Source organism: Niallia nealsonii, assembly GCF_002835805.1.
In the GTDB taxonomy this organism is placed as follows: Bacteria; Bacillota; Bacilli; order Bacillales; family Cytobacillaceae; genus Niallia; species Niallia nealsonii.
Map to the genome: position 1 here is coordinate 1 of NZ_PISE01000046.1, position 106,663 is coordinate 106,663.

The window sequence follows — 106,663 nt, forward strand, 5'->3', positions numbered from 1 at the left end:
CCTAAAGCTTTTTTTATTTTTATTAAACTAAATCGCTGTAGCTTTCCTTCACAACAGATGCACAGCGTACACATAATGTTGGATGTTCTTTATCTTCGCCAACATCTGGTGTAACTGTCCAGCATCTTTCACAAGTTTCTCCATCTGCTTTAGAAACGACGATTGCTGCATGTTCCAGCTTTAATGCATTCTCAGGTGCCGCTTTATATTCGCCTGCCACCTCAAAACCTGAAACAATAAATAGTTGTTTTAAATTTTCTTGAATAGAATTAAGCAATACATTTGTATCTTCATTTACATAAAGTGTAATGCTAGCTTGCAACGATTTTCCAATTACTTTTTGATTGCGTGCTTCTTCTAATGCTTTTAATACATCATCACGCAGAAGCATAAATTTATTCCATTTGTCCAATAGCTCTTGATCATTTGAATACTCAGAGACTTTAGGGAAATCTGTTAATTGCACACTTTCTTCTTCAACTGATGTGATATGCTCCCATACTTCATCTGCAGTATGCGGAAGAATTGGTGCAACAAGTTTTGTTAAACTTAACAAACTTTCATATAATACGGTCTGAATCGCTTTTCTTTCTTTATTTTCTGTTGCCTCAATATAAAGAACATCTTTTGAGAAATCTAAATAGAATGCACTTAAATCAAGGGTACAGAAATTGTTGATCGCATGATAAATTGTCGAAAACTCAAATTTATCATAGGATTCTGTAACATTTTTAATCAAATTATTTAGTTTCACCATCATAAATTGATCGACTTCACGCAATTCTTCATACTTTAGTGCATCTTTTTGTGGATTAAAGTCAGAAAGATTTCCTAATAGGAATCGGAATGTATTTCTAATTTTGCGATAGCCTTCTGTTACTTGTTTTAAAATAGCATCAGATACACGAACATCTGCCTGGAAATCAACAGAAGCAACCCATAGACGAAGAATATCTGCACCAAGCTGGTTCATTACTTTTGCAGGCACCATTACATTTCCAAGAGATTTACTCATTTTTCTTCCTTCACCATCTAAAACAAACCCATGACTTAATACGCCTTTATATGGAGCTTTGCCTGTAACCGCAACAGCTGTTGATAATGATGAGTTAAACCACCCGCGATATTGGTCAGAGCCTTCTAGATATAAATCTGCTGGGCGCTGTAATTCTTCTCTTTCTTCCAATACTGATTGATGGGAAGAACCGGAATCAAACCAAACATCCATAATATCTGTTTCTTTTGTAAACTTGCCATTTGGGCTGCCTGGATGTGTAAATCCTTCTGGCAATAACTCATTTGCAGACTTTTCAAACCAAATATTAGATCCGTGTTCTCTAAATAAATTAGAGATATGTTCAATTGTTGCATCTGTAATAATGCTGTCGCCATTTTCCGCATAAAAAACAGGAATTGGGACACCCCATGCGCGCTGTCTGGAAATACACCAGTCTCCTCTATCCCGAACCATATTAAATAGTCTTGTTTCTCCCCATGCAGGTACCCATTTTGTTTCTTTTACTGCATCTAACAAGTCTTTTCTAAAATCTTTGATGGATGCAAACCACTGTGCTGTAGCACGGAAAATAACTGGTTTTTTTGTTCTCCAATCATGTGGATAAGAGTGTGTAATAAACGTTAGTTTTAATAATGCACCAGCATTTTCTAGCGCTTCTGTAATTGGTTTATTTGCTTTATCATAGAATAACCCTTCAAAACCAGGAGCCTCGTTTGTCATTATCCCTTTGTCATCAACAGGACATAATACTTCTAATCCATACTTTTGTCCAACAAGGAAGTCATCTTCCCCATGTCCTGGAGCTGTATGAACACAGCCTGTACCTGCATCTGTTGTAACATGCTCCCCAAGCATTACTAATGATTCACGCTCATACAGCGGGTGAAGAGCCTTAATATTTTCAAGTTCAGATCCTTTTACTTCTTGAACAATCGTTGCTTCTTCAAAGCCGATTTCTGTTTTTACTGTTTCTAATAAATCTTTTGCGACTAAATATTTATTGCCTTTTTCGCTAACCACTACATAGGTTAAATCTGGATGTACAGAAATACCTAGGTTTGCTGGAATTGTCCATGGAGTAGTTGTCCAAATAACAATTTGTACATCCTCACTTAAAACACCTTTTCCTTCTTTCACTTTAAATCCAACATAAATAGAAGGAGACTGTTTATCTTTATATTCAATTTCCGCTTCCGCTAAAGCTGATTCACTTGTTGGGGACCAATATACTGGCTTTTTCCCTTTATAGATATAGCCTTTTTTCGCCATTTCGCCAAACACTTTAATTTGCTGTGCTTCATAAGCAGGCTTTAGTGTAATGTATGGGTTTTCCCAATCAGCGCGCACACCTAAACGTTTAAATTGTTCTCGTTGGCTGTCTATTTGACCTAGCGCATACTCTTCGCAAAGTTTGCGAAATTCTGCAATCGTCATTTCTTTGCGTTTTACACCTTTATTAGTAAGCGCCTGTTCAATTGGCAAACCATGTGTATCCCAACCAGGAACATACGGGGCATTATAGCCTGTCATTGATTTAAAGCGAACGATAAAATCTTTTAAAATTTTATTAAGTGCATGTCCAATATGAATATCTCCATTTGCATACGGTGGTCCATCATGAAGAATATATTTTGGACGGTCCTTTGTATGTTCTTGCACCTTTTGATAAATATTCATTTCATTCCATTTTTCCTGAATTTGCGGTTCCCGATTTGGAAGATTTCCTCTCATCGGAAAAGCCGTTTTTGGCATCAATAATGTATCTTTGTACTCCATTTATCATTTCCTCCTGTTAAGTATATTCATTTTGACTCATGTACGTTTTTTCTTTTTGTCCATATGTAAATCAAAGTAAGTTTCCATCTAATATGGGCTTATTTTTATCAGCAAACAGCAAAAAACCCCCTCATCCCATAAAAGGGACGAGAAGGTTTTGTATAATCCCGCGGTACCACCCTTATAGATAGAAAACATTCTATCCACTTAAAGCATTTTTTAACAGTAATGAACCGCCTTTTCCTAATTGCTAAGTGCTTTCAAAAAAGGAACTCCAGGGTGATTTTCCAATTTGTTTTTCTTATCAGGCTTTCACCATCCCTGATTCGCTTATCAGAAGAAATATCATACAAATTGTACTATCCCTATCAACGTAAACATGAATATATATTTGTTAAAAAATTATAGGCTATAATCCTATCGTTCGTCAAGATATGTTCTTTACTTTGTGGAATTTAATTCTGTCGCATCCAATTCATATTCAAGAAGATGATCCCAATCATCGTTATTTAACATATCTAATTGCGCTTCAATCAGCATTTTAAATCGTGTACGGAAAACTTTTGACTGTTTTTTCAGTTCTTCGATTTCTAAAGCCACTTTGCGCGCTTTTGACAACGATTCATTTACAATGCGATCTGCATTTTTTTCTGATTCTTTAAGAATCAGCTTTGCTTCTTTTTGGGCATTGCGTTTTACTTCTTCTGCAGCTTCTTGCGCTACAACAATGGATTTATTTAAGGTTTCTTCTATATTATTATAATGGCCGATGCGGTCAGTCAATTCATTTAAACGCTCTTCCAAAGCTTTTTTCTCACGGATGATACTTTCATAATCCTTAATAATTTGATCTAAAAACTCATTTACTTCATCTTCATCGTATCCACGAAAACCCTTGCTAAATTCTTTATTATGAATATCTAACGGTGTTAATGGCATGATGCCACCTCCCAAGCATTAATTTCTTTTTAAGTTATGTATCATCTTACAATCAATTCGACAGGATTCATGTAATTCCTGCATTTTTTAGCATTTAGTATTTAAAAAAACAATCTTATCAAATTGGCCTGTTTTTGTTATTGTATCATAGAAAGAATGGAAAATAACTAATGTTTTTTGTTCTGTTAATAAATCTATGTTTTCAAGCTTTACTATCTAGCAAATTTTTGATTATTTTCTGCTAATGATTTATGTGTTATTTCTGAATAACAATTACTTATTTACTGGTAAAACTTTGCTCTCTATTTTCTTAGCATGTTACATCTTGCCGATAACAATACGCCATTTATCTTTTTTTGTTTTCCCTTCAATTGTTTTAATAATAGATCTCCCCTGCCCCCTTACCGACATAAGATCTCCCTCTTCGCATAAAAAAGCAGTATTTTCTACAATAGTAAAATTCACTTTAGCATATCCTTGTTGAATGTATTGCTGTGCTTTTTGCCTGGAAATATTATAGATGCCTGCAATCACTGTGTCTAAACGTAAAGAAGAAACGGTTGTACTTGATTCTATCCAGCTATCTCTTACTTGAATACATGCTTCCCAGTCCTTTTCTTTTAGCTGGACTTTTGCTTTCCCAATGGATTCTAGCTGCAAACTGACATAGTCTTTTATCTCATCACATAAAATCAGCTGGATTTGGTCACCTTCCATTAATATATCACCAAATTTGCTTCTATCCAATCCTAGGGACATCAAACTGCCAAGCACTTGGGGATGTTCAATCGTTACAAATTTTTTAGGATAATCCACTTCCATTAAAAAAGTGTGAAAATCTTTTTCTTCTGGTTCAAAATAATTAGGAAATAATAGTGCTCGTTTGCGTTCTGCCTGCGTATGCCCTCCAAACAATTGATACTTTATCTCCTGATTTTCTCCAATAATCAACTGGAGAATTTTTTGTTCTCTCGGGTCTAAAAAATCGGTTAGTTTTGGCGCATACGCATTTTCTACATAGCTGCGCCAAGAATATACTTGATCAATAAAATCCTTTTCTTCTGGACGAAAATGCTGATATATCGACATATCGAAGCTCCTTGTATTCTTTTTCCTTTACTGCCTGCCATTGTTTCTGGCATAGTCCATTACTCCACAACCTAAAAAAGGGCCTTGATCAGCCCTTTTTTTTGCAAAAACTATCTTTATGCAATCCATCTATATAATTGATAAAGGCCTCCGTTAGCCAGCTGCAAAACAAAAAGCGCTACAATTGGTGAAATATCAATCATTCCAAGAGGAGGAATAATTTTTCTGAATTGCTCTAAATATGGTTCGCAAATGCGGGCTAAAAAGGTTCCGATAGATGTTTCCCTTGCATTAGGTAACCATGACATCAATATAAAAATAATTAATGCATAAGAATAATACTTAATAACATTTTGAAGAATAACAAATAATAGATCCATTAAACGCTACCACCTCGTGTTTTCAAATTCAGTTTCCTGCAGAATTTGCGAGATATTTCCTGATACTTCGACATTATCTGGGGTACATAAGAAAATATCGGTACCTACTTTTTGAATATCTCCGCCAATTGCATAAACCGTTCCACTTAAAAAATCAATAATTCTTTTTCCTTGATCTTTTTCAATGCGCTGCAAATTAACGACTACAGCTCGTCTGTTTTTCAATTGATCCGCAATATCTTGCGCCTCTGCATATACCCTTGGTTCTACTAAAAAGACTTTGGATGATTTTTGCACACTTTGCAGGCTGACAACATTTTGTTTTTGCTGTGCTGATGGCTGATAATTTTGTTGTACTGTATGCTGTTGCTGGGATTGTCCTTGTGGTCGATAATTTTTCACTGGTTCTATTTCCTCTTCATATTTACGTTCTTCCTCATCGTACTCATCTTCTAGAAAAAAGAACGTCTTAATTTTAGATTTCAGACTCATTTATTTAGCCTCCTATTTGTCATTACCTACTAAAGCAGTCCCAATTCTTATCATGGTTGCTCCTTCTTCGATAGCAATTGAATAATCATTTGACATTCCCATAGAAAGCTCTCTACATGGTGCATAATTGAATGATAATTGTTGAATCGTTTGCTGAAGCTCTTTTAATGTTCTAAAACAATTCCGAAGCAGTGTTTCATCTTCTGTAAATGGCGCCATTGTCATTAAACCAACTACTTCAATATTGGTGAACGGAGCTAATTGCTTAATAAAATCCACCACTTCATTTGCTGCTAACCCATGTTTTGATTCTTCTTGCGAAACATTTACTTGTATAAAACATTTTATTTTCTTATTAGCGCGTTTATGTATTTCTTTTGCTAAACTAATTCGATCAAGAGAATGAATATAATCTACATAATCGATGATATTTTTCACTTTTCGCGTTTGCAGCGATCCGATAAAATGCCATACTGGCTTATCTTTTAATGCTTCATATTTTGCAAGAAGCCCTTCTTCACGATTTTCTCCAAGATGAAGGACACCAGCTTCTATTGCTTCTTCTGCTCTTTCTATTGTAACATATTTTGTCACGGCAATTAGAGTAATATCATCTTTTGCCCGATTTACTTTTTCACAAGCTGCTGCTATTTCTTTTTGAATTTCATTTAAATTATCACAAACTAGCATTTGCCCTTTCATCCTCTCCAACCAATAAAACTCATCATTCTCCCCGTTTTGCCATGATCTCTTCGATGAGAAAAAAAGTAGTCTTTATCTTCGCTAGTGCAATAGCCCGTTATTCGAATATATTCTTCCTTTGCACCAGCATCCATTAAAATCTGCCAGTTAAGCTGCTGCAGATTGAGCTGATATTGCCCAGGCGATACCAATTTATACGGTTTTTTCGCCCCTTTGATTATGTTATCCACTTCCCCTATTACTTTACGATCCACCATATAATGTTGCTCTGTAATGGATGGACCAATGACTATTTGCACTTCCTTTGAATCAATGTCATGGGAACGAAACATTTCTATCATCTCTTTGGCAATGCCCAAAACCGTTCCTTTCCAGCCAGCATGTGCGATGCCAACCGCTCCTGTCTGTGGGTGAAAAAAGTATAGCGGTACGCAATCAGCATAACATAATGTTAACAGCACACCTTTTTCTAATGTAAAAAAACCATCTGTATCTGGGACAGCACTTTTATAATTATAGGCGCCTTTTCCCCGATCTGCTTTTGTAATCTTTTTAATAGTAAGTTTGTGCGTCTGCTCCGCACTAACCCAATTATCCATGGGAAAATGCAGTTTATCTGCAAGAATTTGACGATTTTTCCTAACCGTTTCTTCTGCATCATTCACATGAAAAGCAATATTTAAACTTGCTAAATCTTTTTTGCTTAATCCTCCGTTTTTCGTCGAAAATCCTGCTGTCAACTGGGGATGTTTTTCACACCATGATTCAATCGTAAAATATTCTTTATCTTGTAGAATAAATGGTTCCATACTTATAACCTCATCGTTTTTTTATAGTGTACCATATACCACTTAATTTGGTCACAGAAAATCATTTATCTAATCCTTTCTTTCCCACTTTTCTCTAAAAAAACACCTATAGATGCAGCATGGAAATAAAGTTAGATAATTTATAAAAAATTTGATTAATAATCCTGTATTGATATATAGGATTTTTTCTTGTTCAACAAAGGGTCCATTTAATGGAGCAATTAATAAGAGACTTGATTGATTACCAAAAATGGATTATTATAGATAATATAAAGCTATCTTGTTTTGCAAGATAGCTTTATCAAACAAAAGTATCTTGTATTACAAGATACTGATAAGGATGAAAAGTTATGTCTTTTAGAAGTCAATTATTAAAAGGAATTTTAGAAGGATGCATTTTATCAATTATTAATAAAGAAATGGTTTATGGTTATGAATTATCACAAAAGCTTCAACATTTTGGTCTGCATGACGTTAGTGAAGGGTCTATTTATCCTATCTTGCTTCGTCTTCAGAAAGATGGATTAATCAAAGGAGAAATGCGTGCTTCCTCAACAGGACCTAAACGAAAATACTACGAACTTACCAATCTGGGGGAAAAAGCCTTATTGGAGATTCAAGAAGAATGGAAAAATCTTCAGAAACCTGTTGATAGATTGTTGAATAGGAGTGTTGACGATGAACGCTAAAGAGTTGATTCAATTAAACAATAGAAAAAGCAAAGTACTTACAAAAGAAAATGAAGAATATTACGGCAAAATGCTAGTTTATATTCGAACAAGCATAGGGATTTCGGAACAACAATCAGAAGAATTATTAATGGAACTTTTAGATCATATTATTGAGGCACAGAATGAAGGAAGAAGCGCAGAAGATGTGTTTGGAGAGAATCCCTCCGCTTACTGTAATGAAATAATCAAGCAGCTGCCTAAAGAACCAGGGAAAAGCACAGGATTTTTTATAGTTTTTTTATTACTGCAGCTGGCAGGCTTGATAGCCCTAATAAATGGAATAGGAGACGTCCTTATACACTATTTTAAAAATAACAATCAGACAGTTTATATAGGTACAACATTTGTTGCTTTTTTTATACTGGTTGTTATTATTTTTCTCGATGTTTTTCTAATCTTAAAATGGCTGCAACAATCTGTTTACAAAGTATCAAATAAAGTTAAAGATTTTTTCTCCATCTTTTTTATCGTGATCATCTCCCTTTTAGGTATGATTTTTCTACCTAGATTTATTCCTCCCTTTGGATATGCAATTGAAGTTGGAGGCTTCGTATACCTAATATTTGGTGCAGCAACACTCATCATTTCAAAATGGTTAGACCACAAATACCATTTCACAAAATAATGTTTATGAAAATAGCAAAAATGTATGATTTTATTCCACAAAAGAGCACGATTATAGAATATTACAGGTAAAAATAATTAAATTTTTTTATAAAAACAAAGCTTAAAACTGCTCGATAAGAATCCATTTTGATTAGTTTTTTAAATGGATTCTTTTTATTTATCCTAAAATACTGGTTTGTGAGATATTTTTGATCAAACTTTATTCTAAAACAAGAGGAGAAGGATTTGTTTTCACTTTTTCTAATGAAGACAAAGTTAGCAAGCCTACACTTTTCTACGAGAGCTACAAGGAAATAACCATGAAAATCGACAATCAAAATCTGTATAGGTATATTCATTTGAACATGAAAAGGGGCATCCAATAGCCGAAAAACGACTTATGATATGCCCCAAGCAATCAGCTTTGAATATTCTTATTCATTTGTTTAATAGCAGCTTTTTCTAGTCTTGAAACTTGTGCTTGTGATATTCCAATTTCATCTGCCACTTCCATTTGTGTTTTCCCTTGAAAGAACCTTTTTCTTAAAATGAGCTTTTCACGGTCATTCAGCCGTCTCATGCCCTCTTTTAAAGCAAGCTCTTCTACCCATTGAATATCCTTATTTTTCTCATCGCTTAACTGATCCATCACATAGATTGGGTCCCCCCCATCATTATAAATAGGCTCAAATAGCGAAACAGGATCCTGAATAGCATCTAAGGCAAACACAATATCCTCATGGGGAATATCTAATTCTTTCGCTATCTCTTCTGCTGTCGGTTCTTTGGATGTTTTGCTCATAAGCCGCTCTCTTACTTGCAGTGCTTTATAAGCGATATCGCGAAGAGACCTGGATACTCTTATTGGATTATTGTCGCGCAAGTAACGGCGTATTTCTCCAATAATCATCGGGACAGCGTAGGTGGAAAACTTTACGTTTTGACTTAAATCAAAATTATCAATAGATTTCATAAGACCAATACAACCAACTTGAAATAAGTCATCTACAAATTCGCCTCTATTGTTAAATCGTTGAATAACACTTAAGACAAGGCGTAGATTTCCATTCACTAGACTTTCTCTAGCGGTTATATTTCCTTGATGCATTTGCTTGAAGAGTTCTCTCATTTCTTCGTTTTTTAACACTGGAAGCTTTGATGTATCCACACCGCAAATTTCTACTTTATTTCGAGTCAATCTATTTCCCTCCTCATAGGAGCTGCTGTACAAAAAACAGTATTTCCTTGAGAAGGAAAAATATGCATAATGAAATTGCCATTATTTTCATTTCATAAAATTACCCCTGTTCATCTCTTATAGAACAAGGGTTTTTTCAACTAAAAATTTTTACACCATTTTATTAAATTCCTTTTGTAATCTTTTAATGATTCTTTTTTCCAATCTGGATATATAGGATTGAGAAATCCCTAACATATCTGCCACATCTTTCTGTGTTTTTTCTTCTCCGGTGCCTAAACCAAAACGCAATTCCATAATCTGCTTCTCTCGTTTAGACAGTTGCTGCAATGCTTTCACTAATAATTTTTTATCGACACTAGCATCCAAATCTTTTGTAATAATATCATCTTCTGTACCCATTACATCGGACAATAGAAGTTCATTTCCATCCCAGTCGATATTTAATGGCTCATCAAAGGATACTTCTGAACGAGTTTTATTATTTCTTCTTAAATACATAAGAATTTCATTTTCAATGCACCTCGAAGCGTATGTAGCAAGCTTTATTTTTTTTTCAGGGTTAAAGGTATTCACCGCCTTAATTAAGCCAATTGTGCCAATGCTTATTAAGTCTTCGATATTAATTCCCGTATTCTCAAACTTCCTTGCAATATAAACGACAAGGCGTAGATTTCGTTCAATTAGAATAGACCTTGCTGCTTCGTCTCCTTTTGGCAGCTTTTCTAATAGCTTTTCTTCTTCTTCTTTGCTTAATGGAGGGGGCAGTGCTTCACTTCCTCCAATATAAAAAACTTCATCTGATTTTAGCCCTAATTTTATTAGTAATTTATACCAATAATAAGTTAATCGAAGCATAAATTTTTTCATCATTATCCTCCTTCTAAAAGATGATTTTTACGAGTATACTATATTAACTGACTAATTCACTTTGTAAGATTTTCTTACCTGTTAACATTTTAGGATGGACGATGCAATCAAAGGAGTTATCAGATGATAATGGCTGCTTTGTAAAGGAAATAAGCCCTTTTTCTACAACTATCAGTTCACCCTCTCTTTCAATCAAAAGTTCTTCCGGTTTTACCGCAATAATTAATTGGTGTTCCTTTCCTACTACTTTATATGGAATAATGCGCATTTTACTTTCCCACTCCTCTGATACTTTTTCCGTTCCATAAATGACTGCTTCAGCATTTTCTGTCAGCATCAGCAAGTCATTAGGAATATCTGCGATAATTTTATGGAGAGAAACAAACATAACCGGGACTCTTGAGATAGGATCATATACTTGATTTCCACTATCCACTAATCCTCTAATAGAAAATTTCTTATTGCCTAGTCGAAACGAAACTTGGACCATTTGATCATACTTTATTTTAGTCATTTCAATACTTTCCACATTTCGTTTCGAAAAATGCCAAGCAAGGGGAAAGCCTAACATCACAAAAAACCAGCTGATAGGATCACCAAATCCCTTTACACTTGCAAGCAAAACAGAGGAAGACATTTCAAAGTCAAATTGAACAAAATAATGAGCACCAATTAACGTGCCGCCAATTAAAAATGTTGCAAAATAAAAAGTCATTAGTCCACTAAAAAAATAACGGAATTTTTTATAGCCGAATACCGTTAAAATCATGACAACCGAAAAAAGCAATTTAGAAATAGGGTGACTTGTATAGACGGAGAACGGGGTGATCGCAAATAAAATGATAAGACTTCCAATAAGACCCCCAATCGATACACGCCACAATGGAACCTGTCTTTTTAAAACAATGGCTGTTAAGTAGAGCAGCAGACTGTCAAACAAAAAATTTAATAGCCATATTACATCTAGATAAATGGCCACACCTCCTTAAGCCTCCCCTCGTAAAAATCAAACTCTATTAATCTGTTACGAAAAAGTATAACCTACATCCCCTATGAAAGTGTGTCACTTCCTGTAATCAAAAAAGCAGAAATTTTCACTATTGTTCATGGATTTTGTCAACATTTATCGTTCTCACAAATATTTAAGTACTACTGATGAATTGTCGAGTTATTAAAGTAGGGATAAGTTGCTAGAGGAAAATTAATAAAGAGAAACTTTAATCAGTTTCTCTCCACCTAGATTTCTTATTTTCTCTCCTAATCTTGAGGTGAGGTCAAAAGTCGATTAATGAGGAATAAAAGAGGTTTATGTTTTATTTTATTACGTCTTTAATTAATGAGGGGTGCTTTTTTTTTAAAAAAGTCTAAACACTAAATTATTTCCACCGATACTTCCCAGGTTATAAAAAAGCAAGAAAAGAGGCTTTCTTTAAAGAAAGCCTCTTTTCTTAAAACTCTTGCATTATCTGCGGCGGTTTCTATTGCGAAGAAATGTTGGTATATCCAAAGTTTCTTCCCCTTGCGGCATAGGATCACGACGTGGAGCAGATTCTTTTGTAGAAGCATGCTGTTGCTGTGTTTCTTCTCTTTTTGTTTCTCTTTCCCTTGTATTAGGTGCAGGTGTACTATTAGTATTTGTAGGCTTTACTCCGCCAAATGATGGTCTTTGTGTGGAAGTAGGGATTACTTCCTGATTAAAGCCTGTTGCAATAACAGTAACAACAATTTCGTCTTTTAAATCTTCATTAATAACAGAACCGAAAATCATGTTAACTTCTTGATCAGAAGCAGATGCAACGATATCGGCAGCTTCTTGCACTTCATATAAACTTAAGTTTGTGCCACCAGTTATATTCATTAATACTCCTTGTGCACCATCAATTGATTTTTCTAATAATGGAGAAGAAATAGCTTTTTTTGCTGCTTCTGCGGCGCGGTTTTCTCCACCAGCGACCCCAATTCCCATTAATGCTGACCCTTTATTTGCCATAATTGTTTTTACATCAGCAAAATCCAAGTTAATTAATCCAGGTGTAGCAATTAAATCTGAGATACCTTGCACACCTTGTCGCAGCACATTATCTGCTTCTCTAAATGCTTCAAGCATCGGTGTGCTCTTATCTACGATTTCAAGCAAACGGTCATTTGGTATTACAATCAGTGTATCTACCGCTTCTTTCATAGAAGAAATTCCGCCAGAAGCTTGTGTCGAACGTTTTCTTCCTTCAAAAGTGAATGGCCTTGTTACTACACCTACCGTCAATGCTCCTAAGTCTCTTGCAATTTGTGCAATAACTGGTGCAGCACCAGTACCTGTTCCGCCGCCCATACCGGCAGTAACAAATACCATGTCTGCTCCTTTAAGAGCTTCTTCAATTTGTTCTTTGCTTTCTTCTGCAGCCTTTTTTCCCACTTCTGGATTGGCGCCAGCACCAAGTCCTCTTGTTAATTTGCCGCCAATTTGCATTCTTGTTTCAGCTTTTGATAGATTCAAGGCTTGAGCATCTGTATTAACTGCGATAAACTCCACTCCTTGAACACCATGTTCAATCATTCGGTTAACCGCATTGTTTCCGCCGCCGCCAACCCCTATAACTTTTATTGTCGCTAACGTATCTATATTTGTATCAAATTCTAACATGACAAATCCTCCTAATTCGTCGATATTCTGCAGTATCGAACTGTCCGCCTCTTCTAGGTATTAATATTATGAAGTACTATTTTAATTTTAGCAGGCTATAAACCTTACCGCATCAATCAAAAAAATACCCCATAAACTTTTTAAATTTTGATGATCCTTTTTCTTGTGCCTGTTTTTCATAAACAGGGGCTTCGTTTGTTTGTTTTTGAATTCTTTTTTCTTTGTGTTCTTGAGCAGCCACCGGAACCGCTTGATGAATGTGCCCACCTTGAAGCTTATTGTTTTTATAGGAGAATTTAATTAAACCAACTGCAGTTGAATACTGAGGCTCTCTTACTCCGATATAATCAGGAATGGCTATTCTAACGCGATTTTGAAATACATCTTGTGCAAGTTCTAAAATCCCTTTTGTATTAGCAACACCACCTGTTAATACAAATCCACCAGGTAAGTCATATACTCTTAATCTTTTTAATTCCTCTACAACTAATTCAAATAATTCTTCTATTCTAGCTTCTATAATATCAGAAATCTCCAATTGATTAAATTGTTGATGCTGATCGCTCCCAATAATTGGAACACTAAACACTTCATCTTCAGACGCATGATCATAAAAGGCATAACCATACTTCACTTTAATTTTTTCCGCATCATCTGTAGTTGTGCGGAGTCCGATGGAAATATCTTTTGTTATATGTTCTCCTCCAAGTGGAAGAACACTTGTAGTTCTTAAAAAACCATTTTCAAAAACTGCAACAGTAGTAGAGCCTCCCCCAATATCTACAAGTGCAACTCCAAGATTTTTTTCATCCTTGGATAATGCAAAGGAACCAGCAGCTAAAGGCTGCAAACAAATATCAACAATTTCAAGTCCTGCTCTTTCTACACATCTTAATGTATTATGTAAAATTGTTTTGCTTCCTGTAATGATGATACCTTCCATTTCCAGCCGAACACCAATCATTCCTTTTGGATCTGTAATTTCCTCTAATCCATCAACGATAAACTGTGTTGGAATGATGTCAATTATTTCTCTTTCAGGCGGGATGGAAACTACTTGTGCTGCCTCTTTTACTCGCATAACATCATCAACTGTAATTTCGCGATTTTCGCTTGATACCGCTACAACCCCATGTGAAGGCTGCAAACTAACATGATTTCCCGAAACGCCAACAATTACTTGTTTAATTTCTATCCCAACCATTCTTTCTGCTTGTTCTATTGCTTTCCGAATGGAATGAACTGTCTCATCTATATCCACAATGGAACCCTTTTTTAATCCTTCAGAAGGTACGATGCCTACTCCAATAATGTTTAAAGATTCATTCATCATTTCACCGATGATTACCTTTACGCTGGATGTACCGATGTCAAGACTTACATAAAATTCATTGCTGTTCATTCTCGGGCACCTCCTTTTGCTTTTAAATATAAGTGAACAACAAATTATATTATTTGGACGAACAATTCGTTTTACTTGATGGGAAATCCTTCACCTTTTGCTTCACTAAAGATAAGGTTGTCCTTCCTAATCAGTTTGTAAATTTATTTTACAGTAACTATTCGCCAAAAATTAATGTATTCCCTTTTTTATCAATTATTTTTTTTCTAGTTTTCGTGTTTCTTTTCCCACCTTGATAAAATAAGTCTTCTTATCACTGCAATATTTTGAAACAAGCGTACACCAAACGCAAATATGGCAGCTAAATATAAGTCTACACCAAGATGAACACCGAGAAAAGCTAAACTTGCTGCCAATAAAATATTAAAAAAGAAACCGGAAACAAATACTTTTTCATTATATAAGTTTTGCAAATGTGCCCGTATTCCTCCAAATAAAGTATCAAGTGCTGCAAGCACTGCAATCGATAGATAATTTTCATACTCCTTTGGAATCGTAATATCCGAAAGCAAACCAAGTGCAATTCCTACAATTAAGCCAAAAAAAGGTAGCCACATTAGGAATCTCCTCCTTTATCCATAACCGGCTCCATATAACGAATGACCATATTTTTTTTATAGGCAGGAATCGTAATTTCTGCTGATTTTTTTACTGTTATAAGGAGGTTATAAGCAAAAAAGTCATCTGCTGAATTAGAAACCTTCATTCGATTATATAATTCTCCTGCAGCTTGTTCATCCTTTGCCAATACTTTTACTTCTAAAGGAAGAGTATTTAATGCATTTCCATCTATTTTCGTTTCCATATTAATATCTCTAATAGCACTTGTATTAACATGTCTGTTTCCATTAATCGATACTTCTTGCGCTCCATACATATTCAATTCATTAATCAGCCTTCTTATCAATCCAGCGTTTACTTTGCCTGCTTTTTCTCCCAATAATAGCTCTTTATCAATAGAATCAATGGTCAAAATAATCCCTGTTCCTTTAATACTTGTTAGTCCCATCGCTTCTTTTAACTCTATGATGGTTTTTTCTAATACCTTTTCTTTTATTCTCCGTTCATCATTGGCATATTGATCCAATTTATCATTTGTCGAACGAATCTCTTCTAGGAGGGTTAATTCTGCCTCCTTTTCTTTTAATAAATCTTGTCTAAGCTGGAAGTTGTCTCTTGTATCACGAACTTTCGGCTCATCATTTATCGTTTGAAACTGAACCGCAATCATAAAGCCAATAATTAAAGAAATGAAAGTTATAGTAAAAAGCTGCTTATTCACACTTCTTCCAACTTTCTTGCAACCATTTATAAACTAAGCCCTCTGTGCTAAAAATATTCATTTTACCTTTCCTTTCTAGCTTGAGGAACGCTAAATAAAATGAACTCATTAGTTAACATAGTTTTTTCAGTAGAATATAATCCAACTTCATAGGCTAACATGCAAAAAGGATATATGACTTACCTTGTATCGCAGGATTTATTTATCTGCCAATTAATGCATCCATTTGAATCGCTGTTTTTTTCTCAAGGGTAAATTTTACATTTTCGTTTACTAATAAATCTTTTATCCCACCTGCTATATTAAGAGCATCGGCAAGTACATTGTAGTCCCCGATGGCTGTAATGACAAATGGCGCAGGATGCTGATATCCATCCACTTCAATAACAGGACCATTGCAAATAATATAAGAATCACGGGACAATCTTTGCCCATTAATGCTAATAGCTTCTGCCCCTGCGACATATAATTCATTAACAACTTGAAAAATATGATGTTCGTGAACTAAATAGTTATTGACATTTTCGTTATTCGGAATATAGTCGCCATCTTCAAGAGTGACTGAAATGCCTTCCCCTTTCACCGGCACTTTTCCAACATACATCCGATAATCCTTTGCCTCGCTTGCAAGGACAGAAAATTTTTTTGCTTCATTCGATAATTCTTTTTCATAGCTGACTAATTTTGTTTGCGATTTTTTTAACTGCTGCTCTAAGTCATTGTTTTTCTTCTCTTGAGCAATTAATTCATTTCGCAGTGCTAAATCTCGTTCAAACTGGCTGTCGCTGATTTTTGGTTTTTCTTTATCTTCACGGGCTATTTGGTAGGCAAAAGAAACAATAAATCCTAAAACAAGAAATACAAAGGAAAATATGACATGGCTTCCCTTCCTTTTCTTTTTCACTTTTCCTTTTCACCTTCCCCTTCATACGCTTTAAAATAAGAACCTACTTCTAAATCAATTATGCCTTTTTTCTCAGGATTCAATTGACTTATTATTGATGGATAATGCTCCATTTTTTCAGAAAAGGTATCTAGTGAAGCTGAAACTTCAAATCCGTCATTCATAAAAGCATTAATATGAAAAGCGTCTGCTTTTTTGGGCGTAGAATGAATTTCAGAGATTGTGTTATAAACTTCTTTTGGAAGCTTGTTTAGCTCTTCAGCCATTTTATTTAATACTTTCCCTTCCTTAAATCCAACGATGATAGGAGCATCTGAAGGTGTTTCTTCTGTACTGCTCTCTTTTAGCATCTTGCCTGATTCACCAATTGGAATATAAGATGTTCCCTTAGCTAAATAGGCTAATCTTTTATGTTCTTTTACCTGAATCACAAGAGTGTTTGGCAAAGAAATAGACACCTCTGAATCCTTCACTTCAGCAAAAGCATTAATCTTTTTTTCTACCTTTTCTTTGTTGATTTTCCAAATATTATCATCATTTGTTATACCGCTTAATTTTTCAATTTCTTCATCTTGAATCAATCTATTTCCTTTTACCTCAATTGCTTTAACACGACTAAGAGGAGATTGAAAATAAATAATGCATATAATTAAAAGAAAAAAAAGAAGAAGTAAAAAAATCAGTCGACGATTTGCTTTCTTTCGACGCTGTTGTTTTAATTTAGGAATTCTATCTTCTATGGAAACCACTTTGCTTTTTTCCAAAAAATAATCACCTCAAAAATAAAAAACTGGATAAGTGCTTGTCTCCTTCGCTTGTAAAAAAGAATCTTAAAAAAATCTATCACTACTAGTTTCTTTTTTTCTTTGCCAATTCCTTCTTCTACCTGCTATGTATATTGGATAATGGATCAATTGATCAATTGATCTGCACTTTTCAACTTTTTATTATAACATAAAAATAATTTGGATAAAGGGAAATTTCCATCAGCAAAGCCTTCTGTCCCCTACAGATAATGAATAACCTTAAAAAGTTTACAAAGACCACTAAGTAACATACCCCATTGTACTATAAATGAAACTTTTTTTTACTCGAATAACAAATTGATAACTATTTGTAATATATTTAGAGAAGAGGATAGGGTGCATGCTTATTAAACCCTTTATTTCTCTATCTCTTCTCCATCATAAAAAAGAACAAGATAGTTTCCTCTTTCAACTTCCTCTTGTTAAAGTTTTTAGGCTTTTATTACAAAACTGTCTTATTTCACATCTTTTTGTAATGGCCAAGACAAAAAAGATGCTTCTATATACTTTTCCATAGAAACATCTTTAATATATATAGTCAACTTAGTACCTGGAATATCTACTGACATTCAGCAGTATTCCGATCGCGATAAGCATAAGGGTTAAAGAAGAACCTCCATAGCTTAAAAAAGGCAGGGTGATTCCAGTTACTGGCATTAATCCAGATACTACCCCTATATTAATCATTACTTGAATAGCTACCATTGCAATAATTCCTACCGCTAAAAAACTGCCAAATAAATCTTGTGCTCCCAGTGAAATACGGATTCCTCGCCATAATAACAAAGCAAAAAGCAATAGAATTAATGATCCTCCAATAAAACCTAGCTCTTCCGAAAGAATGGCAAAAATAAAATCAGTTTGCGGCTCAGGCAAATAAAAGAATTTTTGTCTGCTTTCTCCGAGCCCTAAACCAAATAATCCGCCAGGACCAATCGCATAAAGAGACTGGATAATTTGAAATCCGCTCCCAAGTGGATCAGACCAAGGATCAAGGAATGAAGTAATCCTTTTCATCCGGTATGGCGCACTTGCCACAAGGCCAACAAACCCCGCCAGTCCAATTAATCCTAATATGACAAAATGGCGAATTCGTGCCCCTGCAATAAAAATCATTACAACACTTGTCCCGACCATAACAGTACCTGTTCCTAAATCAGGCTGCATCATAATCATGCCAAATGCTAAAAATACAATACCTAAGGCTGGAAGCAATCCTCTTTTAAAAGAAGTAATATTTTTTTGATTGTCCGATAAAAATTTAGCCAAAAAAGCAATCATTGCTATTTTCATAAACTCTGAAGGCTGAATGGAAAATGCTCCTACTCCAATCCAGCTTCTTGACCCATTTCGTACATTCCCGATGCCTGGAATCAATACTAGCACTAATAAAACAAAACATACAATCACCATCACTTTTGCATAAGTTCGCCATGTCCAATAATCTACATTCATAATAAAGAACATGGCCACAATTCCAACACCTGCAAAAAGCATCTGTCTTTTCGCAAAGAAAAAGGAGTCGTCGAATTTATAGTCTGCCCATATAGCACTAGCGCTGTACACCATAATTAATCCAATCGCAAGCAATGTAAATGTGATAATGATTAAAATTATATCTGGAGTCGTTTTTTTTGTCGGCACTTTTTCCACACCTCGAGCTGCAAGTATTAGGGCTTGCAATAGACTTGATTCTTCCTTTTATAAATGCGTCAAGTTATTTAGAAAAAACGCTATTCTTTATAACTTCGCTTTATAAAAGAAAGGCAAGTTTATCAATCGTGGTGTACATTCATATCTTATGTAGGTAGCAAAACAAGCCCTTATTTAAGCTTATGCACCGCATTTATAAAAATGTCTCCTCTTACCTCAAAAGTTTTATATTGATCCCAACTTGCACACGCTGGAGAAAGAAGAATGACATCCCCTTGTTCAGAAAAGTCAAAGGCTGCTGGTACTGCTTTTTCCACATTATCGACACGTTGGATGTTTTTTATTCCAGCCATCTTTCCTAAGCGCTCCATCTTTTCGGCTGTCTCGCCAAATGTGATCATTGCTTTTACATTTTTTAAAGCAGGCAATAGTTCATCGAATTCATTGCCTCGATCCAAACCCCCTGCAAGCAAAATAGTTGGCGCACTGAATGCTGCTAAAGCATTTTTTGTTGCCAATATATTGGTTGCTTTTGAATCATTGTAAAATCTGCGCCCTTTTATTTCGCCAATATATTGGAGGCGGTGCTTAACCCCTTCAAACGTATTTAACACAGCAATAATGCTTTCATTTTTTGCTCCAGTTAATTTTGCTGCAGCCACAGATGATAATATATTTTCTAAATTATGAGCGCCTGGCAGCACAATATCTTTTACGTCCATTATTTTTTCATCATGGAAATAAATGCTTCCATCTTTTACAAATGCCCCAAGTTTTAATTCACGTTGGGCTGAAAAAGGAATAATCGTTGCTTTGGAGCGGCGAGCAATATCCATTACTGCCTCCTGTTCGATATTAACAATTAAATAATCTGCTTCCTCTTGGTTTTTAGTGATATAGCCTTTTGCTTTTGCATATTCTTCACGAGTTCCATGATAATCTAAATGCGCATCATAAATATTAGTGATGATTGCAATCTTCGGCTTAAATTGATCGATACCCATTAATTGGAAAGAAGATAACTCAATGACAATATTATTATCTTTTTCTGCCATTTGTGCAACATCTGATGCAACTGTACCAATATTCCCTGCAATAAGAGGTTTTTTATTGTCCTCTTCTAACATATTAAATAAAAGCGTTGTAGTAGTTGTTTTTCCGTTTGAACCAGTGATCGCCAAAAACGGCGCTTCTGAAACACAGTAAGCAAGCTCCACTTCTGTTATAATCGGAATACCTTTTTCCATTGCTCTTTGTATCATTGGATTATGATAAGGAATCCCTGGATTTTTCACAATTAATTGAAATCCTTCATCTAATAACTCAATGGGATGGCTTCCGCAAATAACTGTAATGCCTTGTTCAAGCAACTCTTGCGCTTCTGGATTTTCATTTAGTGGTTTACTGTCATTTACCGTTACAAACGCTCCTAATTTATGAAGCAGGCTTGCAGCACTAACCCCACTTTTTGCTAAACCAAGCACTAATACTTTCTTATGATGATAATCCTTAATTTGTTTCATTTATAACCACACCTCGATATAGATTCCTAAAGCCGCAAACAATAAACCAACACTCCAAAATGTAACAACTACTCGCCATTCAGACCAGCCGACAAGTTCATAGTGATGGTGGAGGGGACTCATTCTAAAAATTCTTCTGCCAGTCGATTTAAAAGAAATAACTTGCAAAATAACGGAAAGTGTTTCGATAACAAACACACCGCCAATTAAGATAAGGATGATTTCTAATTTTGTCAGAATAGCAATAGCAGCAATCGCTCCTCCTAATGCCAAGGAACCAGTATCTCCCATAAATACCTTTGCTGGATGAGCGTTAAATACTAAAAATCCTAATACAGCTCCAACAATGGAAACAGCAAAAATACTGATTTCATATTGGGACTGACTCCATGCAAGTACAGCAAATGCTCCAAAACTAATTGCGGCAGTTCCGGAAACTAAACCATCGAGTCCGTCGGTTAAGTTGACAGCATTAGAAAATCCAACTAGCCAAAAGATGATAAACAACACATAAAAAAAGCCAAGATCAATCGACTTATCCACAAATGGAATAGATACTGCTGTAGAAAATTCTGTTTGCTTTAGCACAAAATATACAACAACTGAAATAATAATTTGTCCAAGGAGCTTTTGCTTAGATGTTAACCCTAGGTTACGTTTCATTACTACTTTAATAAAATCATCTAAAAATCCTAATAAACCAAAACCTAATAAAACAAATAAAAGAATAAAAGTTTTACTTGTTGGCTCCGAAAACTTTCCTGTCATCACCAATGTTGTGATCGTAACAGATAAAAGAATCATTAACCCACCCATCGTTGGTGTTCCTGATTTTTTTTGATGGGATTTTGGTCCTTCCTCTCTAATACTTTGTCCGAATTTTAATCTTCTCAAGAAAGGAATAAAAATTGGAGACAATAGCACTGTTATTAAAAAGCCTAATATAATCGTAAAAAAGATCACTTGCTCCAACATTTTATTCCCCTCCTTTCTGTTCTGGTTCATTTTCCAGCCATTTAGCCATTACCGATACATCATATGTTTCAAGTACTGTATTCAGACTTGTTTCTTTTTTGTAAATAAATTTTGTATGTACACTACTTTGTGTTTGTACGTTTTCTCTCATTAATTCAATCATTTTAATTAAGCCTTTCTTTATATCTTTAGTATAAAATATAGGGAAATGATTTGGTGTATAGGATGGTATCCCTTTTCCCGCTTCCCAAATAGCGCCAATTGCTCCGTTGGCAATGGCTTCTTGCAATGAACCTGATGAGTTGTCATAAAAAGGCACAAAAAGCCCTTTTGGCTGTACAACATCGGCATAAAAAGAAACGGTATGAAACATCATTGTTTCCTCTTTAAATCCTTTTGCATCTGAAATTGCTTCATTTATAAGCTTATAAGACAATGTCATTTTTTTTGCTCCTCAATGGCTTCTTTCGCTACTAGTCTATCATCAAAATCAAGAACCTTTGAACCAATTAGCTGGTATGTTTCATGGCCTTTCCCAGCAATTAAAATAACATCCCCTTCTTTTGCTTGCTCCACCGCATAAAAAATCGCTTCTTTTCGATCTTCTATTAATGTATACTTTTCGCCTCGCACACCTTCTTCCATATCATTTAAAATTTGCGCTGGATCCTCACTTCTTGGATTATCGCTCGTAAAAATAGCATGTTTAGCATGTTCACAGGCTATTTTTGCCATTAGCGGCCGTTTCGTTTTATCGCGGTCTCCCCCACAGCCCACTATTACATAAATATCCTTTTTGGCAAACTCTTTTACTGTTTTCAACGCATTCTCAAGGCTATCTGGTGTATGGGAATAATCAACGATAACAGCAAAATTTTGCCCGTTATAGACTGCTTCAAACCTTCCAGATACCCCTTCTACATGTTCGATAGCTTTTATTATGACACTTACTGGTATACGAATAGCTATTCCTGCTGCAATACTTGCAAGGGCATTGTATACATTAAATTTGCCGATCATTTTGATCGAAACAGGAAATTCTCCAAATGGTGTCTCCAATTGAAAAGTTGTTCCTAGAGCATGAATTTGAATATTTTTTGCTCTAATATCTGCTTCATTGTCAATTCCATATGTTAAAACAAGGGCAGCTGTTTGCTGTTCGTACTCCTTGCTTACCGGATCATCACTGTTAAGAATAGCATACTTCGGTTTTTCTTGGGAAAAAGTGTTTCCGAGTCTTGTAAACAACAACCCTTTTGCTCGTTTATATTCTTCCATTGTGTCATGAAAATCCAAATGATCTTGGGAAAGATTGGTAAAAACTGCCACATCATAGTCGCAACCGTGTACCCTTCCTTCCACTAAAGCATGGGAAGATACTTCCATTACAGCCGTATCTACCTCTCGTTCTACCATTTGATGAAAAATCTTTTGCAATGTCACCGGTTCAGGTGTTGTATTTTTTGTTTCTTGGATTTCATCATTTATTTTTGTATACATCGTACCAATAATGCCAGTCTTTTGATTTGCTTCTTTTAGTATAGCTTCGACTAGATGACTAGTTGTTGTTTTTCCATTTGTGCCTGTAATGCCGATTAATTGCAAGTTTTGGGTCGGATGTTCGTAAAAAGCATCCGCTAAAATGCTGCTTGCTTTTTTCGTATCTTTTACTATAATCACAGGAATAGGCAAATCTAATGGTTTTTCTGCCACAATAGCTGCTGCACCTGCTTCATATGCATTTTGGGCAAAATAATGTCCATCTACTGTAAATCCTTTAATGCATATAAACAGACTTCCCTTTTTCACTTTACGATTATCATTTTCAATTGATACTATTTCGATATCTTCCCCATCATATAATGTGTATGGGTGAAGACTTTCGATTAACTTTTTTAATTGCATGTTTGTTGATTCCTCTTTTCTCTCACTTTCGTATGTAAAGTTAAAACACTCATAAATAGTAGTCCCCACATCAAGACATTCAAACCCCAGGTTCGGATTCACTGTACTAATAAGTTTAATTGGTACAGTTCTATATATTATATCAAAAGATAACAATGTGCCCGAACAAAACATACATTAGCGTTTTTTATTTTACATGATTGTTGACAATTACGCTATGTTCATTATTATTTTCCCATTTTTGAAAAAACATCTTTTCACTTCCCATTTCCCCACTTTTTAATCTATTTGTTTCTCTTATAAAACTATTCTACTTAAGCAAGAGATTCCTACATCTAGCTTTATAAATCAATCCCTCTCTAACAAAAAAAACGATTTATGTATGTTATCTTGTCTAACAAAAAAGAACCTTCTTATATTTTCTAACATGCCCATTTTTTTAAGACAATCGTCCTAATTTTATTTCTAAGAAAAAAGAGCGGTGCAAATTCCGCTCTTAATCATTATAGTATATACGTATCGTAGAACCTTCTGCTACTTTTGCTCCAGGTTTTGGAGATTGTTTAATAACCGTATCTCCACTTCCACTAGAGTCAATTTTTAAATTCAGAAAAATTTCACTCACTTCTTTTTTTGAAATTCCTACTAAATCTGGGACTTCAATTAACGGGGTATCTGGGTATTTATATTCCTTTTCAATTTGGTTTTTCTGTTCCTTTACTCCTAATGCCCGCAAACTATCTCCCATTATTTTCCCGACAATCGGAGCCGCAACCGTACCACCAAACTGCACTGTTCCTTTTGGATTATCGACTGCAACATAAACGACAAGTTTTGGATCATTTGCCGGGGCAAATCCAATAAAAGAAACGATAAAATTATTTTCTAAATATTTGCCTCCAGAAGCCTTTTGAGCAGTACCTGTTTTCCCTCCAACTCTGTATCCTTCAACAAAGGCTTTCCCCCCAGTCCCTTGTGCGACAACACTTTCCAATGCTTCTCTAATTTTTTTCGATGTCGCCTTGGAAATGACTTTTCGTTTTGCTATAGGTTGTTTCTCCATAATTACTTCCCCTGTTTTGGGATCAATTAATTTCTTAGCGACATACGGTGTATATAATGTACCGCCATTAATAGCTGCTGATAAGGCGGTAACTTGTTGAATAGGTGTAACTGCAACCCCCTGCCCAAAGGCGGTTGTTGCTTGCTCAACAGGACCAACTCGATCTATATTAAATAATATGCCTTTTGATTCTCCTTGAAGATCAATGCCTGTTTTTTCTCCGAAACCGAAATTGCGGATATAATTAAATAGTTTTTCCTTGCCCAAACGTTCTCCTAGTTCTACAAATCCAGGGTTACAGGAGTTTTGAACTACTTCTAAAAAACTTTGAGAGCCATGTCCTCCCCGCTTCCAGCATTTTAATCTTGCTCCCCCTACTTCCACAGAACCTGAATCAAAGAAGCGATCTTTTTCTAAATCGACTTTTCCTTCTTCCAATGCCGCTGCCAATGTAATAATTTTAAAGGTTGACCCTGGCTCATAAGCACTCCAGATTGGCAAATTTCGGTTATATACCTCAGATGAAACATTTTTGAAGTCAGCAGGATCAAAACCTGGTCTGCTCGACATTCCTAAGATCTCTCCTGTATTTGGATCCATTGCAATAGCAATAAGCGAGTCTGGATTATACGTTTGTTCCGCAATATCAAGCTCTCTTTCGATGATAGTCTGCACTTTTGTATCAATTGTAAGTTCTAAATTATTACCATTTTCAGGTGCTTCATAGTCATCTGCCATATCATTCATTCTTTGACCTTTTGCATCAGAATAGTATTGTACAGAGCCTTTTTTCCCCTTTAATTCATCATCATATTCTAATTCCAATCCGATTAATCCCTGATTATCAATTCCAGCAAATCCGAGTACATGAGATAAATAGTTGCCGAAAGGATAAGATCTTTTCGAATCTTCTCCAATATAAACTCCTTCTATATCAAGTGCTCGTACTTTTTTTGCTTTCGCATGGGTGATTTTTCTGCCTTCTGGAAGACGAACACTCATCTCTTTTTTGATTAATTGTTTATAAATGCTTTCCTTGTCCCCTTCTAACACATCTGCTAATTTTTCCGCTGCATCTGCGGGATCTTTTATTTGCCTAGGCACAATATAGACAGTTGGTGCACTAATATTCGTTGCTAATGCTACACCATTTCGATCCACTATTTCTCCCCGCTCTGGTTCAAACTGGATTTGCCTGCTCCATAAACTTTTTGCTTTTTCTGTTAATTCTTCTCCACGAAAAAATTGAACATAAGCTAATCGTAAATCAATAATAAAAAATATTGTTATACCGGCTATTAATGCTATCATCAACCGTTTTCGCACGGTAACATTGGATACACGCATAAATGAAAGAACCCTCCCTCTTTAAATGGCTCCCTTCAATATATGCTTGTACTACTAGTAATAGAACACTACCTTCTATAATACAAGGAAAAGCACTCCCTTTGGTTCGATTTCTTTTAATTTTGCTTTGAGTTCCTCCTCCTTTCGTTCTATTTTCTAACCTTTTGGTTCATTTTTTACAATAGCTATTTTTCGACAAAAATCAACATGTAAAAAAGCTGCAAAACAATAAAGAGTTATTGTTTTGCAGCTTTTGTTAGTGTGTTTTTAATGTCACTGTAAGGGTTGTATCCTCTTTCACCGTGCTACCAGCTTTAATGCTTTGCGTGTAAACATAACCGTTGCCATTTTTCTTTAATTTGATTCCATATAACTCTGTTACTTTTAAAACATCTCGGAGGGACCAGCCCTTCATATTTGGAATCGTTTTTTCTCCATCTGTTTTGATAATGACTTTTTCTCCTTCAAGATACGTATCCTGAGCCTTTGGCAATTGCTCTGTAATATTTTCTCCTTTTCCAATTACCACTGCTGTAAGACCTTTTTCTTTCAGTTCTTGTTTTGCTTCAGATATAGATAATCCCGATAAATCCGGAACTTTAATGGACTGGACTTTCGGTTTGTTTGATGGAGTAATATCCATATACTGAAGGCTGCTTTTCATCACAGCAGTAAAAATCGCAGACACTGGATCTGATCCCGTTTCTCCTGCAGCTAATTGGGGCTGCTGTACCGCTACATACATAATTAATTCTGGATCATCTTTTGGCGCCATTCCTAAAAAAGAAAAGACATAATTATTATCCCCTGATAAATAGCCACCGCTGCTTGGAATAGAAGCCGTTCCTGTTTTTCCAGCCACATCATAGCCTTTAATCGCATATTTTTGCCCGGTGCCATTTTTGCTTGTTACAACGGTCTCTAGAATATCCCGGACCTCTTTTGCCGTTTCAGCAGAAATTGGCGTGCCAACCACTTCTGTTTTTGTTTTTTTTATAACATCACCTGTTGAACCGTCAACAATTTTATCAATCACATATGGTTTGAGCATTTTCCCATCATTCGCAACAGCTGTTGCTGCTTGAATCTGCTGAATTGGTGTAATAGCTGTGCCTTGGCCATATGCAGTTGTAATTTTTTCAATCGGCCACTTATAAGCGATCGAACTAGTTGCTTCATTCGGCAAATCAATGCCCGTTTTTTTATCTAAACCGAATTTCGTCAAATACTCTCGGTATGTTTCAAATCCTAATTTTTCTTTAGCAATTTTCGCAAATGCTACGTTTGATGAACGTTGCACTCCTTCTAAATACGTAATCGTTCCCCAGCCAACTCGATTATGATCATGGATAGGCGATGAATTTTTTGTTACTTTATAAGAGCCTGACTTATATTTTTCATTTGCGTTAAAAACGCCTTCTTCTACAGCTGCTGCAAGTGTAAAAATTTTCATCGTCGAACCGGGTTCATAGGAAGACTCAATTGCTTCATTATGCCAAGAATCTGCCAATCCTTCTTTTGTTGCAGAATTAAAGGTTGGACGCTGGCTCATAGCAAGTATTTCCCCTGTTTTCGGATTAGCCACAATCGCAATCATTTTTTTAGGATTATACTCAGCAGCTACCTTTTTCATTGTATCTTCTAAAAAGGATTGGATTTTTTGATCTAATGTTAAATACACATTATCGCCATTTTGAGCGGGTGTAACCTTTTCTTTGCTTCCTGGAATAATATAGCCCCAATAATCACTATCATAAGACATGCTGCCATTTTTTCCAGTCAACAGTTTATTTAAGCTTTGTTCAATCCCCAGTTTTCCAGTTTCCGTATATTCTCCTGTTGTTTCATCTTCTTTTTCTTCCACAAAACCAACAACATGGGAAGCAAATGTTCCGTTTGGATAATTGCGTTTTTTCCCTTCAACAATGGCAATGCCAGGAAGTTTCAACTTTTCGATTTTCTTTTTTACATCGTAAGAAAGATTTTTCCCTGCGGTGCCAAACTCTACTTGTTTTGCCCCTTTTTTCGTTAAGATTCTATAAATCTCTGATTCATCTAAATCTATGTACTTAGCAAGTTTTTCAGCTGTTTTTTCAGGATCCGCTACATGAACTGGATGTTTCGGATCATTTTCGCTTAAAGTTGCATCCGTTATAGCTACTAATTTATAGGAAGAAGTATCTTCCGCAATTACCTCGCCATTTCGGTCAAGAATACTTCCTCTAGATGCTTCTAGAACTTTGCTTGTCGCATATTTTTTCTCTGCTTTTGCTGCAAGCACTTCACCTGACACTTCTCCTGTTGCCTGAATATAAACAAAACGGATCATCAATATAAAAAAGAGCAGACAGAAAAGAATAAACAAACCGGCTGCTCCATAATTAATATTTGGCTGTTTACGAGACATTATTGCACAACCTTCACATTATCTTTGCTGAAATTTAAACCTAATTTTTCTGCTACTTCCCTGATTCGTTCATAGCTGCTTAAATCTTTTACCTGAATATCTAATTCCTTATTCGATTTTTCCAATTTACTAACACTGCTCTCAGCAACTTGTATATCCTTGTTTACTTGATAAATTTCTGCCTGATTTCCGACAATTTTCACCGCTCCAAAACATAAAACTGCCGCAAATGCCACTCCAAGAAATTTTTCTCCAGGAGATAATAAGGATTTTGTACGAATAATCGCTTGTTTAACCGTATGCTTCTGCTCTGGCACTTGATATGTTTCTTGTTGTTGCAGCTTTCTAGCTAAATTGCTCATTTTATTACCTCCTGTAGGTCCATTTATAATTTTTCAGCTACCCGTAATTTTGCAGATCTTGCTCGATTATTAGCTTCTAATTCTTCTTCAGACGGCAAAATTGGTTTTCTGGTAATAAGTTTTAACTCTGGTTTGAATTCTTCTGGTATCATCGGCAAACCTTTTGGCAGGTTCGGCAAATCACTTTCTTTTTTAAATGTAGCCTTGCAAATTCTGTCTTCTAAAGAATGGAAGGTAATAACACTGATGCGCCCGCCCTTATTTAATAAAGAGATTGCTTGCGTGAGAGAAGATTCAAATACCCCCAACTCATCATTTACTGCTATACGAATTGCCTGAAACACTCTTTTGGCAGGATGCCCGCCTTTGCGTCTTGCAGGAGCAGGTATTCCTTCCTTAATTAACTCGACAAGCTCGCCAGTTGTTTTAATTGGGCTTACTTCTCTTGCCGCTTCGATCTTTCTTACAATTTGTTTAGAAAATTTTTCTTCTCCATAACGAAAGAAGATTTTTACCAATTGCTCATAACTCCAATTGTTTACCACATCATATGCTGTTATTTCTCCATCATGATCCATTCTCATATCAAGAGGAGCATCGTGGTGGTAGCTGAATCCTCTCTCTGGTGTATCCAATTGAGGAGAAGAAACGCCTAAATCATATAAAATGCCATCAACATGGGTAATGCCTAATTGATTGATTTGTTCTTTTAGATGAATAAAATTGCTTTTTACAATGGTTAGCTTATCTTTGTATGGCTCTAGTTTTTTTAATGCATTGCTGATTGCTGTATCATCTTGATCAAAAGCAATTAGTCTCCCTTGATTAGAAAGTTTAGAAAGAATTAATTCACTATGCCCTGCACCACCAAGGGTACAATCGACATAAATGCCATCTGGTTGAATATTAAGGGCATCAACCGCTTCATTAAGTAGTACTGTAGTGTGATTAAACATGTTGTCCACCTGTCTATAAATTATTCTAAAGTAATTCTATCTTGTTTATCATGCGCTAGGTTCATGGAGTAGGAAAAGCTCCTAGTTTCAGCATATAATAGCTAAAACTTTCTCATCCATGCAAACTTTAAAAATCAAATCCAATCATATTTTCTGCAATTTTTGCAAAAGAATCCTCAGACTCAGAAAAATAATCTTCCCAAAGACTTTTATTCCATATTTCTATTCGATTGGATACTCCTAAAACCACACATTCTTTTTCTAATTTTGCGTATTGAATCAAAGGTGCGGCAATATGGATGCGGCCTTGTTTATCCAGCTCGCATTCCGCTGCTCCGGAGAAGAAAAATCGGGTAAAAGCGCGGGCATCTTTTTTTGCTAGTGGAAGTGCTTTTAGTTTTTCTTCGATAACTTTCCATTCACTTAGAGGATAACCAAATAAACATTGATCCAGTCCACGGGTTAAAATAAAGATGTCTCCTAAAAGACTTCTAAACTTTGCAGGCACAATTAAACGACCTTTTGCATCAACATTATGATGATATTCGCCCATAAACATCTCTTAAATAACCTCATTTCCCTTCCTCAATGTACCACAATCCCCCACTCTCTACCACTAATAATATAAATTCTATCTATTTATATTATTTCCTGCAAGCAAAAGCATATTTTAGCACACTCTTCACCCATGCTAAAAAATAGAATACAATCAAAAATACTATCACATTATTAAAAAAGAAGAAATATCTCACGAAAAGTGCTACTATTCAAACATAGGAAAAACCCTATAATCATGATGATTATAGGGAACATTTCTGCTGCTTATAACTTAATCACTTTATGTTTTCCATCAAACTCCATCGGCAGCTCCATAATATTATCCAGAAAATCAAGACCATATTTATTTAGAAAATATGTGATATTCCAAATTCTTTCTTGCAGAGAGCCTTCTGGCTTTAAGTTTCTTTCGATGCGATTAAATTTATTGACAATCACTTTATGTTTTAATTTAACTGAATTTTCTACTTTCCCCTCAAAAAATTCAAGCTGGCTAATTAAAAAGTTTTCATTTTTTGCTAAAAGCGGGAGCAGTCCTTTTTCCTCTTTGCTCATTTCTTCTTCAAGCTTACGATAATTATGTTGAATATACTGCTTGATATCTTTTACTAAAGATTCCACTTTTTCATTCGAAACAGACTGCAGAAATTGGCCACATTTTTTACTTGTGCCATTAATCAACACATCTAGAAGATCTAAATTCAATTCTTTTATATCTGCTTCTACTCCCCGTTCTAAAAACGTAAGATTTAAGCGCGGCACTATTGGAGGCATTTTAATGCCAAGGTGCTCAAATGCTTTTTTTAATTCAGCCCAATAAGCAATTTCTCCAGGACCGCCAATAAACGCCAATGTAGGAAATAATAAATCTTGGGTCATTGGTCTTGTTACTACATTATTGCTTAATTTGCTTGGAAACTCACTTGCAATTTCTTTTAATTGGGAAACGGTAAATTGAATGCTGCTGTTTTTTCCAATAAAAAGCTGCTCTTTTGCATCATATTGCAGAAGCACTCTCTCTTGTATGGTTTCATCATAATAAAATAAATTAACTGGGTTGTCGCTCATTTCAATAACAAGAGAATACCCACTATTTTCTACAATATCCTGTTGTTCTTTTACACTAGCTGCAATTCCTTGAAATTGATTAATTTGCTGAAGAAAAATTTCCTTTTCTAATAAGCGGATATTTTTATCTCCCGAGTCTACTAATAATAAGCCATACTCTTGAAATAAACTCATGGTTAAATAACTGAATAAGTCTACAAATGTATCACTTTTATCCACTGCTTCTTTTAATAAGTGCAATAATTGATGGGAATATTCTGTTTCTCCAAAACTCTCCATCACTTCTTCTATCCAACTTTTACAAACCTCTTTATTCAGCAAAATATCTGAAGCCATTTTCTTCTCCAGCACTTTTTCTGGATAAACTGCTTTTTTCATTTTTTCTTTTCCAGGTGTGTAAATATGATTAATTTCTAAATAATCATGATCTTCCCCAGCCACCCAAAATACTGGAACGACTGGAATGCCCAGCTCTTTTTCCTTTTGCTCTGCAAGCAAGATAATGCTGATTACTTTATGGATAGAGTACAAGGGCCCTGTTAACAAGCCTGCCTGCTGTCCGCCAATCACTACTGCACTATCTTTTTTACGCAGCTTGCTGATTGATTCTTGAACAGACTTGGATTGGGGAAATTTCTCCATATACTTCTGTATATAATCGGCTACTTCATTGCGCATAAATTGCCTAGACTGTAATTCTTTCACTCGTTCTTTATAACTAGCATCATCAGAGAACGAATAATGAAAAAAATTCATTATTCCTTTCGATTGCGATAAATAATCTGTCACAAATGAATTACCTGACTGCAACGAGAGATTCAACATCTCCATTTATGTACTCCCTTTCTTCTATGCAAAATTTTTCAGTTATTTTCCTATTATTAAAAAACTTTTTTTATAAAGTGAAACTTCTATCACGATAAGTTTTCCTGCCCATGCTAGAATGCTCGGCTAGGTTAATGACGATGGAAAACAAAACTTAAACTTCATTAAAATAAATTTATCCTTATTTACATCATTATGAGTATAGCATTGTCTAAAATAAAAAGAAAAAAACTTTGCTTACCTTTTTCAAAAAAATTAGCAAGCACTCACTCCAATAAAATATCGTTATCCTTGCTCAAAAAAAAACATTATGTACGAAGGTAAAAACTAAATAGATTCTGTTATATAATAAATGATGCCATATGTGCTTAAAATAAAATAAATACAAAAAAAAATGAGAAAGTTTACTCTCCAAAATGCTCGAAGCACTTTTTTATAATTGATTTCCTGCTTTTGTATTCTCCAATGATAAATGACTAGAACTAATCCTATTACAACAACCACTAGCAAAATATAACCTAAAAAGGATATCCCCCAAATGGTTTGCATGATAAAATGTACAGAACTAATAAAAAAAATCGTACTAGCATCTAACGCAAGATAAAAGGAAAATCGGTGTTTTTTTGTTACTAGTTTGCAAATACTAAATACAAGCACATAACAAAAATATGGAAATAAAACAAAAAAACTGATAGTAGATGCTATAAAAGAAATCAAACTCCGTCCTCCTTTCTAACTAGACTCTTTTCCTTTCACCATATTATAATACGACTCTGTTAACTTCGCAGACAAATTTCGTTTATTTGCTGTTTGCACCAAATACCCTAATATGCTGTCCACTTCCGTACTTCTTTTTTCTTCTATATCCTTTAGCATAGAAGATTTATTATTGGCTGTTTTTTTTATCACATCCACACAATAAAAAAAATAATTCTCTTTTTCTATTTCGCTTAAGTTTAAAATAACAGCTATTTCCTCCATAAAAGCCGTTATTAATCCATAAAAATAAGGATTTTCAAGAAGCGCTCCGTTCTTAATACCTAATATGCTCGTTAACGGATTTACCAAGCTGTTAACAACTAATTTTTTTTGCATGATAGCAAGATAGTCTTTTTCTTCTTGAATAGCAAAAAAAGGATTTTTGTCGCCTACAAGAGTTTTCAAAAAGGAATTGACTGAATAAAGAGCAGCTAACTTTATTGCTCCCACTCCTAAATGCTCGACTGTATAATCATTTACTTTCACCGCACCATGCTCCACAATGCCTACCATTACTTGCTTCGTTTTTAATTTTTTTATCTCCTGCAAATGGCTCATTCCATTTTGCAGAAATACAAAACCATTATTTTCTGTAACACAAGCATTTATTTTTTTATAAATTGCTTCTAGATGATATTGTTTTACTGTTACAAATGTTATCTCTTCTTTCGCCTGCCAATTTTGAAACAGATCAATATTTATATGCTTCCATTCTTGTTTGTCCCCCCTTTTATAGCAAAGTCCTTTATTGGATAATTGCTGCAGCTGTTTTGTACTGCGGACATAAATAGTGACCTCATAATTTTCTTCTAAAAAATAAGCCGTGAGCAAACCAATCGCACCACCGCCAATAATTGCTATTCTCATATTAACTCCTTTTATATCATCCTTAACCATTTTTTGATAACTCCATATTACCATTAATTTTCGAAATTGTTTATCTTGTTTGCTTATTTGCCTCTTTCTAAAATAATTTTATGCATCTTTTCCCATGCTTTGCAGAAGCAAAAATATCCAAATCATAGTATAATAAATTTGTAAACGCTTTCCGTTTTTGACTATTACCATCAAGGAGGATCTCATGAATACTTTCGTAAAAAAATTAACTATTAATTATAAGACATTAGAAGAATTTCAGCTATTTAATAAAAAGACTTCAGACCCATTAGCCATTACAGAAGAATTGAAGCATGATTTAATCGAAAATAGTCTTTCTTCCTCCTTCTTCGGATTATACGAAGAAGATAAACTCGTCGGAAGAATGCAGCTGAATCATTCTGTCGAACAACATTCTGCTGAAAATGATTATTTAGAATTATGCAAAGTCGAAATACTGCCAGAATATCAAAAATTAGGGCTTGGAAAAAAATTCATTTCTTTTGTTAAACAATTTAACAAACCTATAAAAACATACCCATTAAACGAAACAAATTCTTTTTGGGAAAAACTTCAATTTCAGCCAGTAAAGGGGGAAACAAATACATCCTATGTTTGGATTCCATAAAGGGAGGAAAAAAGGAGGAGATTAAAAATCTTCATACATTTTATGCTAGAGGATAAAGAAAGCATCTGTTCATCTCTGATTCTATTAATCCTGCGAAGGAATTTTACACTATTTAGTCTTTCGGCTACGAATCAAATTCCTCCGCATCTATCTTACATTTAAACTTTCTGCTGTTTATCCTCTTCTTTTAATACGACCATATTTCTGGCTTGTTCCATTAATTCCACTAGCGCTTTATAGGCCTCTTCAATCGAGTTTAATTCACGCTGCAACTTTTCATTTTCAACTGTTAACTTTGTTATTTTTTCTTCTAACGCTTGTTGTTTTTCCTGATGAGCATCAGTATCTGCCGCAGCAGTTTCCCATTTTAAGGCACTATTATACATTTCTTTTAAATATAAAAGAACCTCATCAAATTCTTTTAATGGAAGTGTTTCTTTTTGTTCTTGCGGTTCTTCTTGTGATAATTGTTTTTCTTCTTCATCTAGCAGCACGGTTGCTTTTTTATGCAATTTCCGTTGTTTTTTTGCTAGTTCAATTCCTGATTTATATTGCTTCCTAACATATGAATTCCAGCGAAATCCACAGGCAGCACTTGTTCTTGAGAGTAGCTTTCCTACTTCTTCAAATGCTTGAAGCTGTGTTCCGCCTTCTCTTATAAGACGTAATACTACCTCAGCTAGTAATATATCTTCATCTTTTGACCAAGCATCTTGTCTTGTTGTTGTCATTGTCTTTTCCTCCCTAGTGTTTTTTATTCATACATATGCATCTACTAGAAAAGATAGACTGATATCATGCCTGATTAGTCAAAAAAATTTAAATTATACTTGTTCTTTTCATCTGCAAACTTATGGTAAGAGGCATTTCTTCATTTAAGCAATAAGCTAATCTTCTATTTATTTTCCTTTAGAAGGTTTGTACTAGCTCAGATAACTCTTCCTCTGAAAGAACTTGTATTCCTTTTTTTCGTAATAACGCCGTCGTTACCCCGACCCCTTCTATCCTTTTATGAAGAAATTCTCCATTATATATCATTTTGCTGCCGCAAGAGGGACTATTTTCTTTTAATACTACGATAGATGCCTGAAGCTCAGATACTAGCTCCCATGTTCTATACGCCCCTTCTATATAGAGATCTGTTACTTCTTTGCCATTCTTTTCTATTACTTTTGCTTTTCCTTTTAGTACATCATACCCGTTTCCCCCGATAATTTCTGCAGGTTCCCTTGGTGTCTGGAATCCACCCAGCAGTTCTGGGCAAACAGCTACTGCCTTTTTTTCTTGAATAAGCTGTTGAATTTTAGTATGTAGACAATGGGTTCCATTATATCTAACTTCCATCCCAGCTAAACAGGAGCTTACAACAATCATCTTATTTCCCCTTTTCTTTGAAATAATAATAGGCGTTATCCTCTCTCTATATCATAGGAGTAAACTATATCCGTTTACTAGCGGTCAACAAAAAAAACACAAGAACAATAAGTTCTTGTGTTTTTTCCAACAAAAAGATAATTAGTTGCTTACAACTTCTTTACCTTTGTATGTTCCGCAAGCGCTGCAAACGCGGTGAGCAAGTTTCATTTCACCACAGTTAGGGCATTCTACCATACCAGGCACTTGTAATTTAAAATGTGTACGACGTTTTCTTTTCGCAGTTTTAGATGTTCTTCTAAAAGGTACAGCCATTCTTCCCACCTCCTTAAAGAGTATTAAGAAAGTAATGAGAGCAGATTACTCTATTCTCAAATGTTTCTTTTGTTCTGCCATCGAATAATCGGGCATTATTTACTTGTTTTCAAAAAACTTAGCAAGCTCAGCAAGACGGGGATCAATTTTATCCTGTTTATCTTGCTCTTGAATCACTTCCCAATCATGACCAGATTGAGGAGCACCTTCTTCTTTGCTATCTTCACAGAAAACTTGCATAGGTACTTCAAGCAAAAGGATTTCTTCTATGATTGGCATTAAGTCAATCACATCACCATTTACTTGATGAACTTCCTCTACATCTGTTTCATATTCGGAAACCTTTAAGAGAAAAGTTTCTGTTGTTTCAACATTAATTGGATAATCCACGTCTACTAAAGTACGAGAGCAAGGCAATACTAAGGACCCTTTGATTTGCAAATGAAAAGTCACTTTTGTCGAATCAATATCTGTACGACCTAGTAGATGAATCGGCGACACCTTTCTAATCGATGGGTCGACTTTTCTAATACTGTCTAAGTCTACATTTATCGTTTCATCAATTGGGTATCCCTTACTTCGATATTTTTGTAACTGGCTTAACGTCCATTTCATATATATCACCTCAAGGCAACAAAGGTAATTATAGCTTTCATATAATTATTTGTCAATATTTTTTCTTTACAGTCTAAATGTTAGTTTTTAATGTATTAAATACATTCTTATTTATTGTACCCATAATAGGAAAAATTGCAAGTCTACTGTTTTTCAGCTAATATTTATGGGAAATGAGACTCGATTATTGGATTTGTTTTTTTAAAATAAACCAATCTCCTAAAATTTACTTCGCTAAACTAGCTTCTTGTTTGGACTTCCTGTATTCTATTTTTAGCAGATTTGCATATATTTAACCATTTCTTCACATCACCCGCAACTAATTATTGCAAAAAATAAATAAACAGTACTATTAAAAAAAGGAGAATGTACATGAAAGCCGTTGGTGTAATTGTCGAATACAATCCACTACATAATGGACATTTATATCATATACAAAAAGCAAAAGAATTAACCAATGCAGATATTGTGATTGCTGTGATGAGCGGTCCTTTTCTACAAAGAGGAGAACCTGCTGTTGTTTCCAAATGGCACCGGGCAGATATGGCCTTGCAGCATGGAATAGATCTTGTCATTGAACTTCCTTATGCCTTTGCCACACAACATGCTGAAATATTCGCTTATGGTGCAGTTCGTCTCCTTGATAGCCTCAGATGCGACTATATATGTTTTGGAAGTGAATCAGGGGATATTCAATCATTTTACAATGCTTATTCTCTCCTTGAAGAGAATAAAACAAATTACGAACAGTGGTTAAAAGCTTTTATGACTGAAGGAAATAGTTATCCTAAGGCTGCCTCCCTTGCGTTTTTGCAGCTGACAGAAAAGAAAACGGCTATGCTAGATTTAAGTAAACCAAATAATATGTTAGGATTTCAATATGTAAAAGCAGTTTGTTCACTTAAGCTAGCTATCCAATTAGTCACCATAGCCCGCAAAGACGCCAATTATCATGATACATATTTTTCTTCTGAAACCATCGCAAGTGCTACTAGTATTCGCAAACAGCTCTTTGATGCAAAAAGTGGAATAGAAACAATCACATCCTATATTCCTACACATACAAACGCTATTCTACAAGCATTCCAAATGGAATACGGAGTTTATATGCAATGGGAAAATTATTGGCCTTATTTAAAATTCCGTTTGCTGCAAATAAAAGCAAACGAATTGTCCGGCATATACGAAGTGGAAGAAGGATTGGAACATCGATTGCTTGCTAGTATTCAAAAAGCAGATTCTTTTCATCATTTTTTAACATTAGTGAAAACAAAACGATATACTTGGACAAGGTTACAGCGCATTTGCACTCATGTCTTAACTAATACAAAAAAAACGGATATAAAAGAAATGTCAGAACCCACTTATATTCGCCTATTAGGAAGTACAGCTAGTGGGAGACTTTATTTAAAAGAAAAGAAAAAAAACTTTCTTCTTCCTGTTGTAAGCAAACTATCTAGTTTTCAGAATCAGCAAATCGCATTGGACAGTAAAGCAGCCGCCATTTATTCGCTGGGGGCCCCACTTTCGTTTCAGCAAAAATTAACAAAATTAGAATATAGCCAGCCGCCTATTATGAAATAAGGGAACAAAATTTTTAAATTTATCGATAGAGAAATTAATTTGCCGCTGTCTGAAACTTTATTTATAAAAAGGAAAGCAGGAGAGACTTACATTATCTCCTGCTTTCCTTTTTTCAGAACTATAGCTTTAAACACCATTTTTCAGCTCCCAATCTTTTATCATTTTTTTTATATTGCCCATTTGTTTTCTTGTTTCTTCTTCACCAAGTTCAATGATTTTCTCTAGATTAGTAAATGCTTTGCTATTAAACATTTCAACAGGAGGACGAATCATAAAATCACTGGCTATTTCTCTGCTATTCACCAATTCCATTTGAATAATATCAAGGCTTCTCATAATCACATCATAAATCGAGTTAATTTCCGCTGTTATATTTACATTCGCAACATCGACCGCAATAATTAAATCAGCTCCCATTTCTTTGACAACAGAAACTGGTACACGATCTATAACGCCGCCATCTACAAGAAGGCGGCCATCAATTTTTTCAGGAATAAAAATCCCTGGGATGGAAATGCTTGCTCGAACTGCTTCTGCAACGGGACCTTTTGAAAACACAACTTTTTCCCCTGATAATAAGTCTGTCGTGACAATGGATACAGGAATATCCAATTCTTCTATATTTTTCCCGAATGTGAATAAACGAATCATTTCCTTTACTTTATTGCCAGCAATAAATCCCATTTTCGGCACGGTAAAATCTAAAAAATATTTTCGTTTAAAAAATTTAGATAAATCATATAATCGCTCTATATCTAATCCCGCTCCGTAAAGTGTTGCAATAATAGATCCAATACTGCTTCCAGCAATAAAGTCTATTGGTATATTCTCTTCTGTTAAAACTTTTATTACACCAATATGAGCAAACCCTCTTGCACCGCCTGACCCCAACGCTAACCCTATTTTTGGAGGCCCCATTCCTCTTTCCCCCTCTCCATTTTTATTTAAAGATATCTTGATATACTGGGATACACCTTCTATTTTAAGTCTTTAAAAAGGGTCCATCATCGAAAATATTTTCTCCTCGCCTTATCTTAAAAACACCTTTGCATATCAATCTTATGGTCTTTTTTTTTTAGATATGAGTATATTGAAGGATAGGGAGATAAATAGGACGAGGTCAACTTAGATAAACGAAAAAATAACAGGTATATTTGCTTCTATTTTTTATTATGCACTATACTACGTTTATTTCGTTCTTTTTGGCACTACTTATAAAATCATTTCACTAAAAAGGAGGGGTCCTTATTTGTACCGTTCAAAAATAAAAACCATTATGTTGGCCTTATCTGCATCTCTTTTGGCATTTGCCTTAATAGCCTTTCCTGCTGTTGCAGTAGACGCATCCAAAAAAGGGCTTAATACTTGGTGGACCATCGTATTTCCATCCTTGCTGCCCTTTTTGATTCTTTCAGAAATAATGATTGGATTTGGCGTTGTCCGTTTCCTAGGTGTATTATTAGAGCCTTTGATGCGACCCCTTTTTCGGGTTCCGGGAGTTGGAGGGTTTGTCTGGGCAATGGGAATGGTATCCGGATTTCCAACGGGGGCAAAATTAACGGCTAGGCTAAGAGAAGAAAAACAATTAACAAAAATAGAAGCAGAAAGGCTTGCTTCCTTTTCCAATGCTTCTAACCCCATGTTTATTATCGGCGCTGTATCTGCTGCTTTTTTTCATAATCCGAAATTAGGTTTTTTGCTGGCATTTGCCCATTATTTAGCGAATTTTACAGTTGGCATTTGTATGAGGTTTTATGGTAGCAAAGATGAAAAGAAAAAAGTAGAAAAAATCAGGAGACCTTCTTTGCGCAGAGCATTAACAGAGCTGCATCATACCCGCCTAAAGGATAAGCGGCCTATTGGAAAACTTCTTGGCGATGCCGTCAGTTCTTCTATCCAATCTCTTCTTATGGTCGGTGGATTTATTATTCTTTTTTCCGTCATCAATCGTCTGTTATTCCACCTACATATTACATCTTTTTTCGCACAATTTCTCCAGTCTTTTTTTCAGTTATTTAATTTTTCAGACGATTTAAGCATACCTTTTATTGCGGGAATTTTTGAAATCACACTAGGCAGCAAACTAACAAGTGATGCAGAATCAGCCACCCTGATGCATAAGGCAGTTATTACAAGCTTTATCCTCGGTTTTAGCGGCTTAAGCGTACAAGCACAAGTAGCAAGTATCCTTGCACAAACAGATATCCGCTTTAAACCATTTTTCTTTGCAAGAATTTTGCAAGCTTTATTTGCATGCTTTTATACATTTCTTTCATGGGACTTTTTCGTCAAGTATTTTTTTACTTCAGAAAAGCCAGTAATGGCAGTTCCTGATTTATTAGGAAGTTCTTCTTCATTCATACAAGCAGCTTTTGAAAAATTATCGACTGTCGGTCCTGCATTTACCATTGGTTGTTTACTGCTTTATTGTTTTATATTGCTAGGGCGCATGAAAAACAGAACGGTATAGGAAAATCCCCCGTCCATCTTGAACGGGGGATTAAGGCTGTTGACAAACGCCCGCTTTCTTTGTTGCTCGCCTTGTTCGGATGCTCATTACCTACCTTGGTAACTCCGCGCCTCGAAATGCAGACGTTTTCAATCAGCCTGAAAGTATACATTTTTGATTTTATCTACACTCTGAAACCCTGTCCATCTTGAACGGAGGATTTTTTATGTATCATCAAACTTTTTTTAGCGCTTGATACTTTTTCGTTAAAGCCTCTTCTACTACTTTCGGAACTAGTTCCGATATGTCGCCATTATATTTGCTTACTTCTTTCACAATGCTTGAGCTTAAAAAAGAATATTGATTATTGGTCATAATAAAAAAGGTTTCAATTTCCTCACTTAATACGCGGTTCATTGATGTAATCTGCATTTCATATTCAAAATCAGAAACTGCCCGCAACCCTCGTATAATCGCATTGGCCTGAATGCTTTTGGCGTAGTCAATTAATAATCCCTCATAGGAATTCACTGTTACATTAGGAATATCTTTTGTTACTTCTTTAATTAATGCAAGCCTCTCTTCCAGTGTAAAAAAAGGTTTTTTGCTTGAATTATTTAAAACACAAATAGACACTTGATCAAATACTTTTGCCCCTCTTTTAATAATATCGAGATGACCATATGTAATAGGGTCAAAACTTCCAGGGCACACTGCAATACTAGCCATACCTTATTCCTCCACCCAAGATGTAAAATGATAAATAGAAACAGCAATAATCCCATATTTTTCATATTTTACTTGTTCTAGACGACCAACGTTTTTTGAAAGAACGATATCAGAGCTATGCTCACAAACAATAACTCCATCTGCGTTAAGTAGTTGTTCCTTCTCGATTGTAGAAAGTAGCTGCTCTAATTGCTGAAGCTTATACGGTGGATCCAAAAAAATGTAATCAAAGCTGCGCTCTCTTTTAATGAGTGCCTTTATTGCCCTATTCGCATCATTTCGGTATATTTCTGCTTTATCTTCTAATTTGCATGCAGCAAGATTATCTTTTATTGTAGCAATTGCTTTTCCTTCTCTATCAACAAACACTACCTGCTCTAAGCCTCTGCTTAAGCCTTCAATTCCAAGCCCGCCGCTGCCTGCAAATAAATCCAAGGCAATGCCTCCTCTGAAATAGGGGCCAATCATATTAAATATTGCTTCTTTTACTTTATCCGTTGTCGGTCTAGTAGAATTTCCTGGGACTGCTTTTAACGGAATTCCTTTATTTTCTCCAGAAACTACTCTCATTGTAATCACCACTATACTTTTAATAAATAAACTATTTATTCTTATTAGAAATCTTAATTTTTATATTGCGCAGCAATAAAAACTGTCAATAAATCTTTAACTTTCACTTTATCCTCCCCTATCCTACCATAAACAAAGTGTACAGCCAATATTCTTTCGACTTTAAAAATGATTCCGTTATTAAACAAGCATTTTTCATCACGCAGTAACGGGCTTTTTCCCCCTAAGGGATGATAAGAGAAAATGAGAAATCTAGGTGGGGAGAAACTTGCTGAGTAAAAGCGTGATATAAAAGTACACAGACTATACAACGTCTGTGTGAGCTATACCATAGGCCTCAAGCTATAAACAAGCAGTGGAGAACGTGAAAAACCTCCACTGATTGTTTGTTTCACTTTATCTGGCTTAACTTTTAAAATGAACATTTATTTGCTCAGCATTCTAAAAAAAAAATTAAAATGTATAAGAACCCGTTCATTGGCAATACTGTAATCAACAGCATCTAATAAGAGGATGTTGTTGCCAACCGCGGAGAAGACTTACGTTTCCCCATAAGTTCTTCCTCCGGTTTCTCCTCTCCCTTTACCTTCTTTCCTTTTTTGAAGGATATAGAAGGAACCTGTAAGCACTATTGCTTGCAGGTTTTTTTATGCATAAAAAAAGCAAAGGGTTCTCTCCTTCGCTTTATATGCCCATTTTATAATCATATTCTTTCGCTTTATCTGGTTTAGAATTTTCAAACTCTACTTTCAAATATGGTTTATAAGATGGTTCCACTTTTTTTACATAAGAATAGGTATTGATTTTTGCCATTATTTGTTCTACCTCCTCTTGATTTGTGTAAATAACCACATATTTTAATCTTTTGGATATATAGTGAACATTTCCAAATCTTCTTAATGTTTTAGCTTGTTTTAACGAGTATAACCAAACAATAATTCCTTGTCTTTGCCCCAACATGTTATATCTCCTTCATCTATTTCTATATTTTGCATTTATCCTGCCATATCATCAATAGAAAACCAGAATAGGTTACTATTATGATTTATGTACTTTTATCCATTTAATACCTTTTTTATCAGCTGCTGTATATCAAACTTATTGGTTTCTCTCTAAAAAGATCAGGCAAACAACTTAACTTATTAAACCTTAACTGAAATATAAAAAATGGCGGCGATAGCTTTGTATATATGCTTTCGCCACCCTTTATTTTAGGCAGAACAACTGCAGCCGCCGCCGCTTCCGCATCCTCCAGAACTACAGCCAGAAATTTCATCAAAAAATGGATTGCCTGTGGGAACTTTTACATATTCCGATACAGACCGGCCAATTATAACACTTATTTCATCAAGGAGCTTTTGCAGGTTATTTTCTGCCACTTTAAACGCAGCTACATGATGATCAAGATCCATTTCCCTCTTCAGCACTCGAATGTCCATCATTACCCTTTTATATTCAGGATGATATTTGCCGAAACGCTGAACTTCTTCATACAGGTCCTTCATTTCATTAAAACGAAGAATTTTTTGCTGTGTCTTTTTGTTTGTATTTAAATTGGACAAACAAATACGATATTGTTCTGCAACATCTGACTCTACAATCATTTCAGCAATTGCCTCTGCTTCTTCTTGAATAAGAATTATTTCAGTTGTAGCAAGCACGTATCCGCTCACCTCCAACTATATTTTACTTGAAATGGCTGGGAAAGAAAAGGCTTGAGTTTTTTTAAACGGCATTATTGAATAGTCACTGTAAATTCTTCACTTAGATGGTAAGGTTTATTATTGACATTTACTGCTTCTACCACTAGCTTATGTTTTCCTATAGACAAGTCCCTCACTACAAATGCAGCAGAGTGGTACTCACTTACTAATCGACCATCTACTTTTAACAATAGCTTCGCTTGTTTTTTTGTACTATTTTCCCGAAATGATAAAGAATTTAATTTGCATTCAATGAACACAGAGCGCCCTCTTACAACATGATGCACTGTTATTTCTTGTTGATTAAGAGAAACTGCTGATGCTTGTACTGCATGGGAGAAAGAATATCTATTTATTGCTGACTCCTTTTGAGACTTTACGTCCTTATCTGGAATGTCATGACTGCAGGCAGTAAAAAGAAGCAAGACAGGGATACTGTTCAATAGTAGTTTTTTCAATAAGAACACTCCTGAAAATTTCATTTTTTGTTAGTATTCTCTGCAGTGCCCCTTTTTACTCTTTCCTGTACAATTTCTATTTTTGTAAAAAAATAAAAATTTTAACATGTTAGTGTTTAAGATTGTGCATTCATTGCTTGAAACATGCTGACCATCATGGAAGCCATTTGTACACCATTTGAAAATTTTGCAATATGGTCAGGAATTGTTTTTTTATAGTAATGTAAGGAAGCTATTTCAAATGCTTCTAGCTCATTAGGGTTGCGGCTTAATTCTCGATACCACTGTGGCTGTTCGCGAATAAACCTCTGCAATTCTGGATTTTGAGAAATATACTCTTTAATCGTCGATCGCATCCGTTAACACATCCTTAATCTTGACGGAATGAAAAAGGTCCTGAGGGCTTTTTCTCTCCACTCGTTTTATTGGAACTTTTAGCGGTTGTGCCGCCAGCTGAAAATTGAGAAATAACTCCTTGAATGGTCCCTAGTGCTTGATTTAGATTAGCAATATATCCTTGAAGCTGATTTTGGTCCATATTTTTAATCGAGTCCATCACTGTAGACATCCATACTGACTTACTGGAATTAGCATTATCTGTTGATTTTTCCTTTGCTTGTATTGGTTCACTTCTATAGTTGTCCCAACGAGCATCTTCTTCTCCCAACAAATACCATTCCTCAAATAGCTCCTGCCAACTTGATTTTCCTATTCGTACTTCCTGTATAATTTTCGGATTGACCTTCACGAATGTTTTAAATTGTTCTACAGAAGGATGAAGTTTTTTATTTGCCATACCATTTCACCTCTATCGTGTACCTCTGCCTATATTAACATATGAATATCCCCTATAAAGGTGTATAGAATTTTATGCCTTTATAAAGTGAAACTTCAATTATCAGTGGTTTCCTGCCTCCTTTATTGATTGCTTCTTGAGGCAAAAGTCACACAGACATTTATACGTGGGCATTATAAGTCTGTAGGCCTTTATATTACTTGCATGTGTTACCACTACTCTAATGCGGAATAAATCCCATACAAAAAGCTGGTCAAAGAGCAATCCTCTAAAAAACATTGCTCCTTGACCAGCTTTACCATTTCTCTATAAAATTTTGTGTGTAGTATTTTTGGTATACGCCAACACCTAAATGAGTAAATTCTTTATTTAAAAGACATTCCCTATGCCCTTTGCTGTTTAGCCAGCCTTCCATCACTGCTGCTGCATCTAAATAACCTGCAGCAATGTTTTCACCTGCTGCTTTATATACTATGTCTCCCTTTTTTAAACGTTGTGTTAAGTCCCCATATTTTTTTGAAGTATGGGAAAATGATTTCGTCTCAAACATATCTATACTATGCCCAAGGGCCACCTTTGCCGTTTCTCTATCCCAGCTGACAGAAGCTAAATGGAATCTTTTTCGAATAACATTTGTAATATCTAAAATTTGTTTTTCATTTCCTTTTTCTACTGCTTCACTGTCGCTTTTTTTGCTTGAAGCAGTTTCCACTAATTCTCCACGATACACCAGTTCGAATGGTCGCAACTGCAATAATGTTTTGGCATCCATATAACGGATGCTTGATAGAGTTCCTGTAAATTTATCAAAATATAATTGTGCATAAAAATGGCCGATACGTATTAATGGCCGATTATTTACTTCATCTTCAGACAGTTCGAATCGATAGGAAGAATTATCATAACGGAAGCTAATATTGGTTTCAATTGGGGTACTTGCAAATATATCGCCTACTTCTTGTCCAATTTTATAAGGCGCAATATTTACTGCATCTCCTATTGCAAAAACAGTAACTACTTTATTTTGATAAACACCCGCCTGAAAATACCCCTTTTCTTGGTTATTGTATATCCACCAATTATAATCATAAGAACTTGCGTCTATTCTATCTGGTTTGCCATATTTCTGTTCTAGTGTAGAACTGCTTTTGCCAATTAATGTTGCTAGTCCAACTTTTGGGACTGGAAGACTTTCTACTGTATCAGTCGAATTTTTTTTTATATTATCATTTTCTGTCGCTTGATTGTTTCCATCTTCCACCAGCACATCAGAATTAGTTTCTTTATCTGTTATATTCAAATAAAATCCAATCGCAATTAGTATAGAAATAATAGCCAATATCCTAATTACTGTTTTCAGAGGGTACACATCCTCTCTAGCATCATTTGTATCATTATATGCCCATTCACTATCTATTTAGCAAGCAATTTGACAATCTTTTTTTCAATTTCAGTTTGTTTATAGAACCACTTTGAATTTAGGCGTAAAAAACAAATGTTTTTCACGCCTTTTAGTAGTTGCTGTTCCTTTAAAATCCTAATATTGCTTTTATAACAGATGTAGTTTCGCCACCATGATAAAAAACATATAATAATAAATATACCATAACTCCAGTTATCGCTGTACCAAACCAGATAATGCTAGTAACAGGTCCTAGTTTGCGGTGAAACGCATAATTTTTTTTATAACCTGTTATAAGCATCGTTATTCCCATCACTGCTCCCACTGTTGCAAGCGTAATATGGAAAATCAGAAAAATCGTATAATAAATTTTAATATCATTTGGACCGCCAAATGCTGTATTGCCTATAAAAATCGTTCTAGAAGCATAAATAATAAAAAAGATGACAGCAAAAACAGCGGCAAGCAGCATTGCTTTTTGATGTGCTGCTATCTTTCTTTTTAAAATGAGATTCCACCCTATCGCTACAAAAATTGCACTAAGCACAATAAATGTCGTACTGATTGTCGGCAGAATTGGCAACGAAAATTCCATATACCTATTACCTCTTTCCTATTTCATACTATGTATAGCAAAAAAAATAATCGAGCAGCACTTGCTTTTGCTTAAAAACAGGGGCATCCTCACTTGATGTACGTTAAAATAATACGAATAAGTCATCATTTCAACTTTTTACCAAGCGGGCTATTACCCTAAAAAGACAATAAGTCCCCACTTTGATGCAAACTATAAAAGAATATACTCGTCGTGGGGAGGGAATTTTGTTCTGCCTGCCTGTATAAAAGCAAATCAACAAACTATGCCAACCTTTTGGCATGTCTCTCAGTGACTGACTTCATGCCTCTATCAGTTAAATAAAAGCCCCTATCCATAAAAGCTTCATTTTATATTAATGTTACAAGCACCATTGCCACAAATAAAATCGTCATATATTGAAGAGAATAAACAAACATGGCAGTTGCCCACTTCAGCTCGTCCTTTTTTTTGCTTGCATATATTCCAGTTACAACCCAGCCAATATTTAAAAGTGTCGCTAAAATTAAAAATGGCGTACCTAATGAAGTTAATAAAAACGGCAAAGGAAATAACGCAATGACCCATGCATAAGTATGTTTTTTTGTTACCTGAAAACCTTTAACGACAGGAAGCATCGGAATGCCTGCTGCTCTATATTCCTCTACTCTTCTAATAGCCAATGCATAAAAATGAGGAGGCTGCCAAAAAAACATAATTAAGAATAAACTCCATGCCATTATATCCAAACTTGGATCTACTGCAGCCCAGCCAATTAGCGGCGGCACTGCACCAGAGAAGCTACCGATTACAGTATTGGATACTAATCTTCTTTTTGACCACATCGTATATACAACCACATAACTAAAGGCACCAACTAATGCAATGACAGTTGCTGTAATAGTCGTCATCAAAAGAGCCAATGTTCCAAGTCCAATAAAGCCAAATCCTAAGAATGCAACTTTTTTCGGCGTTACTTTCCCTGTAACAGTAGGCCTTCCTTTTGTCCGCTCCATTAATGGATCAATATCACGATCAATATAATTATTTAACGCACAAGAACCGGCAATAATTAAAGCAGATCCAACTAAAGTATACAAAATGATATCAATATTTAGTAAAAATCTCTCTCCAGAAAAATGCAGAGCCAGCCATAATCCTGTAAAAATGGTGATTAAATTAGAGTTGACAATCCCAATTTTTATTAAAGCCAAAAAATCTTTCCGTGCAGATGTTTTTTCTACCGTTCCTTCTACTTGAGCTTCCGTATAAGCTCTAGAATTAGCCATATATTTTTTCCTCCCTTTATATAAAACAGGCAGTTATCCAATTTTCATAATATTTATTCATATGATTGTGCCAGTTTTCACAAGTAGCAACATCGTCATATTAAAAATGAGCCCTTCTGTAATTAAACCATATTTCTCGCTAATTTTCTGCATCTTTTTACAAAAAATTATTCTACTATCGCTTTAATTGTTACTAACTCATTTATCCCATCATAACAGACAGCAAGACTTCTACTATCTCCTTTTTCCTTTTCATTTCTTTCCAAACTCTATTATATCGGTTTTTACACTAGTAGCCAAATATATTCATCCTTTTGGATAATTGTTACAAAAAGATAACCAGTTTCATGCCTCTTTCAAACGACACAAAAAAGAAGAGAACCGTTTTACAAGCCGTAAAATGGTTCTCTTCTTTTAGCCCCGTCTATTTTGCAAAAAGCCGTTTTTAGGCTGTGGGGACATGTCTGCCACTACTTCCTCATCTTTATTTTTATACACTTTTTCAAATCTCACAAACATAGAAACATTAACAAGTATCCCCATACTGATTGCCAACTGGACTAACGATGATCCCCCATAACTGACAAATGGCAATGGCACACCCGTTAGTGGAATCACTCCAGATACACCGCCAATATTAATAAATGACTGGATGCCAATCATCCCTGAAATTCCAATCGCAAGAAGGCTGCCAAAAGGATCTTTGCAGCGCAGTCCAATATAAATCCCTCTAAGCACAATATAACTTAAACACAGAATAACAAAGCCGACTCCAAATACTCCAAGTTCTTCTGCAATAACTGCCATAATAAAATCTGTATGGCCATCTGTTAAATAGCCTAGCTTCTGCACACCTTGTCCTAAGCCTAAACCTTTTAATCCACCGCTTCCAATTGCAATAAGAGAATTGCTCATTTGATAGCCTGAACCAGATTCGTCTGCAAATGGAGAGTGGAAAAACACTAAAAATCTATCTATCTTTTTTTGCGTAAAAATCTTCCCGCCCAATAGTAAAAGCACTGGAATGGATGCTGCAAGCCCCATAACAGCAAGCCTTAGAAGATTTCGCAAATTCATTCCCGAACATAAAATAATAGTTCCGCCAATTAAAAAAATAATCGCAGCTGTCCCAAAATCGGGTTGGACTGCAACAAGTCCACAAACTAAAATTAAATAGACAATGGGAGGAGCTGCTCCTTTATTAAATTGATTAATATAGGATTGTTTTTTTGCATATGCTGCTGCCAAATAAACAATTACAGCCAATTTAACAAACTCTGAAGGCTGCAAGCTCGAACTTCCAAAATGATACCAACTTTGCGCATTACCAGCAGTATGCCCAAGTACAAAAATGCCCAAAAGCCCCAATAATGATAAACCAACCATTGGCACTAATATTTTTTTGCTTAATAGCGCTTTATATGGGAAAATAGCTGCCATGATAAAAACGAAACCTGCAACAAACAAATTAATTATTTGTTTTTTATAATAATATTCACTGCTGCCAAGGTTATAATATTGGACAGCACTTACCATACTGGCACTATAAATCATAATCAATCCAAAAAGCGACAACATCACCATTGCTGCAATTAAAGAGTAATCATAAGATTTTAATATTTTTTTAAACATCAAACCGCTTCCCTTACTATTTCTAGGTTGTATTATACATTCGCTAAAATTTGTTTGTTTCCTGCAAAAAACGAAGAAGAACTTGGTTGCCTTCTCCAAATATGTATGCTTGCTTTTCTTTTTTCCCAGATTAAAAAAACTCAAACAACCTATTTCTTGTTTGAGTTTGCTTTTTTATTTTCTTGTAGATGCTTCGTGCAATACAGAAAGTTCTTTTTCCAATTCATCTAAAATCTTTTTGCCGACAGTTTCATCTACCAAACCAAGACGAGTAGCAAAATCTATTTCTTTGGATAAGCCAAACATTTGCGTATCCAGAACTTCTTCATATAAAGGACATTGCGGCATTGTTAAATTATCCATCTGTACTTTAATTAGCTTTAATATTTTGTCTGCATCTGCTTTTAATAATGCATTTGCTTTGTCTTTATGATTAATAATCATATCAGAAGTCAACCTTATCCCCCCGTTTCCGAGCGATTATCCTATTTATAAAGTTTAAACTTATCAGTAGAAAAATGCAAGAACAATCCTATTATAAAGTGAAACTTCAATCAGTGGGTCCCTCCATCTCCCACTGATTATAGATATCCCACAGACATTGCACAGGATATGAAAACTATATCCATGTTCTTTTCTATCAGGCCTTTACGGACAAACGTTTTCCCGCCTAGATTTCTTTTTCCTCTTCTATTTCTGTTAATAGGAGCTAAAGCTCCTTTAACTTTAACTACCTTCTATTAACCAGCATTATCCCTAGAGATAATTTATCTTCTATCTCTACTTTATATCATTAAAATTAAAAATAAAAAATGACAGATATAGGCAAGATAGCTATACTTATTAAGAAGATACTAAAAAACCAGAAAAATGTAACCGCTTCTTTTTCCGGTATGGAATGAAAAATCCCCATAAATTCACATTTCAAACAGAGGGAGTTTTCCAAGTTCCCCTCTGATTGTCAGTTAAACCAATAGAGCTTTTGCGGGCAACTTCTCATTTCCTCTCCTCAATCTCAGGACAGAGGGCAAAAGCTCATTAAGTAGGGATAAAGAAGGGAAAGGAGAAAAAAATGCAAGATATTATACCAATTAAAGGCGCTGTTAACTTCCAAATTACCATTGATCCAAGTGTATGGATTTTTGATGATCGCAAACAAACAGCAGAACAACTCTTTAGTTCAATTCAAGCAACCGATGAAATGGAAGAATATACGAAAGAGGTATCAGCACATTGGGATAGAGAAATTTCAGAAGGAGCTGTTTTTCCTCCCACTTTAAAATCAGAAAAAAAATATAAAAAAGAGGAGCTTCTCTCAGGAACTTTTTTTATGCCCCTTGCTCCATTTATTCGTAATGCGGAACCTATTATTTCTGCCAAAGAAATTAAAATTATTTCACAAGGAGAAACACTATCCTTTCCCCTTTCCTCTCTAGAGGAGATTATGCTATTATTTTGTGCAAATGGCAAACCGTTAAAAAGTGATGGGCCTGTTCATGTTTATTTTAAAAATAAAAAAGCAGATCAACAACCCATTAAGTATGTAGAATCATTTGTAATCGCTTGAAAATATTTTTATTAAAGCTTCCTCCATCAGCCAAAATGCATTTTGGCTGATGGAAAAATGCCCTCTTTTTTCATTAGCAATACAATGAATGCCCTAAGCTACCCCAAAATTGCTACAACAGATCTGCTGCAAGTTGCGCAAGACCTGAGCGCTCTCCTTTCACTAGCTTTACATGTCCAGCTATCTGCTGATCTTTAAAGCGCTCCACAACATAAGAGAGTCCATTATTAAAGGCATCTAAATATGGATGATCAATTTGTTCTGGATCTCCCATCAGGACGATTTTGCTGCCGTCTCCGACCCTTGTTAAAATCGTTTTCACTTCATGTTTTGTTAAATTTTGTGCTTCATCAATAATAATAAATTGATCAGGAATGCTTCTGCCGCGAATATAGGTTAGTGCCTCTACTTCTATCGATCCCATCCCCGCAAGAATTGCTTCTAATTCACCAGGTTTTTTTGTATTAAATAAATATTCAAGATTATCAAATATCGGCTGCATCCACGGTCTTAGCTTTTCTTCTTTTTCTCCTGGAAGATAGCCTAAATCTTTCCCCATTGGCACAATTGGCCGTGCTACCAATAATTTTTTATATTCTCCAAAATCTTCTGTTTGCATTAATCCTGAAGCTAATGCTAATAATGTTTTACCTGTGCCCGCTTTCCCAATTAAAGTAACTAGTGGAAGATCCTTTTTCAAAAGCAATTCAATAGCCATCGTCTGTTGCACATTCCGCGGTCGTATTCCCCAAATATGTTCATGGTCAAATACAAGTTTTTTTATAAACTTTCGGGAAGAATCCACCATTGCCAGTGCAGAAGAAGAAGATCCTAGTACATCTTTTAAAATGAGAAATTCATTTGGATAATATATTCCATTTCCTATTTCTGAAATAGGGATTTTTCCTTTTTCATAAAATTTATTTAGTATATCTAGAGTTACTTGTACATCTGTAAAACCTGTATACAAGTGATCATTTTCTACTACACGATCACTTAAAAAATCTTCTGATACTAAACCAATTGCATCGGCTTTAACTCGAACGAGTGTATCTTTGCTGACTAATACGACGGTTCGTCCATCTTTCTTTTTCTGTTCCTCTAAAGATAAATTCTTGGCTACCGCTAAAATGCGATTATCATTTGTCTTTTCCACAAAAATTTCTTGCAGCTGATGAAAGGAACGATGATTTAGTTCAATCCGCAAAGTCCCGCCATTTTCTAGAGGGATTTTTTCATGCAGCTTTCCTGTTTCTCTTAGATTATCGATTAACCTAGATATTTGTCTTGCATTCCTCCCGATCTCGTCCATATAGCGCTTTTTGCTGTCTACTTCTTCGAGTACTACTGCGGGAATTACTACATCATTGTCTTTAAATGAAAAGATGGAATATGGGTCTTGTAACAAGACATTCGTATCTAAAACATATATTTTACTCAAACTGATGCCTCCTGCTCTACTGTCATATATTGCTTGCTATCCGCTTTACGGAAAGGAACCTTGGTTAAATATATGTTTTACCGCATAAAGATAGAAGATATTTTGCACAATAAAGATAGAAAGTGTAAAAAAATGTGATGAATTATCTTTTTTTGGAGGTGTTTTCATGAAAAAAGCTGCCTTAATCATGATCTTTATGCTTCTTTGTGGCTGTACAAATGTTGATAGCAATAACAATGTGTCACAATCGAATGGAACAAATCCACATGTGAAAAATGTGAAAAACTCTACGATTAACGAAGTAGACCGAAAATCTGGGCAAGATATTGCAAAACGGCTTGTATCCCTTGCCACCAGCATTCCAAACGTCAATGATGCAACAGCTGTTGTACTAGGGCATTATGCGATTGTTGGCATAGACATTAAAGCAAATTTAGATCGTTCTGAAGTTGGTTCTATTAAATATTCTGTTGCAGAAAGTTTAAAAAATGATCCAAATGGTGCTTATGCCATGATAGTAGCTGACCCAGATGTAACTGCTAGAATTAAAGAAATTGCGGAGGATATTAAAAATGGTGAGCCTATTCAAGGAATTTTTAATGAATTAGCTGATATTACAGGTAGAATCATGCCTGAGGTGCCCGCAGATATGATAAATCCTAATGCAAAAACAAAAGTGAAAAATCCTGATGAAAAATTAAATGACTCAGAAGAAAAGCAATTAAAAAATGATCAAGATGAGCAATCAAATAACCATCTTCGGGATTAAACTCGTTTTCTTCTGCTGATTATATTATAATACCTCTATCATCCAATTGGAAATTTAATGATTAGAGGTGCACAGTTTGAAAGTAAAATGTGTGATATGCGATAAGATTGAAGATATTGATGAAAACTCATTTCAAGCAAAGCGCCTGCGAAATAGGCCTATCCATACGTATATGTGCAAAGAATGCGAATTGCGAATAACAAAAAATACTCAAAAACGAGTAGACACTGGTAATTTCGCCCTATACCGCAGCAAAACCACAGAAGACGATTGGTAAAAAGAAAAGAGGAAGGCACCCCGTTAGCGGTGTGAGAGCTAGAAAGGCATCGACTAAAGATATAGGAAACACGACGAACGTTAGAGAGTCGATGTTGACTTATCTTAGGGAGAGGACTTGAAGCTCTTCAGACGCTGGGTGCCTGTAGCTAGACAAAAAGGAAAGCGCAAGGCACCCCGTTAGCGGCGTGAGAGCTGGAAAGGCATCGACTAAAGATAAAGAAAACACGACGAACGTTAGAGAGTCGATGTTGACTTATCTTAGGGAGAGGACTTGAAGCTCTTCAGACGCTGGGTGCCTGTAGCTAGACAAAAAGGAAAGCGCAAGGCACCTGTTTATCTCCGTATGGACTGGCCGATTAAGTACGCTGCGTTCTCCTGCAGCAACATCGGCACTTATACATCCTATACGTCAGAGAGACACCGACTAAAGATATAGGAAGCACGCTGAACGATAGTGAATCGATGTTGACTTTATCTTAAAAGATGGTTTGAAACTCAGCAGTTGCTGAGTGCCTGCAGCTAGATAATACAAAAAGCAAAAGGCACTAGACTAGCACCGTGTAAAAAAGAAGCTAAACTTCTAATGAAGTTTAGCTTCTTTTTTTTCAGCTTATTCTGCAATTTTTTTCTTTTTTGTTACACGTTCACGCTCTGATTTATTTAAAATCTTTTTGCGCAGACGAATAGATTCTGGTGTTATTTCGCAATATTCGTCTTCATTTAAATACTCTAAAGATTCTTCTAATGTCATAAGTCTTGGTTTTTTCATTGTTGATGTTTGGTCTTTGTTTGCAGAACGGATATTTGTTGCTTGTTTTACTTTTGTGATATTAACCGTTATATCATTTTCACGAGTATGTTCCCCAACGATCATACCTTCATAGATTTCTGTTCCTGCTTCTACAAAGATAATTCCGCGATCTTCTACTTGCATAATACCATAAGTAGATGATTTGCCTGATTCCATACTTACAAGCACACCTTGACGACGTCCTCCAACTTGTCCAGATGCCATTGGCTGATAGCTGTCAAATGTATGGTTGATAATACCATAACCACGAGTTAATGTTAAGAACTCTGTTGTATAACCAATCAATCCACGTGCAGGCACATTAAAGATTAAACGTACTTGACCATTACCATTATTGATCATATCAAGCATTTCACCTTTACGAGCACCAATAGATTCCATTACAGAACCTGTATGTTCTTCTGGGACATCAATTTGTACGCGTTCAACTGGTTCGCAACGTACACCATCAATTGTTTTTACAATAACTTCTGGTTTTGAAACTTGCAATTCATATCCTTCACGACGCATGTTTTCAATAAGGATAGATAAATGCAGTTCTCCACGTCCAGATACAGTCCAAGCATCAGGAGAATCAGTGTTTTCAACACGTAAGCTTACATCTGTTTCTAATTGTGCACGCAATCTTTCTTCAATTTTTCTTGAAGTTAGATATTTACCTTCTTTACCAGCAAATGGAGAGTTGTTAACTAGGAACGTCATTTGCAATGTAGGCTCATCAATGCGAAGTACTGGAAGTGCATCTTGATGTTCAAAAGGACAAACTGTTTCCCCTACGTTAATGTCTTCCATTCCTGATACTGCAATTAAATCGCCAGCATATGCTTCTTCAATTTCTTGTCTTTTTAGACCAAAGAAACCAAAGATTTTTGTAACACGGAATTGTTTGACAGTTCCATCAAGTTTCATTAATGCTACTTGTTGGCCTACTTTCATTGTTCCACGGAATACACGTCCAATACCAATTCTTCCTACATAGTCATTGTAGTCAAGAAGAGATACTTGGAATTGCAATGGCTCCTCGCGGTTATCCACTGGTGCTGGAATATGCTCAACAATTGCATCATATAAAGACTGCATGTTTTCATCTTGCTGCTCTGCATTTACACTTGCAGTACCGTTAATTGCAGATGCATAAATAACTGGGAACTCTAATTGTTCTTCCGTTGCATCTAATTCAATAAATAAATCTACTACTTCATCAACAACTTCTGCTGGACGAGCAAAGTCGCGGTCAATTTTATTTACAACAACGATTGGTGTTAATTTTTGCTCTAACGCTTTTTTCAATACAAAACGTGTTTGTGGCATACATCCTTCATATGCATCGACAACAAGCAATACCCCATCAACCATTTTCATAATACGTTCCACTTCACCGCCGAAGTCAGCATGTCCTGGAGTATCCAAAATATTGATGCGTTTATCTTTATATTGAATCGCAGTATTTTTTGCTAAGATCGTAATACCGCGTTCTCTTTCTAAATCATTTGAGTCCATCGCACGTTCTTCTACATGTTCATTTGTACGGAAAGTGCCAGACTGTTTTAAAAGTTGGTCAACCAATGTCGTTTTACCATGGTCAACGTGGGCAATAATAGCAATATTACGAAGATCTTCTCTAATTTTCAAAAATTTCACTCCTACCTAAATGGTCTATCTGATTTTTCATTATTTTAACATTATAACTGAGTCATTATACCATAGAATATACTAGAAACCTAAAAGGTTTTTCATGTAAAATAAAAAAAGACAGGTGTAAACGTTATTTTTTCCATCTTTAACTAAATCTATTTAAAAATAAAGGATGATACATATTGGATATTGAAACAGGACCATTCTATTATTATAAAATATTTGCTGCCTCTGCCTTTATTTCTATCGGCATTTGTATAGTAGAAAAAAGCTTAAAAGGTGCCATTATTTCCTTTTTTTTATTTTTGTTTATTATAGCTCTTGCTGTTTACAAGAGAAAAAGAATAAACCACAAAAAAAAGCAGCTTAAAAATAGGCTCTAAATTAAATTTACATTTTTCGCATAAAAAAGCAATAGCATGGGATAAAAGAAAATTCCACACTATTGCTTTGCACCTCTCGCTTACCATTCTCCATTGTGTAAATATTTTTCCATAATTTCCTTATGTACTCCTGGTTTCCCAGCAAAAAACGAATTTTGTGTCAATAAGTCTAAGTTTTCATTACGAAGGGACGTAACCTTTCCTCCAAGCTCCTCCACCATTATTTTTCCTGCTGCGTAATCCCATGGAGAAAGTCTTAAAGTAATATAAGCATCCATTCTTCCTGATGCGATATATGCAAGCTCTAAACATGCAGAACCAAATGACCTAGTTCCTCTCGCATCTCTTGCAAGAGGTGCTAAAATTTTCGGATCAATACGCTTATTTTCCGTTACCCAAGTAGAATTTAAACCAATGATTGCTTCTTCTACTGCAGTTTCTTTTAGCGGAGCAAGCGGCATATCATTCATATATGCGCCTTTTCCTTGGACAACATGATATAGCTCATCAGCAACTACATCATAAATTAAGCCGATTTTTCCTACCCCGTCCTCATATATGCCGATAGAAATGGCAAAATCCCGCTGCATATGTACAAAATTCATTGTTCCATCAATTGGATCAATAATCCAAACTATTCCTTTTAAATCTTCAATAGATGAGCTGATCCCTTCTTCTCCTAAGATGCGATGACTTGGGTATTGCTTATTAATATTTTGAATAAAAAATTCTTCTGTTGCCTTATCTATCTCTGTTACTAAATCATTTTTATTCGACTTTGTTTCAATTAACAGTTTTTTTGAAAAAGACTTTTTTATTCTTTCTCCAGCTTCTTTTATCCATTCTTTAGCATACGTATCTACTTCTAGCCAATTAGTCATCTTTCCCATCCTTACCTTATATTTTCTGCACCCGCTTTATCATCATATGAGAGCAGTCCACTTACTTGTCTGTCTATATTTTAGCTTACTGTATGCATTATCATGCATCAAATGCTATTTCTTCAAATATATCCTCTTTATATGGCCAACATTCTATGTAAAACAAAAATCATAAATGCTTCCCAAATTAAGAGAGAGCATTTATGATTTAATACGTTTTTTCACCTATAGAGCTTTAAGTCTTAGAAGTTCCTGTCTAATTCTTTCAAGCTTTTGCTTACTTATGTTTTTCTGCGCTTCGTTGTGTTCGTTCATTGCATCAAATAAAGTAGCCAACTCATAATCCATTTCTAATCGAAGAACAGCCTTTTTTTCTCTTTCCACTTCATTCTTCTTTACCAAATTCATTAATTGTTTCACTTGACAGTACACCCCTTCCATAGACTTATAATTCTAATGATTTCTTATATCATATGTTGAAATCACTTTCCTTGCAACAAATATGTGCTCCCACCTAAAAGGTTCCTTTCCTTCACCAAAATACCCGTTTATGCTACAATATTTGACAACAAGTAAATGGACTTTTCAACAAGATTCCCATTTGGTGAAGCTTAGAAAAATAATTTTTTTGTACCATGATTCTCTTTGTCTCCTGCCAATTATTTTATTTGTCCATCCAAAGAGAAAATAGTTAACTATATAAATATGTAGAGTATACATAAGGGAAGAAAAGCAGCTTGTTTATTCCACTTACTTGATTTTTAAATACCCAAACACCGTTGTTATAAACGTAAAAGGAGTTAGATTATGAACTTTAAAGGATTTAATCAAAAAGATTTTGATACCTTTACAATAGAAGGTCTTGAGGAACGAATGAAGGCAATCCAGGAGCGGATTCAGCCTAAATTCCGAATAATCGGCGAAGCATTGACAAGTGAATTATCTGTCAAAACAGGAAATGAAATGTTTCTGCATATCGCTAAACATGCAAGACGTACGGTAAATCCTCCGAAAGACACATGGCTTGCCATTGCGGCAAATAAACGAGGCTATAAACAGCATCCTCATTTTCAGATTGGCTTATTTGATGACCATGTGTTCATCTGGCTTGCCTATATTTATGAATTGCCACAAAAAGAAGAATATGCAAAAATATTTCTGGAAAATTTAAATCAGATAAAAGCAGCTATTCCCAATCATTACATGATTTCATTCAATCATATGCAAAAAGATGCCAAAAAAGTGGCAGAGACAGATTTACAGCAGACATTAGAACGTTTCCGTAATGTAAAAAAAGCGGAGTTTCTCATTGGACAGCATATCCAAGCATCTGATCCAATTTTGGAGAATGGCGATCAATTTATGGCTTTAGCGGAACAAACCTTTGAAACACTTTTGCCCCTATATCAACTATCTTTAAATAGCCGATAATCTCTTGCCAACCAGCAATTTAGCCCAATCATTTGCAAATGATTGGGCTAAATTATACTCGCTTATTTTTTTACGGCATTTTTATTATCTGATGCTCATCTGCTTCTTTTGCTTTTTTGATTGTTCTATAGGCAGAATAGCCGCTTACTTCTTCAAATTCTCCACACACTTTTTTTTCTTCGGCAATGCTTGGCACAATTTTTTTAAAAACTCGATAATGCTCCATTAATTCATTGCGTTTTATTCCTTTTTCATAACAACTTTCAATGCATTCAAAAAATTTAATGACAGCAACTATTTCATCTGTAGACCAATCGATATCAATTGGATATTGATATTCCATATGAACACCCTTTTCTTCTATATTTATCGCCAAACTTTTTAAAACCAATGTTATCATTTTAAATCAAGAAATTCCTAATGTAAAACTTGCTTGCTTTTTTATGAAAATCCACCTAGTTTTTAGAGAAAAACTTGTTATAAAAGCCATTTTTGGTCCATGCTAGTGGGATAACAGCCTTGCCAAGATAGAGAAAAACAGAGCTCGTTCATGGAATCAGCTATATAAAAAAGCATTGGGAAAATATTTCTTTTAATTATAGTAAAAACTAATTGTATGCAAAAAAAATAAAAAATGCTATAATTCTTTTGTTTTATGGTTTCCTTCAGGTTAATGGGACAAAAAACAAATAGTTTACTTTTAAATATATTTATAATAAAGAGGTGTGGAAATAAATTGTCACAACACGAAACACCGTTATACCACGGTTTATTGGAGCATGCAAAAAAAGACCCTATACAATTTCATATTCCGGGTCATAAAAAAGGAAATGGAATGGATCCCGAGTTTCGCGACTTTATTGGGGAAAATGCCCTTTCAATTGATTTAATTAATATCGGACCACTTGATGATCTTCATCAGCCAAAAGGCATTATCAAAAAAGCATTAGTACTCGCTGCTGAAGCATTTGGCGCAGACCATACATTTTTTTCTGTCCAAGGAACAAGCGGTGCCATTATGACGATGATTATGAGTGTTTGTGGACCTGGTGACAAAATTATTGTACCAAGAAATGTGCATAAATCCGTTATGTCTGCCATTGTATTTGCAGGTGCCATTCCTGTTTTTATCCATCCTGCTATCGATAAAAAGCTTGGCATTTCTCATGGGATTACTCTTGAATCTGTACAGCATGCCTTAGATCTTCATCCAGACGCAAAGGGTTTACTTGTAATAAACCCTACTTATTTTGGCATATCTGCTGACTTAAAAAAGATTGTAGAATTAGTGCATTCTTATAATATTCCTGTACTTGTAGACGAAGCGCATGGAGTACATATTCATTTCCATGACGAACTCCCTATGTCTGCGATGCAGGCTGGTGCGGATATTGCGGCTACAAGTGTTCATAAGCTTGGAGGCTCTATGACACAAAGTTCTATTCTTAACGTTCGCGGAAGCTTAGTGAATCATAAAAGAGTACAATCTATTTTAAGCATGCTGACAACAACCAGCACTTCCTATTTATTGCTTGCCTCACTCGATGTTGCCAGAAAAAGATTGGCAACAGAAGGCAAAGAGCTCCTTGACCGTACCATTGAATTAGCTCAAAGCATCCGCAAACAAATTAATGAAATAAATCATTTATATTGTGTCGGAAAAGAAATAGTTGAATCTCATATCGCTTATGACTATGATCCAACTAAATTGATCATATCCGTGAAGGATTTAAGAATCTCAGGTCATGATGCAGAAGAATGGCTGCGAAAAAATTATAATATCGAAGTGGAAATGTCTGATTTGTATAATATCCTTTGTATTGTTACACCAGGGGATACACTGAGAGAAGCAGACATGCTCATACAAGCACTAAAAAATCTAGCAGAAGAATATCACAATCAAGCAAGTACCGTAGAGGCAAAAGTAATGCTGCCAAACATCCCAGTATTAGCTCTTACTCCTCGAGATGCTTTTTATTCTGAAACAGAATTAGTAGATTTTGATGATTCAGATGGCAGGGTAATCGCTGAGTTTATTATGGTATACCCTCCTGGCATTCCAATCTTTATTCCAGGAGAAATCATTACAGAAGATAACCTGCAGTATATTAAACGAAATATGGAAGCTGGTCTGCCTGTTCAAGGACCAGAAGATTATGACTTTAAAAAGCTCCGTGTCATAAAAGAGCATCGTGCAATTCGATAAAAAAAAGGCTGTGTTCTGTTACAGCAAAAACACAGCCCTATACTTAAGTCACAATATGTAATTGAAATAGGATTGGAGTTTTTTCCTTGAAAAGAGTTATTGCTGTAAGTGTATTAAGCCTTATCCTAAGTTTCTGTTCACCGTTTATGTTTAAGCAATATATAGAAAAAAAACCTCTTGAACAAATACGTACATTAACCTTTGGCGGGCCTATTCCTTTTGCAGAACAGAAAGTAGAATTGCCGACAAATAAGAAGGCATATCCTGTTGTTATTAGCTTTCAGTCACCATTGGCAAAGGATACGATATTCCATCCTTTGCCAATGGTTTTTACATTTGTTTGCTTTTTTCTCCTTCTTTTTGCTGTTTTCAGCCTTTTTTCCAGCTATATAAAAAAGGTTCCGAAGAAAAAAAAAGAAAAAGTCAACAACTAACAAAATAAAAAAGCGTCTTTATTGGCTTATAGACGCTTTTTTATTTTATATAGAGAAAAAGGACTGTGACAATAATAAAACATCATTCTATCCCTATTAAAACGTCTTAGAATAGGCAAATACCAATCTCTTTTGCAAATACCCCTCAAATAAAACACCATTTATCTAGAGAAGCATCATTAATCTTCTCTTTTACTTAGAAGATTAATGATGCTTCCAGTAAAGTTTGCTCTTTTATCATTCATTATGCTACATAAATAATACTCATGATTATTTGAAAAGATCCATATATCCCAAGACTAATGAAAGTAGCAAACATTGTCTTCCTCGGAGACTTCACAATATAATTCCCAATGGTAATAGCTAAGTAGAAAAAAACAATAAACATACATACTTTATAAAGAATCAAATCATGCCTTGATAACCATTCTGTAATGGAATAGCCGCTCCATAATATTAACTGTAAGAGAATAACAGTATAAACCTTCAAGGATTTGCCACCACCTTCATTTTGCCATTCCAATTATCTATTCTTTAGTAGATATAATTAGTATATGTTAAAAGCAGTGGTAATATTTTATCCAAAAGCACTTATCCTTTCCTCCATATAATATAAAAAAAGCCCACTTTAATTAGTGGACTTTTTTTATATTAACCTTATTTAATAATATGGATTGGGCTTCCAATTGCAACTTCAGCAGCTTCCATAGTAATCTCACCAAGTGTTGGATGAGCATGGATTGTCATTGCTAAATCTTCAGCAGTCATTCCAGATTCAATTGCTAAACCAAGTTCAGCAATCATATCAGATGCACTAGGACCAGCAATTTGAGCGCCGATAACTAAGCCATCTTCTTTACGAGTGATTAACTTCATAAATCCTTCAGCTTGGTTAAGTGCTAATGCACGGCCATTTGCAGCAAATGGGAACTTAGAAGCAACAATGTCGATTCCAGCTTCCTTCGCTGATTTTTCTGTGTGACCAACTGTTGCTAATTCTGGCTCAGAGAATACAACAGCAGGAATTCCAAGATAATCAATTTCTGCAGGATGTCCAGCGATAGCTTCTGCTGCAATTTTACCTTCATAAGAAGCTTTATGAGCAAGCGGTGGTCCTGAAATAACATCACCAATTGCAAAGATATTGCTTACAGATGTTTTACATTGTTTATCTGTTTTAATTAAGCCGCGTTCAGCCAGTTCAACGCCAACTTGCTCTAGACCTAATTCATCTGTGTTTGGTTTTCTTCCAACCATTACGAATACATAATCAGCTTCGACAGTTTTTTCTTCGCCTTTTACCTCATATTTAACAACAACGCCAGTGTCAGACTCTTCTACACCTTTAGCCATTGCTTTCGTAATAATTTCCGCACCTTTTTTCTTCAAATTGCGTGTTACTAATGAAGACATTTGTTTTTCGAAACCGCCTAGAATCTCATCTGCGCCTTCTAAGATTGTTACTTGTGTTCCGAAGTTAGCATAAGCACCACCAAGCTCAGTACCTACATAACCTCCACCAATAACAACGATTTTCTCTGGAATTTCTTGAAGAGCAAGAGCGCCAGTTGAATCAAGAACGCGTTTTGAGAATTTAAATGTTGGGATTTCAATTGGACGAGATCCAGTTGCAATAATTGCATTTTTAAAAGTATAAGTTTGTGATGATTTTTCATCCATTACTTTTAGCGTATTAGCATCAACAAAATAAGCTTCACCGCTAACAATATCTACTTTATTTCCTTTTAAAAGTCCTTCTACACCGCCAGTAAGCTTTTTAACAACACTAGCTTTCCATGCTTGAACTTTTGAAAAGTCAACTTTTACATTATCAGCTGTAATACCCATATCATCTGAGTGTAGAGCTGTTTCATAACGATGTCCTGCAGCGATTAATGCTTTAGAAGGGATACATCCAACGTTTAAGCAAACTCCGCCAAGTACATTTTTTTCTACGATTGTTACTTTTTGTCCTAATTGTGCTGCACGAATTGCTGCAACATATCCTCCAGGACCTGCACCAATGACTATAGTATCTGTTTCAATAGGAAAATCTCCAACTACCATGTTCTTACGCCTCCATTAACAATAGTTCTGGATCGTTCAATAAACGTTTAATATGATTCATTGCATTTTGAGCTGTAGCTCCATCAATCATTCTGTGGTCAAAACTTAATGATAAAGCAAGTACTGGAGCTGCAACAATTTCTCCATCTTTAACGATTGCTTTTTCAGCAATGCGTCCAATTCCTAAAATAGCAACTTCAGGATGGTTGATTACAGGAGTAAACCATTGTCCGCCAGCAGATCCAATGTTAGAAATTGTGCAAGAAGCACCTTTCATTTCATTTGGAGCTAATTTGCCGTCTCTAGCTTTTCCAGCAAGTTCGTTGATTTCATTAGAAATATTGAAGATACCTTTGCGATCAGCATTTTTCACGACAGGAACTAATAGACCTTTTTCAGTGTCTGCAGCAATTCCGATGTTGTAGTAATGTTTATGAACGATTTCGCTTGTAGCATCATCCAATGATGTATTTAATGCAGGGAATTCTTTTAACGCACTTGTTAATGCTTTAACAACATAAGGCAAGAATGTTAATTTAATTCCTTTAGCTGCAGCAACATCTTTGAATTTTTTGCGGTGTGCAACAAGTTTAGACACTTCAATTTCATCCATTAATGTTACGTGTGGAGCAGTATGTTTAGAGTTAACCATTGCTTTAGCAATCGCTTTTCTAATTCCGCTCATTTTTTCTCGTGTTTCTGGGAAGTCGCCTTCTGGAATAGCTACTGCTTGTGGAGCAGATGCTGTTTCAGCTGCTGGTTGTGCTTGTGCTACAGGAGCTGCTTCAGCTGCTGGTTGCGCGCCGCCATTTAAGAATGCATCGATATCTTCTTTCCCGATTCTTCCATTTTTGCCAGTGCCAGTTACTGCTTGGATATCTACGCCTTTTTCACGAGCATATTTACGTACAGATGGCATTGCGATAATACGTTTAGAAGGATCTACTTCAACAGCTGCTTCTTGAGTTTGTTCAGCCGCAGGAGCTTCAGTTTTCGCCTCTTCTTTAGGTGCTTCATCACCGTGGTCACCTTTAAATTGAAGGTTTTCATAACCAGGTGCATCAAATGTAATCAACACATCTCCAACGATTGCTACAGTACCTTCATCAACTAATACTTCTTCTACAGTACCTTCAACTGGAGATGGGATTTCTACTACCGCTTTATCATTTTGTACTTCGCAAAGTACATCATCTTCTTGAACTTTGTCGCCTGGTTTAACAAACCATTTTACGATTTCGCCTTCATGAATTCCTTCACCGATGTCAGGCAATCTAAATTGAAAAGCCAATGTAATTCAACCTCCTACAGTTGTTACGAATTTATTATCTAAATTTTGTGAGTCCAAATAAATGATATTAATTAAAATGTTAAAACTTTTTTAGAAGTTTCAATAATATCTTTAAAGTTTGGAAGCCATACAGTTTCAGCTTGAGTAAATGCAAATACAGTATCTGGTGCAGTAACACGAAGTACTGGAGCTTCTAAGCTAAGAATTGCACGATCATTAATTTCAGCAACAACATTTGCAGCAATACCTGCTTGTTTTTGCGCTTCTTGAACAACAACTGCTCTACCAGTTTTCTCAACAGAAGCAATAATTGTATCAATATCAAGTGGGCTTACTGTACGCAAGTCAATTACTTCTACAGAGTAGCCTTCTTTTTCTAATTCTTCTGCAGCTTTAATGGATTCTTGAACCATTGCTCCATAAGTAATAATAGAAAGATCTTTACCTTCACGTTTTACGTCCGCTTTTCCAAGTGGAATTGTATACTCTTCTTCTGGTACCTCTTGACGGAATGAACGGTATAATTTCATGTGCTCTAAGAAGATAACTGGGTCGTTATCGCGAATAGCTGAAATTAATAGACCTTTTGCATCATAAGGAGTTGATGGAATAACAACTTTTAAACCAGGTTGTTGTGCCATTAACCCTTCTAAGCTGTCTGCATGCAGTTCTGGTGTATGTACACCGCCGCCGAATGGAGAACGAATTGTAACTGGTGAGTTGTAGCGTCCGCCTGAACGATAGCGCATACGAGCCATTTGTCCAGAAATGCTGTCCATTACTTCGTAAACGAAACCAAAGAATTGAATTTCAGGTACTGGTCGGAAACCTTGTAGACCAAGACCAACTGCTAAACCACCAATTCCAGATTCAGCTAATGGAGTATCAAATACACGATCTTCACCAAATTCAGTTTGTAGACCTTCTGTCGCACGGAATACACCGCCGTTTACACCAACGTCTTCCCCGAAAACTAATACATTCGGATCGTTACGTAGTTCTGTGCGTAACGCATCAGTGATTGCTTGAATCATTGTCATTTGCGCCATGGCTTACTTCGACTCCTTTGCTGCGTAAATTTCATATTGTTCTTGTAAGTTAGCTGGTAGCTCTTCATACATAATGTTCATTAAATCAGTTACTTTTTGTTTTGGAGCTTCATCAGCAAGTTTGATTGCTTCTTTAATTTCTTCTTTAGCGCGTTCGATTACTTCGTTTTCTTTTTCTTCATTCCAGATGCCTTTATTTTCAAGGAATTTACGGAAACGAACTAATGGATCTTTCTTTTCCCATTCGCTGTCAAGATCTGCTGTACGGTAACGAGTTGGGTCATCTCCAGCCATTGTATGTGGACCATAACGGTATGTTAATGTTTCAATTAATGTTGGACCTTCACCATTAATTGCTCTTTCACGTGCTTCACGTGTAGCAACATAAACTGCTAATGGGTCCATTCCATCAACTTGAATTCCTGGGATACCTGCAGCAACTGCTTTTTGTGCGATTGTTTTTGCAGCCGTTTGTTTCTCAACAGGTGTTGAAATAGCGAAACGGTTGTTTTGAACAATAAAAATCGCAGGAGATTTAAATGCACCAGCAAAGTTAATTCCTTCATAGAAATCCCCTTGTGATGAACCACCGTCACCTGTGTAAGTAATTGCAACAGATTTTTGGCCGCGTTTTTGCATACCTAACGCAACACCAGCTGTTTGAATATATTGAGCACCAATAATAATTTGTGGTGAAATAACATTTACACCCTCTGGCATTTTATTTCCTAAGAAATGTCCGCGAGAGAATAAGAATGCTTGATATAATGGAAGTCCGTGCCAAATTAATTGAGGAACATCACGATATCCCGGAAGAATGAAATCTTCTTTCTCTAATGCAAATTGTGAAGCTAATTGTGAAGCTTCTTGGCCTGCTGTTGGTGCATAGAAACCTAAGCGACCTTGTCTGTTTAAAGAGATTGAACGTTGATCAAGAATACGTGTATATACCATGCGTGTCATAAGCTCTTGTAATTGCTCATCACTTAGGTCTGGCATTGCAGATTCATTAACAACTTCGCCCTCTTCATTTAAAATCTGAAGTGTTTGGAATTGATTTTCCACTTGTTCAAGTTGTGCTTTCACATCTAACTGTGCCTTCTTTGTTTTAGAAGCCATTTAAGCCACCCTTTCCTTTCTTTTTAAAAGACGAAATCATCTCTAACTAAAATTATTGCGTAATATTGTTTCAATAGCCAAAGGAGAACGCTTACTACATCCACTTAGCTTTTCACAACAAAAAAAAACCATACCTATACAGCTTTCCACAAAATCCGCCAGAAAAAACGTCCTATTACATAATTCGGTATCCTTATGTTCTGTATCAATAAATATACAGCAATTATTAATACAACTTTTCAATACATGTATAAGTTTAATATACACAAATATTATTAGTCAATGTTAAAGTACTATGTTTTTTATGTTATTTTTATTTTTTTATTTCTTTTATGGTTGCATCTGTATTATTAATTATTTAGCATCTGTATCATACAGAAACCCCTTATTTTATCTGTTTTATAATAAAAAAATATTTAGAAATAAATCCCTGCCGTTGTCGATTGTTGCCATGGAGCTCTATTTTTCTTCCATTATAAAAAAATCAACCGAAACATTATTGGTTTCAGCTGGTTTTCTCTATCTTATAAATAATGTTTTTTTTCCATTTTGTTCAAAATATTGTTTTATAAGAAAAATTTTAAAACCTGATTTTTAATTAAGCATTCAAAGTTATTATGAATAATAAATAATCCTTATTTATTATTCAGTGTACTTTGTTCCTCTTCTACCTCCATTCCAGCTTGTTTGTAAAAGTGAATTTTTTCCTTATTATACTTTTCTGTCAGCTCGTTAAACTCTTTATTGTTATCAAGCACTTCCTTATATATGTCATTTATCGTTTGAATTTGTTTTTCTAAATCATCTATGTTTAGATTTTCCGCTTTAAACAGCTTGTACAATTTTTCATCGTTTTTTAGTCCCTTTAGATAGTTGCTGTAAAGTTTCTCATGTGCGTCATATCTTGCCATCATGGTTTGATATAATTCATCTGCTTTTTCTTTCAGCTCTTCATCCTTTATATCTTCTATATTTGTTTGAACTGTTTTAAATGTTTCTTCTGATTTTTTTATGCTCGCTTCTTCTTTTTTCATAAGTTCTTTCCGCTTCTTTAGCGAAGCGAGCGCTTCATCAGCAAGTTCGTTGATTCCATCCATACTTTCTAAGTCTAAGGAAACAATTTGCGAGTAAATCTTTTGTTCATTCTTTTCTAATGTTACTAACGGTTCTTGCTGTTCTTTGAAATCCTTCTCCAAAGTGACCACTTTCTCAAGCTTGTTATAAATTTTCTCATTTGTTGATTGGAAGGTAGAGCACCCTGCAAGAAACATCAGCACGATAAGCATTGCCACAATAAGTAATAATTTTTGCTTTTTCAATCTTTTTCCTCCTCACTCTCTATCTCACTATATAATTTCTTTTCTTGTTTTACAATTGAAGTCTTCTGCGGTCTTTTTTGCAAATTTCTTCATAAAATTCCTATTATTCTGTTTGACTCTAAGGAGCCAACAACATAAATCAGAAAAAAATACTCTCATACTACTAATACTATTGACATATAGTTCTACAAAGTTTTCACCATAACTTCCTAGTACTATTAAATAAAAGCTTGGCTTTATACTCACTATATGGAATCCCCTCTTTTTTATTACATATGAAATATTTCAAACAGATGATTTGCTGTTTCCTTCTAACTAAATGCTGTAGATCATTAACTTTTCAAGCATTGTCTGTTAGACTTAAAAGTGTTTACCATGCCTAATAAGGAAGTGATTAATTTGTTAACAATGAATGATATTATCCGAGACGGACACCCTACTTTGCGAAAAGTAGCAGATGAAGTTCCTCTTCCTGCAAGCGAAGAAGATAAAAAAACACTTGAGGAAATGATGGAATTTTTAATAAATAGTCAAAATCCAGAACTGGCTGAAAAATACGGACTTAGAGGCGGGGTTGGTCTAGCAGCACCTCAAATCAATATTTCTAAACGAATGATTGCCGTTCATGTGAAAGATGAGTCAGGCAATCAAATTAGCTACGCTCTTTTCAACCCAAAAATTATTAGTCATTCTGTGGAAAAAGCCTACTTAACTACTGGTGAAGGCTGCTTATCGGTTGATGAATCCATTCCAGGTTTTGTGCCTCGTTATGCTAGGATTGGTATTAGAGGAACGGATCTTAACAATAAAGAAATTAAAATAAAATTAAAAGGGCTGCCTGCAATTGTATTTCAGCATGAAATTGATCATCTAAATGGCGTAATGTTTTATGATCATATCGATCAGACATCTCCTTTTAATCCAATTCCAAATGCCATTGCTGTTGAAAGATAAACTGCTTGTACAACTCTTGTTCTTTTATGGTGGGGAAACATGTGCCCCACCATATTTTTACTTACTTTTCCTCTTACCTTTATATTTTTTCCACTATTATCCATGAGAACTTTTCCTTTTTTTTCATATACTATTATTATAAAAGCACTATAAATATTAAAGGATATAAGTGCCAATAAAAGTTCGGACTTCCTTCTTCATATAGAAAACAAAACTTTTACTATCATAATGGTAAAATAACTTTTTTCTATTAGGATTAGAAAACAAAAAAACAGAGTAATACAACAACAGTCTACTATTATAAAATTAATTAATCCTTAAATTTTTAAAAACCTCTTTTTGGACAAATATCCTTATTATTTATACTTGAATGCTTTACTTTGGACAAGAATGGTTTAAAATAAAGATAAGGAGATGATCCACTATGTTGAAGAAGCTAAAAAAGAAGCTCTTAAAACAGTGGAAAGACTTGTTAAGAAAAAAAACAATTGCCTAACATGACACGGAATCTTTCTATTAGGGCGAGACCTCACATGCCATCCTATAATAGCAGTAAACGACTACTGCTAGATGGAAGTAATTTATGGTATGAGGTCTGCCTTTTGTTATGATTGCAAAGTTTTCCCAACAGTACTATCATCTATTAGGTAAACTTTTTTTAATTATTATAGCAATATACATAAACTCATCATCCTATCTGCCAATTAGTATGATATTCCTAATTTTTGTCCATTTTGATACTAGTTGCAAAAACCTTTTATTTTCGAGAACATTTTTTACTTGATTAACCAAAAAACACTAATAAAAGAAAAAACATGAAAAACATGTTAACTTTTTATATAATATAATTAGATAATACTATGAAGGAGCGATTTACAAATGATTTTCAAAGTTTATTTTCAAGATTCTAAATTAGAGGTGCCTGTTAGAGAACATACAAGAACTATTTATGTTAAAGGCATTTCAGAACGTGATGTTAGAACAAAATTGGGAGAAAAACCATATAATATTGAGTTTATTACAGCTGTTGATGGTGCATTCTTAGAGTATGAACAACAAAATGAAGATTTTACAGTATTGGAGATTGAGTAAATGAAATTCGTTAAAAATGATCAAACAGCTGTATTTGCTCTAGGCGGACTAGGGGAAATCGGTAAAAACACTTATGGAGTTCAGTTTCAAGATGAAATTATTCTGATTGATGCGGGCATAAAGTTTCCAGAAGATGAACTTTTAGGGATTGACTATGTAATACCAGATTACAGTTTTCTTGTGAAGAATGTCGATAAAATCAAAGGCTTATTTATCACACATGGTCACGAAGATCATATCGGCGGCATTCCTTATCTTCTTAGACAAGTAAATATTCCTCTTTATGGTGGAAAACTTGCGTTAGCTTTAGTGAGAAACAAATTAGAAGAACATGGACTATTGCGTCAAACTACCATGCATGAAATACAAGAAGACGACGTTATTAAATTCCGAAAAACATCGGTTTCCTTTTTCCGAACAACCCATAGTATTCCAGATTCCTATGGAGTAGTTGTTAAAACTCCTCCTGGACAAATTGTTCATACTGGAGATTTTAAATTTGACTTTACACCAGTTGGAGAACCTGCCAATTTAACCAAAATGGCTGAGATAGGAAAAGAAGGCGTTTTATGTCTATTATCAGATAGCACAAACAGCGAAGTTCCAAATTTCACAATGTCTGAGCGACTTGTAGGCAACAGTATTCAGGATATATTCCGAAAAGCAGAGGGCAGACTTATCTTCGCTACATTCGCTTCTAACATTTATCGTTTGCAGCAAGTTACAGATGCAGCAGTGGAGTTCGGCAAAAAAGTTGCTGTATTCGGAAGAAGTATGGAGGCTGCCATTAATATCGGTTTAGAATTAGGCTTTATTAAAGCGCCAAAAGAAACTTTCATTGAACCACAGCAAATTAATCGCCTGCCTGCAAATCAAGTAGTTATTCTTTGTACAGGAAGTCAAGGAGAACCAATGGCTGCAATGTCTAGAATAGCAAATGGCACACATCGCCAAATCTCCATTATTCCTGGCGACACGGTTGTTTTCTCTTCCTCACCTATTCCAGGAAATACAATCAGTGTAAATAAAACGATTAATATGCTGTATCGTGCTGGTGCAGAAGTAATCCATGGACCATTAAATAATATTCATACATCTGGTCATGGTGGCCAGCAAGAACAAAAATTAATGCTGCGGTTAATGAAACCTAAGTTCTTTATGCCGATTCACGGTGAATACAGAATGCAAAAAATCCATTCTGAAACTGCTATTGATTGTGGTGTTTTAGAAGAAAACTGCTTTATTATGGACAATGGAGAAGTTCTTGCATTATCAAACGATACAGCGCAAATAGCAGGAAAAATCCCTTCAGGATCGGTATATATTGATGGAAGTGGCATCGGCGATATCGGTAATATTGTGTTAAGAGATCGTCGTATTCTTTCAGAAGAAGGACTGGTAGTTGTTGTTGTAAGCATTAATATGAAGGATTTCAAAATTGCAGCAGGTCCTGATTTAATTTCTAGAGGTTTTGTTTACATGCGTGAATCTGGTGATTTAATTAACGATGCACAAAGTTTAATTAATAAACATTTAAATAAAGTGATGGAACGCAAAACTACACAATGGTCAGAAATTAAAAATGAAATTATTGAAACATTGTCTCCTTTCCTTTATGAAAAAACAAAACGAAGACCAATGATTCTTCCAATTATCATGGAAGTTTAATTGATTCTTTACCACAAAAAAGCACCCCTTAAAATAAGGCGTGCTTTTTCTTATTTTCTTCCCTATTCCCTATTACGACATTACTTTTTTCTCAAATCTGTTAATATCAGAATCTGCTCCAATTACTATTAACACATCATTTTCCTTTATCGGCTCAGTTGCTTGTGGAGAAACAATAATATCCTGCCCCCGTTTAATAGCAACAATTGTAATTCCGTAGCGTGCTCGAATATCTAAATCCATCATAGTATGTCCATCTAATCTTGTACTTGCTTTGATTTCGACAATGCTATGCTCATCTGAGAGCTCTAAATAGTCCAGAACATTATTAGAAACAACATGATGGGCAATTCTTTTTCCCATATCTCGTTCTGGATGAACAATATGATCTGCCCCTATTTTTTTTAATACCTTCTCATGATAGTCATTTTGGGCTTTTACCGTGATTTTTTTTACTCCTAACTCTTTTAGAATAAGAGTGGTTAAAATGCTTGCTTGAATATCTAAGCCTATTGCAACAATGACATGTTCAAAATTACGGATGCCTAAACTTTTTAATACATTTTCGTCCACCGAATTTCCAACAACCGCATGTGACACAATATTGGCAAATTCATTAATTTTTTCTTCATTTTTATCAATAACCATAACTTCCATTCCAAGCTCAATCAATTCCCGGCAAATACTGCCGCCAAATCTTCCTAATCCAATTACCGCAAACTCTTTCTTCAAACCAATAATCCTCCATCTATTTGAAAATACCTAGTTGATGGGTCGATAAACTGTTTTTGTCTCTTCCATCAGCTTATATTCCCCATTTATATAGTATTTCTCTTTTTCCATAATAAAAGAATACAATAGCAAATCCTCGCATTTGTTAACCTCTATACAATGCTTCGTCAGTAGGAAAGCTCCCACTTTCTTCATTATTCAGCATTTTCTCATGCCAAATCTGCTTTGACAACTTCTTCTTTAAGAATTTACAACTCGATGAATCAAACTTTTTCGAACAGACTGAACTTGTTTATTGTTGACTTTAACTACATCCTGAAAATATAGGAGAAGTTCTTGCATTTTTTGCACTTCTATCAAAAAACCAATTATTTTACTTTCACCATTTCATCAAGAATATGATTCACACGTTTTTTTAAAATTTCCACTTTACCACTTCCTGCTTGAAAATGCCTTAATACTCCGTCTTTATCAAAGACATAATATGACGGCACATATTGATTTTCAAATGCTTGTGTTAATATATGCTCACTATCAATAAAAATTGATTGAATAATCCCTTGTTCTTCTACTGCTTTTTTTATAACTTCTATATTTAAATCTGCTTTATATCTTGGCATATGTACAGCCACCATATTCAATCGATTGCTATAATCATCTCTGAACTGATTTACTTCTGGCATATCTTTTTTACACAAATGGCAGCTCACAGACCAGAAGTGAATAACTGACGGCTTTTCTCCTAATAAATCGGCTGTCGTCCATTCACCATTTAACCATTGTGTCGCACCATTCAATTCAGGCATTTGATCATGCACTTTCATTTCATAACCTCCAGTAAAACAGAAATTTTTTTACCGCCTTTTAGCTGCAAAACAACTAAGTTTACGAAAAGGGTCATTATTAATAATATCTTTTCAATCGTAATTTGTATATATAGAAGCTGGTCACTTTATCCGTTCATTATTAATTGTATGTTTATTGAAACCCTACATGGGAATAAATCAATAGAATTCCCTGCTAGCATCAATGAGGATTTCCACTGACATCTTCTTGAAGCAAAACAAAATATAAGGCCACCACACGTACTACAAGCCTCTATTCTCTTTTATATCGGGCTTTTATGAGCGAATTTCTCTCCCCCACTAGATTTCTCGTTCTCTCTCATACGTTCGAGGTGGAAGTCAAAAACCTCTGAATATGTGATAGAAATCTACATTCGCTTCCTATATTTGGTTGTTTTAAAAGGAAAACCCATTATGGACAGCAATCTAAAAGCTTATGAAAAAGGAAGTGTACCTATGAACAGATTAAAAGACATCAGTAATTATATAACAGCGTACGATTGGCAAGAACTGCTTATTAAAGGAGGAACAGTTGCATTAAAACTTGTCTTGATTATTCTTATTTACATACTTATAAAAAAAATGGCCAACTCTTTTATAAAAAAATTTTTCGCCACTTTTGAAAAAAAACATTCTATTTCGCAAGGAAGAGCATACACACTCGAAAGCTTAGCCTTAAATTTTGTATCTTATTTGCTTTTATTTATATTATTTGTAACCATCTTGCAAACATTCGGCATAAAAGCAACAGCTATATTGGCAGGGGCTGGTATCATTGGAGTAGCAGTTGGCATCGGGGCACAAGGTCTTGTAAGTGATATTGTTACTGGATTTTTTCTTTTGCTGGAAAGACAGCTAGATGTTGGCGATTCTATTACAATTGGAGAAATTTCTGGTACGGTCGAACAAATTGGACTCCGTACTACACAGCTCAGATCCCCAGATGGTACATTAAATTATTTGCCGAATAGAGAAATCACTATTTTAAGCAACCATTCTCGAGGAGATATGCAAGCATTGGTGGATGTACTCATTTCAACAGATAATAATATTGCTCAAACATTAGAGATTCTGCAAAATGTTTGTGACACAATAAAAATTAATCATGCTGTTATAACAGACGGACCAAATGTTGTAGGAGTTCAATCTCTAGGACCAGCTACCATTACCATTCGAATTATTGCCAAAACAGTGAACAATGAACAATGGGGAATAGAGCGGCTCATTCGCCAAGAAATAAAAGAAGCACTTGATAAAAATAGAGTTAAGCTTCCACCCGCTTCTCCAATATTAGTAGCAAAAGAGTGAATTTAAAAAAGGAACTATCGAAACCAAAAACCAGGTAAAAATAGTTGCCTTTTCAAATGGCTGTTTCCATATAGATTGTTATTTTTAAAAATGAGCCTGAATACACTTCGCTTTCCGGGAGCGGGCAAGCGCCGAGCCGCTTCTTCAAACAATAGATGATTTCCTTAAAATGCCCCTTCCATCGTATACAAATATAAAAGGAAATTTATTCAGCGGCCTCCTCTCATTCCACAGGAGTCTAAGTGTATTCTCTTTCTTCTCTCATTCTGTCTGTAAAAAAACAACAAACTTTGAGAAAACAGCCTTTCAGATAAAAGTCATTTGCTAAAAGATCAGGAAAATGATCGTGTTAGATTTTAAATCCATCTATAACTTTCCAGTTTTCTCCTTCATTTGCTACTTATTCCCTTTAAATTGCAAATAATTTGCGATCATCGATATCGCTACATCAATTGCGTCCTCATTAGGATTTAATTTGCTGTGGTGCAAACCATACGGGGAATCTACCCCAAGCCAAAACATAAATCCAGGGATATCTTTTAGCATATAGCCAAAATCTTCTCCTGTCATCGCTTCTGTACACAAATGAACCTGAACTTCTGTTTGATTTTGAACAAAATCCATAAATTCTTTTGTTATTTGTTCTTCATTGTATACTTGATAATAGCCGGATCCAAAGTCAATCGAACATTCACAGCTATAACCCACTTCAATGCCTTTGACAAGGGATTTAACTCTCTCCTTGACCTTTACCATGGATTCACTTGAAAGGGTGCGCATCGTCCCTTCTAAACGTGCTGTTTCTGCGATTACATTTTGAACGGTTCCCCCAGTAATTTTTCCAATCGTTACTACAGCGCTGTCTAAAGGATTAATATTTCTTGATACAATCGTCTGCAGCTGTGCAACAAGAGCGCAGGCAGCAACCACCATATCATTTGTTTCATGAGGATAAGCAGCATGCCCTCCTTTTCCTTTTAAATCAATAAACAGCTCAGAAGTATTAGCAAACAGCAATCCTGGCTTTATCGCAATTGTTCTAACTGGATATTCTGGAGCGATATGCAATGCGAAAATCATATCAGGCATCCACGCCTTCATTATATCGCTTTTAAGCATGGGTTCTGCTCCTCCAGGACCTTCTTCTGCCGGCTGGAAGATAAAGAGCATATCGTCTTTAATAGGCGTGTTTACGACACTTGTTAACACCCCTAACGCAATGCTCATATGGAAATCATGGCCACATGCATGCATTTGAGTTGGATGTTTAGAAACATAAGACAAATCTGTTTCTTCTACAATAGGCAGTCCATCAATATCTGCACGGTAGCCAATGAGTTTCGTTGGAGCAGTCCCCTTTACTCTTACAAATATGCCTGTTTTCCATGTTTTTATTTCTAATCGTTCTTGCGGCAAGGCTTGAATAGTATTTAGTAAATATGCTTGTGTTTTAAACTCTTGAAATCCCAGTTCTGGTATTTCATGCAGCTCTCGTCTGATTGCAACAAACTGAGAACGATTCCCCATATAAATCCCTCCAAAAATATACGAAAAAAGCGCGGAATCTATTCCACGCCTAAAGCTTGCAGACAAAAATACTTTTTTGAAAGCTTAAAATCAACTAGTTGATTTTATATTTGCCTGCATACTAAAAGCAGGTTGTCCTACGCTTTTTCTTTTATCATTATAGTTGACGAAGCTCTTGCATAATTTCTGTTTTTGATTTTGTTTTTTCGTCAATTTCTTTAATAACACGTGCTGGAGCACCTGCCACTAAAGTATTTGCTGGAACATCTTCTAAAACGATTGCCCCTGCTGCTACTACAGAACCTTTACCAACTGATACACCTTCAACTACTACTGCATTTGCACCAATTAATACATCGTCTTCAATAATTACTGGCTTAGCAGAAGGCGGCTCAATTACACCTGCTAAAACAGCGCCTGCTCCAACGTGGCAATTTTTCCCTACAGTAGCTCGTCCACCAAGGATAGCCCCCATGTCAATCATGGATCCTTCTCCAATGCTTGCGCCAATATTAATAACAGCACCCATCATAATAACAGCATTATCACCAATTTCTACTTGATCGCGAATAATAGCGCCTGGCTCAATACGCGCTTTAATATTTTTTAAATCTAAAAGAGGAATTGCTGAATTTCTACGATCATTTTCTACAACAAAGTCTGTTACTTTTCCTTTGTTTGCTTCGATTGCTTCGTTGATGTCAGACCATTCACCGAATACAACCCCGCTATTTCCGCTAATAAAAGTTTGTACTTTGTCGCCAAAGTTTATATCTGCTAAATCACCTTTAACATATACTTTAACAGGTGTTGATTTTGTACTATTTTGTATAAATGAAATAATTTCATTTGCATCCATCATTTTCATTGCTTATCTCTCCTTCAATTATGTATAGAAACACTCGAAATTACTTTACCAAACAACAGAAGTGAAAACAAGCAAAAAAATTTGTTTATTCTTACAAGTCTTAATGCTGACCAGCTTTTTTACTTACAAATACAAAATTCCGAAAAACTGTTAATCACCATTTGAAGAAGTATCCTGTATGTATTCCTTTACAATATCCAAAAATGCCTGAACTTGCTTTAATCGAAAAGATGCTTCATACCCTATCAACCATGTTTCTCTTTTAATTGGCTGATTAAATTCATTGCATAAAGGAATTTTATGCAAATTTTGATTTGCTTCTTTTAAGGCAATTGCAGGCAAAATACTATACCCAATTCCATGAAACGATAATTGCTTGCATGTTTCAATCTGATCGACCACAATTGTTTTTTTAGGAGGTATTTGAAACTGGCGATGCCACCAAACTTGGATTTCCTCATAATAATTCGAATCGCTTTTAAATTGGATAAATGGCCTATTGGTCGTATATAGCTGATTAAAACTTGAAATTTCGCTGTCAACAAAATAAAGGGGATCGTCAAATAAATGCATTTTGGCGCCTTTCCAGTCAGATGATCCCCGAATGATACCAATATGGGTATGGTCTGTTGAAATGGATTTGATTATTTCACTGCTCCAACCTGTAACAAGGGATATTTTTGCTTGAGGATATTTTTCTACAAACCGTTTTAAAACAGATGGAAGCCAGTTTTGCCCGACAATACTGGCAACGGCAATCTTTAAAGTCCCATGCACTTCCTCTTCCAACGCAAACATTTCTTCCCTGACTTTTTCCTCTTTGGCAATTGTTTCAGCTGCAAATTTTGTTACCATTTCGCCTGCAGCCGTTAACGCCAATCCTTTTTGTGAGCGAATAAAAAGCTTAGCACCCCATTCTTTTTCAATCGTTTGCAACCTTTGAGACAAGGCTGGCTGTGTAACAAAAAGCCGCTCTGCCGCTTTTCGCATATTCATTTCTTGCGCCAACACCGTCAATAGTTGTAATTCAGAAATTGTAGACATATTCTTCCTCGTTTATATTTCTTTTTATTGCAGCACATTTTCTAAAAGTTCTGCAATAAATGCCTTTCATTTTTAATGATTAAAAATAATCAAAAACATTTTATTCACATCGTATTTTTTAACACGACAGCCTCCTCTTTTTTTAATGCGAATAATCACCCAAAAAAGAAAACGTTTTCACTTTTTTACGAGAAGAAAGTCATGAAAAGGAAAGAATCAATCCGTTGAATCGATGTACAGTTGATTATTTAAACGCTGTAAAATGGTTCTTCTTGTTAAAATCCCTTCAAAGATAAAAGCATCATCCTCCACACATATAAATGGATGATCTACTAATAAATGCAGAGCATCTAAAACAGATTGACTGCTCTTCACTCTTGGCAATACGGTATTCATTACTTCCTGCACCTTTATCGTTTCTAACTTCTCGAATTCAATTCTTGAAAGTCCCATAATTTTGTCCAGTATAATGGGAGTAGTAATCAACCCATGCAGCTTAAAGGTTGGATCTAAGACGGGTACAGCCGTATAGCCACTTTTCGTTAAAACCAATAAAGCATGTTCTAAATTATTTCCCATTTGCACATGCGCTACTCGCTCTGACGGTATCATTAAGTCTTTTAATGTGCTGTCTAAAAATTCATCGCTGTGAATTCTAATCATTGCCGAAACACCCCAGGTTAATTATTTTCTATAAATATATTAACACAGTCTTCGACATTATGCTTTTTTTAGCCTTTGCTCGTTTCAATATTTCTTAATGTATAGTCACAATTCTGACAATGAAAGATAATATTTTGATTAGATTGCGCTGTTAATGTTTGATCTAACGCATTCTCTTTTAAACAATTTGGACAAATAACAGTAGGCATCATCTTTTTTCACCTCATAGCTAGCATAAACAGATGAATTCCATTTTATGTACATTTTAGAGTTTGTCTAAAAAAAAGCCTTTTTCGTATAGATACTCGAGCAGCCTAAAATACACTTCGCTTTCCATTAAGCGAGCGTTGAGCCCCCTTGTCTTTCTCGCATTCCCACAGGAGTCTACGCGTATTCCATCTGTTGAAACTTACTTCTTTCATTTTTTCTGTTAAAAACAACAAACTTTGTCAAAACAGCAAAAAAACAGGAGCTGCACTGAAAATAAGCAGCTCCTCCCTAATCTCTTATTGAATTAGATCAAAAATTTCAATCGTAATCATATCAATATTGTCAAACTGATATCTTTTTGGCTTTTCTTTATCATTGTACACTTCTAATTCATAAGTAACTGTTTTTGGGTGGAATGTAACTTGACACTTTCTTTCACCATTCACCTCAAAAAAACGTTGGGTAGGTTCTCCCCCAGTTGCTTGTTCCTGTAAATTTTTCAGACGCGTTAAAATGCCTTGTAATTGTGACATACTCTCTCTCCTTTCAAACAAACCCATATATTAAACTAGGTTTCACTATTAGCAGTTTTCTATACACTTTCCTTTTAAATTAAGAATTTCTTTTCTATGTGTAAATGCCAATAATAACAGAATAAAAGATTGTGCAAGGTTTGTCCAAGTAAAAATGATAAATATGCCAATCTTTTTTTATTAATTATTTTCTTTGAATATTCAAAGTAGTTTATTTTACAAAGATGCAAGCAAGACAATTGAAATAAAAAAATTAAATTAGTAAAATAGAGTAAATAATATGTTGGGGAGAAATAATATTTGAAAAAAATAACTATTTACACACAGCCCGATTGCCCTCCATGTGAATACGCTAAATTATTTTTGCAAGAAAAAGGAGTCCCCTTTCAATTAAAAGATATTCACAAAGATGCTAAAGCAAAAAAAGAATTAATGACTAAATATAACTCTTATTCTACTCCTACATTTGTCATTGATGATGAAACAGTGATTACCGGCTTTCAACTAGAAGCATTACAATCAGCACTTGGATTTGAAGTTTGATTTCTATGGTACAAATAAACAGTTTTCTCCAAGCCTTATTTTTGGAGAAAACTGTTTTAGTTAAAAATAAAAAAAGCTTTTTTCTTCTGCTTTTCCTTCCTTACTATAATTTCTCGCCATATTAGTCTTATCTGGATAAAAAACTAATGTACTTACATAGCTGGCCCAATATATTCCTGTCCTATCAGAAGTTTTTTTCTGATTTAAATATGCACGAATTTCATTATCCTTCCATAGTTTTGAAACTTTCCATCCATCCTTCTCTTTCCTCAATAGCAAGCCTTCATAATGCCTTTCATAAGCTGTTGGATTTTCCTCATCTTGCTCAAATAATTCATATACATAAATTACTTTTCCTTCAAAGTCAACCGTTGTTTTATCTGCAAAGTCAAAAAAAGGAATATAATATGGAGCGAAGTCACTTCCATATGTTTGATACTGATTAGAATGTCCCACTAAATTTTTTTGCAAAAATAAATTTTCATATTTACCTGTAAAATAAGGAGCTAAAACAGCATGAATTTCCTGTAAACTTCTTTTCTTCTCTGTTAAAGAGGTTTGCGCATAAAACGCATTTTTTAAAAATTGCATAACTTCTTCTTTTGAGGATAATTTTTCTGCTCCGATAGAAGGCCTAGGGCTAACAATAAAAACAAAAAGGAAACAAACAATAAAAAACGTTGCTACTTTTCTCATTTATTCATATTCTCTCCCTTTATCAATATTCAGTCTGTTTGTTCATTTTATTAGCATCAATATAGTTTTTATCTTCCCCATTGATTGATACATAAACATGCACAAAAAAACCGACTTTTAAAGTCAGTTTTTTTGTCAATTTATCAAAACACCCATTTGATCCAAAAAATTATAAGACAAATCAATAAATAAATAATCTTGATTATTCAGGGGAAAAGAATATGTGCGTACTGTTTCTCCTGTTTCAATATCACTATATAAGTCTGAAAGAATTCCTTTTTTTTCATTTCTCATTTTTATAATATTTTCTAAAAAATAAGGCCTCCAGCTCCAATTTTTATCCTTATACTCTGGCTGCAGTACCCAATGGGAATTCTCCTTAAAGATATTATCTGATTTTTGAAAACCATCCTCATCACAAACATACATGCGAAAAGCTACATGAGAAAGATCATCGGACAAATACTTAAGCAATTCTTCATAATCATTATACTTTTTATGCCTTGCTAATAATTCTTGTATATTAGTCTGTAAATTTTCCGTGAACTCAAAAATGACGGATAGTTTCTTTTTTTCATATGAAATAAATTCATGAAATTCTTTCCTTAACGTTTCTTTTTGCAATTTCCGATCAACAAACTGTTCTTCTGGATAATGCAGATAATACCCTTGGTAAAACCTCCCTCCATTTTTCCAAGCAAATTGAAGCTGATACACCATCTCAATATTTTCAAACAGCAAGGTAGCACCAATTTTTCGGGCAAGCATCGATAAGGAATATAAAACATTTTGATATGTATGTGAAGTTGATGTAGAACGTAATGCAGATAAATCGATTTTAAAAATATCTGGAGCAAGTTCCCCTATTCTATCTAAATAACCGCTATCATTTCCCATTTTATCAATAGCAATTTTAATGCCATATGTTCTATAATAGACAAGAAGATGATCCAAATGATCAGATTGGCCTTTATAATTCCTTTCTGATATTTCTAAAACAATTCGACTTAAAGCCATTCCTTTTTCCTCATAAGATAAAAGCATCTGCAAAAAACTTTCTCCATCATCTTGCATCAATAAGCCCGCATCCCTATTAATGAAAAGCATAACGTCTTTATCAAGCTCCAATGCTTTATCTAAGGCTTTTGTCAGGACAACATTGTCAACTTCCTGCTTATATTCTTCGGGTATTTCTTCATCCATAAAAAAAGGACCTAAACTTTCAAATGAACCATTTATTTGATAACGCCCTAATATTTCATATCCAATTACTGTATGCTCATCTGCACTGAATATCGCCTGAAAAAAAGGGATGACATTGTCTAAATCTGTCAAAATATCCAAAGCGTCCATATTTTGATAGCCTCCCTCTAAATAATGACTAATTATACCATAAATCTACAGAAATTCACCTGATAATAACACAATATTCTGCAATATTTGCATTCATTTTTTCTGTTTTTCTTTTTTACAACAAAAAAAAAGGATCTAAAATACGATAATGGAAAAATTGTTTTGCAATAAAAATTAGGCAAATAGACTATCCTAAATACAGGAGTCGGCATAAGGAAGAAGGCATCCTATGCACCAAGTAAAATTATTATGTGTGGCTTTAAGTTTAAGTAATCTTCCATTCGCAGGGAAAACAATTGAAAATGATGCTGTAAATGAAACAAATCACTCCTTTAAACTGGAAGAGAGCACTATGCATTCATCTATCACAGCCGCAAACGAATCAATCTTATTGAATGTCCCTTTAGTCAAACAAAATCCTGAATTAAGATATGGTTGTGAAGTAACAAGTTTAACAATGGTTTTAAATTATGCCGGAATAGAAGCATCCAAAATGGAGTTATATAAAAAAATCAAAAAGGATTCTGATCCACTTATAAAAAAACAAGGAAATATTGTAAAGTGGGGAGATCCTGCTGTAGGATTTGTTGGTGATATGACAGGGAGAAATGCTGGCTATGCTGTTTTTGATAAACCTATGGAGGATTTAGTAAATGCATACCTTCCAAACCGCGCTGTTAATCTAACTGGAAAACCTTTCACGCATCTTGAAAGTCATGTTAAAAAGGGGTTTCCTGTTGTTGTATGGACAACAGGAGATTATCGCCTTCCAGACAGGTGGGAGTCGTGGGAACATAAAGGAAAAACGATAAAAACACCACTCGACTTGCATGCGGTTGTTTTGGTCGGCTATAATAAAAACTTTGTATTCTTAAACGATCCTTTATCAGGGAGAAAAAATGTTAGAGTTGATAAACATCAATTTATTCAATCTTGGCATGCACTTAAATCAAGAGCAATAAGCTACCATTAACAAAATTTCTAAAAAATGATAATTGTTCAGATTAGACCTTATCCTGCTTGTGTAAGAAGATAAGGTCTAACCTTCTAAATCTCTGAACAAATTCCTGCTGAATAAATGCTTTTGGTTGTATCCATTATTATTTTGATTAAAATACACCCTTAAACTTATACTTCTCTCCTCTTTATATTTATGTTATTTGGAAAACTTTGATGCTTAAATAAGTGATTTATTTCCTCACTAGGCAATGGTTTGGAAAAATAAAAACCTTGTGCTTTATGACAATTAGCCTCTAATAAAAAATCGGCCTGTTCCTTCCTTTCAACTCCCTCTGCAATTACTTCCATTCCTAAATTTTGCCCTAAATGAATGATTGTAGTAGTAATAGCAGCATCTTTATCATTTTCCAAAACATCTTTTACAAAAGATTGATCTATTTTCAATACATCAATTGGAAATTGTTTTATATAACTTAAAGAGGAGTATCCTGTTCCAAAATCGTCTACCGAAATTATCACCCCAAGGTCTTTTAATCCCTTAAGAACAGGAATAGCTTCCATTGTATTTTGCATTGCCCCTTCTGTTATTTCAATTTCTAGAGAAGATGGATGAATTGAATATTTTCCCAGAGCATCTTTGACCATATCAATAAAATTCGGCTGTTGAAACTGTTTGGGCGAAATATTTACAGCAATGCGAATATCTGCACTAAACTGTTCGCTCCAATTCTTTATTTGTTTGCAAGCTGTCTCAATTACCCAATTTCCAATAGGAATGATTAATCCTGTTTCCTCTGCCAATGGAATAAAATCAGCAGGTGATATGAAACCTATTGTTGGGCTATGCCACCTTAAAAGTGCTTCAAAACTGTTGCAATTTTTGTTTTTAAGATCCACTTGCGGTTGATAATACAAGGTTAACTCCTGCCGTTGAATAGCTTTCCTTAAATTTGTTTCGAGGGATACTACATTTTTCCCTTTCATATTCATTTCAGAACGATAAAATTGATAATGGGCTTTTCCTCGCTCCTTTACTCGAAAAAGTGCTTCATCTGCATTTTTAATTAATGCTTCTGCATTATTACCATCTAAAGGAAACATGCTGATTCCAACGCTTGGAGTAATATAGTATTCTTGTGAATGAAGAGAAAAAGATTCGGTAAACCGAGACAGAATGTTTTCCGCAAGAAGGCTTGTCTCTTCCTTAGATGCCTCAATAAGCAAAATATTAAATTCATCGCCGCCTTGACGAAATACGATTGACCGGTAATCAGCAAACTCCAACAAACGTTCTGCAACTTTTATTAAAATTTGATCCCCGACAATATGTCCAAAAGTATCATTTATATATTTAAAACGATCTAGATCAATTGTCAGCAAAGCAAATTGCCTGCCTGTTTCTTTGGACTTCTTAATTTCCAGCTGCAAATCCTCTAACAGTGCTCTCCTATTATAAAGACCTGTTAATTGATCATGAAACGCTAAAAAACGAATTTTTTCAGCTGATTTTGTTTTTTCTGATACATCTTTCATCATAAGATAAATGCCACGCATTTTTTGATGGACAACGCTTGGAATCATTTTAATATGAACAGGTAAATTGCTACCTTCTCGACTTAATAAACAGTTTAGCGATTGGGAAGTTTTTGTTGCTTGGCATACAGCAAACAGCTTCTCAAATAAGGAGAAATTTGCTCCTGTGATCAAGTTAAAAATTTTTTGATCTTTAATTTGATCATAAGATCCCTCTATCATTTTTTCACCAGCAGGGTTGATTTCATGAATGCTGCCATCTAAATCAACTACAATTATTGCATCTAGATTATTTTCCACAATAGAATGATAATGCTGTTGACTTTCTATTAGTTTCTTCTGCTCTATGATTAGCTTGGTAATATCTCTTGTAACTCCAACAATAAACCTCACTTCGCCATTCTCATCAGATATAGGCGTTAAAACACATTCTCCATAATAACAATTTCCGTTTATTGTAAAATCCTCTATAAAAACATGCTCTTTTTTTTGATACAGTACCTTGCTATATGCTTCCTGAAGCCTCTCGTATACATTTTTTTCTAATACTTCTTTCATTGATTTACCAATATAGTTTAGAGGAATGGTTGTACATTTATATGCTTCTTCATTTACAAAAACATAACGAAAAATTGGCCCATCTTCTGCCTTCATGACAAAAATCCTATCTTTTATATGCTTAAACATAATTTCAAACACAATCCGCTCTAATTTGCATGATATAGCGTCTTTTTTATTTAAATGTTCTATTAGGTTATTATTTTCTTTCACTTAAACTCACCCTTATAGTCTGTGCAAAATTCTATCGTTAGCTGGCAACATTTCCTTTTCCAGTTAATTAGGCATATTTTCCACACGATGTTAAAATATATGTATATTCTTCTAGTTGGATCACACAAGGGGAACCATTTCCACCAAGTAGCTATGTTAATGAATAGGATGGATAACATATGATGACTGATTAAGTTTCTAATCTATGCTAAAGAACGGACCAAACACCATTCTTTAATAGATCTCAATATTTAGAGCGCACTTTTTAAGCCATTTCTTTTCTTTTATAAAAATAGTATAATAGCTTGTATTCTATACCTATTCTGAAAGGAGTTATCAAAGAAATGAATAGACATCAGCCATACAAAACAAATTTACAGCCAACAATCGATAATCTTACACAGGCAATTTTTGTTGTAAATCGTCACGCAAAAACAGCTACTGATCCAAAATTTCTTTATAAATTAAAACAAAATAGCTTGGAAAAGTTATTGAAAGAAGGGAAAGCAAAAAAAGTTGGGCTCCACTTCTCCAGCAACCCAAAAAATAGCCAGCAACAATCAGACATTTTAGTCGAATGCGGAAAGTACATGTTTCATTTACCTCCCACAAAACAAGATTTCCGTGACTTGCCTCATTTAGGTTCCTTACGTACTGACGTCCGAAATCCAAAATCAACTCTTTCTTTAAATCAAGCAAAAAAACTTCTCATTCATTACACAGGATTAAAAGAATCATCTCCAGACAACAATTTAAGGAGGAAAAAATACGAAAAACCTATATTTAAAAAACTCGGTGAAAGCTATTAAACTTTCACCGTATGTTTTAGTTGCTAAATTAATAAATAAGCTTTAGATAAAACAGTGCTTAGTTCAACTGTGAAAACAAATATTTTTATGTCAACATCAGCAGCTTTTTTACAATGCCACAAAGGAAAAAATTATAGTATATGTTCATCCACTAGTAAAATTAATTCAGCAATCTCCGGCTTGCTCACTTGCCCATTCGCTCCAACTCTTTGCCCTTTATGTCTTAAATCTTCTGTAATTAAAGAAGAAAAAATGATAACTGGAAGATGTGCTAATTGAGGATTATCCTTTATTCGTTTTGTTAGGTGATGCCCGTCCATTTGCGGCATTTCAATATCTGTAATGACTAATTGTACAACATCTTGGGTATTTTTATCCCCGCTTTCCTTCTCTAAATAGTTTAGCGCATCCAAACCATTTTCAAAAAATTCTATGTTGTAAAACCCTGCTTCCACTAGTGTATCTTCCAACAATTTTCTAAGCAGCGGAGAATCCTCAACAACTACTAATCGTTTGTTGCTTCGTTCCCTTTTCCCTAGTTTTTTTACTTGCTGCACATTGATGCCTGAATCTGGATTAATATCGACCAATATTTTTTCAAAATCTAATAATAAAATCATTTCTCCTGAAAATTTAATGACACCAATAATTTGACTGTCTGCACCTTGATACATCCCTGTAGGCTTTTCAATATTCTCCCAAGAAATACGATGAATTTGATTCACATGATGAACATGAAAGATAACTTTCATCTTATTAAACTCAGAAACAATAAACTTATCCTTTTCTGAGGTGCTTGAAGGCGGATAACCTAATACATTAGCTAAATTGACAACCGGCAGCACTTCTCCCCTTAACTCCATAATTCCTTCCACATATGGATGTGAGTGAGGAATTGGAATAACTGAGACTGGGTTAATAATTTCTTTTACTTTAATGACATTGATACCAAATTTATTATTGCCAACTGTAAATTCTACGATTTCCAGCTCATTTGTACCACTCTCTAATAAAATTCCTCGTTCGTTTTTCATTCTTCTACTCCCTTTTTAGAAACTTTATCCCTCATTGACGGACAGTAAGCCCCCCCGCCTAAAAGATTAGGAGAGGGATTGAAAAAAATCCTACTGATTGAAGTTTCACTTTATAGATACTATTTAAATCATTTTTCATTGCTTATTAATACCATTCTCTTGTTGATACAATAAGTGTTGCAAAATAGAAATATATACTCTTTTTATCGACTAGTTTCTATGTTTCTAAAGAAGGATTTTGTCTTTCTTTGTCAAAATTCAAGGAAATTACAAGAACATTCAACTAATTACTCACTATTCCTTAATTAAAGAATGTATATATAAGCCAATAACAGTTAATAAAATAAGAGAACCTAAAGCTATTCTGCTAGCAAGTGCACCTAAATCTGCAAAAAGGAGTGTTACTGTACCATATAAAAAAGGGCCTACTACCGAAGAAACTTTTCCTGAAAAAGCAAATAAGCCGAAAAACTGCCCTCTTTTTTTCTCTGGCGTTATTTCCACAATATAAGCTCTAGTAGTAACCCACATACTCCCTAAGGCTATTCCAAACAAGCTTCCTGCAATCCAAAACAAATACTCGCTAAAAGCAAAGGTTGCCATAACTAATGCAACTATTAGTAACACACCAACATATTTAACAGACAAGTAAGCTCCTTTATATTTTGTAATATACCCAAATACAAAGGAGCCAATAATACTCGAAACGGTAGAAACTAAATAAAGAAAAATAAATTTATCTGTACTAAATCCAACAACTGCTTTTGCATATACTGCCATCATAGCTATCGTTGTTGCAATCGCATCATTTAAGAAGAAGTAGGCTATCATAAAAAGAAAAATCTTCCTATAAGTTTTGATTTGTTTAAAGGTTTCGTAAATATCCTTATATCCAGAAAAAAAGGAGAATGACGTTTGCTTTTTGGTTGGTGCTTCTTTCATAAAGAAAAACAAAGGCAAGGAAAAAAGGAAAAATAAAAAAGCAGTAGGAAGAAAAGCTTGATGGAATTTGCCGTCTTCCACAAATAAATAGACAATTAATCCAATTAAGGTCCCTAAATACCCTACTGCAACACCAAATCCTGAGATAACTGGAATCTGCTCTTTTGTTCCTAAATCGGAAATGCTATTATCGTAAAATACTAAACTAGAATGATAAAAAAATTTAGCCAATACAAATAAAATAATAACTAGTAATAAAGACAGGGGCATTGATAAAATTGTTGTAGAAAAATTACTGTTTTTTGCTATCACTCCCATCCCAGCAGTACAAAACACTGCAAACAGCGTAAATACAATAATATATTTCTTCTTTTTTCCAGTACGATCCATCATTACACCAAATAAGGGAGAAAATATAACTAATAGAAAGCTAGCTATTGCATTAGCATAAGAAATAAACGTACTTGCCAGTTGAGTTTGCACTTCATTTGAACCAATCGTCTCTTGTAAATAAAGCGGAAAAAAAATGGTGTTAATATTAGAGGAAAAAATTGTATTTGCTGCATCATATAGAGCCCAAGATAATACAGGCAAAGAAAAATATAGAGCTAATCCTTTTTTATTGTTCTTTTTATTTAGCTGCTCTTCCATCATCATTTCTCCTTTGTTCTTCTTAATATTTTCACTCCATTTATTTATATTATTCAATTCCTTTCCTCTTCATGTGAACTTACAAAAGAAGCTTTTTTCCTCTTCATTCAAAGTATTAGCTTCTACTAAATTTCTGTTATTTTCATAATATGTAAGTTTTTAATTACTTTTTTTTAAATTAATTACTATTTTGTGAATTATATAACAATCATCTAGACGTTTTTACGCAAGCAGAATACGATACATATATAAAGCAACATTTCTAATCAACAAGTGTTTTCCCTCCCATTAACTAGGGAGAGAATGCTCTACACCATATTAAATAAAGAGAGGGGAAAAACAATGACAGGCACAGCTATTCTTTTTCATGAAGATTCATCTGTTACATTTTTAGAAAACATCGATATAACAGACTATCAATTATTGCAGACTGTAAAAAATAAACAACCGATTCTTTTACAAGCTGCAAAATTGTCCTATTTTTGTCAAGATGAAATTGATTGGGATTACGGCTACTGAATTTCCATCGATTTTTACTTTAATTAATTACGTTCTTTTTCTCCAGACTGCTCATTTACACTGATAGAGCTTTTACCGAGGCAAAAAAAGAAAATTTTTATGTAATAAACAACCTTTTCTGTTAGTCTCATACCAAAAAAAGAGAAGCAGTAGACAAATCTCACTGCTTCTCCTTTTTTAATTCGGCTTATATAGCCGAATTGCTATAGTGTTGATAATATTTATAAAGTGCTTGCGTGCCGCTTTCATCTTCTCCGAGTTTTGAAAGTCTACTGTATAAATTCTCTGCAAGCTGTAAACCAGGTGCATTCATTCCCATGAATTTTGCTTCTTCAAGAGCAATACGCATATCTTTTATAAAATGCTTAATATAAAACCCAGGCTCAAAGTCCCCTTTAATCATACGAGGAGCAAGATTACTCAAAGAGAAACTGCCTGCAGCCCCTGTAGAAATACTTTTTAGTACGGTATCTGGATTTAAGCCTGCCTTCTCAGCATAAACAATCGCTTCACAAACACCGATCATATTAGATGCAATTGCTATTTGATTACACATTTTTGTATGTTGACCTGCACCTGATTCTCCCTGATACACAATATTTGTACCTAATACTTCAAAAACTGGCGCTAATGCTTGAAAAGCAGCTTCTTCCCCACCAACCATGATGGATAATTTCCCCTCTCTAGCTCCAATATCTCCACCAGAAACAGGTGCATCTACTACGTAAATACCACGCTTTTTTCCTTCTTCAAACAGTTTTTTTGCTAAACTTGGTGTAGAAGTTGTCATATCAATCGTATAACTGCCTTTTTTAGCATGAAATAAAATACCGTTTTCTCCAAGATAAATTTCTTCTACATCAGATGGATACCCAACAATCGTAATAATAATAGTTGCTTTTTCTGCAACTTCTTTTGGCGTATCAGCCCATTTTGCACCTAAAGAAAGCAATTCTTCTGCTTTTGTTTTTGTTCTATTGTAAACAAAAACTCGATATCCTTTTGCAAGCAAATTTTTTGCCATGCTGTTTCCCATAACTCCTGTACCGACAAATCCAATTATACTATTTTCTTGTGACACCATATTACTTCACACTCCCTAATAGTAATATTTGTTTCTTTTTATGTATTCTAATTAATGATAGCATGATTCATCTTCTATGAATATGAACATTCCATAAACGAATTAATCTTAAAAAGGAATAATTTCCCTCAAAAAAAAAAAAAAAACGACTGATTATCTAAAATCAGTCGTTCAAAAAGGGGAAAATGAGAATAGCTCTAAGGCAACTTTAAAAATTGATAAGTGCCTATGCTTGTTATATTTTTACCCTTTTTTATTATAAATAAACATTATTTGTACTATTTTTATGAAAGTTTTGCAGCAGCTTTAACAGCTTCCATTACTTCTTCTGTAGTAGACATTTGTAATGCTTTTTCTGCTAACTCTTCCATTTCTGTTTTAGAAAGATGTAAGATTTGAGCTCTTGCTTTTAAGATAGATGTAGCACTCATAGAGAATTCATCTAATCCTAAACCTAACAACAATGGAATTGCTGTTTCGTCTCCAGCCATTTCTCCACACATTCCAGCCCATTTGCCTTCTTTATGTGCAGCATCAATAACCATTTTAATCAAACGTAAAATAGAAGGATTGTATGGTTGGTATAAATAAGATACTCTTTCATTCATACGGTCTGCAGCCATTGTGTATTGAATCAAATCATTTGTTCCAATACTAAAGAAGTCTACTTCTTTAGCAAATTGATCTGCAAGAACTGCTGTTGAAGGAATCTCTACCATAATTCCAAGTTCAATCTTATCTGCTACTTTTGTTCCGTTTGCAATTAAATTTGCTTTTTCTTCTTCTAAAAGCGCTTTTGCAGCACGGAATTCATTTAATGTCGCAATCATTGGGAACATGATTTTTAAATTACCGTATGAGCTTGCACGAAGCAATGCTCTTAATTGTGTACGGAAAATATCCTGCTCCTCTAAACATAAACGAATTGCACGGAAACCAAGGAATGGGTTCATTTCTTTTGGCAAGTCTAAATATGGAAGTTCTTTATCTCCACCGATATCCAATGTACGAACAACTACTGGTTTCCCTTTCATACCTTCAAGAACAGCTTTATAAGATTCGAATTGCTCATCTTCTGTTGGAAGTTGATCTCTTCCCATATATAAGAATTCTGTACGGTATAGCCCAACAGCTTCTCCGCCATTATTAATAACACCTTCTAAATCATTTGGTGTACCAATATTTGCTGCTAATTCAACATGAACTCCGTCAGCGCTAACTGTTTTTTCGTTTGCAAGTTTAGCCCATTCCGCTTTTTGCTCTTCATATTGTGCAGCTGTTTTTTCATAGCTTGCCACTACTTCTGGTGTTGGGTTAATGTGAATTTCACCTTTTAATCCATCAACAATAACTAAATCGCCATTTTGGATTTCTTCTGTTGCTTTTTTTGTTCCAACAACAGCAGGAATTTCTAATGAACGAGCCATGATTGCTGAATGTGATGTTCTTCCGCCAATATCTGTTGTAAAACCTTTAACAAACTCACGATTTAATTGAGCAGTATCAGATGGAGTTAAGTCCTCTGCCACTACTATCACTTCTTCAGAAATCATGCTTGGATTTGCTAAATGCACGCCTAATAAATGGGCAAGCACACGTTTTGTAACGTCGCGAATATCCGCTGCACGTTCTCTCATATATTCATTATCCATTGACTCAAACATAGTAATAAACATATCAGTAGTTTCTTTTAATGCAACTTCTGCATTCACAGATTCTGTTTTAATTTTGTCTTCAATAGGTGCAATTAGTTCAGGATCACTTAATACTAATAAATGGGCTTCAAAAATAGCGGCTTTATCCGCACCAAGCTCCTTGTTTGCTTTTTCGCGGATAGCGTCTAACTCACCTTTTGATTTGTTTAATGCTTCTTGAAAACGATTGATTTCATTTTCAGCATTATCAATTGTTGTTTTTTCAAATGAAAGGTTTGGTTCTACTAGACGATATGCTTTTGCAATAGCAATTCCACTGGATGCTGCGATTCCTTGTAAGAAACTCATTATTCTGCCAAGCCTTCTGTTTTTAAAGTTTCTGCTAAACCATTAATTGCATCCTGCTCATCGTTGCCCTCAGCACTAATTGAAATATCTGCCCCTTGTCCAATACCTAATGACATTACACCCATAATAGATTTAAGGTTCACTTTCTTTCCTTTATATTCCAATTGGATTTCAGAATCAAATTTGCTTGCGGCTTGTACCAAAAGTGTTGCTGGGCGAGCATGAATTCCTGTATCTGCTATAACTTTAAATTCTTTTACTATCATTAGTAAATCAAACTCCTTTTATAAAAAATTAAATAAGATGTATTGCGTAATCTTAACAGCTAAACTTAAATCCCCTTATATACTAGTCAAGATTTATTCTAACCACTAAATACTATATAATTAATCAAATACCCTTGTAAACTGCCGTTTATTTTTAATTTATGTCCTATATTTAGCTTCTCTATCAAATCTTTTCATTTGACTATTATATTTTCTTCTTATTCCCCGAAATAATGTAGGGAATTTAAAACTATTATGTAGGTTTTTAAGTTTATCTTAATAACATCTCAAAAAAAGAATAGCATTTCTTTCTTTAGGAGACAATCAAAAAATCTTTTTCAATGAAAAATAATCATTTTATATTTAACGAAGTTGTCATATATTTAAAAGAGACAACTTCGAAACTCGGCTAAACTTTTAACAAGTCGCACGTATGTAAAACAACTAAATGATTTGGTTTATTCAGCCTTTTAATAACAAAATAAAAAGCCGTGGTGAAAAGATATGAAGTATAAACGGGAAGAGCCATTTCGCTATTCATTCCCAGATCCAATTGACGGAGAGCTTACTTTAAAAAAATTAGATGATGAAACAACTTTTAATATAGGAAAAGCAACTATTAGAGATATTAGTCCAAATGGTATAAAATTTGCTTCCCATTTAGATTTACCAGTAAATGATGACCGTATTCTTTTTTATATTACCTTTTCTATCAAAAACAAAAAAATTTCCATTCCAGGCAATATTACTTGGAAGAAAAAACAATTAAATCAATATATATATGGCTATCAAGCTCAAAATGCTCAAGAAAAACAAGAAGAAATTATTGAAGAGCTAAAAGAATATGCAAAAGCTCGATTAAAAGACAACTAAGCTATTACTTTAAAGCATCTGCATGTTCTGCAAGCCCTCCACTAAAAGTTTTAGCCATTATTTTTCTTAAAAGATGGCAGTTAAATATTTTAAAATCCATGAAGAATGAAACTTCCCATTCTTCATGATGATGGTTTTATTGCAACGGCCATTTAGCTTCTTGGTGTCGATAAATAAGTATATGCCACATCTCCACCTCTTAAGGCAATTCCTCTAAAATATTTAAAGTCACTTCTTTCAATAAGTTGTTTGCGAAATTGCAGGAATTCCTCCTTTTTTATTGTAATTTGTTCTACTTCTCCATTTTTTAATTTTTCTAGCAAAAAGTGGATATCTTTCGCCTCCATATAAAATACCTCCTGGCTTTCGTGTAGAATATTGTTGATAATTGTCGACCTTTCAGAAGAAATTCAACTGTCATCTTATGGTATAATTAACCTTAATATCATTTTAGTAAAAAAGTTTCTTTTGTTAATTCATACTATTCAGTAATCAGCATAGGTGCACCAAATGTATCATATTATCATAGTATATACATATTTTAATTGTTACTGAGATTGCAAGCAATTCATATTTCTTTACGAATAAATTCTTATAGTGCAAACTATAAATACAGAATTTATATACAATTTGAATGTAAGGAGTGGAAAGCAAGTGAAAAGAGCCGAGGTTGGAAATATAATTGAGTTTAGAGGATTACAAGGTATTGTAGAAAAGGTTAATGAAAATTCTGTAATTGTCGATTTAACCTATATGGACAATTATCGTGATCTTGAATTAGAGCAAAGAACAGTTGTCAATCATAAAAACTATACAGTTATTAAATAATGCTCCAAAAAAACAGAAATATTTCTCTTTAAAATAATTGAATGTAAACGCTTTTCTCTTTATTGTTGGATAAAATATGGACTGATTTTCGTCCATCCTAATTTGCAGCGTGAAACATTTAAAAACAACTATAAAAGATTATCTGATATTTGGCGGGGATGAAAAATTCCCCGCTTCTAATGTTCCTCTTTCTTTTTATTGTTCTAATAAAAAGACTATTAGGAAAGCTTTTACAATAGCTATTCTTCCGCAAGTTCTTTTTTTGTTTTTACTTTCCCATGAGGTTTTTGCTTTTGCTTACGCACAGTCCATTCCCTCTCTTGCTCTCTCTGTGATTTAGACATCATTCATCCCCCTTTCTGTTTTTATTAGAATGAACCATTTGCTGTTTTTTTATCCTCTTTTATTCCTTTTCTAACCCCTCTTATTTTTTCACTTTTTTAAATTGTTTTTCTTTTATTATTGACCATATCAAGAAAAACTGATAACATCACTTTATATTTCATATATAAAGTTTTAGCGATGATTGTTGTGGATAAAACTATGACAGGAGCCGCTTCTGGAGAGACCGCAAAGTCGGCACCGAAGGATTCACAATCTCAGGTAAAAGGACAGAAGAGTAACATATACATACTAATTTGTAATGGTTTGTTATTCTGGATGTTGCCCTGCCTAGAAGATTGGAGATGCTCCAATCTTTTTTCATGTCCATTGTTTTATAGTAAACACATCCATTTGCAAACTCATGTACTTATATGATCTTATAACAAATAATTATACTCGGTTTGGTTAAACATAATGCTATTCTAATAAAGTTTTTAGCCAAAAAAGAAATTTAAATGAGGTGACTTTTATGCAGCAGCGTCGTGCAGTTGTAAGTGTAATCGGAAAAGATCAAGTTGGTATCATCAGCAAAGTAACAACTGTAATTTCTCAAAATAATATTAATATTCTCGATATTAGCCAAACTATACTGCAAGATTTTTTTACAATGATGATGCTTGTAGACATTACAAATAATGGAAATTTAGATGAATTGCGCAGTCAATTTGACACACTTGGCAGTGAACTTCAATTAAAGATCAATATTCAGCTAGAAGAAATTTTTCAATCTATGCACCGCGTATAAGAAAGGAGGATATTAAATGAAGATAGCATTAAACGAAATGATGGAAACCATAAACATGGTTCAAATGGAAAACCTTGATATCCGGACTGTTACCATGGGAATTAGTTTATATGATTGCGCAGATTCTGATTTCCATAAAATGAATGCTGCCGTCTATAAAAAAATTACTACATATGCAAACAATTTAACAGCTGTAGCAGAAGCCGTTGAAAAAGAATACGGAATTCCCATCATCAATAAACGCATATCGATTACACCAATTGCAGAAATTCTAGGACATGCGACAGTCGAACAAGCAATCGAATTGGCAAAAACTTTAGATAAAGCAGCAAAGGATTTAAATGTTGACTTTATTGGGGGATATTCTGCGCTTGTTCATAAAGGCATATCAAAAGCAGACCAAACCCTTTTAGATGCATTGCCAGAAGCGTTAACAGTTACAGATAGAGTTTGTGCTTCTGTTTCTGTTGCGACAACAAGAACTGGTATTAATATGGATGCAGTTAAACAAATGGGAATCATTATTAAAGAAGCAGCAGAAAAAACAAAAGATACCAATGGATTGGCTTGTGCTAAACTTGTTGTTTTCTGCAACCCTGTTGAAGATAACCCTTTTATGGCTGGGGCATTTCATGGTGCCGGTGAAGGCGAAGTTGTCATTAATGTCGGAGTGAGCGGTCCTGGAGTTGTCTTAAATGCACTAAAAAAATACCCAGAAGCAGATCTAGGAGAAGTTTCTGATATCATCAAAAAAACAACCTTTAAAATTACTCGTGCAGGCGAATTAATCGGCCGCGTTGTTGCGGAGAGGCTAGAAGTTCCTTTTGGAATTATGGATCTTTCTCTTGCTCCAACAAACGCCATTAATGACAGTGTTGCAGAGATTTTAGAAGAAATCGGCTTAGAGCGTGTTGGAACACACGGTACAATTGCTGCACTTGCCCTAATGAATGATGCTGTCAAAAAAGGAGGAGCGATGGCTAGTTCTTATGTTGGTGGTTTAAGCGGTGCCTTTATTCCTGTAAGTGAAGACAATGGCATGATTCGTGGCATAACAGATAACAGCTTAACTTTATCAAAATTAGAAGCAATGACATGTGTATGCTCTGTTGGGCTTGATATGATTGCCCTGACTGGTGATGTAACAGCTGCAACTTTGTCTGCTATAATAGCTGATGAAGCAGCAATCGGCATGATTAATAAAAAAACAACCGCTGTACGTGTTATTCCTGTTCCAGGAAGAACTGAAGGCGAAATGGTTGAATTTGGCGGATTATTAGGACGTGCTCCAGTTATGGGAGTAAACCCTTTTAGTTCAGCTAAATTAATTGACCGAGGCGGACGTATCCCTTCACCACTGCAAGCACTCATTAACTAAAATACATGAAAGAGAAGCATCTTACATTTCTTTCTTTAGGGTGCTTCTCTTCTTTTGTCTGTTTTTTTTATGTATAGTTAAGACTTAAGTTTCCGGAATAGGCTTTACCATTAATAGCAGAAGAAAAACTAAACTGATATATCCAAATAATGGATACAACCAAGAAAGCAACGTTCCATAGTGTATAAAGCTGATTGCATACGAAATAAAAAAAATAAAGGCAATAATAAAAATACTCGGAAGTCTAATATATCCTCTTAATTGCCGTTCTAATCCATAAACATTGCCAATAACAGATGTGAATATTTCTCCATAAATCACTAGAATATAAATCCAAGAAAGATTTGGAGCAAGTGTCCTCATAATAGTCGCCATAGGTATCGCGTAACGATCGACATCCTCTAGCATAATAAGAGTAAAATGACTGGAAATTAAAATAAGCATTAAGGCAAATCCACCTAAAATCCCACCCCATTTCACTGTATCTTCATCCCCTATTTCAGATGCGGCAGGTACTAATACAGCAATAGCCAACGATAAATTTAGCGCTGTATAAGAAAATGGAGAAGCAAAAGCCTTCAAACTACTATTTTTATCGATCAGTATATGGGAAACAAAATCAGGCATTTGTACAGTGTAGAAAAACAAAATAAAACTAAAACTAATCATGATAGGCACGACAAATGTATTAACAGCAAATAATCCTTTCATGCCTACCGTCATCACAAGGATCGATAAAATGATTGTGAAAATAACGCCAGTTGCTTTAGAAAAACCTAGTTGTTCTTCAAAAACTGCCCCAGCACCAGACAGCATGACTGCACAAACACCAATCAGCATAATAAGCATAATGATATTAATCAATGTCCCCATCCATCTTCCAAATAAAAAAATAGTGAACTCTTGATAAGATTTTGCTTTTATTTTTACAGAAATTCTCATTAATTTTGATCCAAAATAACTAAAGATAACGCCGCTGATTAAAATGCCAATGAGTCCGATAAAGCCAAACTGAGAAAAAAATTCTACTATTTCTTTTCCTGTAGCAAAACCGGCACCAACGACTGTTCCAACGTATACAGCGGCTAATTGAAAGGCTGCGCTCCATTTATTTTTCACTTCAGTCCCTCCTTCTTTTAACTATATGTTGGAGAGGACAAACAAAGACGAGCTTTTTTGTTGATTAATTCTGATTTTTTTTACATAATAGAACAAAGATTTCAGGGAAGTTCGTTTTTCTTCCCAATAATTCTACAATTTTCCACAAGCAAAAAGGTTGAAGATCGAAAAAGGTCAAAGTATAATAACATCATAAAGGTCAAAATTGATCAAACTCAAAAGGAGGAACTATTTATGAAATGTCAAATTTGTCAAGAAAACAACGCAAACGTGAGTCTACAATTCTTTACAAACAATGAAAGTCATCAATTGAACATTTGCCATAGTTGTTATCAAAAAGAAAAACAAAAAATGACATCTAATTCTAACGGCATGTTTTTCCAACCCTCCCCTTTTGATGAGATATTCAAGTCATTTAATCAAAATCCATCAGGGGCAATGAAGTCAGCTAACCAAGCTCCTTCCACTAATAAAGGCATTTTAGATAATTACGGCAAAAATTTAAACCATCTAGCTAATGCTGGATTAATAGATCCTGTAATAGGTAGAGAAAATGAAATAGAACGAGTTATTGAAATACTAAATAGAAGAAATAAAAATAATCCTGTTTTAATTGGTGAGCCTGGTGTCGGAAAAACGGCTATTGCTGAAGGGTTAGCATTAAAAATTGTGGAAGGCTCTGTACCAAAAAAATTAAAGAATAAAGAAATCTATTTATTAGATGTAGCATCACTTGTAACAAACACAGGTATTCGCGGACAATTTGAAGAAAGAATGAAACAAATTATCCAAGAAATTCAAGAAAGAAAAAATGTCATTGTATTTATCGATGAAATCCATCAGCTTGTGGGGGCAGGATCTGCAGAAGGGTCTATGGATGCAGGAAATATTTTAAAACCTGCTTTAGCCCGCGGAGAACTTCATATCATTGGAGCAACTACGTTAAAGGAATATCGTCAAATCGAAAAGGATGCGGCCTTAGAGCGCAGATTCCAGCCTATCCAGGTTGCAGAGCCATCTATATCATCTGCAATTGCTATCTTAAATGGCATTAAAGATAAATATGAAAAATTCCATGAAGTCACTTATACAGAGGAAGCAATAGCGGCTTGTGTAGAGCTTTCTCATCGTTATATCCAAGACCGATTCTTGCCAGATAAAGCCATTGATTTATTGGATGAAGCGGGCTCAAAAATGAATCTTGCATCTAATTACACCAATACAGAAAAAATTGAAAATAGATTAGCAAACATTGCCAAAGAAAAAGAAGCGGCTTTAAAAGAAGAAAATTATGAGCACGCGGCATTACTGCGCAAAGAAGAACAGCAGCTAGAAAAGGCTTTAAACAATCCTAATACAGAAGATAAACCAGTTGTTAACAGCACTTTAATTCAAGAATTAATTGAAAAGAAAACAGGGATTCCAGTGGGTAAATTACAGCAGGATGAACAGCAGAAAATGAAAAATTTAGCAGAACATCTTGCGGCAAAAGTCATTGGCCAAAATGAGGCAGTTATAAAAGTCTCCAAAGCAATTAAACGAAGCCGCGCTGGTTTAAAAGCAAAAAATAGACCTATTGGGAGCTTCCTATTTGTTGGACCGACTGGTGTTGGGAAAACAGAACTAACAAAAACTTTAGCAGAAGAATTATTTGGCACAAAAGACAGCATGATTCGCCTAGATATGAGCGAATATATGGAAAAACACAGCATTGCAAAAATTATTGGTTCTCCTCCAGGATATGTAGGACATGAAGAAGCGGGACAACTGACAGAAAAGGTAAGAAGAAATCCTTACAGCATTATCTTACTCGATGAAGTTGAAAAAGCCCATCCGGATGTTCAATCGATTTTCTTGCAAATTTTAGAGGATGGAAGATTAACAGACAGTCAAGGGCGTACAGTCAGCTTTAAAGATTCTGTTATCATTATGACAAGCAATGCAGGAGTAGGCCATAAAAACATTGTGGTTGGATTTGAAAAAAATGCCGCAATGGAAGAAAGCAATTTACTGCAGTCATTGGGCAGTTTCTTTAAACCGGAGTTTTTAAACCGATTTGATGCAATTATTGAATTTAAGTCTTTAGAGAAACCGCATCTTTTACAAATAACTGATTTATTATTAACAGAGTTAAAAGAAACAGTAAAAGAGCAGCAGATTACGCTTCATATTACAGAAGATGTAAAAGAAAAACTAGTGGCATTAGGAACACATCCAAGCTTTGGTGCTCGTCCATTAAGACGCGCCATTCAAGAACATCTTGAAGATCATTTAGCTGACTTTATTTTAGACAAACAAGATGCGACAGATTTAACAGCAAAAATAGAAGATGGAAACATCGTCATTGTCGAAACAAAAGCAGAAACTATCAATCAATAAAAAATAAGCATCCAATCGAGGTGATTGGATGCTTATTTTTATATCTTCATTAATTCTTTTTCTGATGCTAAACAGTGAATTAGGGATTCAACAGTAGGTTTTTCCGGCATTCTATGTGTGCGTATTCCGTACATTTCAGCCATTTCTTTCGTTTTCATCCCCATCGACACAACGTTTTTTACATTATCCACTAAAGATTCTAAGCCAAACTTGCTTGCCTCGTTTAGAAAAACTTGGACTGAATAGCTGCTCGGAAATAATAAAGTATCGAGCTGTGCTTCCTCTAACTGTCGCTTCATAATATCCTCAAATTTTGTATCGGCCGTCTTTTTGCTTGTAATAAAAAGGTCGCATTTTCCATATTGAACAGTATACAAAGGTTCTTCCTCTTTTATTTGGTTATCTCCCACAATAAGCAATTTGCCTTCCTGCTTCATTTCTGTACAAAGAAATGAAGCAAATCCTTTTGATTCTAACGCTCTTATCGTTTTACTAGATAGCCCATAAAGGACTCCTCTTAAGGAACGAACATCTATTTTATTCTCTGCTAGAATCGCAAAAAAATCATAAACTGCTTCTGATGAAGTAAAGAGTATCTTTTCATACACGTCTATATTTTTTATTGTGTTTTTATCAACAGCTGCTTTTTCTTTTTTCCATTTAGGAAACTCTATTACATCTGCGCCCTTTTCTTTTAATTCTCTTGCTAATTTACTTTCTTCTGTTCCCGTTCTGACAAGCATTATTTGCCTGCCAAACAATGCTTTTTTCTCAAACCAGCTGATTTTTTCTCTTATGGCAACTACTTCTCCTACCAGGGTAATGGCTGGATTGGTAATCTGCGCCTGCTCTGCAAGCTGCGGGATAGTAGCCAATGTTCCTTGCACGCTTTTTTGTCTCCCCCATGTTCCCCATTGAATAAGAATAACAGGTGTATCCGGTGATTTGCCGTGATTTATTAAATTCTCGCAAATATAATAAAGATTTTTTACTCCCATATAAAAAGCCATCGTTTGGACGCTATTGACCAATCCTTGCCAATCAATATCAGGTTTCCCATTCGGCGTTTTATCATGTGCGGTTACAATAGCAAACGACCCAGCATAATCCCGATGTGTCACAGGTATGCCTGCATAAAGAGGTGCTGCTATTCCAGAGGTGATGCCTGGCACCATTTCAAACTCAATACCATGTTCACTTACAGATAACGCCTCTTCTCCCACTCTCCCAAATATGCTTGGATCCCCGCCTTTAAGACGGACAACGATTTTCCCTTCTAATGCTTTTTCCACTAATAGACGATTGATTACTTCTTGTTTTAAAAAATGCCGATGTGGAAGTTTTCCACAATAGATAAATTCACATCCTGCATGTGCATGTTCTAATAAAGTTGGATTAATAAGGCGGTCATAAAGAATTACATCTGCCCGTTTGATGGCCTCAAGCCCTTTTACTGTAATTAAATCCCCATCTCCTGGGCCCGCTCCTACTAAATAAACTTTTCCCTTTTGCATCTGCAGTCATCCTCTCTATCATTCAGGCAAATTTCTTTTTTCGTTATGTGTTAATAAATATAGTAAATAAAACAATTTTTGGTTCATTTGAGCTAAATGAACCAAAAATCAATAGAGTTCAATTCCTTAAAGCATTGGCCTTTTGCTCGTTATCCTTTAGTCCCGCTTATCAACTAATTTGAGCGTCATTTTTATAAAAGTGTTCAAGCGCTACAATCGCACTGCCCATTCTTTCTTCTTTCGGAATCACTAGCCTCTTTACACCCTCATCCCGCAACGCAGCTGCTGTTACCTTTCCAACCGCAACAGCTACCACATTATTTTCAAAAGCTTCCAATAATTCATTATATATTTTCTTCTCTCTTGCATAGGAGAATAAAAATCTCGCTTGTGGCGTACTAGTAAAATTAACTGCATCTACTTTATTCGTTAAAATTTCTTCTACAAGCTGCTCCAACACTTCTGCTTGTGGCGGTATATGCTTATATGGAAGAATTTCTTTAAACTCTGCTTGCTGTTCCTGCAAATATTCGATTAATTTCGGCGCAGGATCTCCATGCAGCTGCAATGCTACTTTACATTCTTTTAAATCAAAAGGCGCAAAGGACCTTATTAATCCAACCGTACTGCCATCATCATCCCGTACATCTGGGGTGATGTTAAGCTTTTTTAGCATATTAACCGTTTTATATCCTCTTGCCGCAACTCTAGACTGTTGAATGGTTTGAATAAATGTCTCTCCCATCCCCATTTTTTCTGCGGTTTTATATAAAGTTTCTGTCCCTACTCCAGTTGTAAAAATAAACCAGTCGTAATTTCCTGCTAATAATGTTTTTATATCTTCTTCCAAATTACTGTCATCTAAAAAAGTCGTTCCTTGTGTAGGACGTGATAGTGGAATCCCGCCTAAATTGCTTACTAATTTACTAAGTTCTTCCACTTTTCGTTGTCCTGCTAAAGCAATTCTTTTTCCTTCTAGTCGTTTCAATTGCTTATTCCTCCAAATCCATATGTTATAAATTTACTATATCATTTTATTGATAGAAAAAGGATATGAATTTTTTGGTTTTAGCGTTACTGCTATTTATTAATAGATTCACTGTTTTAATGGAGTTTATACTGTTAATCTTCTATTAAAAGATAAACAGTATCCCCTTCCACAGCTGTTTTGTATGTTTTTACACATCCTGTATCAGGTTCTTGTACTTTGCCATCCTCTAAACATATTTTCCAGTCATGCATCGGACAAAATACATGGTCTCCACTTACGATGCCTTCTGTTAAAACCCCGCCTTTATGTGGACAGCGATTTTCAATTGCTCTAATTGAACCCCCAGATAATCTGAACACCGCAATTTCTTTATCCTTATAGCGAACTGTCTTCCCTAAGCTTTTCGGAAGATCTTCTATTTTTCCTACAACCATTTTTGTTAATTCTTTATTTACCATAGTATTTTCCCCCTTTTGATGTATGGATAGGATTAAGACATTACGACGTTTGCAAATAATTCTTTTGTCGTCTTTTCACTTTCAACAATTTCTTTCCAAGGATCTTTGTACACAGACAATGTCTCTTCCATTCTTGCTGTTAATTCTTTGCGCTTTTGTTTATCATCCAGTATCGATTGGACATGTGCCAAACCAACACGATCAATCCATGCAGACGTTCTTTCTAAATAATTAGCTGTTTCGCGGTAATACTGTAAATAAGCTGCTGTTACTTCCATTACTTCTTCTTCTGTTTGAACTTTATATAATAAGTCTCCGCCGCGTACATGAGTACCGCCGTTTCCGCCAACATAAATTTCCCAGCCTCCATCAATGCCAATAAAGCCAATATCTTTAAAGCCAGACTCTGCACAGCTTCTCGGACAAGCGGATACAGCCATTTTCACTTTATGCGGTGTTTGCAATCCTTCAAATTTCTGTTCTAAACGAATACCCAGTCCCATAGAATCTTGTGTGCCAAATCGGCAGAATTGCTCGCCTACACATGTTTTAACTGTACGCAATGATTTTCCGTAAGCAAATCCTGAAGGCATATCTAAATCGCCCCACACTTTCGGCAAATCTTCTTTTTTCACACCAATTAAGTCAATACGCTGACCGCCAGTCAACTTTACTAAAGGAATTTCATACTTGTCTACTACATCTGCAATTGTTCTTAAATCATTTGCATTTGTTACACCACCATACATTCTTGGCACAACAGAGTATGTTCCATCTTTTTGGATATTTGCATGCATCCGTTCATTTACAAAACGAGAATCTCTTTCGTCTTTATATTCAATCGGATTAATCATTGCTAAATAATAGTTAAGTGCTGGACGGCATTTAGAACAACCTTCTTCGCTCTTCCATCCTAGAACATTCATTACTTCTCTTGTATGTTTTAAGCCTTTTGCTTTGATTTCTTCGACTACTTCATCTCTTGAAAGAGTGGTACAGCTACAGATTGCTTCTTTTTGCTGTGATGCGTCAAAATCAGAACCAAGTGTGTGCTGCAATAATTCTCCAACAAGCCCTTTACATCCACCACAAGATCTTGAAGCACTTGTACATGCTTTAATTTCATCAACAGAAGTGCAGCCTCCTTGAATAGCTTCAACAATGGTTCCTTTCGATACCCCATTGCATCCGCAAATAATTTCATCTGCACCCATGCTTGCAACTAAACTCACTCCAGCGTCTTCCCCAATTGGCTGTAAAATCGTAATTTTTTCCGTATCAGAGATATCCGCTTCTTTTTGTATCATCGAGAACAAACGATTTCCTTCTTTGCTGTCCCCAAACAGCACTGCTCCAACAATTTTACTTCCGCGAAGGACAATCTTTTTATAGACTCCATCTTGTTCATCAAATACTTTAATCGCTTTTTTATCTGAATCTTCAGTAAAATCACCCGCTGAAAATACTTCTACACCAGATACTTTTAATTGTGTTGATAAAACAGATCCTTCATATGGTTTTGTGTCTGTCCCGCATAAATGGCTTGCCAACACTTTTGCTTGCTCATAAAGTGGTGCCACTAATCCGTATGGTATTCCTCTATGTTCTGCACATTCTCCAACAGAATAAATATGTGGAGTTTCTGTTTGCAAGTAATCATTTACAATTATTCCACGATTTACTGCAATATTGCTCGCTTTTGCTAATTCGATATTTGGTTTAATTCCAACTGCCATTACTACTAAATCAGCGTCTAGAGTAGTGCCATCTTTAAACTTTAAGCCAGCTACTCTTTCCTCTCCTAAAAATTGTTCTGTTTGTGTTTCTAATAAAAATTTCATTCCTTGTTTTTCTAATTCTTGCTGTAATAGCTTTCCTGCAGTTGGATCAAGCTGACGTTCCATTAAAAATGGAGCAAGGTGGATAACTGTTACATCCATTCCTAAATTAAGTAACCCTCTTGCCGCTTCTAATCCGAGTAATCCCCCACCGATAACTGCAGCTTTTTTATATTTCTGTGAAGCTTCTAACATAATATCTGTATCTTTTATATCACGGAATGCTGTTACCCCTTCTTTTTCTGCCCCAGGAATTGGAAGCATAAATGGCACGGAACCTGTTGCTAAAATCAATTCATCATATTCTTCTACTCTTCCACTATCTGTAATAACTCTTTTGTTCTCTGTATCTACATTTGTTACCGTTTCACCAGTATGTAATGTAATATTGTTATTTTTATACCAATCCCAATCATTTAAGGTAATATCACTAAGCTTTGTATCTCCTTGTAAAACTTTTGATAATAAAATTCTATTATAATTTGGATGTGGCTCACTTCCAAAGATAGTAATCTCAAACTCATCTTTTGAAATTTTTAATACTTCTTCAATTGCTCTTACCCCTGCCATTCCATTTCCAACAAGAATCAATTTCTTTTTATTCACCATAATTCCTCCCCCAAGAAGTTTCCTCTACTTTAACACAGAGAAAAGATGTTTTTAATATACTTGTTATATTTTCTGACACACTTTTTTATATATTCAAAATAATTATTTTTATCTAAAAACTCAAAAACCTTTTAACAAAAGGATTGTATACCCTTTCATCAAAACACTTTTTTTTGAAGAACTATTCTACTTTTTTATCCATTATAAAAAGCGTTTC

At 34.9% G+C, this 106,663-nt stretch carries 105 protein-coding genes, 1 riboswitch and 1 other annotated feature; of the genes, 25 read left to right on the top strand and 80 right to left on the bottom strand.

Features of this window, described 5'->3' with window-relative positions; all coding sequences use genetic code 11:
- Window positions 1–22 precede the first annotated feature (22 nt).
- The 7 genes from ileS to pgeF all read right to left on the bottom strand — a co-directional run bounded on the left by ileS (window position 23) and on the right by pgeF (window position 7,205).
- The gene (gene ileS, locus CWS01_RS18385) at window positions 23–2,794 is read right to left on the bottom strand and encodes an isoleucine--tRNA ligase (RefSeq protein ID WP_101178664.1); all 2,772 of its coding nucleotides are present in this window, start codon (window positions 2,792–2,794) and stop codon (window positions 23–25) included.
- A gap of 139 nt (window positions 2,795–2,933) precedes the next feature.
- Window positions 2,934–3,175 (bottom strand) — a binding site (T-box leader).
- A 60-nt stretch (window positions 3,176–3,235) separates the two neighbouring features.
- Window positions 3,236–3,733: a DivIVA domain-containing protein gene (locus CWS01_RS18390; protein WP_101178665.1), complete on the bottom strand. Its 498-nt coding sequence runs from the start codon at window positions 3,731–3,733 to the stop codon at window positions 3,236–3,238.
- Between the two features lie 318 nt (window positions 3,734–4,051).
- A complete protein-coding gene (locus CWS01_RS18395; protein ID WP_101178666.1) occupies window positions 4,052–4,822 on the bottom strand; it encodes a YlmH family RNA-binding protein in 771 nt (256 codons plus the stop codon).
- A 116-nt stretch (window positions 4,823–4,938) separates the two neighbouring features.
- On the bottom strand, window positions 4,939–5,202 hold the full coding sequence (locus tag CWS01_RS18400) for a YggT family protein (protein WP_101178667.1): 264 nt from the start codon (window positions 5,200–5,202) through the stop codon (window positions 4,939–4,941).
- 6 nt (window positions 5,203–5,208) lie between these two features.
- The gene (locus tag CWS01_RS18405) at window positions 5,209–5,694 is read right to left on the bottom strand and encodes a cell division protein SepF (protein ID WP_101178668.1); all 486 of its coding nucleotides are present in this window, start codon (window positions 5,692–5,694) and stop codon (window positions 5,209–5,211) included.
- A gap of 12 nt (window positions 5,695–5,706) precedes the next feature.
- Window positions 5,707–6,384, bottom strand: coding sequence for a YggS family pyridoxal phosphate-dependent enzyme (locus CWS01_RS18410; RefSeq protein WP_101178757.1), 678 nt, complete (start codon window positions 6,382–6,384; stop codon window positions 5,707–5,709).
- A gap of 8 nt (window positions 6,385–6,392) precedes the next feature.
- On the bottom strand, window positions 6,393–7,205 hold the full coding sequence (gene pgeF, locus CWS01_RS18415) for a peptidoglycan editing factor PgeF (protein ID WP_101178669.1): 813 nt from the start codon (window positions 7,203–7,205) through the stop codon (window positions 6,393–6,395).
- Between the two features lie 350 nt (window positions 7,206–7,555).
- On the opposite strand from pgeF, the gene CWS01_RS18420 reads away from it, so the two are divergent.
- Window positions 7,556–7,894, top strand: coding sequence for a PadR family transcriptional regulator (locus CWS01_RS18420; RefSeq protein WP_101178670.1), 339 nt, complete (start codon window positions 7,556–7,558; stop codon window positions 7,892–7,894).
- Complete coding sequence (locus CWS01_RS18425; RefSeq protein WP_101178671.1) at window positions 7,884–8,561, top strand: DUF1129 family protein; 678 nt, start codon at window positions 7,884–7,886, stop codon at window positions 8,559–8,561. The genes CWS01_RS18420 and CWS01_RS18425 overlap by 11 nt, the downstream gene beginning before the upstream one ends.
- A 399-nt stretch (window positions 8,562–8,960) precedes the next feature.
- Here the strand turns inward: CWS01_RS18425 and sigG are convergent, their stop codons facing one another.
- From sigG to CWS01_RS18535, 22 genes are all read right to left on the bottom strand, one after another.
- Entirely contained in the window at window positions 8,961–9,740 is a 780-nt protein-coding gene (sigG, locus tag CWS01_RS18430) for an RNA polymerase sporulation sigma factor SigG (RefSeq protein WP_101178672.1), read from the bottom strand.
- 150 nt (window positions 9,741–9,890) lie between these two features.
- A complete protein-coding gene (sigE, locus tag CWS01_RS18435; RefSeq protein WP_101178673.1) occupies window positions 9,891–10,610 on the bottom strand; it encodes an RNA polymerase sporulation sigma factor SigE in 720 nt (239 codons plus the stop codon).
- Window positions 10,611–10,653: 43 nt separating this feature from the next.
- Entirely contained in the window at window positions 10,654–11,589 is a 936-nt protein-coding gene (gene spoIIGA, locus CWS01_RS18440) for a sigma-E processing peptidase SpoIIGA (protein ID WP_101178674.1), read from the bottom strand.
- 483 nt (window positions 11,590–12,072) lie between these two features.
- Window positions 12,073–13,251 (bottom strand): cell division protein FtsZ, encoded by a 1,179-nt coding sequence (ftsZ, locus tag CWS01_RS18445; RefSeq protein WP_101178675.1) that lies wholly within the window; start codon window positions 13,249–13,251, stop codon window positions 12,073–12,075.
- A 112-nt stretch (window positions 13,252–13,363) separates the two neighbouring features.
- Window positions 13,364–14,653, bottom strand: a complete 1,290-nt coding sequence (gene ftsA / locus CWS01_RS18450; protein ID WP_101178676.1) for a cell division protein FtsA — start codon at window positions 14,651–14,653, stop codon at window positions 13,364–13,366.
- A gap of 206 nt (window positions 14,654–14,859) precedes the next feature.
- Entirely contained in the window at window positions 14,860–15,210 is a 351-nt protein-coding gene (locus CWS01_RS18455; protein WP_101178677.1) for a small basic family protein, read from the bottom strand.
- Entirely contained in the window at window positions 15,210–15,935 is a 726-nt protein-coding gene (locus CWS01_RS18460; RefSeq protein WP_235852111.1) for a DUF881 domain-containing protein, read from the bottom strand. The genes CWS01_RS18455 and CWS01_RS18460 overlap by 1 nt, the downstream gene beginning before the upstream one ends.
- A gap of 202 nt (window positions 15,936–16,137) precedes the next feature.
- Window positions 16,138–16,839, bottom strand: coding sequence for a DUF881 domain-containing protein (locus CWS01_RS18465; protein WP_101178678.1), 702 nt, complete (start codon window positions 16,837–16,839; stop codon window positions 16,138–16,140).
- Complete coding sequence (locus CWS01_RS18470; RefSeq protein ID WP_101178679.1) at window positions 16,836–17,603, bottom strand: cell division protein FtsQ/DivIB; 768 nt, start codon at window positions 17,601–17,603, stop codon at window positions 16,836–16,838. Before CWS01_RS18470 ends, CWS01_RS18465 begins: the two co-directional genes overlap by 4 nt.
- Before the next feature lie 585 nt (window positions 17,604–18,188).
- Window positions 18,189–19,289 carry a stage V sporulation protein E gene (gene spoVE / locus CWS01_RS18475; RefSeq protein WP_101178759.1) on the bottom strand — a complete coding sequence of 367 codons (1,101 nt, stop codon included), beginning with the start codon at window positions 19,287–19,289 and terminating at the stop codon, window positions 18,189–18,191.
- A 179-nt stretch (window positions 19,290–19,468) separates the two neighbouring features.
- Entirely contained in the window at window positions 19,469–20,821 is a 1,353-nt protein-coding gene (murD, locus tag CWS01_RS18480; protein ID WP_101178680.1) for a UDP-N-acetylmuramoyl-L-alanine--D-glutamate ligase, read from the bottom strand.
- Window positions 20,822–21,796: a phospho-N-acetylmuramoyl-pentapeptide-transferase gene (gene mraY, locus CWS01_RS18485; RefSeq protein ID WP_101178681.1), complete on the bottom strand. Its 975-nt coding sequence runs from the start codon at window positions 21,794–21,796 to the stop codon at window positions 20,822–20,824.
- A 1-nt stretch (window position 21,797) separates the two neighbouring features.
- A complete protein-coding gene (locus tag CWS01_RS18490; RefSeq protein WP_101178682.1) occupies window positions 21,798–22,238 on the bottom strand; it encodes a hypothetical protein in 441 nt (146 codons plus the stop codon).
- Window positions 22,235–23,701 carry a UDP-N-acetylmuramoyl-L-alanyl-D-glutamate--2,6-diaminopimelate ligase gene (locus tag CWS01_RS18495; RefSeq protein WP_101178683.1) on the bottom strand — a complete coding sequence of 489 codons (1,467 nt, stop codon included), beginning with the start codon at window positions 23,699–23,701 and terminating at the stop codon, window positions 22,235–22,237. The genes CWS01_RS18490 and CWS01_RS18495 overlap by 4 nt, the downstream gene beginning before the upstream one ends.
- Window positions 23,702–24,197: 496 nt before the next feature.
- Entirely contained in the window at window positions 24,198–26,111 is a 1,914-nt protein-coding gene (locus CWS01_RS18500; RefSeq protein WP_101178684.1) for a stage V sporulation protein D, read from the bottom strand.
- 256 nt (window positions 26,112–26,367) lie between these two features.
- Window positions 26,368–28,518 carry a penicillin-binding protein gene (locus CWS01_RS18505; protein ID WP_101178685.1) on the bottom strand — a complete coding sequence of 717 codons (2,151 nt, stop codon included), beginning with the start codon at window positions 28,516–28,518 and terminating at the stop codon, window positions 26,368–26,370.
- Window positions 28,518–28,880 carry a cell division protein FtsL gene (gene ftsL / locus CWS01_RS18510; protein ID WP_101178686.1) on the bottom strand — a complete coding sequence of 121 codons (363 nt, stop codon included), beginning with the start codon at window positions 28,878–28,880 and terminating at the stop codon, window positions 28,518–28,520. Before ftsL ends, CWS01_RS18505 begins: the two co-directional genes overlap by 1 nt.
- Window positions 28,881–28,903: 23 nt before the next feature.
- On the bottom strand, window positions 28,904–29,836 hold the full coding sequence (rsmH, locus tag CWS01_RS18515) for a 16S rRNA (cytosine(1402)-N(4))-methyltransferase RsmH (RefSeq protein ID WP_101178687.1): 933 nt from the start codon (window positions 29,834–29,836) through the stop codon (window positions 28,904–28,906).
- A 127-nt stretch (window positions 29,837–29,963) separates the two neighbouring features.
- Complete coding sequence (mraZ, locus tag CWS01_RS18520) at window positions 29,964–30,395, bottom strand: division/cell wall cluster transcriptional repressor MraZ (RefSeq protein WP_101178688.1); 432 nt, start codon at window positions 30,393–30,395, stop codon at window positions 29,964–29,966.
- A 263-nt stretch (window positions 30,396–30,658) separates the two neighbouring features.
- Window positions 30,659–32,293, bottom strand: a complete 1,635-nt coding sequence (bshC, locus tag CWS01_RS18525; protein WP_101178689.1) for a bacillithiol biosynthesis cysteine-adding enzyme BshC — start codon at window positions 32,291–32,293, stop codon at window positions 30,659–30,661.
- Window positions 32,294–32,614: 321 nt separating this feature from the next.
- Window positions 32,615–33,004, bottom strand: a complete 390-nt coding sequence (locus tag CWS01_RS18530; RefSeq protein WP_101178690.1) for a DUF3397 domain-containing protein — start codon at window positions 33,002–33,004, stop codon at window positions 32,615–32,617.
- Between the two features lie 15 nt (window positions 33,005–33,019).
- Window positions 33,020–33,943: a 2-dehydropantoate 2-reductase gene (locus CWS01_RS18535; RefSeq protein ID WP_157827702.1), complete on the bottom strand. Its 924-nt coding sequence runs from the start codon at window positions 33,941–33,943 to the stop codon at window positions 33,020–33,022.
- A 184-nt stretch (window positions 33,944–34,127) separates the two neighbouring features.
- Between CWS01_RS18535 and CWS01_RS18540 the strand changes: the two genes are divergently transcribed.
- The gene (locus tag CWS01_RS18540) at window positions 34,128–34,550 is read left to right on the top strand and encodes a GNAT family N-acetyltransferase (protein WP_101178692.1); all 423 of its coding nucleotides are present in this window, start codon (window positions 34,128–34,130) and stop codon (window positions 34,548–34,550) included.
- 158 nt (window positions 34,551–34,708) lie between these two features.
- Here the strand turns inward: CWS01_RS18540 and CWS01_RS18545 are convergent, their stop codons facing one another.
- From CWS01_RS18545 to CWS01_RS18560, 4 genes are all read right to left on the bottom strand, one after another.
- On the bottom strand, window positions 34,709–35,281 hold the full coding sequence (locus CWS01_RS18545) for an RsfA family transcriptional regulator (protein WP_101178693.1): 573 nt from the start codon (window positions 35,279–35,281) through the stop codon (window positions 34,709–34,711).
- Window positions 35,282–35,459: 178 nt separating this feature from the next.
- Window positions 35,460–35,924 carry a DUF523 domain-containing protein gene (locus CWS01_RS18550; protein WP_101178694.1) on the bottom strand — a complete coding sequence of 155 codons (465 nt, stop codon included), beginning with the start codon at window positions 35,922–35,924 and terminating at the stop codon, window positions 35,460–35,462.
- Between the two features lie 141 nt (window positions 35,925–36,065).
- A complete protein-coding gene (gene rpmF / locus CWS01_RS18555) occupies window positions 36,066–36,239 on the bottom strand; it encodes a 50S ribosomal protein L32 (protein ID WP_016200993.1) in 174 nt (57 codons plus the stop codon).
- A gap of 99 nt (window positions 36,240–36,338) precedes the next feature.
- The gene (locus CWS01_RS18560; protein ID WP_101178695.1) at window positions 36,339–36,854 is read right to left on the bottom strand and encodes a YceD family protein; all 516 of its coding nucleotides are present in this window, start codon (window positions 36,852–36,854) and stop codon (window positions 36,339–36,341) included.
- A gap of 372 nt (window positions 36,855–37,226) precedes the next feature.
- Between CWS01_RS18560 and CWS01_RS18565 the strand changes: the two genes are divergently transcribed.
- The gene (locus CWS01_RS18565) at window positions 37,227–38,438 is read left to right on the top strand and encodes a nucleotidyltransferase (RefSeq protein WP_101178696.1); all 1,212 of its coding nucleotides are present in this window, start codon (window positions 37,227–37,229) and stop codon (window positions 38,436–38,438) included.
- A 126-nt stretch (window positions 38,439–38,564) separates the two neighbouring features.
- Here CWS01_RS18565 and CWS01_RS18570 read toward each other — a convergent pair whose 3' ends face one another.
- Window positions 38,565–39,356, bottom strand: coding sequence for a patatin-like phospholipase family protein (locus CWS01_RS18570; protein ID WP_101178697.1), 792 nt, complete (start codon window positions 39,354–39,356; stop codon window positions 38,565–38,567).
- 331 nt (window positions 39,357–39,687) lie between these two features.
- Here CWS01_RS18570 and ylbJ point away from each other — a divergent pair, with 331 nt between their 5' ends.
- Window positions 39,688–40,908 (top strand): sporulation integral membrane protein YlbJ, encoded by a 1,221-nt coding sequence (gene ylbJ, locus CWS01_RS18575; protein ID WP_101178698.1) that lies wholly within the window; start codon window positions 39,688–39,690, stop codon window positions 40,906–40,908.
- Window positions 40,909–41,121: 213 nt separating this feature from the next.
- Here the strand turns inward: ylbJ and coaD are convergent, their stop codons facing one another.
- From coaD to CWS01_RS18635, 12 genes are all read right to left on the bottom strand, one after another.
- On the bottom strand, window positions 41,122–41,616 hold the full coding sequence (gene coaD / locus CWS01_RS18580; RefSeq protein ID WP_101178699.1) for a pantetheine-phosphate adenylyltransferase: 495 nt from the start codon (window positions 41,614–41,616) through the stop codon (window positions 41,122–41,124).
- A 3-nt stretch (window positions 41,617–41,619) separates the two neighbouring features.
- Window positions 41,620–42,186, bottom strand: a complete 567-nt coding sequence (gene rsmD, locus CWS01_RS18585) for a 16S rRNA (guanine(966)-N(2))-methyltransferase RsmD (protein WP_101178700.1) — start codon at window positions 42,184–42,186, stop codon at window positions 41,620–41,622.
- 684 nt (window positions 42,187–42,870) lie between these two features.
- Window positions 42,871–43,146, bottom strand: a complete 276-nt coding sequence (locus CWS01_RS18590) for a YlbG family protein (protein ID WP_101178701.1) — start codon at window positions 43,144–43,146, stop codon at window positions 42,871–42,873.
- A 251-nt stretch (window positions 43,147–43,397) separates the two neighbouring features.
- Window positions 43,398–43,847, bottom strand: coding sequence for a YlbF family regulator (locus CWS01_RS18595; RefSeq protein ID WP_101178702.1), 450 nt, complete (start codon window positions 43,845–43,847; stop codon window positions 43,398–43,400).
- A gap of 74 nt (window positions 43,848–43,921) precedes the next feature.
- Entirely contained in the window at window positions 43,922–44,347 is a 426-nt protein-coding gene (locus tag CWS01_RS18600) for a hypothetical protein (RefSeq protein WP_101178703.1), read from the bottom strand.
- Window positions 44,348–44,463: 116 nt separating this feature from the next.
- On the bottom strand, window positions 44,464–44,703 hold the full coding sequence (locus CWS01_RS18605; RefSeq protein ID WP_101178704.1) for a YlbE-like family protein: 240 nt from the start codon (window positions 44,701–44,703) through the stop codon (window positions 44,464–44,466).
- A 14-nt stretch (window positions 44,704–44,717) separates the two neighbouring features.
- Window positions 44,718–45,143 carry a YlbD family protein gene (locus CWS01_RS18610; protein ID WP_101178705.1) on the bottom strand — a complete coding sequence of 142 codons (426 nt, stop codon included), beginning with the start codon at window positions 45,141–45,143 and terminating at the stop codon, window positions 44,718–44,720.
- A 295-nt stretch (window positions 45,144–45,438) separates the two neighbouring features.
- Window positions 45,439–46,512, bottom strand: coding sequence for a CAP domain-containing protein (locus CWS01_RS18615; RefSeq protein WP_235852112.1), 1,074 nt, complete (start codon window positions 46,510–46,512; stop codon window positions 45,439–45,441).
- Window positions 46,513–46,672: 160 nt separating this feature from the next.
- Window positions 46,673–47,140, bottom strand: a complete 468-nt coding sequence (locus CWS01_RS18620) for a DUF420 domain-containing protein (protein ID WP_101178706.1) — start codon at window positions 47,138–47,140, stop codon at window positions 46,673–46,675.
- A gap of 350 nt (window positions 47,141–47,490) precedes the next feature.
- Window positions 47,491–48,408 carry a heme o synthase gene (cyoE, locus tag CWS01_RS18625; protein ID WP_101178707.1) on the bottom strand — a complete coding sequence of 306 codons (918 nt, stop codon included), beginning with the start codon at window positions 48,406–48,408 and terminating at the stop codon, window positions 47,491–47,493.
- A 414-nt stretch (window positions 48,409–48,822) separates the two neighbouring features.
- On the bottom strand, window positions 48,823–50,040 hold the full coding sequence (locus CWS01_RS18630; protein ID WP_101178708.1) for an FtsW/RodA/SpoVE family cell cycle protein: 1,218 nt from the start codon (window positions 50,038–50,040) through the stop codon (window positions 48,823–48,825).
- Window positions 50,041–50,214: 174 nt separating this feature from the next.
- Window positions 50,215–50,496 carry a YlaN family protein gene (locus tag CWS01_RS18635; protein WP_101178709.1) on the bottom strand — a complete coding sequence of 94 codons (282 nt, stop codon included), beginning with the start codon at window positions 50,494–50,496 and terminating at the stop codon, window positions 50,215–50,217.
- Between the two features lie 616 nt (window positions 50,497–51,112).
- On the opposite strand from CWS01_RS18635, the gene CWS01_RS18640 reads away from it, so the two are divergent.
- The gene (locus CWS01_RS18640) at window positions 51,113–51,607 is read left to right on the top strand and encodes a hypothetical protein (RefSeq protein ID WP_101178710.1); all 495 of its coding nucleotides are present in this window, start codon (window positions 51,113–51,115) and stop codon (window positions 51,605–51,607) included.
- Between the two features lie 112 nt (window positions 51,608–51,719).
- On the opposite strand, the gene CWS01_RS18645 is transcribed toward CWS01_RS18640, so the two are convergent.
- The gene (locus CWS01_RS18645; RefSeq protein ID WP_101178711.1) at window positions 51,720–53,048 is read right to left on the bottom strand and encodes a PhoH family protein; all 1,329 of its coding nucleotides are present in this window, start codon (window positions 53,046–53,048) and stop codon (window positions 51,720–51,722) included.
- Window positions 53,049–53,214: 166 nt separating this feature from the next.
- On the opposite strand from CWS01_RS18645, the gene CWS01_RS18650 reads away from it, so the two are divergent.
- Window positions 53,215–53,817: a YhcN/YlaJ family sporulation lipoprotein gene (locus CWS01_RS18650; RefSeq protein ID WP_101178712.1), complete on the top strand. Its 603-nt coding sequence runs from the start codon at window positions 53,215–53,217 to the stop codon at window positions 53,815–53,817.
- Window positions 53,818–53,893: 76 nt separating this feature from the next.
- Complete coding sequence (locus CWS01_RS18655) at window positions 53,894–54,094, top strand: YlaI family protein (protein WP_101178713.1); 201 nt, start codon at window positions 53,894–53,896, stop codon at window positions 54,092–54,094.
- A gap of 612 nt (window positions 54,095–54,706) precedes the next feature.
- Here CWS01_RS18655 and typA read toward each other — a convergent pair.
- Window positions 54,707–56,539, bottom strand: a complete 1,833-nt coding sequence (gene typA / locus CWS01_RS18660; protein ID WP_101178714.1) for a translational GTPase TypA — start codon at window positions 56,537–56,539, stop codon at window positions 54,707–54,709.
- A gap of 185 nt (window positions 56,540–56,724) precedes the next feature.
- Here typA and CWS01_RS18665 point away from each other — a divergent pair, with 185 nt between their 5' ends.
- Window positions 56,725–56,925 (top strand): DUF5325 family protein, encoded by a 201-nt coding sequence (locus CWS01_RS18665; RefSeq protein ID WP_101178715.1) that lies wholly within the window; start codon window positions 56,725–56,727, stop codon window positions 56,923–56,925.
- An 80-nt stretch (window positions 56,926–57,005) separates the two neighbouring features.
- On the opposite strand, the gene CWS01_RS18670 is transcribed toward CWS01_RS18665, so the two are convergent.
- Both CWS01_RS18670 and CWS01_RS18675 read right to left on the bottom strand, forming a co-directional pair.
- Window positions 57,006–57,806: an inositol monophosphatase family protein gene (locus CWS01_RS18670; RefSeq protein WP_101178716.1), complete on the bottom strand. Its 801-nt coding sequence runs from the start codon at window positions 57,804–57,806 to the stop codon at window positions 57,006–57,008.
- A 225-nt stretch (window positions 57,807–58,031) separates the two neighbouring features.
- Window positions 58,032–58,226 (bottom strand): hypothetical protein, encoded by a 195-nt coding sequence (locus CWS01_RS18675; RefSeq protein WP_101178717.1) that lies wholly within the window; start codon window positions 58,224–58,226, stop codon window positions 58,032–58,034.
- A 387-nt stretch (window positions 58,227–58,613) separates the two neighbouring features.
- On the opposite strand from CWS01_RS18675, the gene CWS01_RS18680 reads away from it, so the two are divergent.
- Window positions 58,614–59,237 (top strand): YktB family protein, encoded by a 624-nt coding sequence (locus CWS01_RS18680; protein ID WP_101178718.1) that lies wholly within the window; start codon window positions 58,614–58,616, stop codon window positions 59,235–59,237.
- A 70-nt stretch (window positions 59,238–59,307) separates the two neighbouring features.
- Here the strand turns inward: CWS01_RS18680 and CWS01_RS18685 are convergent, their stop codons facing one another.
- Window positions 59,308–59,580: a UPF0223 family protein gene (locus tag CWS01_RS18685; RefSeq protein WP_101178761.1), complete on the bottom strand. Its 273-nt coding sequence runs from the start codon at window positions 59,578–59,580 to the stop codon at window positions 59,308–59,310.
- Between the two features lie 393 nt (window positions 59,581–59,973).
- Here CWS01_RS18685 and CWS01_RS18690 point away from each other — a divergent pair, with 393 nt between their 5' ends.
- Complete coding sequence (locus CWS01_RS18690) at window positions 59,974–61,443, top strand: aminotransferase class I/II-fold pyridoxal phosphate-dependent enzyme (RefSeq protein WP_101178719.1); 1,470 nt, start codon at window positions 59,974–59,976, stop codon at window positions 61,441–61,443.
- Window positions 61,444–61,529: 86 nt separating this feature from the next.
- The gene (locus tag CWS01_RS18695; RefSeq protein WP_101178720.1) at window positions 61,530–61,877 is read left to right on the top strand and encodes a hypothetical protein; all 348 of its coding nucleotides are present in this window, start codon (window positions 61,530–61,532) and stop codon (window positions 61,875–61,877) included.
- 244 nt (window positions 61,878–62,121) lie between these two features.
- Here CWS01_RS18695 and CWS01_RS18700 read toward each other — a convergent pair whose 3' ends face one another.
- The 6 genes from CWS01_RS18700 to CWS01_RS18725 form a co-directional block, all read right to left on the bottom strand.
- A complete protein-coding gene (locus tag CWS01_RS18700; protein WP_101178721.1) occupies window positions 62,122–62,367 on the bottom strand; it encodes a hypothetical protein in 246 nt (81 codons plus the stop codon).
- A 167-nt stretch (window positions 62,368–62,534) separates the two neighbouring features.
- Entirely contained in the window at window positions 62,535–63,944 is a 1,410-nt protein-coding gene (lpdA, locus tag CWS01_RS18705) for a dihydrolipoyl dehydrogenase (protein ID WP_101178722.1), read from the bottom strand.
- 4 nt (window positions 63,945–63,948) lie between these two features.
- Window positions 63,949–65,235 (bottom strand): dihydrolipoamide acetyltransferase family protein, encoded by a 1,287-nt coding sequence (locus CWS01_RS18710; protein WP_101178723.1) that lies wholly within the window; start codon window positions 65,233–65,235, stop codon window positions 63,949–63,951.
- A gap of 71 nt (window positions 65,236–65,306) precedes the next feature.
- Complete coding sequence (locus CWS01_RS18715; RefSeq protein WP_101178724.1) at window positions 65,307–66,284, bottom strand: alpha-ketoacid dehydrogenase subunit beta; 978 nt, start codon at window positions 66,282–66,284, stop codon at window positions 65,307–65,309.
- A gap of 3 nt (window positions 66,285–66,287) precedes the next feature.
- Complete coding sequence (pdhA, locus tag CWS01_RS18720) at window positions 66,288–67,403, bottom strand: pyruvate dehydrogenase (acetyl-transferring) E1 component subunit alpha (RefSeq protein ID WP_101178725.1); 1,116 nt, start codon at window positions 67,401–67,403, stop codon at window positions 66,288–66,290.
- Between the two features lie 635 nt (window positions 67,404–68,038).
- Window positions 68,039–68,722, bottom strand: a complete 684-nt coding sequence (locus tag CWS01_RS18725) for a YkyA family protein (protein ID WP_101178726.1) — start codon at window positions 68,720–68,722, stop codon at window positions 68,039–68,041.
- A 399-nt stretch (window positions 68,723–69,121) separates the two neighbouring features.
- Here CWS01_RS18725 and def point away from each other — a divergent pair, with 399 nt between their 5' ends.
- The 3 genes from def to rnjA all read left to right on the top strand — a co-directional run bounded on the left by def (window position 69,122) and on the right by rnjA (window position 72,436).
- Complete coding sequence (gene def, locus CWS01_RS18735; RefSeq protein WP_101178728.1) at window positions 69,122–69,676, top strand: peptide deformylase; 555 nt, start codon at window positions 69,122–69,124, stop codon at window positions 69,674–69,676.
- Between the two features lie 879 nt (window positions 69,677–70,555).
- Window positions 70,556–70,768 (top strand): DNA-dependent RNA polymerase subunit epsilon, encoded by a 213-nt coding sequence (locus tag CWS01_RS18740; RefSeq protein ID WP_101178729.1) that lies wholly within the window; start codon window positions 70,556–70,558, stop codon window positions 70,766–70,768.
- Window positions 70,769–72,436, top strand: coding sequence for a ribonuclease J1 (gene rnjA, locus CWS01_RS18745; RefSeq protein ID WP_101178730.1), 1,668 nt, complete (start codon window positions 70,769–70,771; stop codon window positions 72,434–72,436).
- A 72-nt stretch (window positions 72,437–72,508) separates the two neighbouring features.
- Here the strand turns inward: rnjA and CWS01_RS18750 are convergent, their stop codons facing one another.
- Window positions 72,509–73,168 (bottom strand): potassium channel family protein, encoded by a 660-nt coding sequence (locus CWS01_RS18750; protein ID WP_101178731.1) that lies wholly within the window; start codon window positions 73,166–73,168, stop codon window positions 72,509–72,511.
- Between the two features lie 368 nt (window positions 73,169–73,536).
- Window positions 73,537–73,992 carry a TlpA family protein disulfide reductase gene (locus CWS01_RS18755; RefSeq protein ID WP_101178732.1) on the bottom strand — a complete coding sequence of 152 codons (456 nt, stop codon included), beginning with the start codon at window positions 73,990–73,992 and terminating at the stop codon, window positions 73,537–73,539.
- A gap of 477 nt (window positions 73,993–74,469) precedes the next feature.
- On the opposite strand from CWS01_RS18755, the gene CWS01_RS18760 reads away from it, so the two are divergent.
- Window positions 74,470–75,321, top strand: coding sequence for a mechanosensitive ion channel family protein (locus CWS01_RS18760; RefSeq protein WP_101178762.1), 852 nt, complete (start codon window positions 74,470–74,472; stop codon window positions 75,319–75,321).
- A 396-nt stretch (window positions 75,322–75,717) separates the two neighbouring features.
- Here the strand turns inward: CWS01_RS18760 and CWS01_RS18765 are convergent, their stop codons facing one another.
- The 6 genes from CWS01_RS18765 to CWS01_RS18785 form a co-directional block, all read right to left on the bottom strand.
- On the bottom strand, window positions 75,718–76,848 hold the full coding sequence (locus tag CWS01_RS18765) for an N-acetyldiaminopimelate deacetylase (protein WP_101178733.1): 1,131 nt from the start codon (window positions 76,846–76,848) through the stop codon (window positions 75,718–75,720).
- Between the two features lie 157 nt (window positions 76,849–77,005).
- The gene (gene dapD, locus CWS01_RS18770) at window positions 77,006–77,716 is read right to left on the bottom strand and encodes a 2,3,4,5-tetrahydropyridine-2,6-dicarboxylate N-acetyltransferase (RefSeq protein ID WP_101178734.1); all 711 of its coding nucleotides are present in this window, start codon (window positions 77,714–77,716) and stop codon (window positions 77,006–77,008) included.
- A gap of 150 nt (window positions 77,717–77,866) precedes the next feature.
- Window positions 77,867–78,760, bottom strand: coding sequence for a LysR family transcriptional regulator (locus tag CWS01_RS18775; protein WP_101178735.1), 894 nt, complete (start codon window positions 78,758–78,760; stop codon window positions 77,867–77,869).
- A gap of 216 nt (window positions 78,761–78,976) precedes the next feature.
- The gene (gene cbpB, locus CWS01_RS18780) at window positions 78,977–79,423 is read right to left on the bottom strand and encodes a cyclic-di-AMP-binding protein CbpB (protein WP_101178736.1); all 447 of its coding nucleotides are present in this window, start codon (window positions 79,421–79,423) and stop codon (window positions 78,977–78,979) included.
- Window positions 79,424–79,491: 68 nt separating this feature from the next.
- The gene (locus tag CWS01_RS22730) at window positions 79,492–79,635 is read right to left on the bottom strand and encodes a hypothetical protein (RefSeq protein WP_168714424.1); all 144 of its coding nucleotides are present in this window, start codon (window positions 79,633–79,635) and stop codon (window positions 79,492–79,494) included.
- A 294-nt stretch (window positions 79,636–79,929) separates the two neighbouring features.
- Window positions 79,930–80,166, bottom strand: coding sequence for a YkuJ family protein (locus CWS01_RS18785; RefSeq protein WP_101178737.1), 237 nt, complete (start codon window positions 80,164–80,166; stop codon window positions 79,930–79,932).
- Between the two features lie 300 nt (window positions 80,167–80,466).
- Between CWS01_RS18785 and CWS01_RS18790 the strand changes: the two genes are divergently transcribed.
- The gene (locus CWS01_RS18790) at window positions 80,467–80,709 is read left to right on the top strand and encodes a glutaredoxin family protein (RefSeq protein ID WP_101178738.1); all 243 of its coding nucleotides are present in this window, start codon (window positions 80,467–80,469) and stop codon (window positions 80,707–80,709) included.
- 60 nt (window positions 80,710–80,769) lie between these two features.
- On the opposite strand, the gene CWS01_RS18795 is transcribed toward CWS01_RS18790, so the two are convergent.
- Entirely contained in the window at window positions 80,770–81,405 is a 636-nt protein-coding gene (locus tag CWS01_RS18795; RefSeq protein ID WP_101178739.1) for a DUF3993 domain-containing protein, read from the bottom strand.
- Window positions 81,406–81,540: 135 nt separating this feature from the next.
- Window positions 81,541–82,758: an EAL domain-containing protein gene (locus CWS01_RS18800; protein ID WP_101178740.1), complete on the bottom strand. Its 1,218-nt coding sequence runs from the start codon at window positions 82,756–82,758 to the stop codon at window positions 81,541–81,543.
- A gap of 229 nt (window positions 82,759–82,987) precedes the next feature.
- On the opposite strand from CWS01_RS18800, the gene CWS01_RS18805 reads away from it, so the two are divergent.
- Window positions 82,988–83,731, top strand: a complete 744-nt coding sequence (locus CWS01_RS18805) for a C39 family peptidase (RefSeq protein WP_101178741.1) — start codon at window positions 82,988–82,990, stop codon at window positions 83,729–83,731.
- A 155-nt stretch (window positions 83,732–83,886) separates the two neighbouring features.
- On the opposite strand, the gene CWS01_RS18810 is transcribed toward CWS01_RS18805, so the two are convergent.
- Complete coding sequence (locus CWS01_RS18810) at window positions 83,887–86,022, bottom strand: sensor domain-containing protein (protein ID WP_235852113.1); 2,136 nt, start codon at window positions 86,020–86,022, stop codon at window positions 83,887–83,889.
- A 344-nt stretch (window positions 86,023–86,366) separates the two neighbouring features.
- Here CWS01_RS18810 and CWS01_RS18815 point away from each other — a divergent pair, with 344 nt between their 5' ends.
- Entirely contained in the window at window positions 86,367–86,831 is a 465-nt protein-coding gene (locus CWS01_RS18815; protein WP_101178742.1) for a YkyB family protein, read from the top strand.
- Window positions 86,832–86,962: 131 nt separating this feature from the next.
- On the opposite strand, the gene CWS01_RS18820 is transcribed toward CWS01_RS18815, so the two are convergent.
- Window positions 86,963–87,865: a chemotaxis protein gene (locus tag CWS01_RS18820; RefSeq protein ID WP_101178743.1), complete on the bottom strand. Its 903-nt coding sequence runs from the start codon at window positions 87,863–87,865 to the stop codon at window positions 86,963–86,965.
- A gap of 294 nt (window positions 87,866–88,159) precedes the next feature.
- On the bottom strand, window positions 88,160–89,458 hold the full coding sequence (locus CWS01_RS18825; RefSeq protein ID WP_407938585.1) for an MFS transporter: 1,299 nt from the start codon (window positions 89,456–89,458) through the stop codon (window positions 88,160–88,162).
- 342 nt (window positions 89,459–89,800) lie between these two features.
- Between CWS01_RS18825 and CWS01_RS22525 the strand changes: the two genes are divergently transcribed.
- On the top strand, window positions 89,801–89,977 hold the full coding sequence (locus tag CWS01_RS22525; protein WP_157827703.1) for a hypothetical protein: 177 nt from the start codon (window positions 89,801–89,803) through the stop codon (window positions 89,975–89,977).
- A gap of 187 nt (window positions 89,978–90,164) precedes the next feature.
- On the opposite strand, the gene CWS01_RS18830 is transcribed toward CWS01_RS22525, so the two are convergent.
- From CWS01_RS18830 to CWS01_RS18840, 3 genes are all read right to left on the bottom strand, one after another.
- The gene (locus tag CWS01_RS18830; RefSeq protein ID WP_101178744.1) at window positions 90,165–91,061 is read right to left on the bottom strand and encodes an NAD(P)-dependent oxidoreductase; all 897 of its coding nucleotides are present in this window, start codon (window positions 91,059–91,061) and stop codon (window positions 90,165–90,167) included.
- 284 nt (window positions 91,062–91,345) lie between these two features.
- On the bottom strand, window positions 91,346–93,064 hold the full coding sequence (ptsP, locus tag CWS01_RS18835; protein WP_101178745.1) for a phosphoenolpyruvate--protein phosphotransferase: 1,719 nt from the start codon (window positions 93,062–93,064) through the stop codon (window positions 91,346–91,348).
- On the bottom strand, window positions 93,064–93,330 hold the full coding sequence (locus tag CWS01_RS18840) for a phosphocarrier protein HPr (protein WP_101178746.1): 267 nt from the start codon (window positions 93,328–93,330) through the stop codon (window positions 93,064–93,066). Before CWS01_RS18840 ends, ptsP begins: the two co-directional genes overlap by 1 nt.
- 504 nt (window positions 93,331–93,834) lie before the next feature.
- Between CWS01_RS18840 and CWS01_RS18845 the strand changes: the two genes are divergently transcribed.
- Window positions 93,835–94,203, top strand: a complete 369-nt coding sequence (locus tag CWS01_RS18845; RefSeq protein WP_101178747.1) for a PilZ domain-containing protein — start codon at window positions 93,835–93,837, stop codon at window positions 94,201–94,203.
- Between the two features lie 152 nt (window positions 94,204–94,355).
- Here the strand turns inward: CWS01_RS18845 and CWS01_RS18850 are convergent, their stop codons facing one another.
- Window positions 94,356–94,550 carry a hypothetical protein gene (locus CWS01_RS18850; RefSeq protein WP_101178748.1) on the bottom strand — a complete coding sequence of 65 codons (195 nt, stop codon included), beginning with the start codon at window positions 94,548–94,550 and terminating at the stop codon, window positions 94,356–94,358.
- A 307-nt stretch (window positions 94,551–94,857) separates the two neighbouring features.
- On the opposite strand from CWS01_RS18850, the gene CWS01_RS18855 reads away from it, so the two are divergent.
- The gene (locus tag CWS01_RS18855; RefSeq protein WP_101178749.1) at window positions 94,858–95,031 is read left to right on the top strand and encodes a YkvS family protein; all 174 of its coding nucleotides are present in this window, start codon (window positions 94,858–94,860) and stop codon (window positions 95,029–95,031) included.
- Window positions 95,032–95,270: 239 nt separating this feature from the next.
- On the opposite strand, the gene CWS01_RS23060 is transcribed toward CWS01_RS18855, so the two are convergent.
- Complete coding sequence (locus tag CWS01_RS23060) at window positions 95,271–95,375, bottom strand: DUF6254 family protein (RefSeq protein ID WP_235852114.1); 105 nt, start codon at window positions 95,373–95,375, stop codon at window positions 95,271–95,273.
- A gap of 205 nt (window positions 95,376–95,580) precedes the next feature.
- Window positions 95,581–95,656, top strand: a riboswitch (glycine riboswitch).
- A 228-nt stretch (window positions 95,657–95,884) separates the two neighbouring features.
- On the opposite strand from CWS01_RS23060, the gene CWS01_RS18860 reads away from it, so the two are divergent.
- Window positions 95,885–96,160 carry an ACT domain-containing protein gene (locus CWS01_RS18860; protein WP_101178750.1) on the top strand — a complete coding sequence of 92 codons (276 nt, stop codon included), beginning with the start codon at window positions 95,885–95,887 and terminating at the stop codon, window positions 96,158–96,160.
- A gap of 16 nt (window positions 96,161–96,176) precedes the next feature.
- On the top strand, window positions 96,177–97,538 hold the full coding sequence (locus tag CWS01_RS18865) for a PFL family protein (RefSeq protein ID WP_101178751.1): 1,362 nt from the start codon (window positions 96,177–96,179) through the stop codon (window positions 97,536–97,538).
- Window positions 97,539–97,622: 84 nt separating this feature from the next.
- On the opposite strand, the gene CWS01_RS18870 is transcribed toward CWS01_RS18865, so the two are convergent.
- Window positions 97,623–98,657: a YkvI family membrane protein gene (locus tag CWS01_RS18870; protein ID WP_101178752.1), complete on the bottom strand. Its 1,035-nt coding sequence runs from the start codon at window positions 98,655–98,657 to the stop codon at window positions 97,623–97,625.
- Between the two features lie 234 nt (window positions 98,658–98,891).
- Between CWS01_RS18870 and CWS01_RS18875 the strand changes: the two genes are divergently transcribed.
- The gene (locus CWS01_RS18875) at window positions 98,892–101,036 is read left to right on the top strand and encodes an ATP-dependent Clp protease ATP-binding subunit (RefSeq protein WP_101178753.1); all 2,145 of its coding nucleotides are present in this window, start codon (window positions 98,892–98,894) and stop codon (window positions 101,034–101,036) included.
- A gap of 38 nt (window positions 101,037–101,074) precedes the next feature.
- Here the strand turns inward: CWS01_RS18875 and cobA are convergent, their stop codons facing one another.
- The 4 genes from cobA to nirB form a co-directional block, all read right to left on the bottom strand.
- Complete coding sequence (gene cobA, locus CWS01_RS18880; RefSeq protein ID WP_193603796.1) at window positions 101,075–102,550, bottom strand: uroporphyrinogen-III C-methyltransferase; 1,476 nt, start codon at window positions 102,548–102,550, stop codon at window positions 101,075–101,077.
- A 169-nt stretch (window positions 102,551–102,719) separates the two neighbouring features.
- A complete protein-coding gene (locus CWS01_RS18885; protein ID WP_101178755.1) occupies window positions 102,720–103,538 on the bottom strand; it encodes a uroporphyrinogen-III synthase in 819 nt (272 codons plus the stop codon).
- Between the two features lie 134 nt (window positions 103,539–103,672).
- Window positions 103,673–103,999, bottom strand: coding sequence for a nitrite reductase small subunit NirD (gene nirD, locus CWS01_RS18890; RefSeq protein WP_101178756.1), 327 nt, complete (start codon window positions 103,997–103,999; stop codon window positions 103,673–103,675).
- A gap of 32 nt (window positions 104,000–104,031) precedes the next feature.
- On the bottom strand, window positions 104,032–106,443 hold the full coding sequence (nirB, locus tag CWS01_RS18895; RefSeq protein ID WP_101178765.1) for a nitrite reductase large subunit NirB: 2,412 nt from the start codon (window positions 106,441–106,443) through the stop codon (window positions 104,032–104,034).
- Window positions 106,444–106,663 lie beyond the last annotated feature (220 nt).

Bases quoted from the DNA above. Each gene is read 5' to 3' on its own strand.
- ileS (WP_101178664.1), bottom strand. From the start codon at position 2,794: ATGGAGTACAAAGATACATTATTGATGCCAAAAACGGCTTTTCCGATG.
- CWS01_RS18390 (WP_101178665.1), bottom strand. From the start codon at position 3,733: ATGCCATTAACACCGTTAGATATTCATAATAAAGAATTTAGCAAGGGT.
- CWS01_RS18395 (WP_101178666.1), bottom strand. From the start codon at position 4,822: ATGTCGATATATCAGCATTTTCGTCCAGAAGAAAAGGATTTTATTGAT.
- CWS01_RS18400 (WP_101178667.1), bottom strand. From the start codon at position 5,202: ATGGATCTATTATTTGTTATTCTTCAAAATGTTATTAAGTATTATTCT.
- CWS01_RS18405 (WP_101178668.1), bottom strand. From the start codon at position 5,694: ATGAGTCTGAAATCTAAAATTAAGACGTTCTTTTTTCTAGAAGATGAG.
- CWS01_RS18410 (WP_101178757.1), bottom strand. From the start codon at position 6,384: ATGCTAGTTTGTGATAATTTAAATGAAATTCAAAAAGAAATAGCAGCA.
- pgeF (WP_101178669.1), bottom strand. From the start codon at position 7,205: ATGGAACCATTTATTCTACAAGATAAAGAATATTTTACGATTGAATCA.
- CWS01_RS18420 (WP_101178670.1), top strand. From the start codon at position 7,556: ATGTCTTTTAGAAGTCAATTATTAAAAGGAATTTTAGAAGGATGCATT.
- CWS01_RS18425 (WP_101178671.1), top strand. From the start codon at position 7,884: ATGAACGCTAAAGAGTTGATTCAATTAAACAATAGAAAAAGCAAAGTA.
- sigE (WP_101178673.1), bottom strand. From the start codon at position 10,610: ATGAAAAAATTTATGCTTCGATTAACTTATTATTGGTATAAATTACTA.
- ftsZ (WP_101178675.1), bottom strand. From the start codon at position 13,251: ATGTTAGAATTTGATACAAATATAGATACGTTAGCGACAATAAAAGTT.
- ftsA (WP_101178676.1), bottom strand. From the start codon at position 14,653: ATGAACAGCAATGAATTTTATGTAAGTCTTGACATCGGTACATCCAGC.
- CWS01_RS18455 (WP_101178677.1), bottom strand. From the start codon at position 15,210: ATGTGGCTACCTTTTTTTGGCTTAATTGTAGGAATTGCACTTGGTTTG.
- murD (WP_101178680.1), bottom strand. From the start codon at position 20,821: ATGAAACAAATTAAGGATTATCATCATAAGAAAGTATTAGTGCTTGGT.
- mraY (WP_101178681.1), bottom strand. From the start codon at position 21,796: ATGTTGGAGCAAGTGATCTTTTTTACGATTATATTAGGCTTTTTAATA.
- CWS01_RS18490 (WP_101178682.1), bottom strand. From the start codon at position 22,238: ATGACATTGTCTTATAAGCTTATAAATGAAGCAATTTCAGATGCAAAA.
- CWS01_RS18495 (WP_101178683.1), bottom strand. From the start codon at position 23,701: ATGCAATTAAAAAAGTTAATCGAAAGTCTTCACCCATACACATTATAT.
- CWS01_RS18500 (WP_101178684.1), bottom strand. From the start codon at position 26,111: ATGCGTGTATCCAATGTTACCGTGCGAAAACGGTTGATGATAGCATTA.
- CWS01_RS18505 (WP_101178685.1), bottom strand. From the start codon at position 28,518: ATGTCTCGTAAACAGCCAAATATTAATTATGGAGCAGCCGGTTTGTTT.
- ftsL (WP_101178686.1), bottom strand. From the start codon at position 28,880: ATGAGCAATTTAGCTAGAAAGCTGCAACAACAAGAAACATATCAAGTG.
- rsmH (WP_101178687.1), bottom strand. From the start codon at position 29,836: ATGTTTAATCACACTACAGTACTACTTAATGAAGCGGTTGATGCCCTT.
- mraZ (WP_101178688.1), bottom strand. From the start codon at position 30,395: ATGTTTATGGGCGAATATCATCATAATGTTGATGCAAAAGGTCGTTTA.
- bshC (WP_101178689.1), bottom strand. From the start codon at position 32,293: ATGGAGATGTTGAATCTCTCGTTGCAGTCAGGTAATTCATTTGTGACA.
- CWS01_RS18535 (WP_157827702.1), bottom strand. From the start codon at position 33,943: ATGGTTAAGGATGATATAAAAGGAGTTAATATGAGAATAGCAATTATT.
- CWS01_RS18540 (WP_101178692.1), top strand. From the start codon at position 34,128: ATGAATACTTTCGTAAAAAAATTAACTATTAATTATAAGACATTAGAA.
- CWS01_RS18545 (WP_101178693.1), bottom strand. From the start codon at position 35,281: ATGACAACAACAAGACAAGATGCTTGGTCAAAAGATGAAGATATATTA.
- CWS01_RS18550 (WP_101178694.1), bottom strand. From the start codon at position 35,924: ATGATTGTTGTAAGCTCCTGTTTAGCTGGGATGGAAGTTAGATATAAT.
- rpmF (WP_016200993.1), bottom strand. From the start codon at position 36,239: ATGGCTGTACCTTTTAGAAGAACATCTAAAACTGCGAAAAGAAAACGT.
- CWS01_RS18560 (WP_101178695.1), bottom strand. From the start codon at position 36,854: ATGAAATGGACGTTAAGCCAGTTACAAAAATATCGAAGTAAGGGATAC.
- CWS01_RS18565 (WP_101178696.1), top strand. From the start codon at position 37,227: ATGAAAGCCGTTGGTGTAATTGTCGAATACAATCCACTACATAATGGA.
- CWS01_RS18570 (WP_101178697.1), bottom strand. From the start codon at position 39,356: ATGGGGCCTCCAAAAATAGGGTTAGCGTTGGGGTCAGGCGGTGCAAGA.
- coaD (WP_101178699.1), bottom strand. From the start codon at position 41,616: ATGGCTAGTATTGCAGTGTGCCCTGGAAGTTTTGACCCTATTACATAT.
- rsmD (WP_101178700.1), bottom strand. From the start codon at position 42,186: ATGAGAGTAGTTTCTGGAGAAAATAAAGGAATTCCGTTAAAAGCAGTC.
- CWS01_RS18590 (WP_101178701.1), bottom strand. From the start codon at position 43,146: ATGTTGGGGCAAAGACAAGGAATTATTGTTTGGTTATACTCGTTAAAA.
- CWS01_RS18605 (WP_101178704.1), bottom strand. From the start codon at position 44,703: ATGCGATCGACGATTAAAGAGTATATTTCTCAAAATCCAGAATTGCAG.
- CWS01_RS18610 (WP_101178705.1), bottom strand. From the start codon at position 45,143: ATGGCAAATAAAAAACTTCATCCTTCTGTAGAACAATTTAAAACATTC.
- CWS01_RS18620 (WP_101178706.1), bottom strand. From the start codon at position 47,140: ATGGAATTTTCGTTGCCAATTCTGCCGACAATCAGTACGACATTTATT.
- cyoE (WP_101178707.1), bottom strand. From the start codon at position 48,408: ATGGCTAATTCTAGAGCTTATACGGAAGCTCAAGTAGAAGGAACGGTA.
- CWS01_RS18630 (WP_101178708.1), bottom strand. From the start codon at position 50,040: ATGTTTAAAAAAATATTAAAATCTTATGATTACTCTTTAATTGCAGCA.
- CWS01_RS18640 (WP_101178710.1), top strand. From the start codon at position 51,113: ATGCAAGATATTATACCAATTAAAGGCGCTGTTAACTTCCAAATTACC.
- CWS01_RS18650 (WP_101178712.1), top strand. From the start codon at position 53,215: ATGAAAAAAGCTGCCTTAATCATGATCTTTATGCTTCTTTGTGGCTGT.
- CWS01_RS18670 (WP_101178716.1), bottom strand. From the start codon at position 57,806: ATGACTAATTGGCTAGAAGTAGATACGTATGCTAAAGAATGGATAAAA.
- CWS01_RS18680 (WP_101178718.1), top strand. From the start codon at position 58,614: ATGAACTTTAAAGGATTTAATCAAAAAGATTTTGATACCTTTACAATA.
- CWS01_RS18685 (WP_101178761.1), bottom strand. From the start codon at position 59,580: ATGGAATATCAATATCCAATTGATATCGATTGGTCTACAGATGAAATA.
- lpdA (WP_101178722.1), bottom strand. From the start codon at position 63,944: ATGGTAGTTGGAGATTTTCCTATTGAAACAGATACTATAGTCATTGGT.
- CWS01_RS18715 (WP_101178724.1), bottom strand. From the start codon at position 66,284: ATGGCGCAAATGACAATGATTCAAGCAATCACTGATGCGTTACGCACA.
- pdhA (WP_101178725.1), bottom strand. From the start codon at position 67,403: ATGGCTTCTAAAACAAAGAAGGCACAGTTAGATGTGAAAGCACAACTT.
- CWS01_RS18740 (WP_101178729.1), top strand. From the start codon at position 70,556: ATGATTTTCAAAGTTTATTTTCAAGATTCTAAATTAGAGGTGCCTGTT.
- rnjA (WP_101178730.1), top strand. From the start codon at position 70,769: ATGAAATTCGTTAAAAATGATCAAACAGCTGTATTTGCTCTAGGCGGA.
- CWS01_RS18755 (WP_101178732.1), bottom strand. From the start codon at position 73,992: ATGAAAGTGCATGATCAAATGCCTGAATTGAATGGTGCGACACAATGG.
- CWS01_RS18760 (WP_101178762.1), top strand. From the start codon at position 74,470: ATGAACAGATTAAAAGACATCAGTAATTATATAACAGCGTACGATTGG.
- CWS01_RS18765 (WP_101178733.1), bottom strand. From the start codon at position 76,848: ATGGGGAATCGTTCTCAGTTTGTTGCAATCAGACGAGAGCTGCATGAA.
- dapD (WP_101178734.1), bottom strand. From the start codon at position 77,716: ATGAAAATGATGGATGCAAATGAAATTATTTCATTTATACAAAATAGT.
- CWS01_RS18775 (WP_101178735.1), bottom strand. From the start codon at position 78,760: ATGTCTACAATTTCTGAATTACAACTATTGACGGTGTTGGCGCAAGAA.
- cbpB (WP_101178736.1), bottom strand. From the start codon at position 79,423: ATGATTAGAATTCACAGCGATGAATTTTTAGACAGCACATTAAAAGAC.
- CWS01_RS22730 (WP_168714424.1), bottom strand. From the start codon at position 79,635: ATGATGCCTACTGTTATTTGTCCAAATTGTTTAAAAGAGAATGCGTTA.
- CWS01_RS18785 (WP_101178737.1), bottom strand. From the start codon at position 80,166: ATGTCACAATTACAAGGCATTTTAACGCGTCTGAAAAATTTACAGGAA.
- CWS01_RS18795 (WP_101178739.1), bottom strand. From the start codon at position 81,405: ATGAGAAAAGTAGCAACGTTTTTTATTGTTTGTTTCCTTTTTGTTTTT.
- CWS01_RS18800 (WP_101178740.1), bottom strand. From the start codon at position 82,758: ATGGACGCTTTGGATATTTTGACAGATTTAGACAATGTCATCCCTTTT.
- CWS01_RS18805 (WP_101178741.1), top strand. From the start codon at position 82,988: ATGCACCAAGTAAAATTATTATGTGTGGCTTTAAGTTTAAGTAATCTT.
- CWS01_RS18815 (WP_101178742.1), top strand. From the start codon at position 86,367: ATGAATAGACATCAGCCATACAAAACAAATTTACAGCCAACAATCGAT.
- CWS01_RS18820 (WP_101178743.1), bottom strand. From the start codon at position 87,865: ATGAAAAACGAACGAGGAATTTTATTAGAGAGTGGTACAAATGAGCTG.
- CWS01_RS18825 (WP_407938585.1), bottom strand. From the start codon at position 89,458: ATGGAAGAGCAGCTAAATAAAAAGAACAATAAAAAAGGATTAGCTCTA.
- CWS01_RS22525 (WP_157827703.1), top strand. From the start codon at position 89,801: ATGACAGGCACAGCTATTCTTTTTCATGAAGATTCATCTGTTACATTT.
- CWS01_RS18830 (WP_101178744.1), bottom strand. From the start codon at position 91,061: ATGGTGTCACAAGAAAATAGTATAATTGGATTTGTCGGTACAGGAGTT.
- ptsP (WP_101178745.1), bottom strand. From the start codon at position 93,064: ATGAGTTTCTTACAAGGAATCGCAGCATCCAGTGGAATTGCTATTGCA.
- CWS01_RS18840 (WP_101178746.1), bottom strand. From the start codon at position 93,330: ATGATAGTAAAAGAATTTAAAGTTATAGCAGATACAGGAATTCATGCT.
- CWS01_RS18845 (WP_101178747.1), top strand. From the start codon at position 93,835: ATGAAGTATAAACGGGAAGAGCCATTTCGCTATTCATTCCCAGATCCA.
- CWS01_RS18850 (WP_101178748.1), bottom strand. From the start codon at position 94,550: ATGGAGGCGAAAGATATCCACTTTTTGCTAGAAAAATTAAAAAATGGA.
- CWS01_RS23060 (WP_235852114.1), bottom strand. From the start codon at position 95,375: ATGTCTAAATCACAGAGAGAGCAAGAGAGGGAATGGACTGTGCGTAAG.
- CWS01_RS18860 (WP_101178750.1), top strand. From the start codon at position 95,885: ATGCAGCAGCGTCGTGCAGTTGTAAGTGTAATCGGAAAAGATCAAGTT.
- CWS01_RS18865 (WP_101178751.1), top strand. From the start codon at position 96,177: ATGAAGATAGCATTAAACGAAATGATGGAAACCATAAACATGGTTCAA.
- CWS01_RS18875 (WP_101178753.1), top strand. From the start codon at position 98,892: ATGAAATGTCAAATTTGTCAAGAAAACAACGCAAACGTGAGTCTACAA.
- cobA (WP_193603796.1), bottom strand. From the start codon at position 102,550: ATGCAAAAGGGAAAAGTTTATTTAGTAGGAGCGGGCCCAGGAGATGGG.
- nirD (WP_101178756.1), bottom strand. From the start codon at position 103,999: ATGGTAAATAAAGAATTAACAAAAATGGTTGTAGGAAAAATAGAAGAT.